The following is a 101,122-nucleotide window of genomic DNA, read 5'->3' on the forward strand; positions in this document are numbered from 1 at the left end:
TGACAACGCAGCGTTCTCCGCCGCTTCGCGGCTCCGGGCCAAGGATGCATCCCTCCCCGGCTGAAGCCGGGGATACCCTGCAAGATCAGGGATGGAACGATCAGACTGACCGCACTGGTTCCCGACTGCGCGAGCCGGCGTCCGGCGGCACAGAACCCTGGGGAATTACGGCTCGACGTGGCCGGACGGCTCCCCCGCCGCTTCCCTCCACCGGCCTCGGCCCTCGGACGCCCGGCAGCAGGCCGTCAGCCCAGGTCGAGGGCGTTCGGCAGGCCCCGGCGGTAGCGGGTCTCGTCCTGTTGCTGGAGGGCGGCCAGTTCCGGCGGGCGGTACAGCGGCCACACCTGGCAGCGCGGGGTCGGTGAACCGTCGGCGTCGAGCAGGGCGTTGACGGCTCGGCGGGCGGATTCGTTGGCGCCCTCCATGGTGGCCAGGTCGATGTCGGTGGCGACGTAGTCGCCGGCCAGGAAGAGGTTGGGGACGGCGGTCGCGGCGGACGGACGGTTGTACACCGTGCCCGCCGGGTGGATGAGCAGCTGCTCGCGGTTGGCCGGGTCCGGGCCGCCGAGGCCGGTGACGGCCGGGTCGATGAACCAGGTGACCAGGTCCGCGTCGTCCAGGACACGCCGACCGCCGCTGTTGAGGGAGTCCTTGAGCTGCGCCCAGGTCTCGCGCACCACCTCCTCGCGGGAGCACTTGAGCGCGGGCTTGCCGTAGACGATCCCCGGGGTGTCCCACTGCGAGACGATCGCCGAGAGGCAGTCGGCCACCTGACCGTCGCCGTAGTCGCGGCGGAAGTCCCGGTCGGGCCAGAACTGGGCCTGGCCGATGCAGGTGACGGCCCAGGGCGAGTCGACCAGGTCGACGTGGCCGTGCACGATCGGGGTGCGGCGGCGCAGGTAGAACTGGACGCCGACCATCCAGTCGGTGCGGAGCCGGTCGCAGCGGGCGAGTTGCGGGTCGGCGGCGCGCAGCCCGGGGCCCCAGGTGGCGCGGGCGTGTTCGACCGGCATCGCGCTGAGGTAGTGGTCGGCGAGTACGGGGGTGTTCGCGTCCCGCAGCCGCACGCCGGCGATCCGGCCGTCCCGGTACGTCAACTCCTCCACCTCGGCGCCGAGTTCGAACCGGACGCCGAGGGAGCGCAGGTGGGTCTCCCAGGGGCCGATCCAGGCCTCGCCGGTCGGGGCGTTGAGGACGCGGTCCGGCTCGCCGTCGTTGCCCTGGCCCAGGATGTTGTAGACGAACGCCTGGAGGATCCGGGCGACGGAGCGGGTGCTGGCCTCCTCGGCCCTGGTCGCGACGACGTTGCGGGTGATGCCGACGCCGAGCAGCCGCTGGTAGTCGTAGGACATCTCGCCGGCCCGGATGAACCGCCACCACGGCACGCGCTCCCACTGCTCGTAGCGGCGCAGTTCGCAGCTGGTGAAGTGGACCAGCAACCGGTTGGCGAAGTACGCGACCTCGGTGGCCGGCAGGTGCAGGGCGGTGTCCAGCAGACCCGTCAGCGTCTGGAGCAGTGCGTCGGGCAGCAGTTCGCCGAGCACCGGGAGCGTGGTCACGGTGCGGAACGGCAGCCGCAGCGCCGGGCGTCCTCCGGCTCGGGGGAACAGCTCCTCGGTGGCGTTCACCAGGTTGTCGTGGACGGTGCGGCCGAGCGGCCCGCCGGGCACCGGGATCCGGCGCAGGGTGTCGGGCAGGTTGCGGTAGAAGCCGGGGAAGAAGCGGAATCCGTGTTCGCCGGGCAGCGGTCGCCGGCCGCCCCGGGCGGTGCCGGGCACGTCCATGCTGCGGGCCTTGCCGCCCAGCACCGCGTTGCGCTCGTAGACCGTCACCCGGTAGCCGCGTTCGGCCAGTTCCTGCGCCGCGCTCAGACCGGCGACCCCGCCGCCGAGCACGGCGACCCGCCGTCCCGGCCGCCCGTCGAACGGTCGCGCCGCCCGCGCCTGCCCGGTGGCGGTCAGCGCGAGGCCGGTGGCGGCCCCGGCCCCCGTGGCGAGCAGAGCGCGCCGGGTGTGTGCGGCTGCTGTGATCGTTCGCATGCCCGGTCAACGAGTTGCACACGTGGGAGGCACGGTCGGCCCAACTGCGGGGGCCGAGCAGGGCGCGCGGACGGGAGTGGGCGAGCACGCTCACCGTCGTGCTGTCGGCGGCGCGCAGGCGGCGGTCGAGTTCGAGGGCGAAGAGCATCTGGGCCAGCTTGGAGCGCGCATAGGCGCGCTTGGGCCGGTAGTCGTGCACGCTCTGGAGGTCGTCGAGGTCCAGGCGTTCGGACTTGGCGGCGAAGCTGCCGGTGGTGACGACCCGGCTCCCCGGTGTCGCCGTGAGCAGCGGGGCCAGGTGGTGGGTCAGTGCGAAGTGCCCCAGGTGGTTGGTCGCGAACATCAGCTCGTGCCTGTCCGCGGTTTCTCGGCGCGGTGGATGGTCGAGCGCCACGCCGGCGTTGTGGACGACCGCGTCGAGGCGGTCCAGCCCGAGCGCGTCCACCGACGCCTTGAGCGAGGCGAGGTCGGCCAGGTCCAGGGGCACGTGCTTCACGTCGGCGCCGGGCACGCGCGAGCCGATGGAGCCGATCGCGGCTTCGGCCTTCGCCCGGTCCCGGCTGCCGAGGACGACCGTGGCCCCGGTGCCGGCCAGCTGCTCGGCGACGAAGTACCCGATGCCCGCGTTGCCGCCGGTGACGAGGAAGCGCTTTCCCTCGGCGCGAGGCAGGCGGTGGACGTCCCAGTGCGGGACGTGAGGTACGGAGGACATGGCGCGCTCCCGGAAGCTCGAAAGGATCTGAAGGAGAGCGTGGCCGCGCCTTCACAGCCGGCCACGCCCGCTCCCCAACGGTCCCGGAGGCCACTCACATCCCACCGACAGGCCACCGTCCCCGCTGACAGCCGACCGACATCGCGCGGGCCCAACGCAGCAAGAGCCGCCGTGTCTCCCAACAATCAGAAGCAGCACCCGCTCGGCGGTGTCCCGCCACCCGGCGCGGTCGAGCACCTCCTCCTCGAGGCCGGTCAGGGGCAGGGGCCGGGATGCAGCCGGAGTCGCCGGATCAGGAGACGCGCTTCAGCTGCCAGGCGTTGTTGTTGAAGCTCGGGTTCGACCAGGCGACGCAGCTGCTGGTGTAGTACGAACCGGTCTGGACCCAGCCCGCGGGCGGGTAGGTGGTGGAGCAGGCCTGGACCACGGTGCCGACGGGCAGTCCGGTGAGCTGCTTTATCTGCTTGATGTTCGGGCTGAAGCTCTGCGTACCGCAACTGCTGCTGTAACCCCAACTCACATCGACGTAGCCGGCCGGGGTGAGAGTGCTTCCGCACGTGGTCGTGACGTCGCCCGGGGCGGCCTGGGCGGGCGCCGCGGTCAGGGCGAACATCGCCGCGGTGCCGGCGATGGCCATACAGGTGGTGCGGAGGCGGATCATGGGTGATGGCTCCTTCTGTTCGGGGGCGGCCGGTCGGGCCGTGAAGCCATTCCTACGGTTTGATCACCGGTTTCGGATAGCGACTTTCCGGCCTAAAGATCCATCGCCCGGCTGGGCTTCACGGCCGGGCACCGACGTGGGGCGCCGCGGGAGGCGCAGCCGTACCTGCCGGACGTGCCCGGGCCGCGGCGCTAGTGCCGTGCCGGGCGTCGCAACACGGTGGACCTATCCGGCCGCGGCGCTAGATCCGGGACTTCCGCACGGAGTGCCACGTCGCCCCGGCCAGCGCCCCGACCGACCGGAGGAGCGACAGCCGCTCGTGGTCGCGGTACAGCGCCCAGTTGTGCTCGACCAGCGCCAGCTTGTTCGAGGACAGCGACCCCGCCCGGCCGGCCCGGTAGACCGCCAGCGGTTCCTGCAGGCCCCGGGCGGGGTGCCCGTCCCGCATGATCGCCAGCCACAGCGCGTAGTCCTGCCGCTTCGGCATGTCCGGCATCAGCCTCGTGCCCAGCACCGTCCGGTCGTACATGGCGGTCAGGGCCCCGATGTGGTCCTGCACCAGCATGTCCCGGTACGTCACGCGCTCCCGCGCCGCGACCACCCGCCCGTTCGGCGTGAAGTCACAGGCCTCGCCCGTGAAGTCGCCCGCGACCTTGTAGTACGAGGTGAACGTCAGTGGGGCATCGCCTTCGGCGGCGAACGCGAGCTGCCGCTCCAGCTTCTCCGGGAGCCACATGTCGTCGCTGTCCAGCAGCGCCACGTACTCCCCCCGCGCCCGCGCCATGGCGAGGTTGCGGGCCCTGGCCGCGCCGCCCTGCTCGGGTGCCGCCTGCGGGCGCACGCGCTCGTCGCGGCGGGCCAAGTCCTGCAGCAGGTCCATGGAGTCGTCGGTGGACGCGTCGTCGGTGATCAGCAGCTCGACGTCGGCGTGCGTCTGCGCAAGCACGGAACGTACCGACGCGCCGAGAGTGGCGGCCGAATTGTGTACCGGCATCACCACGGAAACGAGTGGCACGGGGTGCTCCTTACCGAGTTCGGAGTCGTCACGGATGTCGTTGTCGCCGGTCAAGGCTACTGGTGTCACGCGACGGCGTTCGCGTAGCCTGTCATCCATGCGATGACACCCGTCCGGTCAGCGAAAGGGCGACGGCACTGAACACGCAGAACACCGGCGCGGCCGGGGTGAGCCCGGCCTCGTTCCTCGCCGCCGCCGCCGCGCTGGGCATGATGGACGCCGCCGCCCGCACCGCCCGCCACGCACCCCCGGACGACGCGGGCCAGGACGACCCGCGGGAGGCCCTGTCCGCACTGCTTCTGCTGCGCCACCTGCGCGAGGAGCTCGCCGGCTGGGAGACCGGCCTGATCGAGACCGCCCGCGGCGCCGGCGCGACCTGGGCCGACCTCGCCGAGCCCATGGGGGTCCGGAGCCGCCAGGCCGCCGAGCGGCGCTACCTGCGCCTGCGTCCCGACGCCGAGGCGGGCACCCGGGCGGGCAGCACCGGCGAGCAGCGCGTCCAGGCCACCCGCGACCAGCGCGCGGCCGACCGCGCGGTGACCGGCTGGGCGCGCGAGAACGCCGCCGACCTGCGCCGCCTCGCGGGTCAGATCGGCGCCCTGGACGACCTCGCCCCCCAGGCGGCCCCCGCCGTGGAACGCCTCCTGGAGGCACTCGGCAACGACGACCCCGTCCGCCTGCTCGCCCCGCTCGCCGCAGCCCGCCCCCTCCTGGCAGCGAGCCACCCGACGATCGCCGACCGGCTCGATCAACTCACCGTCCGAACAGACCAGTTGCGCGTCGCCAGCGGCCGGCAGCGCCACAGACCACCGGCCGGGCCGTGACCCGCACGCCGTGACCCGCCGGCCCGCAGGAGCACCGCTCGTGCGGGGAGCGTGAGTTGATGCTCCGACGGCTCTCGGCGGGCGGGCCACCCCTGCCTCCCCACCGTTCCGAACCCATTTCCACTTCTCGAAGGAGACGCCCCCCGTGGCCAGCCCGACCCAGACGCTGGAGTTCCAGGCGGAGACCCGCCAGCTGCTGCAGCTGGTGATCCACTCGATCTACTCGAACAAGGACATCTTCCTGCGCGAGCTGATCTCCAACGCCTCCGACGCCCTCGACAAGCTCCGCCTGGAGTCCCTCACCGACACCGGCCTCGACGCCGACACCTCCGACCTGCACATCACGCTGGACATCGACCGGGACGCCCGCACCCTGACGGTGCGGGACAACGGCATCGGCATGACCCGCGACGACGTCGTCGACCTGATCGGCACCATCGCCAAGTCCGGCACCGCGAGCTTGCTGGCGAAGATCAAGGAGACCAAGGACGCGGCCGCCGCACAGAGCCTGATCGGCCAGTTCGGGGTCGGCTTCTACTCGGCGTTCATGGTCGCCGACAAGGTCACCCTGCGGACGCGCCGGGCCGGCTCCGAGCAGGGCACCGTGTGGGAGTCCGACGGCGAGGGGACCTACACGATCGCGGAGGCCGGCGACCTGCCGGTGGGCACGTCGGTCACGCTGCACCTCAAGCCGGCGGACGGCGAGGACGGGCTGGGCGACTACCTGGCCGCGTGGAAGGTCCGCCAGATCGTCAAGCAGTACTCGGACTTCATCCGCTGGCCCATCCGCATGGCCGCCGAGGCCGCCGCCGGGGACCAGGACGGGACCGAGCACCCGGGCGAGCCGGAGACGCTGAACTCGATGAAGGCGCTGTGGGCCCGCCCGCGCAGCGAGGTGACCGAGGCCGAGTACAACGAGTTCTACCAGCAGATCAGCCACGACTGGCAGGACCCGGCCGAGACGATCCACATGCGCGCCGAGGGCACCTTCGAGTACGAGGCGCTGCTGTTCATCCCCGCCCACGCCCCGTTCGACCTGTTCTCCCGCGACACCAAGCGGGGTGTGCAGCTGTACGTCAAGCGCGTGTTCATCATGGACGACTGCGACGCGCTGATGCCGAACTACCTGCGGTTCGTCAAGGGCGTCGTCGATGCCCACGACCTCTCCCTCAACGTCTCCCGCGAGATCCTGCAGCACGACCGCCAGATCACCGCCGTGCGCCGGCGCCTGGTCAAGAAGGTCCTCGGCGCCCTCAAGAGCACGCGGGCCACCGACACCGGGGCCTACCTCAAGCTGTGGGACCAGTTCGGCCGCGTCCTCAAGGAAGGCCTGATCGAGGACCGCGACAACACCGACGCCCTGCTGGAACTGGTCAGCGCCGCCTCCACCCACGACGCGGAGAAGCCGACCACGCTGCGCGAGTACGTCGCGCGGATGAAGGACGGCCAGGACGCCATCTACTACCTGACCGGCGAGAACCGGGCCATGGTGGAGAACTCCCCGCACATGGAGGCCTTCACCGCCAAGGGCTACGAGGTCCTGATCCTCACCGACCCCATCGACGAGATCTGGACCGACCAGATCCCCTCCTTCGACGGCCACCGCTTCCAGTCGATCGCCAAGGGCCAGGTCGACCTCGACGACGACTCCGACGGCGACGGCAGCGACGAGGCGAAGACCGAGAAGGCCCGGCGCGAACAGGACTTCGCCGCCCTCCTCGGCTGGCTCCGGACCACCCTGGCCGAGCACGTCAAGCAGGTCCGCCTCTCCACCCGCCTGACCACCTCCGCGGCGTGCCTGGTCGGCGACGCCCAGGACCTGACCCCCACCCTGGAGAAGATGTACCGGGCGATGGGCCAGGAACTCCCCGCCGTCAAGCGGATCCTCGAACTCAACCCCACCCACCCGCTCATCATCGCCCTGCGCGGGGCACACGAGACGAACGCCGACGACCCGGCACTCGCCGACCTCGCCGAACTCGTCCACGGCAGTGCCCTGCTGGCAGAAGGCGGCGACCTGCCCGACCCGGCCCGCTTCACCCGCCTGCTGACCGATCGCCTCACCCGCACCCTGTAACCCCCGCCGGGTGCGGCCCGCCGGACGCCGATCGGCCGACGCCGATCGGCCTGGCCGGCCGCACCCCGCACCGCCCGTCAGGACGTGACAGCCGCCGCCGCACCGCCCGTCAGGGCGTGACGGGCGCCGCGAACTCCCCCGTCAGGCCTGCGCGGACCAGCGCCCGGACGATGGCCGGCTGGTCCAACGGATCGTCGTACTGGTTGGTCTCGGCCAGCCGTTCCAGCAGCCTGCGCGGATCCAGTCGGTACGCTTCCGCGTCGGCCAGGAGGCTGTCCGCGCTCGGCCCGTCGACCGTGTCGTCCAGGTTGTCCGTCAGCTCGCCCAGGACCTCGCCGCGTTCGATGAAGCAGCTCATGCCGCAGTCCAGGCCGTCGTCGTCGAGGTCGTCCGGGTACGGCGCCCGGGCCCAGGCGCCGTTCTCGTACCAGTAGACGCAGCCGATCTCGTGGCCTTCGAGCCGGTCCCGCAGTTCCTCGTAGGGCAGCCAGTCCGGGCCGCCCGCCAGCACGTCGATCGCCGGCTCGTGCCACTTGACGCGGCTCGCCTCGTCCTCGCCGTAGAGCACGAACCGGCCCTCGCCCTCCTTCGACATGACCCACCAGGTGCAGCCGCAGTCGTCCCAGTGGAGGCCGTCGTCATCGATCCACCGGCCCGTCCGGTGACGCGGCGGGCGCTCCTCGTACTCGGTGGTCGCCTCAAGGGCGGCGAGAAGCGCCCAGCGCGCCCACAGTTCCTCGGCCGGCGGAAGGTCCTCCGGCAGTCCTGGCCGGTGAACGGTCATGTGTGCCCCCGTGTGTGTGCTCCGATGGTGATCGCCACAACGATATGTTCCGCTGCCGACTGCCGGATCACCCCGGACGCACCTCGCGGGCCGTCCGGTCAGGCGCCGACCAGCTCCTGCTCGGCGCCCGACCGCACGGCGTCCGGGGCCGCCGGGACGGCGGGCCTGCGCATCCCCTTGAGCACGACGACCACTCCCGTGGTGACCACCGTGCCGGCCACGACCGCGACCAGGTACAGGAAGGGGCTGCCGATCAGCGGGAGCACCCAGATTCCGCCGTGCGGGGCCCGCAGGGTGGAACCGAAGGCCATCACCAGGCCGCCGGCGGTCATGCTGCCCACCATGTTCGCCGGGATGACCCGCAGCGGATCGGCCGCCGCGAAGGGGATGGCGCCTTCGGTGATGAACGACGCTCCGAGCACCCAGGCCGCCTTGCCGTTCTCGCGCTCCTCGGGGGTGAACAGCCGGCGCCGGACGACGGTCGCCAGCGCCATGCCCAGCGGCGGGGTCATGCCCGCGGCCATCACGGCGGCCATCACCTTCAGGCTGCCGGCGTCCGGGGTGGTGCCCGCGGCGGTGAGCGCGCCGGCCGCGAAGGTGTAGGCGACCTTGTTGAGCGGGCCGCCCATGTCGAAGGCCATCATCGCGCCGAGCAGCACGCCGAGGAGGATCGCGTTGGAGCCGGAGAGGCCGTTCAGCCAGTCGGTCAGGCCGCTCATCGCCGAGGCGATCGGCGAGCCCACCACCACGAACATCAGGAAGCCGACCGCCGCCACCGACAGGAGCGGGATCACCACCACCGGCATGATGCCCCGGATCGCCCGCGGCACGTTCCACCGGATCATCCACAGCACCAGGAAGCCCGCGGCCAGACCGGACACGATGCCGCCGAGGAAGCCGGCGCCGACCGCCACCGAGACGGCACCACCGGCGATGCCGGCGGCCAGCGCCGCCCGGTCCGCGATCGCCCAGGCGATGTATCCGGAGAGGACCGGGACCAGGAAGCCGAAGGACGTCTTGCCGGTCTGGAACAGCATCGCCGCCCAGCTGTGCGAGGAGGTCCAGTCGAAATGGCCCAGCACGGACGGGGCGGAGGCGATCTGGTACCCGCCGATCGCGAAGGCGAGGGCGATCAGCAGGCCGCCGGCCGCGACGAACGGGATCATGTAACTGACGCCCGTCATCAGGTACTTGCGCAGCCGCTGGGCCCAGTGCTCACCCGTCGTCCCGCTCAGCGCGCTCGGTGCGGCGACCGGGGCGGCGGCGGAACGGGCGCCGCTGCCGGTCTCGGCGACCAGCCCGGCGGCCTGGGCGATCAGGTCGTCGGCCCGGTTGACGGCGGCCTTCACGCCCACGTCCACGGTCGGCTTGCCCGCGAAGCGGGCGCGGTCGCGGACCTCGACGTCATGGGCGAAGATCACCGCGTCGGCCGCCGCGATCACCTCGGGAGCCAGCGGCGTCGTCCCGGCGGACCCCTGGGTCTCGACCTGGATCCGCACACCCGCCCGCGCGGCGGCCAGTTCGAGCGCCTTGGCGGCCATGTAGGTGTGGGCGATGCCGGTCGGGCACGAGGTCACCGCGACCAGCCGCAGCCCGGCGTCGGCGTCGGCCGTCTCCGGAGCGGCCGTCTCCGGAGCGGGCGACTCCGCGACGGCGGCGGGCTCCGGAGCAGCAGCGGCCGGCGGCTCCTCGCCGTTGACCAGGGCCGCGACGGCGCCCGGGCTCTCGGCCTCGCGCAGGGCGCCGGTGAACGCGGGATCCATCAGCCGGCCGGCCAGCGCGGCGAGGATCCGCAGGTGGGCGTCGTCCGCGCCCGCCGGTGCCGCGATCATGAAGATCAGGTCGGCGGGCCGCCCGTCCGGAGCGTCGAAGTCCACTCCCCTGGCGCTCCGGCCGAAAGCCAGGCTCGGCCGCGTGACGTGGGGCGATCTGCAGTGCGGGATGCCGATCCCGTCGCCCATCCCGGTCGGGGCCTGGGCCTCGCGGGCGGCGACGTCGGCGAGGAAGCCGTCGAGGTCGGTGACCCGGCCCTCGGCGACCAGCCGCTGGGCGAGGGCGCGGAGGGCTTCGCTCTTGTCCTGGGGGGCGAGGTGGAGATCAACGAGTGCGGGTGTGATCAGTCCGCTGGTGTCGCTCATCGTGTCGGTCCTTCGACTGGTGCCTGACAGTGTTCCCTTGCCCCCGGGAATGGTCGCCGTTCCGTCCCACACGGTCGGGCGTGGTGCCTCAAGGCAGAGGCCGTTCTCAACCGCGGACTCAACCGCGGGCTCAACCGCGGAGCGGCCGTTCGAGCGGGATGTCCGCCGTCACGACCACCGCGGCCGGGTCCAGATCGGCCGGGGTCGGCATGACGCTCCCCGGCAGTTGTACGGCGGCGGCCCCGTGCGCCAGGGCCGCCGCGAGTGCCCCGGGGCCGGTGCCACCGGCTCCGAGGAAGCCCGCGAGCGAGGCGTCGCCCGCTCCCACGTCGCTGCGGACGGCGGCGACCGGCGCGCTGCCGTACCAGCTGCCCTCGTCGGCGATCAGCAGCATCCCGTCCGCACCGAGGCTGGCGAGGACCTGCTGGGCGCCGCGCTTGCGCAGTTCCCCGGCCGCGTCCACGGCGTCGCCGACGGTGGCGACCGGGCGGCCCACGGCCTCCGCGAGTTCTTCGCGATTGGGCTTGACCACGTCGGGACGGGCCGACAGCGCGGCGAGCAGCGCGGGGCCGGAGGTGTCCAGGGCGATCCGGGCGCCCCCCGAGTGCACCTGGGCGACCAGCTCCGCGTACCACTCCGGTGCCAGTCCGCGCGGCAGGCTGCCGCAGCAGGCCAGCCAGTCCACGTCGTTCCCCAGGTGGTCCTCGCGGACCAGCGCCAGCAGCGCGGCCGACTCGGCGGCGCTGAGCTCGGGGCCCACCGCGTTGACCTTCGTGAGGCTGCCGCCGTCCTCGGCGATCGAGACGTTGATGCGGGTGTCGCCCGAGATCGCGACCGCCGCGACGTCGATGCCCTGGCGGCGCAGCAGGTCGGCGAGCAGGTGCCCGGAGGGGCCGCCCAGCGGCAGGACGGCGGTGGTGCGGTGGCCGGCGGCCGTGAGCGCGCGGGAGACGTTGACGCCCTTGCCGCCGGGGTCGAGCCGGTCGTGCGCGGCCCGGTTGACCTCGCCCGGGGTGAGCGTTCCCAGCTCGTAGGTGCGGTCGAGGCTGGGGTTCGGGGTGATGGTGACGATCATGCGCGGATGACTTCCGGTCCGAGGTTCTCGATCTCTGCGGTCTGCTCGTCGGTCAGTCCAGTGTCCGTGACGAGCACGTCGACCTGGTCCAGCGAGCCGAACCGGGCGAAGTGGCGGACGCCGTACTTGGAGGAGTCGGCGACCAGCACCACGCGGCGGGCGCCGGTGAGCATGGCGCGTTTGACGGCCGCCTCGGCGAGGTCCGGGGTGGACAGCCCGCCCTCCGGGGAGAAGCCGTTGGTGGCGACGACCGCGACGTCCGCGTGGACGTCGGCCAGGTCGCGCAGCGCCCAGGCGTCGACGGCTGCCTGGGTGCGGTGGCGCAGCCGCCCGCCGACCAGGTGGAGGGCGAGCGCCGGGTGGTCGGCGAGCCTGGCGGCGACGGGGAGGGCGTTGGTGACGACGGTGAGGGCGCAGTCGGCGGGCAGCAGGCCGGCCAGCCGGGAGACGGTCGTCCCCGCGTCCAGGATCACGCTGCCCTCCGCGGGCAGGAGGGCCAGGGCCGCCTTGGCGATGCGCTCCTTCTCGGCGGCGGCGGTGGAGTCCCGTTCGGCCAGGCCGGGTTCCAGGTGCAGGGCGCCGGCGGGCAGGGCGCCGCCGTGCACCCGGTGCAGCAGTCCGGCCCGGTCCATGGCGCTCAGGTCACGCCGGATGGTCTCCTGCGTGACGCCGAAGTCCTCGGCCAGCGTCGGCACGTCCACCCTGCCCTGCTCCTGGGCCAGGCGGAGGATCTGTTGCTGCCGCTCGGGTGCATACATGTGGGATCGGGTCCGTTTCATGTCCGTTTACGCCTGATGAGGCCCGACCATACGCGCTCCGGCCGAAAAAGCAAGCGATCGCGCCAGCTTTGGGCCCGCGAACCCCGATTGCCCGAATGTGTTGACATCCCTCGATGTCCGGGCGTAGAACCAAACGAAACAACACGCTAACGGGCGTGAAACCACCGACCGCCCGGTCTCCGCCACTGCCCCCGTACCGCGAAGACCCGGCGCGAACACGGTGGCCCGCGCTTCACCCCGTGCGCGGGCCACCGTGCCCCACCCCCCTGCCGACCCGGTTCCCACCCGGGTCGGCGGTCACTTCCTTCACCTCCTCCATCTCCTCCACCTCCTCCAAGGACTCCCATGCACTCGACCCAGGTCACCGTCGGCTCCCGGAGCGGCCTGCACGCCCGCCCGGCGTCCCTGCTCGTCCAGGCCGCCGCCCGCCAGGCGGCCAAGGTCACCGTCGGCCGCCCGGGCCAGCCGCCGGTCGACGCCCGCAGCCTGCTGTCCGTCCTCGCCCTGGCCGCCGGCTGCGGCGAGACCCTGGAGCTCGTCGCGGCCGGCGACGGCGCCCAGGACGCGCTCAAGGAGCTCGCCGACCTGCTCGCCTCCGACCTCGACGCGGCGGCATGAGCGAGCACGGCGAACGAGTGATGAAGAGGCGCGCACGGGCGACGGCCCTCGCCGAGCACGGCGAGGCGGGCACATGAGCGATCCGATCCGCGGGATCGGCGTCGGCACCGGCAGCGCGGCGGGCCCGGTCGCCCGGATGGCACCCGCACCCCCGCTGCCCCCGCCGAGGGCCGTCGCCGACCCGGCGGCCGAGGCCGCCGCCGTCCGCGCCGCCCTCGGTGCGGTCGCCACCGACCTCGACGAGCGCGCCGCCCGCACGAGCGGCACCGGCTCCGAGGTGCTCACCGCGCAGGCCATGATGGCCGCCGACCCGGCCCTGGCCGACCGCGCGGCCACGCTCGCCGAGCAGGGCACCGACGGCGCCCACGCGCTCGCCGACGCCTTCGACGGCTTCCGTGCCGCGCTGGTCGCCGCCGGCGGGTACTTCGCGGAACGCGCCGCCGACCTGGACGACCTGCGCGACCGCGCGGTGGCCCGCCTCCTGGGCCTGCCCGTGCCCGGCCTGCCCGACCCCGGGCACCCGTACGTCCTGGTCGCAGACGACCTGGCCCCCGCCGACACCGCCCTGCTCGACCCCGAACGGGTCCTGGCCCTCGTCACCGTCCGCGGCGGACCGACCAGCCACACGGCCATCCTCGCCAAGGCGCTCGGCGTGCCCGCCGTGGTCGGCTGCGCCGACGCCGTGGACCTGGAGGACGGTCGAAGGGTCCTGGTGCACGGCGCGGACGGCCTGATCGAGCTGGACCCGAGTCCGGAGGCGGTCGGGCTGGCCGCCGAGCGCGAGCGCCGTCGCCGCGACCTGCTGGCCGGGTTCCGAGGACCGGGCCGGACCGCGGACGGCCACCCGGTCGCGCTGCTGGTCAACCTGGGTGCGCCGCACGAATTGGCCGGCGCGGCCGCCGCCGACGCCGAGGGCGTGGGCCTGTTCCGCACCGAGTTCCTCTTCCTGGACCGCGCCGAGGCCCCGACCCGTGCCGAGCAGGCCGCCGCCTACCGGCAGGTCTTCGCGGCCTTCGCCGGCCGCCGGGTCGTCGTCCGCACGCTGGACGCGGGCGCGGACAAGCCGCTGCCCTTCGCCACCGCCGCCGACGAGGAGAACCCCGCCCTCGGCGTCCGCGGCCTGCGGACGGCCGCCCGCGATCCGCAGCTCCTGGAGACCCAGCTCGCCGCGATCGCCGAGGCCGCCGAGGACGGCGCCGCACAGGTCTGGGTCATGGCCCCGATGGTGTCCGTCCCGCGCGAGGCCGCCGAGTTCGCCGCCCGGGTCCGCGCGCACGGCCTGCCGCTGGCCGGAGCGATGATCGAGGTCCCGGCAGCCGCGCTGCGGACCGACCGGCTGGCCGAGGTCTGCGACTTCTTCAGCATCGGAACCAACGACCTGGCCCAGTACACCTTCGCGGCCGACCGGACGCTCGGCAGCCTCGCCGAGCTGCTGGACCCGTGGCAGCCGGCGCTGCTCGCGCTGGTCGCCACCGCCGCCCGATCGGCGGCCGAGCGCGGCCGTCCGATCGGCGTCTGCGGCGAGGCCGCCGCCGACCCGGCCCTCGCCCTGGTCTTGGTCGGCCTCGGGATCACCAGCCTGTCCGCCGCACCGGCCTCGCTCCCCGGGGTACGGGCGGCGCTGGCCGCCCACACGCTCGCGGAGTGCCGTGAACTCGCGGAGCTGGCCCTGCTCGCCGACGACGCCGCGACCGCGCGCAGCTCGGTCCGGTCGTCCATGAGGTGACGCCGGCCCCGACTCCCCGTCCGACAGGGCGGCAATTGCGAATACCCGGACTATCGGATTCCGATCAGAAAAGGGTGAGGAATTCGTGATGGGCCATGCCGAATGCCACCCCGGCCGCGCCCCGTTCTCACTCATCCGGCAATACTGATTCACGCATTGTTCACCGGCCTATCGGAACTGACTCCCTTTCACGCTCGTCATCCTCGACAGGAGTTCAAGAAAAAGCCAAAGCCACGGAAGGAATCAGTAATGTCTCTGGCCGGGAGGGTCGTCGGCGCCGTCGCCGTGGCCCTCCTTGCGGTGCTGGGCGTACTGATGCTCTCCCAGTCCACGGCCGCGCTCCTCCGGGAGGACGGCTGCCCACGGGTGGTCGCGCAGGCGAAACTCGCCGAGGACGCGCCGGCCCCCAAGAACCTGCCCGGCCTCTGCTGGACCCGGCCCCGGAACGTCGAAGTCCCGGAGCGCCGACCCGAGTTGACCTCCGTCCTCGCCGACGAAGCACCCTCCCCCGGGCCCGCGTCGCCGACCGGTGGCCCCGACGCGCCGTACTGGGCCCGCAGACAGCCCAGAGCGGCGGTCCTCCAGGTGTTCCGCTGCTGATCGGCGCCGACCGCGCCCGCACGCTCACCGGTGGCACGGACACCCACACGTCCACGCCACCGCGCGTCACGGCGGTTCGCGACGGTCCACGGCAGTGCTGCCCCTGCCATCACCGTCGCGCTGCAACCTGCCTCCGTACCGAGCGGGCACGGTCCCGAAGTCTCCATCCCCACAAGACTTCCGAAGGGCCCGAGGCACCGACATGCAAGCATTCATCGACCACGCCCGCACCTTCCACCGCCGCGCCGCACAGACCGCCGACGACTTCGAGCGGCTCGCGGCCGGCCAGCACCCGCAGGCCCTGTTCATCACCTGCTCCGACTCCCGCATCATCCCCTCTGCCGTCACCGGCGCCCGCCCCGGCGACCTCTTCGAGATGCGGACCGCCGGCAACATCGTCCCGCCGTACCGGCCGCGCGTGCCGTCGGCCGAGGCCGCGACCATCGAGTACGCGGTCGAGGTCCTGGGCGTCGCGGACATCGTGGTGTGCGGCCACTCCCACTGCGGCGCCGTGGGCGCCGTCGTGCGCGGCGACGACCTCACCGACGTGCCCGCGGTGCGGGACTGGCTCGCCGAGGGCGCCGAACTGACACCCGGCCAGGAGCCGGGCCAGGACCTCGCCGGCCCCGTGCAGCGCCACGTCCTGGACCAGCTGGCGAGGCTGCGCACCCATCCGAGCGTCGCACGCCGCGTCGACGCGGGCCGCCTCGCGCTGCACGGCTGGTTCTACGAGGTGCACACCGGCGCGGTCCTCACCCACCGCCCCGGCGCCGACGCCTTCCTGCCGCTGTGACGCCGCGGCCCACCACCGACGAACCTCCACGGATGAGGGCTCCCATGCGCTTTCCCACTCGCAAGTACGACGTCACCGCTTCGCTCGTCGTGTTCCTCGTCGCCCTGCCGCTGTGCGTGGGCGTCGCCGTCGCCTCGGGCGTGCCCGCCGAACTCGGCCTGATCACCGGCATCGTCGGCGGCCTGGTCACCGGCATGCTGCCCGGCAGCAGTCTCCAGGTCAGCGGCCCGGCGGCCGGGTTGACCGTCCTGGTCGCCGAGACCGTGCAGCGGTTCGGACTGCCCGCACTCGGCGTCGTCGTCGCCGCGACCGGCCTGCTCCAGCTGCTGCTCGGCGCATTGCGCTGGGGCCGGTGGTTCCGCGCGATCTCCGTCGCCGTGGTCGAGGGCATGCTGGCCGGCATCGGCCTGGTCATCATCGCCGGCCAGCTCTACGCGATGGCCGACAGGCCCGCCCCCGCGAGCGGCGTCGACAAGCTCCTCGGCCTGCCCGGCCTCCTGTCCCAGCTCGTCTCCTCACCCGCCGCCCGCCAGTCCTTCGCGATCGGCGCCGGCACCATCGCCGTGATCGTCCTGTGGCAACGGCTGCCGGCCAGGGTACGGGTCGTCCCGGGCGCGCTCGTGGCCGTCCTGCTCGCCACCGGCGCCGCCTGGCTGCTCGACGGCCCGGTGAAGAAGGTCGAGGTCAAGGGCCTCCTGGACGCCATCCAGCCGCCCGACGCCGGCGTGCTCGGCCAGTTCACCCCCGCCCTGATCATCACGATCGTGGCCTTCACGCTCGTCGCCTCCGCCGAGAGCCTCTTCAGCGCGGCCGCCGTCGACCGGATCCACGACGGACCGCGCACCGACTACGACAAGGAGCTCATGGCCCAGGGAGCGGGCAACGCGCTCTGCGGCGCCCTCGGCGCCCTGCCGATGACCGCGGTCATCGTCCGCAGCGCGACCAACGTCCAGGCCGGCGCCCGGACCAAGGCGTCCCGCGTGCTGCACGGCGTGTGGCTGCTGCTCTTCGCCGCGCTGCTCCCGGCGGCCCTCGCCGTCATCCCCGTCGCGGCCCTCGCCGGAGTGCTCGTCCACGCCGGGTTCAAGCTGCTGCCGTTCAAGCAGCTCGGACCGCTGTGGCGCGAGCACCGCCCGGAAGCACTCGTCCTCGCCACCACCGCCGTCGCCATCGTCACGGTCAACATGTTCGAAGGCGTGCTGATCGGCCTGGGCCTGTCGATCCTCAAGAGCGCCTGGGAGACGTCCCGCCTGCACGTGGAGACGGACGAGCGGCCCGACGGCGTCGTCCGGGTCCGCCTGACCGGCAACGCCACCTTCCTCCGGCTGCCCAAGCTCCTGGACGCCCTGGAGGCACTGCCCGCCGACCGCGTCGTCGAACTGGACCTCACCGGACTCCGGCACCTCGACCACGCCTGCCAGAGCGCCCTGACCACCTGGGCCGAGCGCCACAACGCCCACGCCCCCGAAGCCGTCCGGCTGATCCCCGCCCTGGCCGGCCCGACCTGATCCGGCCCCGCAGGACACGCTGCCGCACCGGGGCTCCGGTGCGGCAGCACGATCAGGTCGGCCGGGTGTGTCACTCGCGTGACCATTCGGCCTCGGCCTGCGGCCCGCCGTCGGCATCGGCCCCTTCCCAGAGGCGGATCCTGATCGCCCGGGGGCCCGGCGCGGGCCGGGAGAGGGTGCGCACGAACACGTCCCGCAGGTGGTTGGCCGCCCGCTGCGGCGGCCCGTCGTACTCCAGCGGATCCTGCATGGGAGCGCCGTCCTGCCGGGACCAGCGGCCGCCGTCGTCCTGCGTCTCCAGAACCCATCGGTAGTGCCCCATCCTGGCCTCCCGTGCCGACGTTCCGCCCCCGGACACGACGCTATGGGCGGGGCGGATCAACCGCGACCGGGGGACGCCGCCCGCACCGCGTCCCGGCCAACCGGTCGCGCCGCCGACGCGGACGTCAGTACTCGGCGCCGCTTCGCAGGTAGCTGCCCACGACCTGGAGCCACGCCCCGGCGCCGAAGCAGACCTCGATCCGGTACGGCGTGTCCTCGAAGACCCGCAGGACGCGCAGCGCACCGCTCGGATGCAGGTCGTACTCGAAGGTGACGCCGTCCGCGCCGTCCTCGTACTGCATGTCCAGCGGCCCCTTCGACGGCTCCGCCGGCGCCCGGGTGTCGGCCGAGAGCTTCACGTAGACGGACATCTCTCCGTCCCGCCTTTCCTGTCTGCCCGAGGATCGCGGCCCAAGCGGGCGTCCCTCAGGACTCCTCACCCGGCGGCTCGGAGCCGATGCCGCCGGCGACGAGGATCTGCCGCGCCGAGTCGGTTCCGCCGGCCGCGACCGCGCGTGCCATCGCGGCCAGGGCCGTCTCCCGGCTCGCCTGCGGGGGGACGACGAGCAGGCTGAAGTGATCGCGGTCGCCCCGCGTGACGATCACCGTGTCGTCACCGACCGGGTACCGGTCGATGTGCACCGACCGGCCGTCGACGACCAGCCGGGCCGGCACGTCGTCCCAGGCGTCGACGTCCAGCCCGACGCTCGCCACCGGACCGAGGTGTTCGGTCAACGCCCTGACCAGACCCGGAAGTTCGGCGCCGACGTCCCGTGAACGCGGCCACCACGCACCGTCGAGCACACCCTCGCGCGACTGTGTGGTCTCCAGGCGCAACACAACCGTCCCCGGCTTCGCGGCCTGCCGGAACCCGTCCGGCAGGAGTCCCGGGAGCACAGCACCGGTTTCGTCAGACATGGCTCGCCACCTGTCCGTGAACGCGCGCCAACCCCACCGAACGAGGGCCGACCACTGGGGAGCGACGGGCCGGGCCGCCCCGATATCCCCACGGTACTCCGCCCGCACCGGGCCGGTCCGGCCGGCCAGGAGGGCCGCTCATGCGGGAGGAGGCCCCGAAATGGCTCGCTCCGCCGGTATCGATCCGCGCACCACGAACTCCGTCGTCTGTGTCATGAAGGGCGGCGCGACCCGCCCCGGATCACGGCAGAGGTCCAGGAGGTCGATCCTTGACGCAGCCGGCATGCCTGTTTCCCCCCTCCACCGCCCGGGTTCCCGCGGGACCGCTGACAGCACGAGTGCTCCCCACAGGACAGCAGAGCACGACACGGCCGGGCAACGGCGCCAGGGACGATTCGGCCACCTCGATACTCAATGCCGGTCCGCGGAGCCGCCCCGCAGCCCGGGGCTCCCCTCGGCCCCAGGACGTCCGCTCACGCCGGATCGGTGAACACCGCCAGCGCGGCGTCGCGGACGTCCGGCCGCGGGTGGCGGCGCAGGCCGTGCAGCACCTCCCGCCAGGCCGCGGGCCAGCCGAGCTGCGCCCCCACCGTCGCCAGTGCGACGGCGAACAGGCCGGGAGCGAGTCCGTCCTCGGCGGCCAGCCGGCGGGCGGCCGCCAGGGCGTGCTCGGGAGCCTCGGGTCGTCCGTAGCAGCGTCGGCGCACCGCCTCGGCGGTGGTCACGGCCAGCGCCGGGCGGTCGGCGACGAGCGCGGCCAGTTCGGCGAGGCGCTCGCCCGTGTCGGGGGCGTCCAGGTCGAGCGCCGTGACCAGTTGGGCGGTGGCCTCGGGCAGGAGCGCGGGTTCGGTCAGCAGGAGTGCGGCGACCTCGCGCAGGGTGGCCCGGAAGGTTTCCGCGGGGGCGTCGTTGCTCCAGAGCGAGCCGGTGAGCTTGGCGATCCGCTGCCGGGCCGGCTGGTCGCGGCCGGGGAGGGCCGGGTCCCCGGCGTGCACGGACTCCATCAGCGCGCTCAGCGCGTCCGCCAGGACGCTGCCCGGCGCGCAGCCGCCGAGCGGGTGCGGGGCGTCCGACAGTGCCATCCCGGTCAGCGCCCGGGCTGCCCCCTTCCAGCGGTCCCGCTCGGCGAGGTCGGTCACGAGAGGGACGAGTACCCGCACGGCCTCCGGCGCGTACCGTCCCCAGGAGACGAGGTGTCCTTGCGCGGGTACGGCGGTGAAGAGGCCGTCGCCAGTAGCCAACCGGGCCATCAGGCGCGCGAATTCGGGGCGCTGCCCGGCGGGTACCTCGTGCGGGCGCAGGTGCTGGACGAGCATCGTGTGCAGATCCGGCGGTCCGTCGGCCGCGTCATCGAGCACGTCCCACAACGGCAGGTCGGCGATCCGTTCGCCGATCGTCGCCAGGACGGCGGCACGGACGTCCGGGTGCTGCTCGGGCGCGGCGTACGCCTCGCGCAGCAGGGCGGCCGCGTCGGACAGGACCAGGTGTGCGGCGGCGAGCCGGACGGCCTGCTTGCGGCTGGTCACCTTCGTCCCCGGGTCGAGCGCGATGCGGCGCAGCCCCGGGAGGAGTCCGGCGCTCGGCGCGAACCGGGCGGCGCGGCCCGCCGCGTACAGGGCGACCCGGGCCCGGTCGTCCGCGGCGTGGGAGAGCAACTCGGGCAGCGCACCGGCTGGACGTTCCGTCCAGGGCAGCGCGGCGAGCGCGGCCTCGGCCAGGACGGTCTCGGCGGAGTCCGCGTACCGGTGCAGCAGGGCTTCGCCGTGGACGGGGATCCGGGCGGCGGCGCGCAGGGCGGCGGCGCGATCGTCCAGGGTCCGCACGGGGTCGTCGACCGTACGGGTGAGCTGTTCGACGGCCGCGTGCTGGTGGGCGGGGAGCCAGCGGCCGGCGTCGGCGAGGTCCCCCTCGGTCAGGGGAGTGGCGAGCAGGAGGTCGAGCAGATCGGTGCGGACCCTGGCGAGTGCGGCCCTGACCGGGGCCAGGGTGATGGCCGACGGCCTCAGTGCGAGCAGCCGGGCCACGAGCTCGGGGCCGGCGGCGGGGTTGCGCAGCAGCTGTGCGACGGCCCTTTCGACGGCGGTGTCGCCGCCCGCGTGCAGGACGCGTTCCAGGAGCTCGCCGAGCGCGGGGACTCGTCGTGACCGGGCGCCGAGCGTCTCGGCCAGCGTGAGCAGCAGTGCGGCGTCCCGGGTCCGTGCCGAGCGTTCCAAGGCCTCCCACAGCTCGTCGACCGCCGCCCCTTCGCGCCGTGGAGGGAGGGTCAGGCCGCTGCCGCCGGTCCGTTCGACGGTGCGGACGGCCCAGGCGACCAGCTCGCGGGCCGGCCCGCCCGCGTGCTCGCCGAGGACGGCCCCCGCGAGCCGCACGAGGGCGGCGCGGGTGACCGCCGAGCAGTCGCGCGCCGTCAAGGCGTCGTCGGTGAGCCGCTCCAGAGGCCCGGCGGTGGCGTCGTCGAAGAGCCGCGGCGGGACGGCCGCGACCGCGTCCAGCGCCTCACGACGGACCAGGTCCTGCTCGTTGCGCAGCCGTAGGAGCAGTTCGAGCGCCTCGTACAACGCGCCCGGCTCCCCGGAGAGTTCCGCCTGGCGGATCAGCTGCGCCCAGGCCCAGCCGCGGTCCAAGACATCGGCCGTGCGGGTCTCGGCCAGCAGCGCCGCCCGCGCCTCGGCGACCGGCAGCAGGACGAGCCGGCCGACGTCCTGGCTGTCCGCGGCCAGTCGGGCCCGCGCCCGCGCGTGCCGCTCCTTCGCGGGCAGCACGGCGAGGACGTCGACGGAGTCCCAGGCGCGGTTCGGGCCCGGCAGCGCCGCCACCTCGTCGTAGAAGGCAGCCCGTCGGGCCGGGGGCATCAGCCGCAGCAACGTCAGGTGGTCCCTGCCGTCTCGGCGCGCGAGCGCGGCGAGGCCGTTCGGCCGGGCGGCGGCCAGTCGGCGGGCCAAGTCCGCCCGCAGCGGCGGGTCGTAGCGCTGACGGCCGATCGCGAGTAGAAGGCGGACGGTCCGTTCGGCGGCGGCGGTGGAGACGGCGGCGAGGTCGGCGAGCCGGTCCCGCAGTGGATGGGGGAGGGTGTGCACGGGGTGGCGCTCCAGCAGCTCCAGCACCCGGGCCGGTTCGCGGGTGGCGGCAGCCGCCAGGCCGAGGGCGTTCCGCTCCCAGAAGCCTTGCCTCAGCCCGTACGGCAAGTCGGCGAGTTGACGCCCGGCCTCGTCCAGCACGGCGACCGGGTGGCGGCGGCCGAGCGAGGTGGAGGGGGTGATCGCATGCGCCAGCAGCGGCAGTTCGGCGGCAACGACCTCGGCCGAGCAGACCGGCAGGAGCCGCGCCGCCTCGGCCACGCCCCAGCGCCTGCGCACGACCGGCACCAGCCGGTCGGCCACCGCCGTACGCCCGGCCCGCAGGATGGCGCGGGCCACCTCCGCACGGACCGCCTTCGAGGCGGTGAGCATCGCGAACTCGAGGTCGTCTCCCGGGACGGGCAGTTCCCCGACCGCCCGGAGCGCGTAGCGGCGCACCACCGGGTCGGGGTCGTCGATCCGGTCGATCAGATGGCGCGCCTGCCGTCCGGCGAGGGCGGCCAACGCGGCGAGTCGACGTTCGTACGGACCAAGGCCGTCCAACTCGGCGAGCAGGAGCAGCAGTTCGGAGGAGGCGAGGGAGGCGGCGGTGCGGGCCACCTCGCGCAGCCGGAGCGGGTGAGGCAACGGTTCGACGGCGGCGAGCAGCCGGTCGGCAGTCAGCTGAGGCATCGCCGACGATTGTGCCCGGCGGACGCCGCGCGGGCACCCGGTTTTCCGCGGCGGCGCGCGCCCGGCCACGGCACCGCGGGCCGGAGGCGGCGGGAGCGGCCGCCGGCACGCATCACCCGGCTCCCGTCCTCACGAACCGTCGCCCCCGAGCATCAGGTCCGTCCCGCCCAGGAAGGTCAGCCCGGCCGCGTCGCTCAACTCGTCGGGAAGACGGGCCAGGGCGAGCTGCAACGCCTGCACCGAGTCGACGCCGAAGATCGCCGTCACGCGGTCGGCGACGCCGGGGTGTCCGGTGATCCGGTACGGGCAGTACCAGTCCGGCCCCTCCGGGTCGCGGCACGGCGCCCCGACTGCCACCAGCACGGGCGCCTGCGTCCCGTCCGGAGCGGTGAAGACCAGCTCACGACGGGCAATGACCTGCCCAAGCTCATACTCGGCACTCATCGCAGCAGTACAACACACACCCGCCGCCCCGGACCGTTCTCCGCGCACCGCCCGCCCCACGGGCCCGTCCGGGGCGGGCAGCGCGGCCCAGGGCTCCAGGGCTCCGAGTCATGCGGAGACCGAAGCAGCGGGTGGCCCGTTCAGCGGTTCACCGCCCGCATCCCGTCCTCGTCGTAGCGTTCGCCCGCCACCTCGGGCAGCTCGGCGTCGATGCGGGCGAGGTCCCCGTCGGTCAGCTCGACGTCGACCGCGCCCGCGTTCTGCTCCAGGTAGGTGCGGCGCTTGGTGCCCGGGATCGGCACGAGGTGCTCGCCGCGGGCCAGTACCCAGGCGATCGCCAGCTGGGCCGGGGTGATGCCCTTCTCCGCGGCGATCTCCTTCACCTTGTCCGCGAGCCGGAGGTTGGCCGCCAGATTGGCCTCCGTGAAGCGCGGGTTGGTGCGGCGGAAGTCGCCCTGGTCCAGCTCGTCCGGGGAGCTGAAGCGGCCCGCGAGGAAGCCGCGGCCCAGTGGGGAGTACGGCACGAAGCCGATTCCCAGTTCCCGGCAGGTGGGGAGCACCTCGGCTTCCACGTCCCGCGTCCAGAGCGAGTACTCGCTCTGGACGGCGGTGACCGGGTGGACGGCGTGGGCGCGGCGGATGGTCTCCGCGCTCGCCTCGCTCAGCCCGATGTGCCGCACCTTGCCCTCGGCGACCAGTTCGCCGAGCGCGCCGACGGTCTCCTCGATGGGCACGGTCGGGTCGACCCGGTGCTGGTAGTACAGGTCGATCCGGTCGGTGCCGAGCCGTTCGAGCGAACCGTGGACGGAGCCGCGGACGTGCTCGGCCGAGCCGTCCTGGCGGCCCACCGTCGACATGTCGCCCGGAACCGCTTTGTCCATCCGGTAGTTGAACTTCGTGGCGATCACGTACTCGTCACGGTGCCCCCGGACGGCCTCGCCGACCAGGGACTCGTTGGTGAGCGGTCCGTAGACCTGCGCCGTGTCGAGGAAGGTGATGCCGAGCTCCAGGGCGCGCCGGATGGTCGCGACGCCCTCGTCCTGGTCGGCCGTGCCGTAGAAGGCGGACATCCCCATGCAGCCGAGGCCGATGGCCGACACCTGGAGGTCCCGCAGACTGCGCTGTTGCATGTGACGTGCCAGCCCTTCGTCTCGTCCGTCCCGTGGCCCGACGCGCTTCCGAACGCCCCGGTCCTGGCGACCGGCCGGGCCCCGTGTCCTCGGAGAGGACCCTACGGCGCCGAGGCCGTCCGGAGGCGGACCGGCACGGCGGGGTGCGGGCCAGACGGCGGGGTGCGGGCCAGACGGCGGCGCTGCCCGTCGGCCGGTGGCAGGCAGCAAGCCCGGCACGGATGTCGCTTCGTCTCCGACACGACCGCGTTCTCCACGACCGCCGTACCGCTCGGCGTTCCCGCCGGCATCGCCGCGCGCCCCTCCCCTGTCTTTCACCCTGGCCGCCGAACCTCCCCCGGCGGAACCCGCCGGGGGTCGGGAGTCGGCAAACGGTTCACCGCCAGGCCCCACGCCCGGGCGGCGAACCGTTTCCTCACAGATCACGCTAGGTGCGGTCGAATGTCCGTCCGCCCGCCCTGGCGCATCCTTGACGCGGACGGCAGCCGTCTTGACGCGGCCTTGGCGCCACCGGTCAGGGCTGGTGGCGGTACCCGATGACCTAACCGGGGCTTGCCGCGACGGCCCGGCGGAGGCCGAAGACGAAGGTCGTGCCGCCGCCGGGGGTGCTCTCGACGGTCAGCTCGCCGCCCATCGCCTCGGTGAAGCCCTTCGCCACGGTCAGTCCGAGGCCGACGCCGGCGACCCGCCCGCCGGCGCCGCGGCGGCTGCGGTGGAACGGCTCGAAGAGGTGCTCGCGTTGCCGGTCGCCGATGCCGGGGCCGTGGTCGACCACCCGCACGTCCACCCGGTCCGCCACGGCGCCCGCGTCCACCCGTACCGGGGCGCCGGACGGTGACCAGGTCTGGGCGTTGGCCAGGACGTTCGCCAGCGCCCGCTCCAGCAGGCCGGCGTCGGCCTCCACCGGCGGCAGGCCCTCCGGGAGGTCGAGGACCACCGGGGCACCCGCGAGCGGGAGGCTGCCGACCGCGGCGACCAGGACGTCCGCCACGTCGGTCGGCCAGAGGGTCACCGGCACCCGACCGGCCTGCAGGCGGCTCAGGTCGAGCAGGTTGGCGACCATGCGGTTCAACCGGTCCGCCTCGGCGTCGATGATCGCCGAGAAGCGGCGGACGTCCTCCGGCGGCCAGTCGACGTCGTCGGAGCACAGGCTCGACGCCGACGCCTTGATCCCCGCCAGCGGCTCACGCAGGTCGTGGGCCACGGCCTCCAGCAGGGTGGTGTGCAGGGCGTCGGTGCGGGCGATCGCCTGTGCCGACGCCGCTTGCGCGGTCACCCGCTGCAGCTCCCGGAGCAGGCGCAGCTGGGTCACGAAGGGGCCGAGCAGCCGGGTGTTCTCCTCGCTCAGGGTCGGGCCGGCCAGCACCAGGACGGTGTCCGGGTCCAGCTCGGCCGCGAACGCCGCGTCCTGCGGCCGGCCCGGCAGCGGCCCGCCGGCGGCCGCGTCCGGGCGCCAGCCCGTGCCGTCGCGCGCCAGGATGCCCGCCGCGAACAGGCCGAACGCCAGCCGCAGCCCCTCCAGCAGCTCGGGTAGCGCGCGTTCCCCGTCCTGCACCGACTCCCCCGCCAACCGGGCGAGCGCCTGCGCCTCCGCGCGGGCGCGGGTCGCCTGCTGGGAGCGGCGGGCCAGCCCGTCGATCAGGTGGCTGATGATCCCGGCGACCACCAGGAACACCGCCAGGACCCCGGCATCCGCCGCCCGCTCGACCACGAGGCTGTGCCAGGGCGTCGTGAAGAACCAGTCCGCCGCCAGCGCCGAGGCCACGGTGGTGGCCGCGGCCGGTGCGAGCCCTCCCAGACGGGCGACCCCGGCCACCACCAGCAGCAGGCACAGCAGCGCACCGGACGGGCCGAGCGAGACCCGGAGCGGCGACAGCACGCTCGCCACCACCACCGCACCGAGCGGTCCGAGCAGCCAGCCGAACCGGCGCCGCCGCGCGGTGACGAAGGCAGGCCGCCGTGGCCGCGGCCCGCGCGGCAGCGCCAGCAGATCCGGCCCGGGCGGCGGCAGCACCCGGACGTCGATCGGCCCGGCCAGCCGGATCACCCGGTTGATCACCGAACCGCTGACCAGCTCCCGCAGCCGCGAGCGGCTGGTCGGCCCGAGCAGGATCTGGGTGGCGCTCTCCGTCCGGGCGAAGTCGACCAGGGCTCCCGCCACGTCGTCGCCGGTGATCTCGACATAGGTTCCGTGCAGCTCGCGCAGCAGCACCCGTTGGCCCGCCAGGGCGGGCGGCTCCCGCTGGAGGGTCCCGTCGTCCGCGCGGACGTGCACGCCGATCAGGACACCGTGCACCCGGGTGGCCGTCCGCGCGCCCCGCCGGATCAGGTGCTCGCCCTGCGGCGCACCGTTCAGGGCCACCACGATGCGCTCCTTGGTCTCCCACGGCGCCCGGATGCCGTGCCGGGCCCGGTAGTCGGCGAGCTCCTCCTCCACCCGGTCGGCCAGCCAGAGCAGGGCCAGCTCCCGCAGCGCGCCGAGGTTCCCGGCCCGGAAGTAGTTGTCCAGCGCCACGTCGACCTGGTCGGCCGCGTAGACGTCGCCCTGCGCCATCCGGGTGCGCAGTGCCTCGGGGCTGAGGTCCACCAGCTCGATCCGGTCGGCGGCCCGGACGACCTCGTCCGGGATCTTCTCCCGCTGGACGATGCCGGTGATCTGCTCGACCACGTCGTTCAGGCTCTCCAGGTGCTGGATGTTCAGGGTCGTCGCCACGTCGATCCCGGCGTCCAGGAGATCCTGCACGTCCTGCCAGCGCTTGGGATTGCGGCTGCCCGGGACGTTCGTGTGCGCCAGCTCGTCCACCAGCGCGAGCGCGGGCCGGCGGGCGAGCAGGGCGTCGAGGTCGAGCTCGGTCAGCTCGATCCCCCGGTACGGCACGCGCCGGCGCGGGACCACCGGCAGGTCGGCCAGTTGCTCCTCCGTCCCCCGGCGGCCGTAGGTCTCGACGAGGCCGACCACCACGTCCAGCCCGCCGTCGCGCAGCCGGCGGCCCTCGGCGAGCATGGCGTAGGTCTTCCCGACCCCCGGTGCCGCTCCCAGGTACACCCGCAGCTTCCCGGTCACCGCCGAACCCACCGCCGCCGAACCCACCGCCGAACTCACCGCCACCGCCGAACCCACCGCCGCCGAACTCACCGCCTCACCGGCCGAGCACCTCCGCAGCTCCATGGTCCCCCGGTGTGGGCGCAGCGCGCGGCCGCAGCGGCGGACGGACGAACGGGAGGTGCGGGCGTAGAGGCCGGCCCGGGCTTTTGAAAGTGGGCTTCCGGTCCTCCCCTGCTGTGTCCGAGCCGGAACCCACCGGTCTCGCCGCCTGGCACAATCGTGCGATCACGAAGGCGCGGTCATGAACGCCCGGCGGGCCGGGAAGGACTGACGCCGGGGCGGCAGCACGGGGGCACGGGCTGCAGGGAGAGGGGAGGGCTCCGTGGCGTTCACCGCGGTGCACGGAGATCGGGGCCGACTGGACGCGACGCGGGACGACCTCGGCTGCGGGTGGGCGTGGACCGCGGTCCACCGCGCGAGACCGCGCGTGCCGCTCGCGTGCCCGGAGTGCGGACACGGCCTCCACGCGAAGGTCTCGCCGACCGGGCTGCGGTTCTTCGCCCACGACCGCGGAGCACCCACCTGCGCGCTGGCACAGGAGAGCATGGAGCACCACCTCGTGAAGCTGCAGCTCGCACACGCCGCACGGGCCGCCGGCTGGTACGCCGACCTCGAAGTCCGCGCCCCGGACGGCACGTGGCGGGCGGACGTCATGGCCTCCTCCCCCGACGGCGCCCACCGCATGGCGTGGGAGGCGCAGCTCTCCCCGATCACCCGCGACGAGGTCCGCGAGCGCACCGACCGGTACGCCGCCGACGGCATCGATGCCTGCTGGGTGACGCTGTCCGCCCGAACGTGGGTCGGCGCCGTCCCGTCCATCGTCGTCTCGACGCCCCGGCCCGGCTCCGCCGACCAGTGGACCGCTGGCACCGGACTGAGCCGGTTCACCGTCACCCCGTGCCGGAAGAAGTGCCGATGCCCGCACGGCCACGGCGAATGGAAGACCGTCACCGCCCCGCTGGACGACTTCGTCGCCTGGGTCCTCGGCCGCCGCGTCATCCCCCACCGGGTGCCCGCCGGCGAGGACGACCACCGGGTGCTGTGGACCGCGCCGCGCTACGTCGAGCAGGCGGCCGCGCACTCCGACGCCGACCAGCGCCACCGGACCAAGCGCAAGGAACGAGACCAGCAGCGCCGGCGCGAACGGCACGCCGGCCAGGTGGTGGGGAAGGACTGGCGGACCGCCATGCCACTCGGACGCAGATGGCGGCTGGAAGCCGCAGCGGCCCGATGGACGGAGAAGGACAGCGGACGACCCGCCCGGCTCGCCCACGAACAGATCACCGACGACCGCTGGGCGGGCGGCCTGCCCATCCACGTCTCCGGCCACCCCTACGCCGTGCTGCTCCCCTCGGCCGGCCACGCCGACTGGAGCGCGCTCGCCGGCCTGGTCATCCTCACCGTCGGCGACGCGGAGCGCCGACGGACCGTCGAACACGCACCCGCCCTCACCCGCGTGGTCGACCTGGCGGCCTGGCACTGACGTCCGAGGGCGCCGGGCGGGTGGTCGGTGCGAGGTCAGTCCGGCGCGCCGGGCAGCAGCACCAGGCTCTCGACGTCGTGCGGGTCGGTGCGCGCGGCCAGGACGACGACCTCCTGGGTCCGACTGCGGTTGATCGGCTGGTGGGGCACGCTGGGCGGGATGTAGACGAAGTCGCCCGGACCTGCGACGGTGACCTCCGCCAGCCGCTCGCCGTGCCGGACTTCGATCTCCCCGCTGACGACGTAGATCGCGGTCTCGTGGTCCGCGTGGAGGTGCGCCTGCTCCGTCGTCAGCGGCGGAATCACCAGGCGGCTCAGGCAGAGCCCGCGCGAGCCCACGCGTTCCCGGGTGATGCCGCGTTCCGCACGGCCCCCCTGCGGGGCCGTCACCGCCGCCGGGGTCGGCAGGACCACGAGTGCATCGCTGGTCCGCTGCTCGACGGGTGACGCGGGCAGGGAATCGATGGTTGTCATGAACCCTCCAGCATTTGTTCCGAAGCCGCGACGCTACGAGGCCGTCGAGGCCGCCGAGCGGAGATCACCCACCGGTGACCGGATCACGATCACGGCTGACCGATCTCGGCGCCTTGACAGCCTGCGAGGCCGCCGGTCGGCGAAAACCCCTTGCGCCCCCGGTCAGCGGGTGAGTACGTGGCCGTCGTGGGGGCGGTGGTCGCGGGAGCGCCGCAAGTCGGTGGTGACGTAGGTCCGTTGCAGCCAGCGGTCCGCTCCGTCGTAGCGAGGCCGGAAGGCGGTGCGGCCGTGGACGGTGACGCGGTTGTCGATGACGACCAGGTCGCCGGGTGTCAGGCGCAGGGTGCGGGCGCTCGCCTCGCAGGCGCGCCCGAATTCGGCCAGCGCCGCGGCGGCCCGAGGGGTGAGCGGGGTGGTGACGAGTTGGGCCATGCGGATGTCGGGGTCCTCGGCGGCTCCGGACAGCACCGGTCGGGGTTCGGCATCGGGCGCGCCCCCGGCGGTGTCGGGGCCGAAGGAGGGTGGTGGCGTGGTGATGAACTCCGGTGCGAACAGGGCCTGGCGGCCGGCCGGGGTGAGCAGCGGCAGCGCCTCGCGGAGGCCGGCGACGCGCATGCCGGCGATCCGGTCGTGGTCGGCGCGCAGGCACAGGAAGACCACGTAGTCGGGCGGGTGGGGGTGGAAGCCGTTCTCGGTGTGGAAGGACAGCGGCACCGAACCGGCGTTTCCGTGGAAGGTCTCCTGTCCGGGCACGGGCACGACGTCCTGCACGAGGGCGCCGGACTTCTCGGCCAGGTAGGCGAGCGGCTCGCCGAGCCCGCAGGCCACCATGGTGAGCACCGCGGCCGGCACGGTCGCCCGGCGCTGGACCGAGCCGGGTACGGCCGGCGTCGTCGGCAGGGCCGCCTGGTCGACGGGCAGGCCGCCGATCACCAAGGTGCCCTGCGGGCCGGAGTGCCTTCGGAACCGGCGCACCGCGCGGCGCAGTGGTAGCGGGAGGTCCTCCCAGGCGTCCCGGGCCCGTTCCAGCCACTCGGGGCTGTCGACCTGGTCGTTCCCGCTGATGCACAAGGTGCGGGCCAGCCGCTCGCACGTACCGGCATCGGCCGGATCCAGCTCCCAGTCGGCCGCCGCAGCGGGTTGGACGGTGCCGGGCGTCGTCTCGGGCATCAGGGTCTCCTGCCGGGGGTGTGGGAGGCGGACGCGCGGACTCAGGAGTGGCGCAGGTCGGCCACGGCGTCGGCGATGTAGTGGTCACCGAACCGGATCAGGGGGGCGTACTGGGCCGCGCGGCGATGGCGCATGAGCCGTAGTTCGGCGACGGCGTTGTCGGGGCCTTCGGGCCGCTGAGCGATGGAGCGCCGCAGATGGACCATCGAGTACGCGAGGGTGACGTGCCGTTCGGCGTCGACGATGTCCGCCTCCAGGAGGGCGCCCCGCGCCTCGGCCAGCTCGGGGGCACGGGCCGCGAGCTGCTCGTAGGAGTCGGGCACCAGCGCGAGCAGGTCCTTCATCGCCGCCCGGAACAGCTTGTAGCCGCGGTGCTGGCGCCCGCTCAACGGGACGTCCGTCGACGGAGGCGCCATGGTCCGGCGTATCGCCGCCATGTAGTAGTCGGCCGGGATCGTACTCGCGTGGTTCATGGCCGCCGGGAAGCCGCGCACGTACACCGTCGCATCCGCGAGGCGCAGCAGCGCGCCATCGCCGTCGCCGTCCCGCAGTTGCCGGGCGGCATCGGCCACGGCGACCGCGGCGCAGACGTTGAACAGGACGTGGACCTGGTGCCCGATGAGCCACCGGGCGCTCCACGCGCTCTCCAACGACGGCCCCGCACCGGGCTCGGGAGCGGCGATCGGCGGGACGGATTCGGGGTCGTCGCCCGGTGCTGCGCCGGTGAGGTCGAGCACCGACTGCCGCATGCCCGCGAGCTCCAGCGCCAGGTCGGCTCCCGACAGCGGGGCGTCGCACAGGTCTTCCAGGCCGCGGTGGACGACCAGGGTGCCGTGCAGGGCGGCCTGCTGATCCGACAGCTCGACCTCGCGGACCCGGAAGTACGACTGACTGGTCGACTCCGCCGGGAGGTCCTCTCCGGCCGGCGCCGGGCCCAGGGCCGACAGCGCGGCCACCAACTCACCTGCAGCCGCGGTGGCCTGCCGTAGCGCGAGGGCCCGCTCGACAGGCCGGCCGTGGGTCGCCACCCCGGCCAGCACGCGCGCGGTCCGCCCCGCCTCGGCGTCAACTCGCGGGCCCAGTACCGGGACTGGCCGTCCGGCTCGGGGTTCGCGGAAGACGGCGACAGCGGGATGCCCGGCGACCGGTGATAAGCCCATGGTTGAAGTACTTTGCCAGGAACACGCCACCCGAAACCCCGACCGGCAGAGCGCGGCCGGCGGCATCCGGCGCGCCTGCGGCTCATCCGAGGCGGCCCCTGACCGCCCTGCCGCCGGAGTCGTCGGTTCCATGAACCCCGCCCTACGAGTCAGGTCTCGTGCCACCAAACGGTCAACCGCCGGCGCCACCAGGGGAGGCTCGGCGACCGATGGTGAGTCAACCATGAGGACGCGTACGGATCCGGCAGGGTACGACGCTCGAACTCCGCGTCGAGCCTGGCCACGATCCGGCTCAGTTCACGGCGTGCGGCCGACGGCAGTGCATCGAGCATGGCTTGCAGATCGTCCCGGCTCCCGAACACGTCGTGGCACTCGCAATCCTCCAGCACCACGTAGAGCCATCGGCCAGGCCGGCGCAGGAATTGCTCGTACCGGCCGAGCGCATCGCTCAGGAAGCCGGGCCGGAACCTTTGGGCCTCAAGGCGCTTGACCGCGCCCTGGGCGCCTCGTCGCAAGCCTCGAACCTGACTGAACTCTCGGGACCGGGCCCGGATCCACCGCGTCTGGGCGCGCACGGCGCCGGGCGACTTACGCGGCATCGCCCCTTCGGATCGACGTCATGGCCGCCACCCTGCCACGCCACGGGCAGACCGGCCACCGAATTTCCTCCGGAACGGATGCCCTACCGGAGCTCGATCACGGCAACGAGCCACGGATCCACGGGCTTTCGTGCCCGGCCGCGCACCGGCCCCCGCTTCGTGGCCTGGGAGTCGGGTGCCCGCGCCGGGCACTGACCGGCTCCGTGGTGCCGTCCGGGTAGTGGTCGATGAGCCGGTACGGGGTCCCGGTGGTGTCGAACGGGGTGATCAGGCGCTGACAGGTGTCGTCGCCCGGCACGCCGGGTCCTCCTTCACGGTTTGCGCTGCGGCGCGGTGGGTGCGTTCGATGGCCTGTCCCCAGTAGGTCCCGGCGATCATCAGCACGGCGCCGAGGGCGGCCCAGAGGGTGAGCCGTTCGCCGCCGAGGCCGAACCCGATGGCGACGGCCCAGATCGGTTCGGTTCCCAGCAGCAGGCTCGCCCGGCTGGCGGAGGTGCGCTGCACGGCCTGCGTCTGGGCGAGGAAGGCGAACACGCTGCAGAACAGGGCGAGGTAGACCAGCTGGGTCCAGGTGGTGACACTGCCGTGGGCCAGGTCGGGCAGGTGGCCGAGGGCGGCCGGCAGGAACAGGGCCGAACCGACGACGGTCTGGACGCTCGTCAGGCGGAGCGGGTCCACGGGCCGACCGGCGGTCAGCCGTCCGACGAGCGCGACGTGCCCGGCCCGGACGACCGCGGCGGCGAGCATCAGGGCGTCCCCGAGTCGCGGCACGTGCAGCCCGGTGCTGGAGCTCAGCAGCCCGACGGCCAGGACGCACAGGCCGGCGGCGAGGAAGAACGTCGCGGGCAGGCGGCGGCCCGCGCTGCGGTCCATCAGCGGGGTGAGCACGATGGTCAGGCTGATGATCAGTCCGGCATTGGCGGCGCTGGTGTGCGCCACCCCGTAGGTCTCCAGCACGAGGACGGTCGCCTGGGTGACGCCCAGGACGGACCCGGTGCGCACCTCGTCGCGGGTGAAGCGCCGCCCCCGGCGGCCGAAGGCGACCAGGGCTCCGCACGCGAGCGCGGAGACCGCGTACCGGGCGAACAGCACCACCAGGACCGGGAGCGCGGCGGTGGCCGTCTTGGCCGCCAGATAGCTGGAGCCCCAGACGAGTGCGACGAGGAGGAGTACCGCATCGGTGCGGCGGGCAATGGGCATGCCCCTACGCTGCCCGACCAGGGAATTGAAGGCCACCACCAACTTCTTCAACGAACCTGTAGCAGCCCTACACTGTCGGCGTGGATGAGAGACAGCTGCGGGTCCTGCGGGAACTGGGAGAGCTGGGGAGCGTCACCGCGGTCGCCGAGGCGCTGCACGTGACGCCGTCGGCCATCTCGCAACAGCTGAGGCTGCTGCAGCGTTCGATCCCCGTCCCGCTCACCGAACGCGCCGGGCGCCGGGTGGTGCTGACGGACGCCGGGCGGGCCCTGGCGGTGGCGGCCATCGAGGTGGAGAGCGCTCTGGCCAGGGCACGCCACACCGTCACCGACTTCGTGGAACAGCCGGACGGCGAGGTCTCGGTGGCGGCGTTCCACAGCGCCGGGTCGGCGTTCTTCCCGCTCCTGCTACGCGGCCTCGCCGGTGCCGGTCACCCTCGTCTGGCGCTGTCCGACGAGGACGTCGCCCAGGACCGCTTCCCCGCCCTCACCCGTGACCACGACCTCGTGCTCGCTCACCGCCTCGACCACGCCCCGCCCTGGCCGCGCACCGTGATCGCCCACACCTTGCTGCGCGAGCCCCTCGACGTCGCCCTGCCGGCCGGCCACCCGCTGGCCTCCCGGCCGCGGCTCTCACCGCAGGACGTGGCCGACCAGCCGTGGATCACGGTCCACGACGGCTTCCCGCTGATGGCCACCATCGAGGCCATCGCCAGCGTCGCGAACCGCCGGCTCGACATCGTTCACCGCATCAACGAATTCGCCGTGGTCGCCGAGGTGGTGGCCGCCGGCGGCGGGCTGGCCCTGATGCCGCGCTGGACCGCCCGCCCGCACCCCGACGTCGTTCTCCGGCCGCTGAGCGGAGTCCAGGCCCGACGGCACGTCGACGTGCTCCACCGGCCCGAGCGCACCGCGCGCAAGGCCGTCCGGACGGTCCTCGCCGAGCTGCACCGGGCCGCCGATACGATCCGGGCCACGAGGCCACGGCTCCCTGACGGTACAGGTGATCAGTGATCCTCAATGTTCATGTCGACGGTCGATGGCGCTACGGCGAGACCCCGGAGAAGAAGTCCCCAGTGATCGACACGGTCGAGGAACCGGAAATCGACTGGGCCAGCATCCGCTGATTCCCTGCGCAACCGCTCCAGCGACCATCGGCGGCACCACTCGAGCAGGACGCGGGTCGCGGTGCGCCGGGCGAAACCGGGCACCGGGCGGACGCCGCAGGAGCCGCCTACCGGCGCGCCCGCGCCGACACCGCCGAACGCCGGCTTCGGGGCCACTCGACCAGAAGCCAGCCGCGGTGCGGCAGCGGTACGTCGAACTCGACGAGGCCGCCGGTCACGACCCCCGGGACGGGCTCCGGGGCCGCCAACGGGCGGAGCAGCGTCGCCTCCGCTCCTGCGGGGGTGCCGGGCAGGTGGATGCGGACGTGGGCCGGGTCGGCGCTGCCGTTGGCCACGGCGAGGCGCAGGCCGTCGGGGGTGCGGGAAAGGTGGGGGATCAGGTGGGGGCCGCCGGTCACCAGCGGCAGGGCCGGGTCCTCGCCCTCCAGGTACCGGAGCATCTCGTGCAACAGCTGCTGCCCGTCGTCGTCGTACGGCAGCAGGTCCACCGCCGTCGCGGCCAAGACGCAGATCCGACCGCCGAGTTCATTGGTGTGGACGCACCGGCCCGGGCCCCACACCCGTAGGTCCGGGGTCAGGATCTCCGTCCAGGTCTCGGTGTCCGCCGCGGGCCGGAGCCGGGCGAGTGCGGGCTGGCCGTTGACGCTCAGGAACACGTCGCCGCGGCGCTCCAGCGCGTACGGGCCCGGCGCGGACGCCGAGTCCCTCCCCACCACCTCCTCGACCGTCACGCCGAGCGGCTTCCCTAGCCCCCGCTCGTCGAGGATGCGCGCCGCCGTGCCGTCCAGCAGCAGTCCCCCGCCGAGCATCCGCCGGAGCTCCGCGTCGCCGTACGCCCACGCCACCTGCCCGAACAGCACCCGCACCGGCGCGTCCCCGGCCGTCACCGGGACGCCGTACCGCAGCAGGAAGTCCGCCCCCGGGCCGGGGTCGACGGCCAGGTCGACGAGGTCCCCGCCGCGGACGGTCCGCACGTGGGCGGCCGCGTCCTGCCGCACCGGCAGCGCCACACCGGCGGTGTCCCCCTTCGACGCCACGCGGTCGAGCGCCGGCCGCGACCTGCGCAGCAGCTCGGCCACGCGCGGGAAGCGCCCGGCCCGGCCGGACTGCATCGGGTGAACGTTGAGGAACAGGGCGTCCGAGCCCGCGAGTTGGGCGACGACGAGCTCGGACCACGTCTGGGTGTCGGACTTCGACCACGCGGTGTGCGGCCAGTTCTCGACCTCCGGTTCGCTGCGCACGTGTGCGGGCCGCAGTGCCCGCTGCACCTCCAGCATCCAGACGGAGAAGCTCAGTTCGCGCCCCGGCGCGTCGGAGTAGCGGGCGAAGTGCGGCCGGTGGGAGACGCGTCCGTCGATGGCGAGCGCGTCGAACAGGGCCGGCCAGTCGCGTCCCTCGACGGAGTGGACTCCGGGCTCGGAGCTCATCAGCCCGAGCTGCGTCCGCCCTTCCGACCGTTCGGCGACGGCCTTCGCGATCGCCTCGGCCACTTCCAACTGTGCTTCTCGCCAGACCCGTTGGAGCTGCACACGCCAGGGGTGGGGATCGCCGGGGGCCGTCACCGCGGCGACGGCCTGCTCCCGGGTCACCGTCTCCCCCACCGCCTCCGCCAGCCGGTCGAGCATCAGCGGCTCGAATCCGCCACCCCACCCCAGCGGCGCGTGGTTGTGGTAGCGGAAGTCGTCCTCCAGCCACAGCACCCGGGGCGCGAGCTCGGCGAACCGCCCGTAGTGGGCGGTGAGCCACGAGCGGAAGCGCGGGCACGCGAAGGAGGCCTGGGCGGTGGCGACCGTCCCGGTCGGGCCGACCATCGGGGCGAAGCCCAGCCGGTCGACGCGCCCACGGTCGGCGTGCCCCGCCGTCACCCAGGGGTTGAGGCTGACGTCGAGCCCGGCCGCCCGGAGCGCCTCCGAGGCGCTCCGGGCGGTTTCGAACAGCCGGTCCTCGGCGGCTCCGGACGGGTGCCCGGCGTGGAACTCCTCGGCCCCGAGCAGCAGGACGACCTCGTCGACCCCCGACTCCCGGCAGAATCGGACCAGTTCGGCGATGTCGGACGCAGCGTGGAGCTGGAACCGCAGGTGGTACCTGGCGGGCACGGCGGGCCTCCTCACTTGGTGCTGCCGGCGGTGAGGCCGGCGCGCCAGAATCGCTGCAGGGACAGGAACAGGACGACCAGCGGGATCGCCGACACCATGGCCGCCGTGACGACGACGTTGAGCGGCGGCGCCCCGGGCCCGATCGCCCGCTGGGACTGCCACCCGACGACGCCGACGGTGACCGGCTGGAGGTGGTCGTCGGCCAGCATCAGCACGGGGAGCAGGTAGTTGGTCCAGATGGCGACGAACTGGAACAGGAACACCGTCACGAGCGCGGGCGACATCACGCGCAGCGCGATGGTGGCGAAGATCCGCAGTTCGCCGGCGCCGTCGATCCGCCCGGCCTCGATGAGCTCGTCCGGTACGGACGCGGCGGCGTAGATGCGCGCGAGGTAGACCCCGAACGGGCTGACCATGCTGGGCAGCAGCACCGCCCAGTAGCTGTTGACCAGGTGCAGTCGGGAGAACAGCAGGTACAGCGGCACGGCCAGCAGCGGCTGCGGGACGAGCACGGCGGCGAGCACGCCGTTGAACGTCAACTCCCGCCCGCGGAAGTGGTATTTGGCCAGCGCGTACCCCGCCATGGCGGAGATCAGCGTGCTGACGCCCGCGCCGCCGACGGCGTAGAGGGCGCTGTTGCCGAGCCACTCCCAGTAGATGCCGCCCTGCCGGGTGAACACCTGGTCCAGGTTGTCGAGGAGCGCGAAGTCGCCGAACCAGAAGCCGTTTCCGGAGAACAGCCCGCTGCTGGTCTTCGTCGAGGCGACGAGCAACCACCACACCGGCGCGAGGAAGTACACCGAGGCGAGGAGCAGCGCGCCCAACACGATCCAGCGGGAGGCGGGTTGACGCCCGGAGGTGGTGTTCACTGCGCGACCCCCCGGCGCTGGACGAGCTTGAGGAAGCCGAAGGAGAGCACGAACGCGAGCACCGCGAGGACGACGGACTCGGTGGCCGCGAGGTTGAAGTTGTCGGCGTCCACGGCGTTGTAGGCGGCGTAGATGGGCGTGTAGGTGCTGCTCAGGTTCGGTGCCACGGTGTGCAGGATCGCCGGCTCGTTGTAGAGCTGGGCGGTGCCGATGATGGAGAACACCGTGGTCAGCACGAGCGCCGGCCGGATCATCGGCACCTTGATGCGCCACGCGACGCCGAGGGCCGAGCAGCCGTCCATCAGGGCGGCCTCGCCGATCTCCGGCGGGATGGACTGGAGGGCGGAGTAGAGGATCAGCATGTTGTAGCCGGTCCAGCCCCACGTGAGCATGTTGCCGATGGTGGGGCCCAGCATGCCGTCGGACGTCAGATCGAGGTGCAGGCCGAGGTGGTCGCCCGCGGCGGTGATCGGGCTGAGCCCGGGGGCCACCAGGTAGGACCACATGATCGCGCCGACCACCCCCGGCAGCGCGTACGGCAGGAAGAAGGCCAGCCGGAAGAACCGCTTGAAGGGGGTCGACCCGGCGTCCAGGAGCAGCGCGAGCGCCAGGGCCAGCAGCAGCATCACCGGCACCTGCACGATGCCGATCAGCAGCACCCGCAGCAGCGAGCCGCGGAACGCCGGATCGCCCAGCGCCGTCGCGTAGTTGCCGAGGCCGGCGAACACCTGGGTGGGGGCGGTGAGGCCGAGCCCGGAGCGGTGCATCCGGAAGAGGCTCTGGTGGACGGTGTAGCCGATGGGCGCGAGGTAGAGGGCGGTGAACAGCAGCAGGAAGGGGGCCAGGAACAGCGCCGCCGTCCGGCCGTGGCGACGGGGGCCTCCGGAGCCCCGCAGGGACTTCCGCACTGCTGTCCGCCCGGCGTGGACGGTCTTCATGGGCGTGCTGCCTCCTCGGGGAGTGACCATGGCGGGCCCGCGCCCGTGGGGGTGGCGCGGGGCCGGGTCGACGGGTGGTCAGCCGCCGGCGACGGCGAGGCCCTGCTGCTTCAGGCCAGCCACCGTCTTGCCCTGCACGTCCGCGAGCACGCCCGGCAGGGTCGCGCCGCCGGTGCCCGCCCTGCCGAGCCCGTCGCCGAGGTCGGTGGAGGTCTGGGTCATGGTGGGCCCCCACTGCCAGTCGGTGGCGATGTGCGCGCTCGCGGCCCGGAACACGTCGAAGATCACCTGTCCGCCGAAGAACGGATCGGGCTTGCCGAGCGCGGGGTTGGCGAGCCCGGAGGTCGCGGCCGGGTAGATGCCCGTGACCGTGATCAGGTCGCCCACGCTGCCGGGGTCGGTGCTCATCCAGGTGGCGAACTCGGCCGCCTCCTTGGGGTGGGCGCAGCCCTTGAGGACGGCGGTGGCCGAGCCGCCGTCGTTGCCGTAGGCGGGGTTGGCCGCGTCCCACACGGGCATCGGCGCCACCGCCCACTGACCGGCGCCGCTCTTGACGCTCGCCGCCAGCGTGGGGGCGTTCCACACCGCGTTGACGTCGGACAGGATCTTGCCGTCCGTCAGGTCCGCGTACAGCGACGGGTCGTAACTCGGGTCCGCCTTCAGGAGCTTCCGGTCGAGCAGGTCCTGCCAGTAGCCGGCCACCTTCTTGTTGGCGGCGCTGTCGAGGCTCACCTGCCACTGGTCGTTCCCGGTGCCGAACCACTTGGCGCCCGCCTGCCAGGCGAGACCGGCGTAGTTGTAGGCGTCGTTGCCGAAGTCGCCGAGGTAGACGGTCGGGTCGGCGGCGTGCACCTTGGCGGCGTCGGCCGCGTACTCGGCCCACGTGACCGGGGGCGTCGTGATGCCGTACCTGGCGAACAGGTCCTTGCGGTAGAACAGCGCCATCGGCGCGGTGTCGACGGGGATCCCGTAGGTCTGCCCGCCGATCGTCACCTGCTTCCACGTCCACTCGGCGAACTGCGACTTGGCGTCCCCGGTGTACCTGGAGATGTCGGTGAGGGCGCCCGCGGCGGCGAAGCTCGGCAGGGTCTCGTACCCGACCTGGGCCAGGCACGGCGCGTTGCCCGCCTTGGCCGCCGTGAGCATCTTCGTGTACCCGCCCTTGGAGCCGGACGCGGTCTTGCCGAACGTCACCCGCACGTTCGGGTGGGACGCGTTGAACTTCGCGACCGCCTGGTCGTAGCCCGGGGCCCAGCCCCAGAACTCCAGCTCGACCGTGCCGCCCGCGGCCGCCGATCCCGGCGCGCCGCCGGACGATCCGGAGGAGCAGCCGGCCAGCAGGGTCGACGCGGTGACGGCGGCCAGCGCGGCAACGAGCGTGGTGGTGACGGGACTTGGCTTCACGTGCGCCTCCTCGGTGAGGTACTGAGGGAACCTGGGCACTGCGAATTCGTTCGGTTATTGTTTGAACCAACTCGGGCCGAAGTCAAGGGAGAAGGAGCGAGCGATGGGATCCACACACGACGGCGACGGCGTCCGGAACCTGGCGATGGCCGGACCGGCCGTCGCCCGCGACCGCTCCTCCTCCCGCCGCGCCAACCTCGGGCTCGTGCTGCGCCTCCTGCGCGACGACGGCCCCCGCACCCGCACCCGGATCGCCGACGACACCGGCCTGCCGAAGGCGACGGTCTCCAACCTGACGGCCGAACTCCTGGAGGGCGGCCTCATCCGCGAGGGCGGGACCGAGCGCGACCGCACCACCGTCGGCCGCCCGGGCCAGAGCGTCGAGATCGACGGCACCGGCGTCCACGGCATCGGCGCCGAGATCGACGTCGACTACGTGAGCCTCCTCGCCGTCAATCTCAAGGGCGAGGTCACCGCCGAGAAACGCGTCCCCTTCGACGTCCGCGCCGCGGGCCCCGACGCCGTCCTCGACACCACCGCCCGGCTGATCGCGCGCGGCGCCGACCGCCTGCGCCGCGCCGGCGGCCGCGTCGTCGGCGTCACCCTCGCCACCCCGGGCACCGTCGACCTCGCCACCGGCACCGTCACGTACGCCTCCAACATCGGCTGGAGCGGCGTCCGGGCGCTCGACGGCCTGCGCCGGCGCCTCGGCCCGACCGCCCCCGAACTGCACCTGGAGAACGACGCCAAGCTCGGCGCCCTCGCCGAGTACGTCCCGGCCTCCGCCGCCGGCGTCCGCGACCTCGTGCACGTCACCGGCCAGACCGGCGTCGGCGTCGGCATCATCGCCGGCGGCCAGCTCCTGCGCGGCACCGGCGGCTACGCGGGCGAGGTCGGCCACCTGCGGCTGGTCCCCTCCGAGCAGCCCTGCGCCTGCGGCCGGCGCGGCTGCTGGGAGACGGCCGTCGGCCGCGACGCCCTCCTGCGCCACGCCGCCGACCCCGGCGACATGGTGTGGGACCCGATGATCGACGTCGAGCGCCGCCTCACCGAACTGCGCGCCCGCGCCCGGGCCGGGGACCCCCGCACGCTCGACGCCCTCCACCGCATCGCCGACGCCCTGGCCCCCGGGATCGCCCTCCTCGTCGACATCCTCAACCCCCGGCTCGTCGTCCTCGGCGGCCATTTCGCCTTCTTCGGCGAACACCTCCTCCCCGGCGTCACCGAGCAGGTCCACGACCTCGTGATGGCCCCGAACGCCGGCGGCTGCGAGATCGTCCTCTCCCGCACCGGCCTGACCGCCACGACCCGCGGCGCCGCGCTACTCGCGCTCGACGCGGTCTACCGCGACCCGACGCGGGTGATGAGCACAGAATGACGGTCGGTCAGCCCGTTGCGCGCAAGCGCTGGGTGAGGAAGAGTGCCGCGCGGTCCAGTGCCTCGTCCGCCTCGTCCAGGACCCCGACGAAGGCCTGGAACACGTGCGGCGCGTCGGCGGTGACGTCCAGGACGACGTCCACGCCGGCCGCCGCGGCGCGCGCGGCCAGGCGCGTGGAGTCGTCCAGCAGGAGCTCGTTGGCGCCCACCTGGACGAGCATCGGCGGGAAGCCCGTCAGGTCGGCGCAGACGGCCGGGCTGAGCAGCGGCTGGTGCGGGTCGGCCCCGGCGAGGTACAGGGCACCGGTGCGGTCGAGGTCCGCGCGGGTGAAGATCGGGTCGGCGTCCTCCTTGGTGGCCATGCTGTCGCCGGTACGGGTCGCGTCGACGCCCGGCGACAGCGCCAGGACGGCGGCGGGCAGCGGCAGGCCCGCGTCCCGGGCGGCGAGGCAGGCGGTGACGGCGAGTCCGCCGCCCGCGGAGTCGCCGGCGAACACGATCGACGACGGGTCCTCGCCGCGGTCGAGGAGGTCCCGGTAGGCGCTCAGCGTGTCCTCGATCGCGGCCGGGAACGGGTGCTCCGGGGCGAGCCGGTAGTCCAGCGAGTACGCGCCGACGCCGGTCCTGGCCACGAGGTTGCCGGTCAGCGACAGCGCCGTCCGGGGCGAGCCGTACACCCAGCCGCCGCCGTGGAAGTACAGGATCGTCCCGGCACGTGGCGCACCGTCCGGCTCGACCCTGAGGGCGGGCCGGCCGCCGAGCGCCGTCTCCGTGGTGCGGATGGTGCCGGGCACGATCATCCCGGCCATCAGCGCCTCGAATCCGGCCCGGACCTCCTCGACCGTCCGGGGACTCTCCGGACGCGGCTGCCGCAGCATCGCGTCGATCCGCGCACGCTGTTCCCTGCTCATGATGGGGCTCCCCTCGAAAGTACCTGCCGCTACACTATATGCCATGGAATCTAAATCGAGGGATGAGCCGATGGAGCTCCCGGAGTTCTTCGCCGATCTGGTCCGGTGCGAGACGCGGCTCTACAACGCGCTCAACGACCGGCTCCGCGCCCGGCACGGCATCGTGACCTCGCAGTTCGAGTTCCTGCGGTACCTGCGCGACCACCCCGGAGCCCGCGTGGCGGACCTCGCCACCGGGTTCGCGGTCGGCATCGGGGCGACCAGCAAGGGCGTCGACCGCCTGGAGAAGCAGGGCTGGGTCGCCCGGCGACCGAACCCCTCCGACCGCCGCTCCTCGCTGCTCGCACTGACCGAGGACGGGGCGCAGCTCGTCGACGCGGCCGAGCGGACGTTCACGGCGGGGCTCGCCGAGCTGATCGGCGACACGCTCGACGACGCGTCGGTGACGGCCGCCGCGCAGGCGCTCGCGACGCTGCGCTCGGCGCTCGAACGCCGGCAGATCGGCATGCCCACGGGCTGACCCTGGTCACCCGGCAGGCCGTCGCCAAACACCTCGGCGTCCTCGGCCGGGTCGGGCTCGTCCACGACACGCCCTCCGGACGAGAGCGCCGCTACCAGGTCGACGAGGCCCAACTCGCCCGCGCCGTCGCCCAGCTGTCGTCGGTCGGTGCCGCCTGGGACGCCCGCCTGCAGCGCATCAAGCGGATCGCCGAGGCGATCCAGCGCAGCCAGGAGAGCTGAGCCCGCACGAGAACCGCACACGAGAGAGAGGTACCCGCCATGGCGGACATCCTGCACCGGATCGGTGTCACGACGTCCCCGGAGGCCGTCTTCACGGCCCTGACCACGGTCGACGGACTGGCGAGCTGGTGGACCGAGGACACCGACGGCGACGCCGGCCCCGGCGGCGTGGTCCGGTTCCGCTTCGGCCCCGGCGGCTTCGACATGAAGGTCCTGGAGACCGAGCCCGGCCGCCGGGTCCTCTGGGAGGTCATCGACGGCCCCGAGGAGTGGATCGGCACCCGCATCCGCTTCGACCTCAAGCGGGAGGACGACTACACCATCGTGCTGTTCCGGCACGAGGACTGGAGGGACCCGGTGGAGTTCATGTACCACTGCAGCACCAAGTGGGCGACGTTCCTGATGAGCCTCAAGGCCGAGCTCGAAACCGGCGCGGGCGCGCCCGCTCCGCGCGACGTCAGGATCAGCAACTGGCATGGAACGGCCGCGTCGTGCGGCGAGGGCCGAGGGGCATCCCCCTTCGGCCCTCGGCGCACGTCACTCGTACCGGCTCCAGAGCCGTCCGACCGGCGGCTCGGCGCGGATCTCGGCCGCCGCGAAGGACACGTGCTTGCCCCGCCCGCAGAGCACGACCCGCCTGCCCGTGAGCGTGGCGCGGGTCGTGGGCCAGCCCGACCACGCGTCCACCTCGAAGTCCGTCACGCCGAGGCACACCAGCACGAACTCCACCGCGTTGTGGCCGCGCTCCCGCCACAGGTCCGCGGCACCGGCCGGGACGGCGAACGCGGAGAACCGCAACGTGACGGACGCGCCGCGCTCGTCGACGAGGACGGAGTCCAGGCCGTAGTCGCTCAGCAGGGGCGGCGGTGCGCCGAGGACCTCGCGGATCGTCCCGGGGTTCGCCAACTCCGCCGACCAGTCGTGGCCGTCACCCATAGAACACCTTCGCGGTCGTGGGCGGCAGCACGCTGCCGTACAGGCGTCGATCGACCGGGCTCACGAACCACCGCTTCGCCGCGTACGGTTCGGCGCCGCCGGAGCAGTACGCGTTGAGGTGCCCCGCCTTGAGCGCGGCGTGCGCGGTGAAGTCCAGCGAGAACCCCGGCCCGCGCACCCCGACCGTGATCCGGCGCTCCCGGTCCCGCAGGTAGCGGCTCAGCTCGACGTCGACCACGGTGCCGCCGGGCAGGCCCCGCATCCGCAGGTCCTCCTCCACCGCCGTGAACTCGACCTGCGCCTCGAACCGGTCGCAGCCCGCGTCCGTCCACTCCTGCGGAGCGAGGTCGGGAAAGCACGGGAGCTCGACCCGCAGGGTCACCCCGGCGCCGCGCGGATTCAGCTGCACCGACCGGAGCACCAGGCCCTCCAGGGGCGGCAGTCCGGTGTACAGCGCGATCAACTGCTCGGAGCCGAACAGCAGCTCCGGCCATGCGTCGGCCGACATGGGTCCGCCCCTCCGGATGCCTCGTTCACCGTCTTGAGCTGGGATGATACTGCGCGTCCTACTCGGCCCAGTCCGAGCCCTTGATCACCTCGACGAAGTCACCGCGCTCGAAGCCCGGCACGAAGTGGGCCAGGACGTCCGCCTTCACGTTGCCGAACGCCGTGCCGGGGCGGTTCCTGATGCCCTCGGTGAACGCGGCGAGGATGCGGTTCTTGAAGTCGGGCCGCGGGTGCGCGGCCACCACGGCGGCGCGCTGCTCGTCGGTCAAGGCGTGGTAGCCGATGCCCAGGACGTCCAGTTCCACCCCGCGGGTGACGAGGGCGATCTCCGGCGCCATGTGCAGCGGGATCTCCGGTGTCGTGTGCAGGGCGACGGCCGTCCAGACCCGCTGAGCGAGCTCGCCGGCCACGCCGTGTGCCGTCAGGAAGCGGCGGGCCTCGTCCGCGCCGTCGATCTCGAACCGCCGGTCGGTGCGGGCGAAGCGGTCGGTGAGGCCCAGGTCGTGGAACATCGCCCCCACGTACAGCAGCTCCGGGTCGAACTCCAGGCCCTGCTCGGCGCCTCGCAGCGCCCCGAACACGAACACCCGGCGCGAGTGGTCGAACAGCAGCGGCGAGGCCGCCTCGCGCACCAGCTCCGTCGCCTCGCGCGCCAGGGCGCTGTCCGGGATGCGCACTCCTGCGACCGTCTCGTTCGTCATGGCCCTCTCCTTCGGTGGTCCGCTCGTGGACTCCTCCACACTCGCCCGGGGGCGTAGGCTGGCGCCATGTCCGTACAGACACACACACCTCGGATTCGGACATGACGCGGCAGGTCGCCTTCCTCGTGTTCGACGGGGTCACCCTGCTCGACGTCAGCGGCCCGATGGAGGTGTTCCACCAGGCCGGCCGCTTCGGCCACCCCTACGCGACCACCCTCGTCTCGCCCGACGGCGACACCGTGACCACCGCCAACGGCGTGGCCCTCACCACCACCCCGGCCCCGGACTTCGCCGGGCCCCTGGGGACACTCGTGATCGCCGGAGCCGACCACCTCGCGACCGACGGCCCCGACGAACACCTCCTCGCCACGGCCACGGCCCTCGCCGAGCGGGCGCAGCGGATCGCCTCGGTGTGCAGCGGCGCCTTCGTGCTCGCCGCGCTCGGTCTGCTCGACGGCCGCCGCGCCACCACCCACTGGCGCCACGCCCACGCCCTCGCGCAACGCCACCCCCGGGTCCGGGTCGAACCCGACGCCCTCCACGTCCACGACGGCCGGTTCCACACCAGCGCGGGCATCAGCGCGGGCATCGACCTCGCCCTCGCCCTCGTCGAACACGACCACGGCGCCCAGGTCGCCCGGGACATCGCCCGCGAACTCGTCGTCTTCGTCCAACGCCCGGGCGGCCAGAGCCAGTTCTCCACCGCCCTGGCCACTCCGCCCGCCCGCGGCGACCTCCTGCGCGCCCTCACCGACGCCGTCCTCGCCGACCCGGCCGCCGACCACAGCCTCCCCGCGATGGCGGCCACCGCCGCCGTCAGCACCCGCCACCTCACCCGGCTCTTCCACACCGAACTCCACACCACCCCCGCCCGCTGGGTCGAACGCGCCCGCCTGGACCGCGCACAACAACTCCTCCTCGACGGCCACACCATCACCAACGCCGCCCGCCACAGCGGCTTCGGCAGCGACGAGACCCTCCGCCGCGCCTTCGCCCGCCACCTGGGCACCACACCGAGCGAGTACCGCGCCAGGTTCGGCAGCACCGGCGGTGGGCCGTCATGAGCGCGGCCGACAGTCACGGGTCGCGGCCTCGTGGCCGTCACCGCTGACAGCCCTGGAGCTGAACTACGACCCCGTGAGACCCTCGACGAGGTCGCGATCGTCAGCGAGTGGGCCCGGGTTCGCAGCGGGTCGGGAAGGCACGTCCTTGCGCAGCGCAGTCACCCCCGACGGCACGCCGCCGCGCCGCCCGGCGCTCGTCGTCGTGAGTGGCCCGCCGGGCGCGGGCAAGACGACGCTGGCGCATGCCTTGGCCGATGCGCTCGGGTGGCCGCTGGTGTGCCGTGACGAGATCAAGGAGCGGATGGTCGCGGCCGGCGCCGATCCCGCCGACGACCTCGACCTGCGGACGTTCGAGACGTTCTTCCGCAGCATCGGCGAGCTCGTGCGGTCGGGGACGAACCTGGTGGCGGAGGCCGCCTTCCAGGACAAGCTGTGGCGGCCGGGTCTGGCGCCGCTCGTGCCGCTGGCCGACGTCCGCGTCGTGCGCTGCACCGTCGATCCCGAGATCGCTCACACCCGCATCGCCCGTCGGGCCACCGAGGAGCCCTCACGGGCGGTCCATGCGGACTCCGAGCTCCTGCGCCGCATCGCCGAGGGGCAGCGGCCGATCGCGTCGTGGGTCCCGATCGCGCTCGATGTGCCCTGCCTGGTCGTCGACACCTCGCGCGGCTGGACGCCGCCGCCGGCCCGGATCGTCGAGTTCGCCAACCACGGGACATAGCGGCGCGGGCCCGCCTCGGGATCGCTCCCGGGACGGGCCCGCGCTCAGTCGCTGGTCAGCACCAGGTTCCCCAGCGGTTGGCGAAGGCCTTCCACGCGGCCCTGGTCTTGGGCCCGGCGTCGCCGTCGATGCCGCCGGTGTCGTAGCTCCAGGCGACGAGGAAGCGCTGGAGGCCGCTGATGGTGTTGGGGCCGACCTGGCCGTCGACGGCCCCGGCGTTGTATCCGCGGGCGTTGAGGAGGCTCTGCCAGGCCCTCCAGCTGCCGCCGCCGAGCTGGCCGTCGATCGCGCCGGGGTCGAATCCCGCGTCGCGGACGTAGCACTGCACGCTCTGGGCCTCACTGGTACTGAGGCCGAGGTTGTTGACGGCCTGGATGGTGATGGTCCGGGTGACGGTCTGCTGCGCGGGTGCGGCGGCGGCCGTCGCTGCACCGGCGAGGGTACCGACACCGATGGCACCGGCGGTGATGATTCCCAGCAGTGCCTTCGCGGTCCGGTTCGATGCCATGCGTGTTTCCCCCAATTCAGGAATCGGAACGACGACGACGCTACCCTCGATCAGTTGTGAATCGACAGTGCCGATTGTGAAGATTTCGATAGGCTCTCCGGAATGGGTCATTCTGCCATCTCCGCAGGTGCAGGCAGTGAAAACTCGACACCCCTTTGGTACACACGCGAACATGTGGCCACCCCCGCACCCCTGGCTCCATTCACCATATCCATCACCGTGAATCGGCATAACAGGGCGCCGACATCATCTCCTCGCGATCGGCGAACTGCTTTTTGGGCGCACTGTCAACGAATCGGCCTTTAACGTGATTTGACCACGCCTATATGACAAGGCGGCCTCCGGCCCAGCGGCGCGGGCCGCCGGGCCGGAGACCGGGGTCGGCACCTACGCGCAGAACGCGTTCCTGGGCAGCCCCGCGCACGGGCGCTCCATGCTCGCCTGCGCGGTGAGCGGCGCCAGGTCGAGACCGGTGCGCTGCGGATAGGCCGCGTCCGGGATCGGGCACGGGCCGAAGCCCGCCGCGCACACCAACTCGCCGAAGAGCAGCTGGTCGTCGCCGACCCCGGCACCCTCACCGCAGGGCGGACCGTCCACCGTGCGGCTCTGGATCGACGCCGGGTCGCTGGTGAGGGCGGCGCCGTCGGTCCCGTGGTTCCCGACGAAGCAGTTGTGCGGCGCCGTCGTCGACTCGTTGGCGAGGTCCGCGTTGGTCGGGTTGCCGAAGAAGCCGTTGCGGCCGAACTCGTTGGCCGCCACCAGGTTCCCGTAGGACGTGAAGACGCAGACGCCGGGCAGCTGCGTCCCGCCCTGGCAGGTGCTCAGCGGCGGCGGTGTCTCGCTGTCCGGGAAGTCGTGCAGGACGACGCCCCAACTGCCCTGCTGCTGGATCCGGTTGCCGCGGATCGTGTCGCCGTGGCCGCCCGAGATCTCGATGCCGGCGCCGATCGCGCCCGCCAGCCCGGAGAGCGGGGAGTTCGGGTTGTTGTTGTCGTGGATGAAGTTGCGCTCGATGAAGGTGCACGATCGCTGCGGCGCGCCCGGGCAGCTGCCGTTCTGGGGCGGGGGCGCGTCGTCGTTGTTGAGCGAGTTGGCCACGATCCCGCTGCGGTTGTGGTCGAACTCGGAGTCCTTGATGGTGTAGCCGCCCGAGTTGGTACCGGAGAAGCCGATCGCCGAGTTCTGCCCGTGCGCATCGAGGAGCGTCACCCCGCAGATGTCGCGGCACGCGCCCACGTAGTAGTCGGAGTCGCCCATGTTGGACGCGTAGGTGTGCGCGATCTCCGCCGGGCCCGTCGCGTTGGACGCGAAGATGCCGTACTGCGCCATGGACGCGTTCGGGTCGGCCGCGCCGAAGCCGGACGTCGCGGTCAGGTAGGCGCCGTGGTAGCCGTGCAGGCCGATCTGCCCGCTGCCGTCGCCGCCGTTCCACCAGATCTCGTTGCCGCCGCTGCCGTCGGCACCGGAGAGGTAGTTGCAGACGGTGAGGTTCTCGATCGAGACGTCGTCGGCCTTGGAGACGACGACGCCGCTGCGACCGGTGGTGTCCTGCAGCGCCGGGTCGGCCGGGCAGGGCTGCGCCGCGCTGCCGTTGCTGCCGTCGACGACCACCCGGTTGCGGTCGAGCCCGCGGAGGTGGACGCCGGGGGTGGTGATCAGCACGCCGGCCTCGGCGGTGGCCTTCTCGTGGTACACGCCGGGCCAGACCAGCACCCAGTCACCGCCGCGTGCGGCGTCGACCGCGGCCTGGATGGTCCCGTACTGCTGCGCGGCGCCGCTCGGGCAGGCTGCGGTGCTGCCGTTGCACACGAGCAGCACCTGCGGGCCTCCCCGCTCGTACGCGGCCGCCGCCGGGGCGAGTCCGCCCGCCGCCAGTGCCAGCGTTCCGAGCAGCGCCATCAGGGGTCTGGTGCAGCGGGGAACCGGTCTCTTTCTCACAGCAATCCTCCATCGGATCAATTGATCTGACGCAGCGTCAGATCAATTCAGCCTCCGGCCCGTCCGAGGGGGAGTCAATCAGCCACGCAGAGCCGTTCCGGCGAACCGTCCTCCCCCGAAACCGCAGGTGACAGGCCGTCGCCGCGGTCGCCCACGAAGGCGTCGCGCGCGTAGGGACGGCTCCGACAAGATTCGCGAGCGGACCCTGGCGCATGTCGCCACATACCCGCACCCGCCCACCCGACAGGATGAAGGCAAAGACGCTCGTCACCAGGCACGAAGGACACCGATGACCCTCCGCGAGATCAAGCCCGGCAACCGGGGCTTCCTCTACCTCAACTCCCACCCCGGGGGCTGCGCCGCCGTCGTCGACGAGCTCTGGGAGCGCACCCCCGCACCCACCCACACCGCACCCGCCGACACCGCACCCGCTGACACGGCACGCACCGGCCCGGCGGCCGCGGACCCGGCCGCCGCGGACGGGCCCGTCGCCCTGATCATCGGCTCCAGCGCCGGCTACGGCCTCGCCGCGACCGTCGCCGCGCTGCGCACGTACGGCATGCGCGGGCTCGGCATCGCGTTCGAGGCCCCCGAGACCGAACGCCGCACCGCCTCCGCCGGCTGGTACCGGACGGCCCGCGCGGCGGAGCTCGCCGGGACGGACGGCGGCTTCGCGTTCCTCAACGCGGACGCCTTCTCCGCCGCCGCCAAGGACGAGGCGCTCGACCACCTCGCCACCCGGTACGGCAAGGTCGACTACCTCGTCTACAGCGTCGCCGCGCCCCGCCGCACCGACCCCGGCACCGGCGAGGTCCACCACTCCGTGATCAAGCCCCTGGGCTCCGCCTACCGGGCAAAGACCCTGCAGTTCGACGGCGACACCCCGCTCGTCGGCTCACTCGAACTCGCGCCCGCCGCCGACCCGGAACGCGACGCGACCGTGCAGGTCATGGGCGGCGTCGACTGGAAGCTGTGGATCGACGCCCTGACGGACCGCGGCCTCGTCCGGGACGGCTTCCACACGGTGGCCCTGACCTACGTCGGCTCCGACCTCACCGCGCCGATCTACCGGGCCGGCACCATCGGCGCGGCCAAGCGGCACCTGGAGGACACCGCCCGCCGCCTCCAGCAGGACCTCGCCCCGCTCGGCGGCCGGGCCCACACCGTGGTCGCCGGCGCGGCCGTCACCCAGGCCTCCACGGCCATCCCGTCCATCGCCCTCTACACCAGCCTCCTGCACGCCGTCCTCGGCGACGGGTTCCAGAGCACCGCGCAGCAGGCCACCGCCCTGTGGCAGCAGCTCACCGGCGCGGCACCGCTGCAGCTCGACGAGGAGCAGCGGATCCGCCTCGACGGCTGGGAGATGGACGACAAGGTGCAGGCCGCCGTCCACGAACGCTGGGCCGCCGCGACCACCGACACCCTGCCCGAACTCGCCGACACCGCCTGGTTCCGGGCCCAGGTCGGCCGCCTCTACGGCTGGGACGTCCCCGGCACCGACTACACCGCCCCGGCCGAGACGACGGTGCCCTGGCCGACCGTCGACTGACGTTCCGTCAGGAACCCGTGTGCTCACCGTCGGCGGTGGCGGCGAGCTTGCCGGCGATGGACGCGCCGAGGTCGGACATGGTCCGGCGGAAGGCGGCTTCGAGGTCCACGTCGTAGTGGTGGGCGAGGATCAGCACCGACCAGAGGCAGTCGGCGAGTTCGTGCTCCAGCGCCGGCCGGCCACCGGGGACGTCGCGCGCGCCCTCCTCGGCCATGACGAGCTTGGCCAGATCGCCGACGTCCCCGACGAATCCGAGCATGAAGTCGCCGCGCGTCCACGTCCGGCCGCGCTCACGGCGGTTCAGCTCGTCATAGAGGTCGTGGACGCGGAGCGCCTGACGCTTCAGCTCCTCAAGGTTCATCGGCCTCTCCCCCGTCGACCCGATCAGGGAGTCGACCCTCGTCCCCGGCCGCGCGGTTGTCAACCGACCGCGCGGCCGGTGAGCAGGCAGAGGTTCAAACGCTCCGCGTGTGACCGGCCTCGCGATCGGGGTGCGTCGCCGCGGCCTCCGTGACGGTACAGTGCCGGCTCCACAGCACGGGGGAAGGGCCTGAGGATGGAACTCACGCGTCGGGAGAGGCGCTGGCTGGTCGCGGCGGGCGTGGCAGCGGCCGGAGTCGCGGCGTGCTACGCGTGGGGCGATCCCTACCCGTTGCCGTACAAGGTGCGGGACGCCTCGGTGCTGGGCCCGATCGCCGTGGACGACCCGCGCGTCGGCGCGGTGTCGGTCGGCTCCGACGACCACACGGTCTCTCTCCACGTCGACTGGGGCGGCTGCGACTACCGGCCCGACCTGGTCGCCCACGAAGCGGCCGACCGGGTCACGATCGTCCTGAAACGCCGCGATGCCTCCGGCCCGGACATCGGCTGCGAGGACGGCGGTGCGGCCCGGCTGAGCACGCACCTGGCCCGGCCGCTCGGCAGCCGTGCGCTGGTCGACGGCGTCACGGGCGAACCGGTTCCCGCCGCCAAGGGCTGACGCCTGGGCAGCGGCGTCAGAGATCCGCAACCGCCGGTTCCTTCGAGGCGTGGAGCAGCAGGTCGCGCAGGGCCGTCGCCGTGTCCGTCGGGTCGGTGGGGGTGAGGACGACCTGGTCGACGGTCGTCGACGGGCCGGTGAGGGGGATGATGCGCAGTCCCGGCGGCTCGTGGTCGAGGGCGGACTCGACGGTGATGCCGATGCCCGCGCCCGCCGCGACGTGGGCGGCGATGGCCTGCACGCTGTCGGCGGTCCTGATGATGCGGAGGTCGGCTCCGCCGATCTGAAAGGCGGCCAGGAGGCGGTCGCAGAGGCCGCTGTTGATCTGGTGGGGCCAGGTGAGCAGGTCGGCGGTGGAGAGCTCGGCCACGCTCAACTCGGCGTGCCCGGCGAGGGGGTGGGCGGCGGGGACGAGTGCCACGAAGCGTTCGGTGGACAGCACCCTCGCGCGAACGCCGTTGATGCCGCCGGCCGCCCAGCCGATGCCCAGGCCGATCGTCTCGGCGCGCAGGGCGGTGAGCTGGGCCGTGGTCGGCATGCACTCCGGCACGATCGTCACGTCGGGGAACCGGTCGCGCAGTTGCGGGAGGCAGCGCAACAGCAGCTGCTGGCCGGTGTATTCGGCGTGGGCGACGACGAGAGTGGTGCGGGCCCGGCCGCCGGCGGCCAGGGCGCGTCCGCGCTGCTGGAAGCGGCGCAGCTGGGCAAGGGTGGCCCGGGCGTCGGGCAGCAGCGCTTCGCCGAGGTCGGTCAGTGTCACCCGTCGGCTGGTGCGGTGGAACAGCCGGCCACCCAGAGCGCTCTCCAGCCGTCGGACGGCGTCGCTGACGGTGGGCTGCCCGCGGTGCAGGCGTGCGGCGGCGCGGCCGAAGTGGAGTTCTTCCGCGACCGCGACGAATGCTTCGAGTTCGATCCTGTCCACGGGGCCAGGCTAGCGCGATCGATCGGCGGGGCCGATCGCTGTATGCCGGAGTTCGGCGTTGATGCCGTGCCGCGGGCAGGCTGTGATGGTGGGGCAAGCAGGGCTTCCCCACGAACGGAAGTAGTGAACAGTCATGGCAGTCAACAGCGTTGACCGTGAGCACGATGCACCGACCGTCACCGTCACGGTGGTCTACCACTCGGTGCACGGGCACACCCGGGTGCTGGCCGAGCACCTCGCGGACGGGGCCCGGGTGGTGCCGGGCGCGCAGGTGCACGTCGTCGAGATCCGGGCGGAGGACGTCACGGCGGGCCGCTGGCGCGATCCGGAGGTGATGGCGCTGCTCGGCCGCTCCGACGCGATCGTCTTCGGCAGCCCGACCCTGATGGGCAGTGTGTCGGCGGTGTTCAAGGCGTTCATGGAGGCGGCGTTCACCCCGTTCACGACGCAGGCGTGGAAGGACAAACTGGCCGGCGCGTTCACCATGTCCGCCTCGCAGAGCGGCGACAAGCTGACGGTCCTGGAGCAACTGGCGGTCTTCGGCGCCCAGATGGGCATGCAGTGGGTCGGCGTCGGCGACATGCCGGGCAACAACTGGAGCGGCGGCACCCGCGACGACGTCAACCGGCTGGGCTCGTGGCTCGGCCTGATGAGCCAGAGTCACGCCGACCTGGGCCCGGAGCAGGCCGGATCGCGTGGCGACCTGATCACGGCGGAGCGCTACGGCGAGCGGATCGCGCGGCTGGCGCAGCGCTGGGTCAACGCGGTGCCGTACGAGACGCCCCGGATGACCGAGCACGAGGCCCGCGACCTGTCGGCCGCCCTCCGGGCGACGGCTGCCGCCTGACCTGGTCGTTCCGCCCCTCGTCGGCTTCGGGGCGCGCCCGGCCCGCGGCCGTGAAAAGCCGTTGGCCGGGGGCACCCCGCGTGGAACGATCACCGCATGACCGACGACAGCGCCGCCATCCGCCGCCTGTGGGGCCGCCTCCTGTACGAGCAGCAGGCCGAACCGCTCGTGTGGGCGGAGGCGGTCCTGCGGGCCACCGGTCGCCCGCAGGCCGCCGTCGCCGCGGCGATGTCCGGCCGGATCGACGCCCTCGACGGGGCCGACCCCGCGTTCCTGCTGTTCCGTACGGTCGGCAAGCTCTCCGCCGACCTGTGCCGCAACGCGCTCTACGACGAGGATGTCGGCGAGCGGATCGGCCTGCTCGCCCTGCGGCTCGGCGGGCTCGAACCCTCGCTCGCGGGGCCGCTCGGGGACGCGCTCGGCCACCTGCCCGACGGGCCGGCCTCCCTGGTCACCGTCCACGCCGCCGAGCTGCGGGCGGGCCGCACGGCCCGCATCCGGGCGATCGACGCGCTGCTGCGATGGGCCGAACTCGGCCACCCGCAGGCCCTCGCGGCCCTGCACGACGTCGCCTCCGACCACCGCACGCAGGACGTCACCGTCTGGACGAAGGCCCTCAACCGGATCGCCCTCTTCGGTGACGCGGACCTCGAACCGGGCCTCCTGCGGGCCGTTGCCGACACCGGGCACCACGGGGTGCGGTGGTCCGCGGTCGCCTGTGGCGAACTCGGGTTCCGGAGCGCCGTCCCACTGATCACCGCCCTGCTGGAACACCCCGACCCGCAAACCCGCGAGGGCGCCTGCGAGGCACTCGGCCTCCTCGGGGCCGGGACCGCCGTCCCCGCCCTCGCCACCCGGCTGAACGACGACAACGGGTGGGTCCGCACCGCGGCCGCCCGCGCCCTCGGAGACATCGGCGGCGATGCCGCACTCGCCGCGCTCTGGCAGACCATGCTGGAGCGCCGGAACCCGAAGGCCGGTCACCTCGCCGCGGCCATAGCCGCCTTCGGTCCGGCAGTGGTCGACGACCTGATCGCCCTCACCACCGACCCCGACCCGGACCTGCGCGCCCTGGCCTGTCGCGCCCTCGGCTCCACCGCCGACGACCGCGCGCTGCCGGTGCTGGAGCGCCTCGTGGCCCACGACCCCGCCAGGACCACGCTCGGCGGCCTGGTCGCGACCGCCGCCAAACAGGGCCTGCGCACCGCGCACCGCATGCGCCGGGCGGACTCGGCCGCCGGCCCGGCCCCCGGCCCGACCACCGATCCGGCTACCGGATGACGAGCAGCCGGGTGCCCGGCACCAGCTTCCGGTTGACGGACGTCGACTGCACGAACACGGTGTACGACGGGTTCTCCCCCGGCTTCACCGTGACCTCCGACTGCGGCAGGCCCAGGAGCTGACGGGCCGCCGGGCCCGAGAACACCCGTCCCGTCATCTTGCCGGTGGCCGGGTCCTTCTCCGCCACGGCGAGTTGCTTGGAGCCCTGGATCTTCTCGCGCTTGGACAGCTCGTAGAAGGCGCAGCCGGTCTTGTACTCGTGCCCGGAGCGGGTGACGAACTCGCGGATCTGCACCTGCTCATCGACCGGGATCAGCGTGTACTTGCCGGCGTCCAGGGCGTCGAGGCTGGCCTTCACGTCGGCCGTGCTCAGGTCCTGGCCCATGGTGAACAGGTTCTTCGTGCCGCGCACACCCTGCTCGCGCCCGCGCAGGAAGCTCGTGGCGGCCGACTTGACGGTGCCGATGGCCTCCTCGACGCCCTTGCTGGAGTCCGCGTCCCAGATCGCGATGTTGCCCGCCGGGAACCCGTACCCCTGGGCGGTGCGCTTGGCCAGGGAGTTCGGCACCAGGATCGCCGAGGTCCAGTGGTCGGGCAGGTCGTCCATGGCCTGCCGGATCCGGTCCGTCCACGAGCGCAGGACGGCGGCACCCTCGGTGCCGTTCATGCGGATGTGCATCTGCCCGTTCTCCGAGCAGCCGGAGGCGTTCTCCTCGCCGTCGGTGACGACGACCTGGAGGAACGAGTGCTCCCCGTAGCCCTCCCAGATGTTCTTCAGGTCGTCGAAGGACTTCACGGCCGCCTCGATCAGCGCCGTCGCACCGTTGTCGACCTGGTAGAGGCCCTTGAGCGACGGCAAGTGCTTGACGTCCATGTCCCAGACCAGGTTCTGCACCTCGTGGTCGAACGCGTAGAGGCTGATCCGCGTCTCGTGCCCGAGCCGGTCCGACTCCTCCTGCAGCCCCTTCACGAACTCGTCCACCACCCGCACGAGTTGCCCCTCGCGCTGGCGCATCGAACCGGACTTGTCGACCACGAGCGACACGTGGTTGACCTTGTGCTTGATCCTGTTCACAGCCATGGTCCTACCCCTCTCCCAACGCCCGTCCGACGCCGTTCCGGCGCCCCCTCCGACGTTGGTTCCACACTATGGGGCGGCACTGACAATGACGCTCCGACCTGCGGTTCCACGGATTCTGACGACCCGTACGCCCGTGTCAAACGCCCGCGTTGACACGATGTCGACGCCGCGTGGACGCCCGTACGGTGTCCTCGGCCGGTCCGGCTCCGTTCGGGAGCCGCCGGAAAGGACACGTCCGTGCACAGCTCCGCACCACCACGGCCGCGGCGCAGACCACCAGGTCTGTTCCGCGCCGTAGCCGCCGTCTTGTCGGGGGCCCTCCTGTCCGCGGTCGTCCAGACCCTGGCAACGCCCGCGCAGTTCGCCGCCGCCGATCCCAACCCGGACGCCCACCCGGTGGTGATCTCCATGGGCGACAGCTTCATCTCCGGCGAGGGCGGCCGCTGGGCCGGCAACGCGTTCACGGACGACGCGGGCGCCTGGGGAACGGACAGTTCCACCGCCGTCTACAAGAACATCCCCCGGGCGGACGGCAGCACCGTCGACACCTCGTACGACCCCGGGGGGAACAAGTGCGACCGTTCCAGCATGGCCGAGATCACCGGCGTCCAGATCCCGCACAGCCCTGATCCCGAGCGCATCAACCTCGCCTGCTCCGGCGCCACCACGGACAACATCACCTCGACGGTCCCGGGTTGGAAGGAGCCCACGTCGCAGGCCGACCAACTGGCCGCGATCGCGGCGGACAAGAGCCGCCGGATCAAGATGATCGTGGTGTCGATCGGCGGGAACGACATCCACTTCTCCGACATCATCGCGGCCTGCGCCGCTTCCTGGGGGGCGATCAACGGCGATCTCTGCAGCAAGGAGGGCGGCAACACCTCCAACACCTTCCGCCAGGACATCGCACGGGTCCAGGTCAAGATCGAGACGGCGCTGGCCGCGATCAGGAAGGCCATGACGGCCGGCAACAACTACACGCCGGACTCCTACCAACTCGTCCTCCAGTCCTACCCGAACGTCCTGCCACCGTCGAGCCAGATGCGTTACTGGGAGTCGGTGTCCTACAAGCGCTGGACCTCGGGTCGCTGCCCCTTCAGGGACAAGGACATCGACTGGGCGCGGGAAACGGTCATCACGAGCCTGCGCGGGGCCCTGAAGCGCGCAGCGGCCGACCAGCAGGCCACGTTCCTGGATCTCGGCAAGCTCTTCCTCGGGCACGAACTGTGCAACACGGATGCCGCTCAGGCCACCAAGGACAACGCGACGAACCCCATCAAGCCGCGCGACGCCGAGTGGGTCCGGTGGATCCCGTTCAAGCCCGAGGACGCGAAGGCGAACTGGGGTGACATGCAGGAGGCCATCCATCCGAACGCGTTCGGACAGCGGGCGCAGCAGACGTGCCTCAACCTGCTCGCCGCCGTGATCACCGACCCCAGGCCGCAGGCCCCGGGGCCGAACTCGTTCGGGTGCACGTCGATGGGCAAGCTCGACGACCGGATCGCCTTCTACCGCGACACCCCCAACACCCCCGCGACCAACTCCTACGGCTGGCCCTACTACGAGAGCCTGAAGACCACCTCGAACCCGATGTGGATGAACAACGTCGAGGACTCCGCCCCGCTGGGCTCGCTGTCGATCCCCGGCACGCACGAGACCATGTCCCACTACGGCGGTGAGGCCGTCACCACCCAGGAGTGGGACAACGATCAACAGACCTCCCTCGTCGACCAGTTGAACGCCGGCATCCGTTCCATCGACATCCGGGTCGACCCCGACGGCGACAGCGCGGACGACAAGCTCTGGCTGTGGCACGGGATCATGGGCCAGCACGCGGCGCTCGGCTTCGGTGTGCTCGACCCGTTGACCAAGTGGCTCGACGCGCACCCGACCGAGACCGTGCTGCTCAGCCTGAAGACCGAGAACACCGTCTACAAGACCGTGTGGCCGGACCTCCCGGACGACTGCGGCATCGTCGGTGCGCACCGGCCCTGCGGTCCGCGGCTGCCGCAGAAGACGGAGCTGTCCACCGCCGAGACGCAGCAGCTGATGGGCGACGAGTTCCAGAAGTATGTGGACCGCTACCAGCGGTACTTCTGGACGCCTTCCGTCACGCGCGGCCAGTCGGCCGACACGCCGCTGCTCGGCCAGGTGCGCGGGCGGATCGTGCTCAACTCCTTCCGCGGCCCGCACGGCGGCCTGTACGGCGAGTGGGGGCTGAAGACGGCCTCGGTGGACGCCCGCGTCCAGAACGACTACGACATCCCGACCGTCGCCGACATCAAGCCCAAGTGGGACAAGGTCCTCGCGCACCTGACCAAGACTCGCGCGGACACCGACAACACCGCCCTCTACTTCAACTACCTGACCGGGGCCAGCGCCGGCGCCTACCCGTACAGCGTGGCCGGCGGCGCCGGGGGCACGTGGGGCGTCAACCACTGGGCCTGGGACTACTTCAAGAACTCCGACACCGGCGGCCGCACCGGTGTCATGATGATGGACTATCCCGGCGGCGAGCTGATCTCCCAGATCATCGGACACAACACGTCCGTCACCCTCACCCCCGCCGGCGGCGAGTCCGGCCGGCACAGCACGGACAACCGGGACTGGAGCGTCGGCCCCGGCGAGATCCGCAGCATGGTCACCAACAAGTGCCTGGACGTCGACCTGGGCAGCACCAACGGCCAGGCGGACGGCGCCAAGGTGCAGCAGTGGGGCTGCGGCGGCAGCAGGAACCAGCAGTGGACCCTGGACGACCAGTCCCGGGTGGTCAACGCCAACAGCGGCAAGTGCCTGGACGTCGACGTCCCCAGCGGCACCGTGCAGCAGTGGGGCTGCGGCCCGAACCCCAACCAGAAGTGGACCCACGCCGGAACGTGGCTGCGCAACCAGGCCACCCAGAAGTGCCTGGCGGTCACCGACGGCAACGACGGCTCGCGCGCCGTCCAGGTGGACTGCGGCGAGTCCCCGGTGGGCTCCGCCACCGACGCGGGCGACCCGTTCGACGCCACCCCGGACGACCGGCGGGCCAAGCCCGCCGCCTCCGGCGACTGCCGCCCGGACGGGATGACGCCCAGCCCGGGCGCCCGCTACTGCGACGTGTACGACACCAGCGGCCGGGAGTGGCTCGGCGGCCGGGACAAGCGCGTCGTCGGGTACTTCACCGGCTGGCGCACCGGCGCCAACGGCGAGCCCCGCTACCTCGTCAAGAACATCCCCTGGTCGAAGGTCAGTCACGTCAACTACGCCTTCGCCTCGGTCGGCCAGGACAACCGGATCGCCGTCGGTGACGAGGCGACCAAGACGACCTGGCCCGGTGTGGCGGGCGCCGAGATGGACCCGTCCCTCCCGTACCAGGGCCACTTCAACCTCCTCACCCGGTACAAGCGCCAGCACCCGCAGGTGAAGACGCTGATCTCGGTCGGCGGCTGGGCCCAGACCCAGGGCTTCTACACCATGGCCACCAACGCCGACGGCTCGGTCAACCAAGCCGGGATCAACACCTTCGCGGACTCCGTCGCCGCCTTCCTGAACCAGTACGGCTTCGACGGCGTCGACATCGACTACGAGTACCCGGCCTCGCTCCAGAACTCCGGCAACCCCAACGACCAGGGCATCGCCAACCCCCGCCGGGCCGGCCTCCAGGCGGGCTACGTCGCGCTGATGAAGACGCTGCGCGCCAAGCTCGACCAGTCCGGTGCCGCCAACAGCCGCTACTTCCTGCTGACCTCGGCGGCCTCGTCCTCCGGGTACCTGGTGCGCGGCGAGGAGAACCAGCAGGCCCTGCAGTACCAGGACTTCGTCAACGTGATGTCCTACGACCTGCACGGCTCGTGGAACAGCTACGTCGGCCCGCAGGCGCCGCTGTACGACAGCGGCCAGGACAACGAGATGGCGGCCGCCGGGATCTACAACGACACCGACCCGAACACCAAGGACTACCAGAAGACCGGCTACTTCAACACCGACTGGGCCTACCACTACTACCGGGGCGCGCTGCAGGCCGGCCGCATCAACATCGGCGTCCCGTACTACACCCGCGGCTGGCAGGGCGTCACGGGCGGCACCAAGGGCCTGTGGGGCACCGCCGAGGGCGACCAGTCGAAGTGCCAGCCGGGCACCGGGCTCGCCCAGAAGTGCGGCAACGGCGCCACCGGCATCGACAACGTGTGGCACGACACCGACGTCATGGGCAACGAGGTCGGGGCCGGCTCGAACCCGCTGTGGCACGCCAAGAACCTCCAGGACGGGATCCGGCCGGGCTACCTCCCGGACTACAGGGTGAACCCGAACCAGCAGGTCGGCGGCTACGAGCGGAACTTCGACCCGGCCACCCAGTCGGCCTGGCTCTGGAACGACGCCAAGAAGGTCTTCATCTCCACCGAGGACGACCAGTCGATCAAGGCCAAGGCCCAGTACATCGCCGACAACGGCATCGGCGGCGCGATGATCTGGGAGCTCGGCGGCGACTACACCAAGCGCTCCAACGGCGAGTGGGGCATGGGCTACGACATGACCACCCTCGTCGACCAGACCCTGCGCGGCTCCGGCGCGCCCGGCGCGGTGCGCAGCGACCAGGCGCTCCCGCAGCAGACCCTGGACGTCAAGGCCGAGCTCGCGGACTTCCCGTCCGACAACGCGCAGCTGTGGCCGATGCAGCCCAAGCTGCGGATCACCAACAACACCGGCCAGACCCTCCCGGCCGGTACCGAGCTGTCCTTCGACATCCCGACGTCCACTCCCCCGCTGATCAAGGACGAGGCCTGGCACGAGATGACCGGCGCCGTGGCGCCCGGCCGGACCGGCCCGAACATCGGCGGCCTCGCCGGTCGCGCCGAGCCCCTGGAACTCGTCCAGCACGGACTGCCGGGCCCCGGCCGAGCCGCCGTCCTGCAGCACGATCAGCCGGATGGTGCAGTGGTCCGAGGCGTCGACGGTCTCCTCCGCCCAGCGCACGCCGTCGTCGTCGACCTCGACCCGGACGACGTCGCCGCTCGCGACGCCCTGCGCGAACCACGGGGCGTTGGCGACGCGGACCGTCCCGTCGCCGAGGTCCTCCGCCCACAGGCTCTCGACGCCCACCGGCGGCCAGCCGTTCTCGTCCACGTCCAGCGGGTAGTGGACCTTCACGTGGTTCTCGTTGCTGTTCGTCACGTCACCATCATGACCGTGCTCCGCGCGGGGTGAACGGCGCGACATCGGGTCCGCGGCCCCGAGCACCGATCCGATGGTCGGGCAGGGTGTCGGGACACGATTGGTGCGTGGCCTTCGGGCCCTGGCAGGATCACCGGATGCACCGCTTCCACTTCCGCGGCTTCCGGACCTGGGCCTGGCTCCTGCTCCTGATCTGCGGGGCCGCTTTCGCCTTCGTGCAGGACGACCGGCCGCAGTACACGGGCGCGGCCGTGGGCGCCCTCTGTGCTGCCACCGTCCTGTTCGTCGTGTCCGAGCTCCGGCAGCCCGCGGATGCGCCGGCGACCACCGGTGCCACCCCGGCGGTGACACCGGATGCCGCTGCGGACGGAGGGATGTCCGGGTCGAAACGGCCTACGGGCCTTCAGGAGCCGGAGGTCTGTGCCTTCTGCGGCATCCGGGAGCCCCGGACCGCGCTCGGCGACAGATTCGAACTGCCCGAGGGGTGGTTGGCCCTGGAGATCGACCGCCGGGCCGCCGAGGTGCTCGACCGTACGTACTGCTCCGAGGAGCACATGCGCCTGGATCTCGCCGGCCCGCTTCCCGCTCCGGTCCCCGCCCAGGAGGAGGAGCCGTGGGACGGCGCCCCTCTGACCCTCGGTGACCGTCTGGCCGGCCTCGCGTTCGGCGCGGGACTGTGGCTCCTTGGCGGGTTCCTGTTGCTCGGCTGCGTGCTGGCGGTGCGGTTCCTGGTCGGGCTGCTGTAGCCGACGAACCGCTGTCGCGGACGGACCCACCTGCGGGGGCGGTCGACGATCAGGCAGCTCCGTACCAGTGCTGGAGCGCCTGCCGGAGCCCGTCGGTCCCGTCGTCGTCCTCGGCGGTGCGCAGCCAGGCGGTGTGGCCGTCGGGGCGCAGGAGGACGGCGTGGAGGTCGGGGTGGTCGGGGCAGGTTGCGGTGACGAGGTCCACGCGGTCCGCCCATCCTGCGGCCGTCGCGCGGACGTCCGTTCCTCCCGTCAGGTCGAGCAGGACGCCGCGCCCCGGGGCGAGCAGCTCGCTGAGGCGGGTGCGGCCGTGGCCGGTGGTCAGGGTGAGGTCGGGGGCGAGGCGGCCCAGCCAGGGGTGGCCGGTGTCGGGGAGCGTCTCGTAGCGGGTGTCCAGGCCGGTGACCGTCTCGGCGAGGGCGCGGTTGCCGTCGGGGTGGCGGGCGACGCGGGTGAGCAGGTCGGTGAGCGGGGCGAGCCGGTCGCCGGGCGCGCCCGGTTCGCCGAGCAGCACCTGGGCGCGGGTGTTCGCCAGCACGTGTGCTCCGGCGGCGTGGCGTTCGGCGTGGTAGCTGTCGAGCAGGTGGGCCGGGGCGGTGGTACGGACGGTGGCGGCGAGCTTCCAGCCGAGGTTGAACACGTCGTCCAGGGCGAGGTTGACGCCGATCGCCCCGGCCGGCGGGTGGATGTGCGCGGCGTCCCCGGCGAGGACGATCCTGCCCCGGACGTACTCGGCCGCCTGCCGGGCTGCGTCGCCGAAGCGGGTCAGCCAGCGCGGGGCGCGTAGTTCGACGTGACGGCCGAGCGCTTCGTCCACGGCGGTCTGCAGCAGGTCGAGGGTGACCGGGGTGTCCTGGTCGGCGGGCGGCCGGCGGTCGGTGGTGATGACCCGCACGTAGCCGGGGCGGGGTATCGCGAACACGCTGCCGCCGGGGCCGGTGGTCACGCCGAACGGCAGCGCCTGCGGGTCGGCGAGCTCGACGTCGCCGAGGAGGGAGAACCGGGTCGCCGCCGTGCCGGGGAAGTCGATGCCGGCCCGTTTGCGGACGGTGCTGCGGCCGCCGTCGCACCCGACCAGGTACGCGGCCCGGATGCGGTACTCGCCTCCGTCGGCGGACACGGTGGCGGTGACGGACTCGAAGTCCTGTTCCAGCGTGAGCAGTTCGTGTCCGCGCCGGATGTCGGCGCCCAGGTCGAGGGCGTGCTGCTCCAGGACCTCCTCGACCCGGGTCTGCGGGATGCCCAGCGAGTACGGGTGGCCGGTGTGCGCGCCCGCGAGGGTGAGCGTCACGGGCAGGCCGGAGAACGCGGCGTGCGGGACCTGCCGGCCCTCGGCGATCAGCCGTTCGGCGAGGCCGCGCCGGGCCAGCAGGTCCAGGGCGCGGGCGTTGAGGTTGAAGCCGCGGCAGAAGTCCGGCCGCCGCGGGTGGCGTTCGAGCACGACCGTGTCGACGCCGGCGAGCCGCAGTTCGCTCGCGAGTAACAGCCCGGCCGGGCCGGCTCCCACGATCAGCACCTCGGTCATCGGGTGGTGGTTCCCTTCTCGTCCGTCGGGTCGGACCAGGTCCAGCCCTGTTCGGTCCGTTCGGTCCGTTCGGCCCGTTCGACCCCGGGCCAGGCGAGGCTGCCGTCGCGGATCTCGGCGATCGTCCGCCGCGTCCAGGCCAGTTCGGCCTCCCAGGCGTGCAGCGCGCACTCGACCTCGATCATGAACAGCCGGGGGACGCCGCCGGAGCCGACCGTGTCGGCCAGCACCGTGCCCGTCTCCTCGATCCGCCGGGCCAGGTGCTCCGCCCGTTCGGCGAGCGCCTCCGCCGCCCCGTCCGGACCGAGCGCGCCGAGGTAGGACACCGCGGCCATGAACTTCGGGTACTCCGCGACGGGCGTGCGCAGCAGTTCGTCGATCCACTGGACGAACTCGTCCTGGCCCGGGCCGGTGACCGCGTACACGGTGCGCTCCGGCCGCCGGCCGTCGCGCGCCGTCTGGACCGGCTCGATCCAGCCGTGCCGCACGAGCGACTCGACCGTGTCGTACAGCGAGCCGGAGTTGACCTTGAAGCTGCTGTCCTTGTGCCGTTCCCGCAGGGTGGAGGCCATCTCGTACGGGTGCATCGGCTGTTCCTGCAGCAGGCCCAGCACGGCCAGCGCCAGCGTGTTGGAGATCTTTCGTTTCACCATCGAGGTACTCGCCGATCTCTAGTCGGTCTCGGTTAGCCGGATCCGACTATACGGATCCGGCTAACCGATGTGAACCACCGATCGTGCGACGCGGGATATTTGAACGCGTTCAATTGAGGCGCTAGGCTCGAAACCCGAGATGAGGGGGGAACCCATGAAGATCGTCATTCCCGGCGGCTCCGGCGCGCTCGGCACCCTGCTCGACCACCGCCTGACCGCCGCCGGCCACCGCGTCGTCGTCCTCAGCCGCCGGCCCGCCGGGCCCCGCCAGATCTGGTGGGACGGTCAGCACCTCGGAGCCTGGGCGACCGAGGTCGACGGCAGCGACGTGGTGCTCAACCTCGCCGGGCGCAGCGTCAACTGCCGCTACACGGACGAGAACCGGCGGGCCATGATGGACTCCCGGGTGCTCTCCACCCGGGCCGTCGGCCGGGCCATCGCCGCCGCCCGGCGCCCGCCCGCCGTCTGGCTCCAGATGAGCACCGCGACCGTCTACGCCCACCGCCACGACGCGCCCAACGACGAACTCGACGGCGTGATCGGCGGCGCCGAGCCCGGCGCCCCGGCCTCCTGGCGGTACAGCATCGACATCGCCCGCGCGTGGGAGGACGCCCAGGCCGAGGCCGACACCCCGCACACCCGCCGCCTCGCGCTGCGCACCGCCGTCGTCCTCGGGCCGGAGCGCGGCGGGGCGTTCGACTCGCTCTCCTGGCTGGCCCGGCTCGGCGCCGGCGGGCCGATCGCGGGCGGCGCGCAGTACGTGTCCTGGATCCACGAGCGGGACTTCGTCCGCGCCGTCGAGTTCCTCGCCACCCGGGACGACCTCGCCGGCCCGGTCAACCTCGCCGCCCCGCACCCGCTGCCCCAGCGCGAGTTCATGCGCGACCTGCGGGCGGCCTGGGGCATGCCGCTCGCCCTGCCCGCCACGCGCTGGATGGCCGAGCTCGGCGCCTTCGCGCTGCGCTCGGAGACCGAGCTGCTGCTGAAGAGCCGCCGCGTCGTGCCGGCCAGACTGCTGGACGCGGGCTTCGCCTTCGAGCACCCGGACTGGCCGCAGGCCGCCCGCGACCTGGTGCGGCGGCTGCGCGGGCGGTGACGGCCTCCGGTGCCCAGGCCGCCCGGGGCTGCCGAGACTGCCAGGACTGCCGGGGCCGCCGAGACTGCCAGACAGGACTGCCGGGGCCGCCAGGGCCGCCGAGTGGCTGGGAGGTCTGCGGCGGGACATGCTCGTCGGGGCGGCCGAGCCCCGGACGACCCCGATCGGGAGGCGACAGTGACGGGTGTGACCAGCGCCGATCTCCTCGTGGACGCGTTCGGCCGGATCCGGGAGGAGGTCGCCGGCGTCGTCGACGGCCTCTCCCCCGAGCAGCTCGCCTTCCGGGTGCGGGATCCGGCCAACTCGATCGCCTGGCTGGTCTGGCACCTCACCAGGATCCAGGACGACCACGTCGCCGACGCGGCCGACCGCGAGCAGGCGTGGACCGCGGACGGCTGGGCGGAGCGCTTCGCCCTCCCGTTCGCCGCGGCGGCCACCGGCTACGGGCACCGGCCCGCCCAGGTCGCCGAGGTCACCGCCACCGCCGAGCTGCTGCTGGGCTACCACGAGGCCGTCCACGCCCGGACGGTCGACTTCGTGCGCAGGCTCAACGGCCCGTCCCTCGCGCGCGTCGTCGACGAGTCGTGGGACCCTCCGGTCACCCTGGGGGTGCGGCTGGTCAGCGTGATCTCCGACGACCTCCAGCACGTCGGCCAGGCGGCCTACGTGCGCGGGCTCCTGGGCGGGGGCTGACCGCCCGGAAGAAGGGCACGGTCGGACCGAATCGGGCGGGATGGGACGATACGTGCCATGTCACGCACGTCTCCCCCGGTCCGGGGCACCGCCGCCCCGCCCGACCCGCTCCGCCGCCTCCTGCTCGAACTGGGCGACGCCCTCCTGGGCGGTGGTCTGCCCGTCCACGACGTCGAGGAGGAACTCCACGGCCTGGGGCGGGCGCTGGGGGCTCCCGGGGTGCAGGTCGCCGCCCTGACCAACGGGCTGTTCGTCTCGCTGGGCCCGGACGACGCCACCGCGTTCCGGCCCGTCGGCGCCGCGCTGCGCTTCGAGCAGACGGCCGACGTCCTCCACCTGGTGCACCGGCTGCGCGCCGGCGGGCTCGACGGGCCGCGGGCACTCGCCGAGCTGGACGCGATCCGCCGGGCGCCGGCCCGCTGGCCGACGTGGGTGGCGGACCTCGGGGCGCTGCCGGTCGGGGTCGGGGTCTGCATGTTCCTGCAGCCGGCCGCGGCGAACGTGCTGGCGGCCGGGGCCGGCTCGCTGGTCGTCGCGGGACTGACCGTGCTCGCCCGGCGCCTGCCGTCCCTGCGGCCGCTGCTGCCCGTCACGGCCGGGTTCCTCGTCGCGCTGCTCGTCCTGGCGCTCGCGCAGGCCTCGCTGCTGGACGGCCCGCTGCGGACGATCGTCGCCACGCTGGCGATCCTGCTGCCGGGCGGGCTGCTGGTCACCGGCCTGTCGGAGATCGCCGCGGGCTCGGCCAGCGCCGGGACGGCCCGGCTGGTGTCCGGCGCGGTGCAGCTCGCGCTGTTCCTGGCCGGGGTGGCCGCCGCCACCACCGCGATCGGCATGCCCGCCTCGGCGCTGGCCAACGTGCAGGTGGCCAAGCCGAGTTGGTGGGTGATCGGGCTCGGCCTCGCGATCGCCGTCGCGGGCGTCGTGATCAACGTGAACACCCCGCCGAGCGCCGTTCCGTGGATCGTCGCGGTGATCGCGGTGAGCGTCACCGTCCAGGTCGTCATCGGCTCGGAGCACGGCGCGGCGATCGGCGGCCTGGCCGGGGCGGTCTCCGCCGCGGTCGCCGCCACCCTGGTGCACTGGCTGCCGGGCGGCCCGCTCTGGCAGGTGCTCTACCTGCCGGCGTTCTGGATCGTCGTGCCGGGCTCCTTCGGCCTGCTGAACACCGCCCAGATCGAGGTGGGCAACGGGGCCCAGTCGGTGCTGGCGGCCGTCTCGGCGGTCTTCGGGGTGTCGATCGGCACCCTGATCGGCTCGGTGATCAGCCGCATTCCCCGTCCGGCGCTCCTCACGCCGGCGCCTCGGGCCTGAGCCGACGCCCCGGGCCCGGGCCTCGGGCCTGAGCCGACGCCTCAGGCCCGGGGCCGGGCCGGTCACGGGTGGCGCAGCGCCTCGGTGAGGTGGTTCGCCGCCTCGATGACGGCCTGGGACAGGCGCGCGCCCGGGTGCCGGGTGAGCCGTTCGATCGGGCCGGAGACGGTGACCGCGGCCACCACCCGGTTGGACGGCCCGCGCACCGGCGCCGACACGGACGCGACCCCGAGCTCGCGCTCGCCGATGGACTGCGCCCAGCCCCGCCGCCGTACGCCGCTGAGGGCCGTGGCCGTGAAGCGCGCCCCCTGGAGCCCCCGGTGGAGGCGCTCCGGTTCCTCCCAGGCGAGCAGGATCTGGGCGGCGGCGCCGACCTTCATTGGGAGCGTGACCCCCACCGGCACCGTGTCGCGCAGACCGGAGAGCCGCTCCGCGACGGCCACGCAGATCCGGACCTCGCCCTGACGGCGGTACAGCTGGGCGCTCTCGCCGGTGACGTCGCGCAGGTGCACGAGCACCGACCCGGCGGCGGCCAGCAGCCGGTCCTCCCCCGCCGCCGCCGACAGCTCGGCGAGCCGGGGGCCGAGGACGAACCGGCCCTGCAGGTCCCTGGTCACCAGCCGGTGGTGTTCCAGCGCGACGGCCAGCCGGTGGGCGGTGGGGCGTGCCAGGCCGGTGGCGGCGGCGAGTCCGGCCAGGGTGATGGGGCCGGACTCCAGGGTGGCGAGGATCGCGGTGGCCTTGTCGAGCACGCCGACGCCGCTCGTGAGCTCCATGGATGGGTACTCCAGTCTCGAATCCGCGGCCGACGGGTGGGTTCGGCACGCGGGGGCTCCCCGCGGGGAGCGCGGGGGTGGTCAGCGAGAACGGGCCGGAGAAGTCGGCCGGATGCCTGCGCCGGGCACGAGACGGGTACGCGGAAGGGCCGGGGCGGGAAGCGCCCGGGCGAAGGACAGCACAGAGAGCACCGTGTCTCCTCATCTTTCCCGCGCCACGTTGGCGACAGGCCGGAGTTGGCACTGATCCCGGACGGCACGGCGCGTACTTCGGACGCCGGGTCGAACGGGGAGTTGCCGGGGCTTCGTAGGGCCGGTCCCTCCACCCCTCTGGATGATTCGCGAGGAACGATACAAGACTCCCCGCCCCGCCCGCCAAACTCCCCCTACCCCGTACACCTCCGCTTCGTGGGAGCACGGCTCCCGCCGGGCCCGGTCCGCGGGGCTCTGGCATGATCACCGGCCATGACCGACCTCGCATTCGACGCCCTGCTCTGCGACCTGGACGGCGTCATCCGCTTCTACGACGGCGACGAGGTGACGCGGCTCGAACGGGCCGCCGGCCTCGCCCCGGGCACGACGACGGAGATCGCGTTCGCCCCCGAGCGCGACCTCCCGCTGCTGCTCGGGCGGATCACCCGCGCGCAGTGGGCCGCGTCCATCGCCGAGGCCCTGGCCGCCCACGTCCCCGCCCCGCAGGCCGCCGAACTCGGCCGGCTGGTGGCGCCCGTCCTGGGCGAGGGTGGCACGGCCGCCCCGTAGGGCGTCGGCCTGACCATCCGTCACATCCTGTTCCGGTCAAGGAAGATCACCGAAACCTCCGTTCCGAATCGGGGCGCTCGCGTCGCGGATCCGGACATCTGTCACGGTTTCGAAGCGGCAGTGCCACGACTTCGCATATCCCTCACCGAGCCGCGACCGGAGCTCTACCGTTTTACCGACGGTCCCCTTCTCGACCGTCCCCGAGCGGAGGGCGAGCACATGAACGGTCGCCAGGGTCCGGTCGTGCGGTCGGGGGTGGTCGCCGTGGCGCTGTGCGCAGCCGCGGCCTGCTCCTCCGGCACGAGCCAGGCCCACGACGGCGTGCAGGACCTCGTGACCGGTACCGGGTTCGACACCGGGCAGCAGCGGATCACCGGGGCCTCGACCACGTTCCCGGTCGGCCAGACCGCCTACGTGGCCTTCATCACCGACGCGGGCGGCGCGGGCGGGACGGTACAACTCGACCTGGTCCGCGGCGGGCAGTCCGAACCCGAGGCACGCAGCCTGCCGGTCACGGTCGCCCAGGGCCGGCACGTCTACACCAAGCGGATCGACCTCGTCATCGCGGGGAGCGTCCAGGTCCAGGCGCTCTACAACGGCGTGGTGGTCAAGTCCCTCTCCCTGAAGGTCGGGTGAGGACCATGACGATCCGACCGGCGCGCGGCGCGGCGCCGCTCCTCGTGACCGTCGCGCTCCTCACCCCCCTCGTCGGCTGCGGCAGCTCCGGCCACGCGGCCGCCCCTCCGCCGAAGTGCGACACCTCCTACGTCTACACCAACGTCAAGGACGGCGGCACGGCGCTGGAGGTCGTCGACGCCCAGATGTCGCAGAACCAGACCGGCTCGACGGAGACCTGGTCGGTGAGCACCACCCGCGAACAGACCCTCTCCATCCAGGAGTCGGAGAGCACGACGGTCAAGGCCCACGTCGCCGTGGCGGGCACCGCGCTCGTCACCGGCGCCTCGGCCTTCGTCCCCGCGGCCGAGGGCCAGGCGAACGCCGTCTTCGACTACGAGCACCGGACCGACTCGTCCGTCTCCCGCACCTCGTCCAAGTCCACCAACACCAAGGTCGCCATCCAGGTGCCGCCCGGCACCACCGCCTACGCCCTGTACGGGGTCGTCATGAAGTGGACGACGGGCACCGTGCGGACCGACGCCTGCGGCGGAAGCACCGGCGGCGGCGAGACGAAGACCTTCATCCTGCCCGAGGCCTACACGTGGTGCAGCTGGTTCGTCGGGCCCGATTCCTTCACCGACGGCAACCAGAGCCCGTGCGAAGTGGTACCCGGGCAAGGACCGCAGAGCCTCAACTGAACACCACCAGAGAAGGGTTCGGACCCGTGCAGCCCGTCAAGATCAGCGTCCAGTCCGGAGCGCTCGCCGCCATCGGCGTGATCGCGTTCATCGACAGCTTCCTCCCGTGGTACACCGTCTCCGAGAAGTCGGGCGCCACGGGCCTCCTCACCCAGTACGCGGCGAGCGGCAACGCCTGGGACGTGGGCGCCGGCGCCTGGATCCCGATGGTCGCCCTCGTGGCCGTCGGCATCATGGCCGCCCTCCCCGCCATCGGCCGCGGCCTGCCCGCCCGCCAGGGCCACGCCACCAATCTCGTGCTCGCGCTGATCGCCACCGTGATCGTCCTGCTGCGCTGGCTCACCTACCCGTCGATCCCCGTCGGCCAGTCCGCCTTCATCGACGCCGGCGCCGACGTCGGCACCTACCTCGGTGTCCTCCTCGGCCTCGCCGCCACCGGCGCCGCCTACCTCGGCTTCACCGCCAACGGGGGCACCCTGGACAGCTTCACCAAGATCTTCCGCACCCCGCCCGCATAGGCGGTCCTCTCGCAGGCAGGCCGGGGAGTCCTCGACTCCCCGGCCTTTGCGCACACCCGGGTCAGGCCGCGATCGCGCGGGCCGCCCGTCGGGTCTTGATGTCGCGGTAGCAGTACGCCGCGATGGTCAGGACGAACACGGTGAAGTAGGGCCACGTCTCCGAGAGGGCCAAGTGGCGGCCCCAGGTCTGGCTCACGAACACTGCGATCTGTCCGATGACGCCTGCCGCGGCCACACGCCCCGTCACACGCGTCAGACCGGTGGAGCGCGCTTTGAGTACTGCCGTGTAAATCCAGGTGATCAGAACGGACGAAAGCCCGATTCCCATCCTGAAGGCCGTGAAGAGCAAGAACACCCAGAGGCACACCGAGAGGACTGCCTGCCCCAGGATGATCGACCACGCCGCGACGTCATAGCGGTCCAGCGCCTGCGTCGATCCGGTGTCCGGCCGTGGACGGGGGCTGCTCTCTCTGCGGGTGGGGGCCGGAGGCGGGAGCGGGGCCGTCGCTGCCGTGGAGGGGCGTCGGTCGGTCCGTCCTCCCGAGGGTGCGGGGCTTCCGGCAGGATCGGAGGTGTCGTCGACGTGCCGTAGCGCCAGGGAGAGCTCGGTGGCACTCGCGTACCGCCGGTCGGGGTCCTTCTCCAGCAGCCTCAGCACGAGGTCGTCCCACGCGGCGGGAACACCGGCGGACACCGAGCTGGGTGCGGGCGGCTCCTCGGTGAGATGTGCCGTGAGGTGTCCCACGGCGTCGGGGGCCTGGAAGGGGAGCCGGCCGGTGATCATCTCGAAGAGGAGGCAGCCGAGGGCGTACAGGTCACTGCGCGGTTCCGGGTGGCCGCGTGCCTGCTCGGGCGCCATGTAGGGGGGTGTGCCCACGATGAAGCCGGTCTGGGTGAGCCGGTCCCCGGTCGCGTAGGGGTCGGCCGCCCTCGCGATGCCGAAGTCGAGGACCTTCACCGTGCCCGACGGCGTGATGACGACGTTGGACGGCTTGATGTCCCGGTGCGTGACTCCGGCCGCGTGCGCCGCGGCGAGCGCGTCCGAGATCAGCGCGCCCCATCGGGCCGCGTCGGCGAGGGCGACGGCGCCTCGGCGCAGCATCGTGTCCAGGCCCTCGCCCCGCACCAGCTCCATCACCAGGAACGGGGCCCGTTCGCTCCCCTCGCCGGTCTCACCGAGGTCGTGGATGGTCACGATGTTCGGGTCCTGCAGTCGGGCGGTGATACGTGCCTCGCGCAGGAATCGGGCACGGGCCTCGCCCCCGCGGCTTCCGTCACCCGCGAGCAGGGAGATCACCTTGACCGCGACGCTGCGGCCCAGCGTCTCGTCCAGCGCCTCCCACACCTGCCCCATGCCGCCCTCGCCGAGCTGCCGCACCAGCCGGTAGCGGCCCCCTAGGAGCTGGTCCCGCATCATCATGCCCCGCCCGCTTCGTCGGCCTCGTCGTCGAGGACCGTCCGGCCCTCCGCCGACTCGCCCGTGCTCCCCGGCTACCGGCCCTTGGCCCTGCATCATGCCGTACACGCCGGATTGGCGCGGGCGAACGGCCGAAGATCGACCACTTGGGGGCGAGTGATCGACACCGGAGGGGTGGGCGGCCTCCGGCGGATCCGCTGCGCGGCGGGAGGGGCCTTTCCGCCTATGGCGTGCCGACGGTCCGGTGGACACGTGGCGGGTGGCCTCCGGTCGAAGGGCGGCACAGGCGGCGTTCCAGGTCGGCGAGGTGCCAGGCCGGTCTCGACCGCAGGCGGGACGCGACGGCCGACACCGCTCCAGGGGTGTACCCGCAGGCTCGGAGGATCCGCCCGGCGGCCTCGGGCTCGGCGGCGACCCGGCCGGCGCCCACCACTCTGGTCAGGAGCAGCAGCGCCTCCTCCTCGGTGAAGGCGCCCAGTCGGTGCGGTTCGGCGCCCTCCAGGCCGGTCATGGTGTGCTGGCCGGTGATCAGCACCAGGCACGTCGGGGAGGCCGGCAGGAGCTCGCGGACCTGGGCGGTGGTGGCGGCGTCGTCCAGCACGACGACCGCCCGCTTGCCGTGCATCCGCTCGCGGAACAGGGCGGCGCGCTCGGCCGGTCCGGTCGGGACGTGCTTCGCGGGGACCTCCAACTGCCGCAGGAACATGCCGAGTACGGCGGCCGGATCGGCCGGTGGGTGCTCGGGGTCGCTGCCGCGCAGGTTGACGTACAGCTGGACGTCGGCGCACCGGCCGTCGCGGACGAGGCGGTGTGCGGCGTGCAGGGCGAGTTGGGTCTTCCCGATCCCGGCCGGGCCCTCGATCGTCGATACCACGGCTGCCGCTCTGCCGAAGTGACGTACGAGCGACGCTAGTTCGCACTCGCGACCGGTGAACGTGGCGAGATCGGCGGGCAGTTGCCGCAGGACGCCGACCGGTCCGCCGGCCCGCGCGTCGGAGTGCACCCGCGTGCAGGCCGCCCGCCAGCGGGCCGCGTCGGCCTCCCCCGCGCCGAGTGCCCGGACGACGGCCAGGACGAGGTCCTGGTCGAGCCGGCGGCGGTCCGGCTTGAAGACGTCGGCGACGGTGCTGTGGGAGACGGGCTGCGGCGGGCGCAGCAGCGGCCCGACCCGCTTGGCCAGCGTCCGGAGGGACGGCCCGCCCGCCCAGAGCCGCAGCCGTTCCAACGCCCGGATGAACTCGGCCAGATCGGCGGCGCCGGCCGGATCCGGCGCGCCCGTCCGCTCCTCCCGCATCACGGGGCGAGTGTAGGCGCCCGGTCCGACATCCGGGAGCGGGTGGGACCTGAGTTGGCCTTCATCGGGCCTCCCCGTGACGACCGGTCGGATCGTGCCCGGTCACCGGGTCCGCCGCCTCGGGCCGCAGGAGACCGTCGATCCGCGCCGCCACCGCGAGCAGGTCCCGGTCGGCCGTCCGCCGCCCGATGAGCTGGACGCCGACGGGGGCGGAGCCGGTGACCGGGAGCGGGACCGTCAGTGAGGGCAGGCCCGCGGTGGCCGCCGGCGAGGTGTTGCGGATCAGGGTGGGGAACGTCGGCACGTCACGGCCGTTGAGGGGCAGGGACTCCTCGTACCGGTGCAGCGGCCGGGCGCACACCGGTACGGTCGGGCTCAGGAGCGCGTCCAGGCCGTGGGCGGTGACGAGTTCGTCGTACGCGGCCTGCATCGCCTGCCGCTCCGCAAGCGCGCCGCGCAGGACGGCGGGGCCCGGGTACCCGGGGGCGGTGGGCAGTGCGGTGGCCTTGAGCGTCTCCGCGATGACCGGGTCGGCGACCGCGTCGAGCACGTCGGCGGGTGTGAGCCCGGTGCGGTGCCCGTCGAGGTAGCGGCCGAGCGCGGCGCCGAACTCGCCGAAGACGAGCGGGAACCCGACCCGGGAGTCGTACGCGACCAGGTGTGCCGTGTCCACCGGGACCCACTCCACCCCCGCCGCCGCCAGGCGGTCGACGGCCGCCTCCCAGGCGCTGCGGACCGGGCCCTCCAGGTCCTCGGTGAACACGTGCCGCGGCAGGCCGAACCGGAGCGGGCGGCCCGGGTCCCGCGGGATTCCGCTCTCCCCGGTGACGAGGGTGTCCAGCGCGATGAGCCGGTCCAGGCTGCGGGCCAGCAGCCCGGGGGTGTCCCGGGTAGTGGACAGCGGCGTGACACCCGCCAAGGGGTAGCGCCCGGCACTGGGGCGCAGGCCGTAGATGCCGTTGAGCGCCGCCGGGATGGTGACGGAACCGCCGGTGTCCGTGCCGAGCCCGGCCTCGGCGACCCCCGCGGCCACCGCGGCCGCCGTCCCGCCGCTGCTGCCGCCCGCGAACAGGGCCGGGTCGGTGGCGTTGCCGACGGCGCCGAAGGTGTGGTTGCACGAGGTGGCCCCCAGGGAGAGCTCGTGCATGTTCGTCTTGCCCAGGACGATCGCCCCCGCAGCACGCAGCGCCGCGACGACGGGCGCGTCGGCTCCGGGGACGAAGCCGGCGAGCGCGGGTGTGCCCGCGGTGTTGGGCAGGCCGGCGACGTGGATGTTGTCCTTGACGACCAGGCACCCGGGCTCCCGGCTCCCGTGCGCGTCATGGCGGGCCGCCTCCGCGAGCGCCTTCCCGGCGTCCAGGGTGACGAACGCGTTGAGGTGCCCGACGGCGGCGGCCCGGCCGAGCGCGGCGGACACGACCTCGTGCGCGCGGCGCCGGCCCGCGGCTCCCGGTTCGGCCATGGGGTCGTCTCCTTCGTGCTCGCACGTGTCGAAGGCCGTGCTACCCGCTCAAGCCGCGGTCATGCCCGGGACCACCCGGTGGCTCAGCACGCTCCACGGGAGGCCGTGCCCACTCCCGCCCGGCGCGAGCCACGGCACCGCTTGGTCCGCGCTCATGCGCCGTGCGGCGGGGTGAGGAGCTCGTCCACCCGGTCGGTACGGACTCCGGGCGGCGTGTCGCGGTCGACGTCGAGGAAGCGGCGGTTGGCCTGGTGCCACTGGTGCGAGCCGGCGATCCAGTCCCGCACGGCCCGGCAGTAGCGTTCCGCTCCTTCCCGCGTCCCACCGGCCTGTTCGGCGACGGCGACGAGCGCGCGGCAGGCCTGTTCGACGTCGTCGGTGCGCCGAGCGGTCAGCGCAACGGCCCGGCGGGCGGCTTCGCTCCAGGTGCCGGCCCCTTCGTGCCGCAGCACGGCGACGAGGTTGAGGGACTCGCCGCGGGCCAGCTCCTTGTCCAGTGAGACGATGTCGTTCGTCCAGCAGATGACGTCGTTGGCGCTGTCGCGGAGCGCCCGGAACGCGGGTGTCGCCGTGAGGGCGTCCGGCAGGACGAGGGGGTGGGCCGGCTCGATGACGTCGAGGCAGGGCAGCACTCCTCCGATGTCACGGCGCAGCCGGACGAACGTGTCGCGGTCCGGTGGCGGCGCGTCCGTTCGCCGGCTGGCGTGGCCGGTCAGGTAGGCGTTCAGAAAGTCGGACACGTCGACGACGAACCGGCGCTGCCACGAGGGGGACGTGAGCGGGACGACCCGCCGCCAGAATGCGGCGGCGGCCAGGCCGAGCCGGCTGCCCCCGGACGGCGGACCGTGGTCGGTGTGCGGCGCGAAGTGCGCCAGGACTTCCGCCACGGCCTGCCTCGCCACAGGCGCTTGCCCGTCGAGCGCGTTCTCGTCGAACTGGTCGTCGAAGAGGTACTCCCAGGCCATCCACTCCGTACCGATGGTCAGCTCGGCGGCCTCCGGGTAGGCGTAGGCGCTGAAAAGCCAGTACCGCGCCGCGTGGAAGTAGGCTGCGGCGCCTTCACTGCGCAGCAGGCCGTGCTGCTCGGTCCATGCCGCGAGATGCTCGCGGGCGCGGTCGGCGTCGGGATGGCTCCGGCAGGGGAACGGGCAGGGGATGTCGGGGATTTCGTAGCTGAACGGCCCCTGGGCTGGCATCGGGTTCACTTCCTCGTTGGTCGTCATCGACGTAGCAGCCGGTCGGACGCGGCAGCGGCCGGCCCACCACCTGCACCCGTCACTCCGTAAGCCGTACCACGGCGCGCACCGGTGCATGCGGGGAGCGCTGACCCAACTCGGCCGAAGGATTGGGATGATGGAGAGATGGAGCCGAATCGACTGGTGCAGCAGCAGGACGAACTCCAGGTCGAGGCGGACGAGGTGCACAAGGATCTGGGGCTGGACGAGCTGCTCGGGCGGGATCAGTGGCGGGCGGGCGGCCCGTCGGCGTCGGTGGTGCAGAGTTCGCAGTCCTGGACCGACGCTCCGTCGCCCTCCCATGGGCCAGGATGGGAAGCGTGAGCCTCTACGTCGTTCTCGCCGGTGACCACGTCCGGCTCCAGGAGTCCGTTTTCGCGCCTGCCGGCACCGCTCCCAGGGGTGCCATCCCCGCGACGGCCTTGCGGGACGCCGATCCGACGGCCGTCCCGCCGGAGATCCGGACGCTCTCCGGGGACACGGTCTTCGTCTCGGCCGTGCAGCGTGGGGAGTTGGAGCGCTTCTGCGCCGCCAACGGGGTTCCCCTACGTGTCAGGCCCGACGTCTGGGGCGACCTCCTCGAGTACTTCCTCGATACGGGGTTCACCCCCGGGGCCCGGGCGGCCACTCAGGCACGTCTGAGCCTGGTCGGCCTGGGCGAGGGCGAGGTGGCCGGCATCAGGCACGAGGTCGCCCCGCTCATGCACGCCTACAACGGCCTCCACCAGGACTGGTACCACCTCGGCCTCGCCGACCTCCTGGACGCCGCCGCCGCCGACCGGACTCCCGGGCACCTGCGCATCCCACCCGCCGAACGAGCCGCCTTCTGCGCCTGGGCCATGGGGATCGCGGACCTCGGGCACGCTCAACGCGGCTGACGGCCGTCGAACAGCCGGCTCGCCAGCGCCTCCTCCCCGGCCGGGGTCAGGCGCAGGGCGCGGGTGTTGGCGGCCAGGGTGATCCAGCCGGCGGTGGTGAAGGCGTCCAGGAGGTCGGCGCCGAGGCGGCCGGCCAGGTGGTGCCGCTGCTCGGTCCAGTCCACGCAGAAGCGCAGCAGCGGACGGCGCCGGTCGTCGGCGAGGTGGCTCTCCGGCACCCCGAGGCCGGTCAGCACCGGTACGGCGGCCGGCCCGAGCCGGTACGGGTGTTCCGCGTCCGCGGGCCCGTCCTGCGGCCCGCCCGCGGGGACGAGTGCGCCGCTGTCCAGTAGTGCCTCGGTGACGGCGACGCCGAACCGCCCGGCGGCGTGGTCGAAGCACACGCGTGCCCGCCGCAGCGCCTCGGCGCGGTTGCCGGCGCGGAGCGTGCGGGCCACGGGCTGGGCCGGGGCGAGGGCGGCCAGGCCCTCCATGAGTTCGGCGATCCGGCGGTCGGCGAGCTCGTAGTAGCGGTGGCGCCCCGCCTGGCGGACGGTGATCAGCCCGGCCGCGGTGAGCCGGTTGAGCTGGGCGCTGGCGGCCTGGGCCGTGACGCCCGCGTGCTCCGCCAGCGCGCCCGCGGGCAGGCTGCGGCCGCCGGCGAGCGCCATCAGGATGCGGGCGCGGGTGCCGTTGGCGAACAGGCCCGCCACGCGGGCGATGTCGGGTTCGCCGGTGCGCGCGGGGGAGGTCATGCGGTCATTGTGCCCCCGGCACGCTTCCACGGGCGTGGAAGCGGTTCGCTGCGATCGTCGGGGCATGAATCAGAGAGTCCTGGCCGTGCCGCTCGCTCCCCCGACGCCCGTCCGCGTACGGCGACGCGTGCTCGCCGCGACGGGAGCCGCCTACGTCGTCGTCCTGCTGGACGCGTCGATCGTGAACGTCGCGCTGCCGGGCGTCTCCGGCAGTCTCGGCGTCGGCGTCGACGGGTTGCAGTGGGTGGTGAACGCCTACACGCTCGCCTTCGCCGCCCTGCTCCTGACCGGCGGCACTCTCGCAGACCGTTGGGGTGCCCAACAGGCCTACGTGGCGGGCCTGTTGCTGTTCACCGCCGCGTCCGCCGGCTGCGGCCTGGCGGCCGCCTTCCCCGCGCTGGCCGCCGGACGGGCGGTGCAGGGCGCGGGCGCGGCCGTCCTCGTCCCGGCCGCGCTCAAGCTGATCGACCAGGCCCATCCGGAGCCCGGACCGCGGGCCCGGGCGATCGGGGTCTGGATGTCGCTCGGCGCCGTCGCGATGGCCGCGGGGCCGCTGGTCGGCGGCGGCCTGATCTCCTGGCTCGGCTGGCGCAGCGTCTTCTTCGTCAACCTGCCGATCGGCCTCGCCGGGGTGTGGCTGGCGCGGAGCGTCACGGGGAGGGCCGTAGAGCCCGTGCCACAACGCCTGGACGTGGCCGGGCAGGTGGCCGCCGCCGTCACGCTCGGTCTGCCGATCGCCGCCCTCATCCAGGGGCGGGACTGGAGCGCGGTGGCGGTCCTGGCCGTCCTGGCGGTGTCCGCCGCAGCAGCCGTGGCGTTCGTCGTCGCGGAGGTCCGCAGCCCGCACCCGATGCTCCCGCTGTCGCTGTTCCGCAGCCGCGTCTTCGCGGGCTCGGCCGTCGTCTCCGCGGCCTCGGCGCTGGTCTTCTACGGCCTGCTGTTCGTCTGCGGCCTCTACTTCCAGCAGGTGCGCGGCTATTCGCCCCTCCGGGCCGGGCTGGCGCTGCTGCCGCTCACCGCGACCGTCGCGGTCGGAGGCTTCGGCTCCGCCCGGGTGGCGCGGCTGCTCGGCCCGCGCTGGTCCATGTGCGCGGCCTTCGGTGCCTACGCGGCCGGGGCACTGACCCTGCTCGCTGCCTCCCCCACCTCGCCCTACTGGCACGCGGCGGCACCGATGGTGGCGATCGGGCTGGCCGGCGGCTTCATCTCCCCGGCCGCCACCGCCCCCGCCCTCGGCACCGTCGACAAGGCCCGCACGGGCATCGCCGCGGCCGCGCTCAACACCGCCCGCCAATCCGGATCCGCCCTCGGCGTCGCCGCCTTCGGCAGCCTGATCACGACCGCCCACCCCTCTACCGGCGGCCTGCACGCCGTCCTCTACGCGATCGCCGCCGTCTCCGTCGCCGCGGCGGCCGTGTGGGCGCGCACCTGGCAGCCGACGGGCTGAGGGGGCCCGGGACCAGAGCCGGTGCAGCACCGCCGAGTTGTCCGCCCAGTGCCGGTTCACCTGGTCGTACTGCTCCGTCATGGCGCTGCGGCCACTCGCGTACGCCTTGAGGGCGGCCGCCCCGGCGGCGGGCAGGGCGTCGAGGCGGTCCGGGACGGGCACGCGCAGCCGCAGGTGCCGCGGCGCTCCGGTGTATCGACGGGAGCCGGGCCGCCACGACGTGCGTCCTGCCCAGGCGACGTGCGGAGTCGCGAAGAGCGCCGTCAGACGAAGAACGCGTTCATGCCCGGCACGTCCGAGACGTAGGTCTCGATCGCGCCGATCCGCTCCCCGCGCAGGAAGCACACCGTGGCCAGGTGCTCGTCGAGCACTCGCCCGTCGCGCTCGGCGGTGTTGTGCAGGGACAGGGCGAGGTTGTCGCGGCTGAGCAGGGTGTGCCGGAAGTCGAAGTGCACGCCGTACGAGGCGATCAGCCGGATCCGCTCGATCACGGCGGCGGCGCCGCGGACGGTGCCGGAGACGGTGTTGTCGCCGGGCAGCGTCCACACGACGTCGTCGGTGAGCAGCGAGCGGATCAGGTCCCAGTCGGCCGTGGTGAGGCCGAGGCGGAAGCGGTCGGCGAGGGCGAGGCGCTGGTCGGCGCCGAGGGCGGTCGGGTCGGACATGGTGGTGAACCTCCGTCGCGGGGCGGGCTGTTGGTGGCGAGCCTCGCCGAGGGCCGCGGGGAACGGAAATGCCGTCCGCGACGGCGGACCATGCGCCGCGCGCATAATGGCGGGATGATCGCGGAAGAGCTGCGCTGGTTCCTGGCCGTCGCCGAGACCGAGCACGTCACCGATGCGGCCGCGCTCGTCGGCACCACCCAGCCGACGCTCTCCCGCGCGATCGTCCGGCTCGAACGGCGCCTCGGCACGCCCCTGTTCGACCGCGACCGCAACCGGCTGCGGCTCAACCAGGCGGGCCGGGTGTACCGGCGGCACGCCCAGCGCGCGCTCGACGAGCTGGAGTCGGCACAGGACCGGATCTCGGCGCTGCTCCCGGCGCCGGCCGAACCGCTGCGCCTGGCCTGTGCGCACTCGTTGGGCGCCTGGCTGCTGCCGGAGCTCCTCACGGCCTACCGGAAGCACGCGCCCGGCCACGCCGTCGACGTGCGCGAGGGCTCGGCGGCCGGCGTGCTCGACCTGCTGGCCGGCGGCGCGGTCGACCTCGCGGTCACGAGTCCGCAGCCGTCCCTGCCCGGGTACGGCTGGCTGCCGCTCGCCGAGGAGCGGCTGGTGCTCGCCGTCCCGCCCGGGCACCCGCTGGCCGGACGCACCGGGGTGGGCCTGTCCGAGCTGACCGACGGGCGCTTCGTGATCATGCGCCAGGACGTCGGGCTGCGCGAGGTCACCTGCGCCGTCTTCCACCGGTCCGGCCTGACAGCGCCCGTCGCGGCGGAGACGGACACCGTCGCCGGAATCCTGGACCTGGTCGCCGCCGGTCAGGGGACGGCCCTCGTCCCGGCCCGGGCCGCGACCGGCCACCCGGGGGTCGAAGCGGTCCCGCTCACCGCCGCCGACGCCTACCGCTCCGTCGGCCTCACGTGGCGGCGCGGCCGCCCGCTGCCGCCGCACGCGCGCACGTTCCGCGTCCTCGCCGGCCGGGGGCGCTGAGGTCCCGACCGACCGGGCGACTCCTCCCGTGGCCCGGCGGGCCCGGACCCCACCGAGCCGCAACTCTCAGGTTGCACCCAGGGGGGCGGCATGCAACTCTGGAGTTGCGTCCAATGCCGCCGATGAACGGGAGCCCCCTCATGAGCGAGGACCGGATCGAACGCGAAACCCTGATCGAAGCCTCCCTTGAGCGGGTCTGGTCGCTGGTGGCCGAGCCCGGTTTCTGGGTGGCCGACAAGGCGAGCCTGCCCGGCACCGCGGCCAGGGAAGGCGAGGAAGTGGTGGCGAGGAACCCGGAGTACGGCGACTTCGCGGTGCGGGTGGAGAAGGTCGAACCGCCGACCTACCTGGCCTACCGCTGGGCCAGCGCGTTCCCCGGAGAAGAACTGCGCGAGGACAACAGCACCCTCGTGGAGTTCACGCTGACGCCGGAGGGCGGCAAGACGCGGCTGCGCGTGGTCGAGAGCGGGTTCGCGAAACTGGTCGGGTCCGAGGCACTGCGCGGCAAGGCGGTCGAGGACAACACCGGCGGCTGGCGCCAGGAGCTCGACGCGCTCAGGACGCGCGCCGAACAGCCATCCGCCCAGCCGTCCGAACAGCCGTCCGAACAGTCACCCGAACAGCCCTCCGCGTGACCGACGAACCCGCCGGCATCGCCGGCGCCGCAGAGGCGGTCGACACCGTCCTCGCGGCCCTCGCCGACCCGACGCGGCGCCGGCTGCTCGAACTGCTCGCCGCGCAGGGCCAGGCCACCGCGACGACGCTCGCCCGGCACCTTCCCGTCTCGCGCCAGGCCGTGGTCAAACACCTCGCCGTCCTGGACGCCGCCGGGCTGGTGACCGGTGGCCGCGTCGGGCGCGAGGTGCGCTACACGGTGCGGCCCGCGGCGCTCGACGCGACGGCGCGGTGGATGGCCTCGCTCGCCGCCGACTGGGACCGGCGGCTGGCGCACATCAAACACCTCGCCGAAGCGGCGGAACAGGAAACGCCCTAAACGAGCCCTGACGGGTCACGTCCACCCGACGCGACCCCGGAGAGGAGCATGATCATGTCCACGGAGAACCGACAGCTCACCCACGCCCCTGCCGCGTACGCGTGCATGGTGGTGCGCAAGCCCGCGACGGAGGCGTTCCAGGCCTTCGCCGATCCGGCCGTCACGTCCCGGTTCTGGTTCAGCAAGAGCAGCGGGCCGATGGTCGCGGGAGCCGAGGTGCGCTGGGAGTGGGAGACCTACGGGGCATCGGCCGACGTCCGCGTCCAGGAGGTGCGGGAGGGACGTCTGATCCGGTTCGAGTGGGGCAACTACGAGCAGCCGACCACGGTCGAGCTGAGGTTCACCCCGCGCACGGCGCAGGCCACCTTCGTCGAGGCCACCGAGACCGGCTTCCGGGGCTCGGGGGACGACACCGTCCGCTGGGTGAACGACACCGTCGGCGGTTTCACCACCGCCCTGTGCGCGATGAAGGCCCTGCTCGAACACGGCATCGAGCTGAACGCCGTCCCCGACCACCACCCGGCCTGACCACCCGGGCCGCGTACGTGAGCCGCGTACCCGGCGGCAGGGCGGGCCGGCGCGCGGCCGGGGCGCGGAGGCCCTCCGCGCCCCGGCCCGGGGTTCAGCCGCCCCCGAGCCGCTCCCGGACCGCCGCGGCCTGCTCGCCGTCGCCGAGGTCCTCGAAGAGGGCCAGCGCCTCGGTCCACGCCTCCCGCGCCGCCGTCCCGTCGCCGGCCGCGAGCTGCGCCTCGCCCAATGAGCGCACGGCTTCGGCGAGGAGCTGCTTGTCGCCGAGGAAGCGCAGGAGCTCGATCTGCTCCCGGTAGCCGCCGACCGCCCGCGCGGCCTCGCCCCGGGCCGCGTGCACCGTGGCCAGGTGGCCGAGCAGGATGGCCAGGCCGCGCCGGTTGCCGACCTTGGTGCTGTCGGCCTGGACGGCTGCGGCCACCGTCCGGTTGTCCTCCAGCGCGAGGAGGAAGTAGCGCTCGGCCTCGTCGAGGTCGCCCAGCGTCTGGTGGACGGTGCCGAGGCTCAGCCGGGCGGTCGCGCGGCCCCCGATCGCCCCGGACTTCTCGAACACCTCCAGCGATTCCTCGTACACCGCCAGGGCCTTCGGGTAGTCCTCGCGGAACTGGTGCACGCCCGCGATGTTGAGCAGGAGCGGTCCCATCCGCACCCAGTCGCCGAGTTCCCGCAGGATCGCGCTCGCCGCGCCGTAGCACCGCTCCGCGTCCTCCAGCCGCCCCAGCATCCGGTACGCCAGGCCCAGCCCGCCGGTGACGCGGGCCTCCACCGCCCGGTCGCCGAGCGCCCTGGCGGCCTCCACCGCGAGCTCGTGCCCGGCGGCGGAGTCCGGCAGGTGGTTGCGCAGCGCGGCGACGAACTTCCGCGCGACGGCCAGCTGCCAGACGGTGTCGTGGAGCCCGAGGTCCCGGGCCGCGAGCTGGACGGCGGTCAGGTTGTGCCACTCGCGGTCGAACCAGGCCAGCGCCTCGTCGTAGGAGTCGAACGTCGCCGGGCCGTGCTCGCTGGGCCTGGTGGGGAACGGGAGGTCGGGGGTGTCGACGGCCTTGGCCGCGTTGTACGCGGAGTGCAGGAACCACCGGCCGAGGCGTTCCACCGCCGCGTCGCCGTCGGCGCCCGGCTCCCGGGCCGCGGCCTCGGCCGCGTAGCTGCGCAGCAGGTCGTGCAGTTCGTACCGGCCGTAGGTCTTCTGCTGGAGCAGGTGCTCGTCCTGGAGCAGTTCCAGCAGCGCCTCCGCGTCCGGCTCCGGGAGGTCCGCCATGGCCGCGACGGCCGGGACGGTGTAGTCGACGCCGGGGTGGCGGCCCAGCAGGCGCAGCACGCGCTGCGCCTGGCCCGGCAGTCCGCGGTAGGAGAGGTCGAAGACGGGCCGCAGCGTCCTGCTGCCCGACCCGATCGCGTCCGGGGCCTGCCCGCGCAGCGCGTCCGCCAGGTCGGCCAGGCTCCAGGCGGGCCGTGAGCGCAGGCGTCCGGCGGCCAGGGCGACGGCGAGCGGCAGGTATCCACACAGCTCGACGACCTCCCCGGCGGCCGCGGGCTCGGCGGCGACGCGTCCGGCGCCGGTGATCCGCGCCAGCAGGGCCGTCCCCTCGTCACGGCTGTACACGTCGAGCGGGAAGAGCGCGGCGCCGTCGAGCGCGGTGAGGCTGCGCCGGCTGGTGACCAGGACCAGGCACCTGGGGCTCGCCGGGATCAGGGCCCGCACCTGCTTCTCGTCGGCCGCGTTGTCGAGCAGCACCAGGGCGTCCCGGTCGGACATCCGGTCGCGGTACATCGCCGCGCGCTCGTCGAGGCCGTCCGGCACCTGCTTCGGGGGGACGCCCAGCCGGCGCAGGAAGCCGCCCAGGAGCTCGGCCGGCTCCGCGGGCGGGTGGTCGGGGTCGAAGCCGCGCAGGTTCGCGTACAGCTGGATCCCGGCGTACCGCCCGGCGGCGACGAGGCGGCGGGCGACGTGCACGGCCAGCGTGGTCTTGCCGACGCCGCCCATGCCCTCGATCGCCGAGATGACGACCGTCGGGGCGCCCCCGGGGGTGTCCGGCACGGCCGCGATGAGCGCGTTCACCTCGCGGGCGCGGCCGGTGAACGTCGCGAGGTCCGCGGGCAGGTGGCGCAGGACCGCGTCCGGCCCGCCCGCCCCGGCCTCCCCGTGCACGCGCACGCACGCGCGGCGCCACCGGTCGGCCTCGTCGTCCGGCAGGCCGAGCGCGCGGACGATCGCGACCACCAGGTCGAAGTCCAGGCGGCGGCGCTTCGGCCGGAAGACGTCGACCACCGTGGACGCGGCCACCGGCTGCGGCACGGGCAGCAGCCGGCCCACCGACCTCGCCAGCTCCCGGTACGACGGCGCGCCCGCCCACGACCGCAGCCGCCCGAGGGCGTCGATGAAGTCCGCGAGGTCGTACGCCTCGTCCGGGTCCGGCACCGCCTGCCCGCCAACCACACGTCACCTCCGCTGGTACACGGCCGAGGCTCCTCGGCAACGGCCCAGTGTACGGAGCGTGTTGACGTGCACACAGGGTTTTGGGGATGCCGGTCCGGAGGGCTGGAGCCGCGGCCCCCGGCAGGGACGTGCGGTAGGGACATGCGGTAGGGAAAACCCGACCGTCAGGTCTCCACCTGGCCGTCATGACCGCCGGGCTCCGGCTCGGTGGAATGGACGGGTGCTGATTCCCCAGGTCAAACCCCATCTCCGGTGGAACCGACGGCTGTTGTGGACGGTCGGCTGGCTCGCCGCCGCCGGGTGGGCGGCGGCCGTCGCCGCCGTCTCCGCCCTGGACACCCACCGGGTCTGGGGCGCGTTCGCCGCGGCCGGCTACCTCGTGGCGGCCGCCGTCTCCACCGGACCGGACCGGGACCGGACCCGTGCCGTCGCGGTGGGTGTAGCGCTGGCCGGGGCCGTGGTCGCGCCACTGCTGTACCTGCTGGCGACCGGCGCGGCGCAGAGCGAGGTCGAGGTGATCGAACGTTCCGGGCGGCTCCTGGTGGAGCACGCGACGCCGTACCTCGACGATCCGCGCTCGGTCGTGGAGGTGACCCCGTACCTGCCCGGCATGGCCCTGCTGGGGCTCCCGAGGGCGGTCCTCGGCGGCGACGGGCCGGTCGCCCGCGTGCTCGGCGACGCCCGGCCGTGGTGCGCGGCGGTGCTGCTCGGCTGCCTGTGGGCAGGCGGACGGGTCGTCACACCGGGGGCGGGCGGTGCGTCCCGGGCCGTCACACCGGCGACGGGCGGTGCGCCGCGGACCGTCCTCGGGGCCCTCGTCGCCTCCCCGGTGATCGCCCTGCCCCTCGCCGTCAGCGGTGTGGACCTGCCCCTCGCCGGACTGCTGTGCCTGGCCCTCGCGTTCGCGTCCCGGAATCGCCCGGTCGCGGCCGGGCTGGCCCTGGCCGCCGCGTGCTCGCTGAAGTGGACGGCCTGGCCCGCCGTTTGCGTCGTGTTCGCGCTGCTCGCCCACCGGGCCGGGCTGCGGGCCGCCGTCCGCGGCGCCGTCACCACGCTGGCCGGAACGGCCGTGGCCGTCCTGCCCGGAGTCCTGCTCTCCCCACGGGCCATGGCCGAGCAGGTCTTCGCCTTCCCCACGGGCCGCGGGGAGTTCGCGACCCCGGCGAGCAGTCCGCTCCCCGGGCGGCTGCTCGCCGACCTGGGGCCGGCCGGGTGGTACGCGGCCGGCGGCCTGCTGCTGGCCGCCGGACTCGCGATCGGTGTCTCGCTCGTGCTGCGGCCGCCCGGCCACCTGGTGGGCGCGGCCGACCGGCTCGCCCTCGGGCTCTCCGCCGCGTTCCTGCTCGCCCCCGCCGGGCGTTTCGGCTACCTCGCCCTGCCGGTGCTGCTCGCCTGCTGGGCGCGGGCCGCCGCGGCCACCCGCCCGCTCTCCGCGCCCGCCCTCGTCTCCGGCACGCGGGTACTCCCCGCCGCACTCAAGGACGTCCCCGCATGACCACCCTGATCGTCACCAACGACTTCCCGCCCCGCCAGGGCGGCATCGAGACCTTCGTCCACGCGATGGCGATGCGGATGCCCGGCCACGACGTGGTGGTGTACACCTCGCGCGAACCCGGCGCGGACCGGTACGACGCCACGCTGCCCTTCCCCGTCGTACGGGACCCCTCGCGCATGCTGCTGCCCACCCCGCGCGTCACCCGACGGGCCCTGGCCATCGCCCGGGAGCACGGCGCGGACCGGGTGTGGTTCGGGGCCGCCGCCCCGCTCGCCGCCATGGCCCGCGACCTGCGGCGCGGCGGCATCCGCCGGACGGTGGCCACCACGCACGGCCACGAGATCTGGTGGGCCCGCACACCGGGGGCGCGGCGCCTGCTGCGCCACGTCGGTGACCACGTCGACGTCGTGACCTACCTCGGCGAGTACACCCGCAGCCGCATCGCCCCCGCCCTCGGCCCGCACGCCCGCCTGGAGCGGCTCGTCCCGGGCGTCGACGCCGAGGCCTTCCGGCCCGCCCACCCGGACGACAAGGGCGCCGAGCGGATACGCGCGCGGCACCGGCTCGCGGGCCGCAGCGTGATCCTGTGCGTCGCGCGGCTGGTGCCCCGCAAGGGGCAGGACGTGCTGATCAGGGCGATGCCCGCGATCCTGCGGCGGGTGCCGGACGCGGTCCTCGTGATCGTCGGCCAGGGGCCGGACGCGGCCCGGCTGCGCCGGCTCGCCGCACGGTGCGCGCCGGGGAGGGTGGTGTTCACCGGCGGGCTCGACCACGTCACGACCGCCGGCTACTACGCCGCCGCCGACGTGTTCGCCATGCCCTGCCGCACCCGGAGGGCCGGGCTGGAGGCGGAGGGCCTGGGCATCGTCTTCCTGGAGGCGTCCGCCGCCGGGCTGCCGGTCGTCGTCGGCGACTCCGGCGGCGCCCCGGACACGGTCCTGGACGGCGTCACCGGCCGGGTGGTCGACGGCCGCTCCCCGGCCGCCGTCGCCGCCGCCCTCGCCGAGACGCTGACCTCGCCGGAGGAGCGGGAGCGACGCGGCGCAGCGGGCCGCGAGTGGGTGGCCCGGCACTGGACCTGGGAGGGCTCGGCGCAGCGGCTGAGCCGCTTGCTGGACCCGGACCTGCCGATCACCGTCACTGGCCGTGTCCTCGCAGGTAGGCAAGGACGGCGAGCACCCGCCGGTTCCCCTCGCTCGGGTCGAGGTCGAGCTTCATGAAGATGTTGCTCGCGTGCTTGACCACGGACGCCTCGGTGACCGTCAGCCGCCGGGCCACGGCCTGGTTGTTGAGGCCCTCCGCCATCAGCCCGAGCACCTCGCGCTCGCGCGGTGTCAGCCGCTGCAGCGGCCCGTCGGAGGCCTTCAGCAGCACCCGGATCACCTCCGGGTCGACGACGGTCTGCCCGCCGGCGACGCGGTCCAGCGCGTCGAGGAACTCGGCGACCTCCCCGACCCGGTCCTTGAGCAGGTAGCCGAAGCCGCCCCCGTCCGCCGCCGGGCCGGTGAACAGCTGCTTGGCGTAGGCGGTCGCCACGTACTGGGAGAGCACCAGCACCGGCAGGCCGGGGTGCCTGGCGCGCAGCTCCAGCGCGGCGCGCAGCCCCTCGTCGCGGAAGTCCGGCGGCATCCGGACGTCGGTGAGGACGACGTCGGGACGGTCCGCGTCCACCGCGCGCGCCAGCTCGGCGGCGTCGCCGACGGCGGCCACCACCTCGTGGCCCACCCGGGTGAGCACCTCCACCAGCCCGGCCCGGAGCAGGACGGCGTCCTCGGCGAGCACTACGCGGAGCACGGCACCTCCACCCGCAGCCGGGTCGGTCCGCCGACGGGACTGGTCACGATGAGCCTCCCCTTCAGGATCGCCACCCGGTCGGCCAGGCCTTGCAGCCCGGACCCGGCGGACGGGTCGGCGCCGCCGCGTCCGTCGTCGCCGACCTCCAGGACGAGCCGGTCGCCCACCAGGCGGCCGCGGACGGTGACCGCCGCGGCGCCGCTGTGCTTGGCCGCGTTGGCCAGGGCCTCGGTGACGGTGAAGTACGCCGTGCTCTCCACCGGGGCGGGCAGCCGGCGCGGCAGGTCGATGTCGACCGTGACAGGAACGGGGTTGCGCAGGGCGAGTTCCTCCACGGCCGCCGCCAGGCCGTGGTCGGTCAGCACCTGCGGGTGGATGTCACGGACCAGGCTGCGCAGCTGCTCCAGCGCCTGGCGGGCCTCCCCGCGGGCCCGGGCGATCAGCGGCAGCGCGGCCGACTCCTGCCCGCGCAGCTCCAGTTCGGCCAGTCCCAGGGTCATGGTCAGGGCGACGAGCTGCTGCTGGGCGCCGTCGTGCAGATCGCGCTCGATGCGCCGCCGCTCGGCCTCGAACGCGTCGACCAGCCGGGCCCGGGAGCGGGTCAGCTCGATGATCCGCCTGCCGAGGTCCTCCTCCCGCGCGGAGAGGAGGAGTTGGGCCGCCTTGACCTGCGCCCCGGCGAGCAGCCCGCCCGCGTACGCGGCCAGCACCAGGCCGACGAGCCCCGCCGCCGTGCCGGGCAGACCGCCGACCGGGTCGGAGATCGACCGCCCAGGGATCAGCATCACCGTGTCGGGGGCGATCGCCCACACGATCACGGGGGTGACCAGCAGCATCGCCGAGAACGCGAGGAGGGCGGTGAAGCCGAGGCCCGCCGCCGTGAACACGACGGCGTGCAGCAGGGCGTAGGACAGCTCCCGCCAGGTGGCGCGCTCCTTGAGCCGGGTCCGCAGCCACGGCCACGCGCCGGCCCCGGGGAGCGAGGCGTGCGGGTCGGGCAGCGGCACCGGCTCCACGATCCGCAGCCGGCGGCGCTCAAGGGCGGCCACCGGGATCCCCGCCACCGGGACGGCCGCCAGGACCAGCAGGCCCACCCCGACCACGGACAGCCCCAGCCCCACGGCCAGCAGCAGCGCGAGGACGACGAGCAGCAGGAGACCGAGGACCGTGCCGCTCAGCAGGAACGCCCATGCGCGCAGCGGCCACAGGGACCGGAGGAAGCGGTCGGGGCGCCGGCGTACGGCCTCCCAGACGGCGACGGTCATCGTGAGGGCCCTCCCCGTGGGTTCGGGGAACGCCTCCCCGCATGCTCCGTACAAGATCCACTGTAACGGGTGGCGACTTCCGCCCTACAGGGGCCTGTCGCCACTTGCACTGCAAATGCTCAGAGTTGCAAATTCTGTCGCTCTTATTGACGTCAATGAGCAGGCACAGTGCACTGGTTGCGCACTCCTCCACAGCCCCGACGCCAGGAGTCCGCCATGCAGCCCTTACGCACGTCCTTCCGGACGGCCTTCCGCAGGCCCTTCCGCACGTCCCGGCGCAGACTCGCGGCCGGCGCACTGTCAGCCGCGCTGCTCGCCCTGCCGTTGACCGCCACGACCGCCACGACCGCCCACGCCTCCCCCACCTCCACCCCCACCGCCTCCCCCACCGCCACCTCCGGCGCCGGCCGGGCGCTCGCCGTCACCCCGCCGATGGGCTGGAACGACTGGGCCCACTACCAGTGCGGCATCGACGAACGGACCGTCACCGCCAACGCGGACGCCCTGGTCTCCACCGGCCTCGCCGCCAAGGGCTACACCACCGTCACCGTGGACGACTGCTGGATGTCCACCGCCCGGGACGCGAGCGGCAGCCTCACCGCCGATCCGGCCAAGTTCCCCCACGGCATGGCCTGGCTCGGCTCCTACCTCCACACCCGCGGCCTCGGGTTCGGCATCTACGAGGACGCCGGCTCCAGCACCTGCGGCGGCTACCCCGGCAGCGGCACCGGCGCGAACGGCGAACCCGACCACTTCGCGCAGGACGCCGCCACCTTCGCCGCGTGGGGCGTCGACTACCTCAAGCTGGACGGCTGCAACCTCCGGGTCGCCGCCGGCCAGACCCAGGAACAGGCCTACCGCCAGGCCTACGACGCCCAGTCCGCCGCCCTCCGGTCCGCCGGCCGCGACATCGTGTTCTCCGAGTCCGCGCCCGCCTACTTCCAGAGCGGCGAGTGGGGCGACCGGAACTGGTACGACGTGCTCTCCTGGGTCGGCCAGGACGGCCAGCTCTGGCGCGAGGGCTACGACATCGCGACCTACGACGCCGCCCACCCCGCCGCGAGCCGCTGGTCCAGCGTGCTCGGCAACTACGGCTACAACCGCTGGATCGGCTCCTTCGCCTCCCCCGGCAACTGGAACGACCCCGACTTCCTCATCGCCGGCGACGGCGGCCTGACCGACGACGAGGCGCGCAGCCAGGTCGCCCTCTGGTCGATGATGGCCGCCCCGCTGATCCTCTCCTCCGACGTCTCCCAGCTCACCCCCGCGGGGCTGGGCGCGCTCGGCGACACCGACCTGATCGCCGTCGACCAGGACCCGCTCGGCCGGCAGGCGGGCGTGGTGTCCAGCACCTCCGCCGCCGACGTGCTGGCCCGGCCGCTGGCCGGCGGGGACCGCGCGGTCGCGGTGCTGAACCGCTCGAACAGCGCGCAGACCCTCACCGTCCCACTGGCGACCATCGGCCTGCCCGGCTGCACGGCGACGGCCAAGGACCTCTGGACCGGCCGGACTTCGGCCGTCTCCACCACCCTGAGCCAGACCGTCCCGGCCCACGGCACCGCCGTCTGGCGGCTCACCCCCGGCACCGGCTGCGCCCCCGCCGTCCCGACCGGCCAGGTCACCGGCAACGGCGCCAAGTGCATGGACGACACCGCCAGCGGCACCGCGGACGGCACCCCGGTGATCCTCTACGACTGCACCGGCAACGCCAACCAGCGCTGGACCAGGACCGCCGACGGCACCGTCCGCACCCTCGGCAAGTGCCTCACCGCCACCGGCCCGTCGGCCGGCAGCCGGGCGGTCCTCGCCACCTGCACCGGCAGCGCCCTCCAGCAGTGGACCCCGGCCCCGGACGGCACCCTCACCGACTCCGGCCTCTGCCTCGACGTGACGGGCGGCGCCACCGCCTCCGGCACCGCACTGGAACTCTGGACCTGCGGCAGCCACCAGGCCAACCAGTACTGGTCCCTCCCGGTCTGACGGACCAGCGACCGACAGGGTGCTCTCCGCGGGCCGACCAGCCGCCTGCGGAGAGCACTGTCGGTGCCGGGTGCCATGATCGGGCGCATGGGTGTTCTCTTCGGCTACTACGCCGCCGGCGGTGACGAGCTCGCGTGGCGGGCCGTCGCGCGGGAGCAGCACCTCTGCTGCTGGATCCGCCCGTAGCCGAGGGTCGCGCCGGGCCGGTCTGTGGCAGCGTGGAGGCATGAGCGACACGACCACGCCCCCGCCGCCCCGCACGCTGATCGTGCTGCGCCACGCGAAGTCCGCGTGGCCGGCGGACGTGCCCGACGAGAAGCGCCCGCTGGGCCCGCGCGGGCGGCGCGACGCGCCCGAGGCGGGCCGATGGCTGCGCGACCGGGGGCTGCTGCCGGACGTGGTCGTGTGCTCGCCGGCGCGGCGGGCGCGCGAGACGTGGGACCTGGCGGCCGCCGAGCTGCCGGGTGCACCCTCCGCGACGGTCGACCCCCGGGTGTACACCGCGGACGCCGACGACCTCGTCGAGGTCCTGCGGGAACAGCCCCGCGACGCGACGACCGTCCTCCTCGTCGGCCACAACCCGGCCCTGGAGGACCTGATCCTCGGCCTCGCCGCCGACCCGGGCGGCGAGGCCCTCGACCGCGTCCGGGAGAAGTACCCGACCAGCGGCCTCGCGGTACTGGAAATCGCCGGTGCGTGGGACGAGTTGGACTCGGCCCGCCTCCGCGACTTCGTCGTCCCCCGCGGGGCGCGCACCTGACCCGGTCCCGCCCACGCCGGTCAGCGATCGATCGCCGGAGCAGCCGGCGGTCCGGGCGAACGAACACGGCCCACGCGAGGCTAGCGGGCCGTCCGGGGGTGGATCAACGGCTCGGGGTGGGCGGGGTGTTCGAGTGCTGACGGGGGGCGGTTGAACGCGGGTGGGGCGTTCGGGGCGGGGGTGGTGGGCGGGTGCGGGGGCGGTGTACTCGTTGCCGGGTCGGATCGGTGCGGACCTGGGGAGTTCTCCGTGGTGGGACAGCAGAGTGGGGTCCGGGTGGCCCTGGTGACCGGTGGGGTCTCGGGGATCGGGCGGGCGGTGGTGGAGGACCTGGTGCGGCACGGGCACCGGGTGGTGGTGCTGGACCGGGAGGAGCCCCGGGAGCCGCTGCCCGACGGGGCCGCCCTGGTGCTCGGGGACGTGCGCAGCGCGGCGGACAACGAGCGGGCGGTGCGCACCGCGGTGGAGGCGCACGGCGGGCTGGACGTGCTGGTGGGCAACGCCGGGATCCACGACGGCGGGGTCGGGCTGCGCGACCGGCCGGCCGCCGAACTGGCCGAGCTGGCGCGGCGGGTGCTGGACGTGGACGCGGTGGGCTACCTGCTGGCGGCCCGGGCGGCGGCGGAGCCTCTGCTGGAGCGGCGCGGCGCGATGGTGTTCACGCTGTCCGACGCCTCGTACGTGGTGCGCGGCAACGGTTCGGGGGTCGCCTACGCGATGGCCAAGCACGCCGCGGTCGGGCTGGTCCGGCACCTGGCGGCGGACCTCGCGCCCCGGGTGCGGGTGAACGCGGTGGCCCCGGGCGGCGTGGTGACGGGGCTGCGCGCGGCGGTGGGGCCGGAGGGGTCCGCGGAGGTGTTCGGCGATCCGGACGGGATCAGCGCGGTGATCCGGGACTTCAATCCGCTGCGCGTGGTGCTGACGCCCGCGCAACTGGCGCCGCTGTACCGCTTCCTGGCCTCGGACGACGCGCACGGGATGACGGGCGAGGTGCTCCGCCCGGACGGCGGCCTGGACGTGCGCTGACGGGGGCGCGAGCACCGCCGTGGGGCCGGGCGCCGCAGGAGCGCCCGGCCCCACGGGCGTGCCGTCACACCGGCGGGGGCGTCCAGGTGCCGGGGTCGGGGCGGCCGATCAGGGTCGCGGAGACGAGTTCGTCGCGCGCGTTGGCGGTGCCCCAGACGTCGGTGGTCTGGGCGTTGGCCGGATAGACCTTCGGGGTCCAGCCGTGCTCCTCGTCGATCACCTGGGCGGCGGTGGTGTACTCCAGTACGAAACCGGAGGACGGCTCCTGGAAATAGGAGAAGGTGTTCTGCCCGACGCCGTGCCGTCCCGGCCCCCAGACCGGGGCAATGCCCGAGCGCATCAGCGCGCCGGTGGCCCGCATGAACTCGTCGAGTCCGCGGACCTCGAAAGCCACGTGGTTGAGCGAGGTGTGCGGGGCGCGGGTGAAGGCGATGGTGTGGTGCACCGGGCCGGTGCGCAGAAAGCACATCACGTCCTCGACCCAGTCGGTCACCCGGAATCCCATGACCGTCTCGTAGAACTCGCGCGCCACCTGGATATCGGGCGTGTTGAGCACGACGTGGCCAATCCCCTTGGGGCGGGTCTCGCTCGCGGTCACGGGTGTGAACACCCGCCCCGCCACGTCGGCGGAGACCTCGACCGTCCGGCCGTCGCAGTCCAGGAACCGCACCGCGTGGCCCCCGCCGAGGTCCTGGCGCGGGCCGGGCTCGCCGAGCAGCCGGCCGCGCGGGTGGGCGGCCACCCGCGCGGCGACGCGGTCCACCTCGGCCGCCGACTCGGCCGCGAGCGCGATCAGGTCGACCCTCGGCTCGTCGGTGGCGCGTAGCCGGAGCACGTGGCTCTCGGGGCAGCCCGCACCGAAATAGATCCGGTCGCCGTCGCGTTCGACGACCTCCAGTTGCCAGCGATTCTCGTAGAATTCCGCGGCGCTCCGGAGATCCGGTACGCCCAGACCGACATGCCGCACGTGCAGGACCATGCTGCTCCCTGAGGACATTTCGAGGATTCACGCCGTGGAATAGCGCGGGAAATCAATGGATGAACTCGAACGGAACGGCCGGAGTTCGACCCGCTTCGCACCCTAGGCGGATTTCCGGGGGAAGTCGACGGTGGCCGCGCACCCGCTATTCGCACACGCATCCGCACGTACACCCGGCCGTGGCTGCGCGCGGCCTGCACACCGCCGCCCTCCGCCGTGCGCGCATTCTCATGAGGATTCGCACGCACATTCGCAGCCGGCCATGTACGGGCGCCGGGCCGCCCCGACCGGATCCCGACGCTTCGGCGGCGGGTCGACGCCAGTGGCGGGATTCCGCCACCAGCCCTGTCACACGGGCATCTTGACGTCCCACAGGGCGCTTGAGGCCCGCTGCGGGCGCGACGGACCGGGCCGCGCGCCCGCCGCCACGGCGGCGCCCCACGGCCGCGAGCACACCGCGCACCCGATCGGCGCGAACCACGCCGACGTCGCTTTGGAATTGACCGAAGCTTTCCGTTGATTCGTCCGCCGCCGGCGCCCCCGGCGCCCGGGAACAGGATTGCCTACCCGGCCGCGGCCCGCCTCACACCCGGGGCCGGGAATTGTCCCGGGGCCGTCGGAGCCCTTGACTGTTCGCAGCTAAATCACGCATTGTCAGGAACATTGACGGGGGGCGACAACGGGATGCGGACGCTCGGCGGGCGCCGATCCACGGGTCGCCCCAGAAATTGGAAAATCCGCTGAACCTCAACGACTTCGGGAACGTTACCGCCTGAGCCGACCCAGGCGCGCGTTCCCGGACAACGGTTCCGTCACACACGGGGAGTAGCGTCGAGATGAGCACGACTCAGCCTTTCTGTCACGTCGGCGATCCCACCTCACTGCTGCTGTCGCTCCGGCACGACAAGCTGCAGCGGTCCGCCGTCACCGTCGTGCCGATCCGGGTGCTCCTCGACGCCGACTCGCCCAGACTGGAGGGCGAGGACGGCGAGCACGTGCGGCTGCTCGCCGCCTCCGACGCCACCCACCCGCCGATCCTGGTGCACCAGCCGTCGATGCGGGTGGTCGACGGCATGCACCGGCTGCGGGCCGCGGAGCTGCGCGGCCAGCAGGAGATCGAGGTCCGCTTCTTCCAGGGCAGCGAGGCCGACGTCTTCCTGCTCTCGGTGGCCGCCAACATCAAGCACGGGCTGCCGCTCTCGCTGGCCGACCGCAGCTCGGCGGCCCGGCGGATCTTCGCCACCCACCCCGCCTGGTCGGACCGGATGGTCGCCTCCGTCGCCGGGCTGTCCGCCAAGAAGGTCGCCGAGCTGCGCCAGGAGCAGGTCTCCCACCTGCCCAAGCTCACCAGCCGGATCGGCCGCGACGGCCGTTCCCGGCCGCTGGACTGCTCCCAGGGGCGGGAACGCGCCGTCGAACTGATCGCCAGCAACCCCCAGGCCTCGCTGCGCCAGATAGCCAGGGAGGCCGGCATCTCCCCGGCCACCGCGGCCGACGTGCGCGACCGGCTGCGCCGCGGCGAGGACCCGGTGCCGGCCCGGCGCCGAGGCGGCGGCGCCGAGCGGAACGCACCGCCGCGCGAGCCCGCGGCGCAGCGCCAGGAGCCCAAGTCCCCGGCCGAGTTGGCCGGGCTGTTCGACCGGCTGCGCAAGGACCCGTCCCTGCGCTTCAACGAGACGGGCCGCACGCTGCTGCGGATGTTCGACGCCTGCCACGCGGTGGTCCGCGAGCAGCAGGAGATCGCCCAACGCCTGCCCGCGCACTGCCTGGTGTCGGTGGTCGAGCTCAGCCACGGCTGCGCCGGGATCCTCCAGTCGCTGGCCGACAGCCTCCAGCGGGGCGACGCACCGCGGGCCGCCGGGCCGGTTCAAGCGCGGACGAGCGTCAGTTGAACACCGCCGCGGCGCAGCCGCCGTCCCCCGGAACCGAGGTCGACGTGGTCGTGGTCGGCGCCCGCTGCACCGGCTCCCCGCTGGCCATGCTGCTCGCCCGGCAGGGCCACCGGGTCCTGGTGCTGGAGCGCGACCGCTTCCCCAGCGACACCATGTCCACCCACTGGGTGCAGCGGCCCGGGATCGAACGGCTCGCCCGCTGGGGCCTGTTGGACGCCCTAGCCGACACCGGCTGCCCGCCCCTGGAGCGGATCAGCCTGGACTTCGGCGGCCTCGCCCTGAGCGGCGCGCCGACCTCCGACGACGCGGCCACCGGCCCGGCCGTCACCTACGCGCCGCGCCGCACCGTCCTGGACCGGCTGCTCGCCGACGCGGCCCGGGCGGCCGGGGCCGAACTGCGCGAGGGCGTCACCGTGCTGGACGTGCTGCGCGAGGCGGACGGCGGTCCCGTCAGCGGCGTGCTCGCCGGGACCGCGGACGGCGGCCGGTTCACCGTCCGGGCGAGGGTCGTGGTCGGGGCCGACGGCCGCAACTCGACCGTCGCCCGCGCCGTCGACGCCCCGGTGCTCGTCGACCGCGGCCCGCTCGCCGCGACCGCCTACGCCTACTGGACCGGGCTTGCGGTGGACGGCGTCGAGGCGCACTTCCGGCCGGGCAGCGGCCTGTCCATGTGGCCCACCCACGAGGGCCGCACCGTCGTCGCGCTCAGCCTGCGCCGCGAGGCGTTCCGCGCCTGGGGGCGCGACCGGCGGCGCGGCTACCTCGACGCGCTCGCGGGCTTCCCCGGCGCCGCCGGACGGATCGCCGCGGCCCGCCTCGCCGGCCCGGTGCGCGGCGCCGCAGGCCTGCGCAACTACTACCGCCAGTCGCACGGCCCCGGCTGGGCCCTGGCCGGCGACGCCGGCCACCACAAGGACCCGATCGCCGCCCGCGGCATCTCCGACGCCTTCACCGACGCCGAGAACCTCGCCGCCGCCCTGCACGACGCCCTCACCGGGAAGCTGCCGCCGGACCGCGCCCTCGCCCGCTACCAGGCCCGGCGGGACGCGGGCTCCGCCGCGATGTTCGAGTTCGCGTGCCGCCAGGCCGCGCTGACCGGGGCGGACGAGCACCTGACCACGGCCGTGCGGCAGGCGAGGGAGGACCCGGTCGCGGCCGGCCGGCTGCTCGGCGTCTTCGCCGGGGCCCGCCGCCTGGACGAGCTCCTCCCCCGCACCGCCCAGGGCACCCGGTGACGGCGCGCGGGCTGCTCGACTGGCTGGACGCACCGGACCCGGACCGCGGCATCCGCTTCCTCCGGCCGGACGGCACCTGGATGCGGCACCCGTACCCCGAACTGGCGGGCGCCGCCCACGCGGTGGCCCGGCGGCTGCGGGTGGCCGGCGTGCGGCCCGGCCGGGCGGTGGCCCTGGTGCTCGGCTCCGGGCCGGAGTTCGTCGCGGCCTTCTTCGGCGCGCTGCTGTGCGGAGCGGTACCCGCGCCGCTCGCGCCGCCGGCGACCTTCCAGGACGACGCCGCCTACCGCGACGGGCTGACGGCCCGACTCGCCGTCCTGCGACCGGCGGTGATTCTGACCGGCGCCGAAACGGCGGGCCTCGGTCCGCCCACCACCGCCGCCCCCGTGCTCGACCTCGCCGCCGCATGGCCCGACGGGTGCGCCGCCGACGCTGCTCCTGTGGGGACGCCCGCGACCGCGCTCGTCCAGTTCACCTCCGGCTCCAGCGGGCCGGCCCGCGCGGTCGTGGTCTCCGCGCGGGCCCTGGAGGCGAACCTGGCCGCCGTCCGGCAGTGGCTGCGCATGGGGCCGGACGACCCCACCGCCACATGGCTGCCGTTCCACCACGACATGGGGCTCGTCGGCTGCCTGCTCACCCCGGTCACCACCGGCGCCGACCTGTGGGTGCTGCGCCCGGAGGACTTCGTCCGCTCGCCGCTCGCCTGGCTGCGCTGCTTCGGCGAGCACGGCGCGCGGCTCACGGCGGCGCCCGCGTTCGGGCTGGCCCACGTGCTGCGCAGGGTCCGGCCGGAGGCGCTGGCGGGGCTGGACTTCGGGCGGTGGCGGGCGGTCATCACCGGTGCCGAGCGGATCGATCCGGCCATCCTGTCCGGCTTCGTGGAGCTGCTCGCGCCGCACGGGTTCCGCGCCGCGTCGATGCTGCCGGCCTACGGACTCGCCGAGGCCACCCTGGCCGTCACCGGCGTGCCGCTGGCCGAGGAGCCGACCACCCTGCGAGTGGACCGGAGCGCGCTGCGGACGGGGGACCCGATCCGGCCAGCCGGTGCCGGCACCCCACCGGACCGACGCCTCGAACTCGTCGGCTGCGGAAGCCCGCTGCTGCCGGACGGCCGGATCCGCATCGTCGGCCACCGGGGCGAGGAGCTGCCGCCGGGCCGGGTCGGCGAGATCGTCTGCGCCGGGTCCTCGATCGCCGACGGCTACCTCGGAGCCGCCGCCTTCGACCCCACCGGGCTCCGCACCGGGGACAGCGGCTTCCTGCACGAGGGCCGGCTCTACGTCCTCGGCCGCCTCGGGGACAGCCTGAAGCAGCGGGCCCGCACCGTCTTCGCCGAGGACCTGGAGGCGGTGCTGGCGGGCGTCGCGGAGCTGCGGCACCGCCGCCCGGCCGTGCTGCTGGGCGCCCTCGACGGCGTCGACACCGCCGTGGCGGTGGTCGAGGGCCGGGAGGGGGCCTGGGTGGCGACGGCCGTCGAGCGGCTGCGGCGCGGGCTCGACGGCGCCGAGGTCGTGGTGGTGGCCGGTCCGTCCGGGCTGATCCGCCGCACGTCCAGCGGCAAGCCCCGGCGACGGCCGATGTGGGAGGCCTTCGCGGCGGGCACGCTGGGCGGGCGGGTGGTGGGCGGCACAGCGGGCACCCGGCGCGCATGACCGGCCCACCACCTGCGCTCCTCAGCCGAGTTCGGCCCGCAGCACGGCCGCCACCGCGCCCGGGTCCTCCAGCAGCAGGTTGTGCCCGCCGGGCAGCAGGCCGAGCCGGAACCCGCCGGTGGTGAAGCGCGACCAGGCCGCCACGTCCTCCTCCGCCACCGAGTGGTCCGCCTCGCCGAGCAGCGCGAGCACCGGCGCCCCGATCGGGTCGACCGCGAACTCGTGCCGCTCGATGGCCTCGTAGTCGGCCCGCAGCGCGGGCAGGACCAGCTCCCGCAGCTCGGGCTGGCCGAGGACCGCCTCGGGCAGGTAGCCGTCCCGCGCCACCTGGGCCAGGAACTCGTCGTCGGGCAGCCGCCAGGTGTGCACCGGGGGGATCCGGTCCGGCGCCTGCTGGGCCGAGAGGACCAGCCCCGACAGCAGTCCCGGGGGCAGCCGGCGGGCCGTCTCGTAGGCGAACACCGCGCCGCCGCAGTGGCCGTAGAACACCACCCGGCGCCCGTCGGCGTGCGCGGCGACCTGCTCGGCGAGGCCGTCGCACAGGGGGCCGAGCTCGGTGTACGGCTCCTCGTCCATCCGCGACTCGCGCCCGGGCAGCCGCACCGCCACCGCCCGGCAGGCGTCGCCCAGCCCCCGGCACAGCGGCTTGACCGCGGCGGCGCCCGCACCGGCGTGCGGGAACGCGTACAGCACCGTCGCGGCGGAGTCCTGCCCGGATATCTCCACCAGCCATCGATATTTTGCCATGGACGGCATGATAGGCATTTCCGGCGCCCGCTGTCCGCGTTCCGGTCAAACGCCGCTTTACCCTTCCTCCGTGGACCGTCAGACTTTCTCCCGAACCATTCGACGTGGAGAATTGGAGCGCTGAATGCATGGTCCTCAGCTCAGGGTGGCACTCGTTCAGCAGGGCGTCTGGGACATGCCGCTGGAATCCATGCCGCTGGCCTCCGGATACCTGAAGGCGATGATTCTGGAGGACCCCGGACTCCGGTCCGGGACGGCGGTCGAGATCTGCAACTTCCGGGGCCGCGTGACGCACGGGGAGATGGCCCACCGGCTGTTCCGCGAGGAGCTCCCCGACCTCGTCGGCTTCTCCGTCCTGGGCTGGAACGTGCGGGCCTTCGGGGCGCTCGCCGCGACCTACCGCCAACTGCAGCCCGACGGCTGGACGGTGTTCGGCGGCACGCACGTCAGCGGCCAGGCGGAGCGGGTGTTCCGGCTCCACCCGGAGGTCGACGTGATCGTCAACGGCGAGGGCGAGCTGACCTTCCCCGAGCTGGTCAGGGCCCGCCGCGACGGCCGCTCCCGGCACGAGCTCGACGACATCGCCGGGATATCGTTCCGGCGCCCCGACGGCACCGTCGTGACCACGCCGGACCGGCCCCGGATCGAGAACCTCGATATCATTCCCTCGCCCTTCCTGACCGGCGCGATCGACCTGCTCGACGAGGCCGGGAACTTCCGTTACGACGTCGCCCTGATCGAGACCAACCGGGGCTGCCCGTACAAATGCGCCTTCTGCTACTGGGGCGGCGCCGTCGGCCAGCGCGTGCGGGCCTTCTCGCGCGAGCGGCTGCGCGCCGAACTCGAACTCTTCGGCAAACTCGGCGTGCACACCGTGGTGGCCTGCGACGCGAACTTCGGGATGCTGCCGATCGACCTCGAACTGGTCGAGGACCTCATTTCCATCAATCGCCGGCTGGGATTTCCCCGGGCCTTCGAGACCTCCTGGGCGAAGAACAAGTCGAAGGTGTTCTACGAGATCGTGCGGCGGATGAAGGAGGCCGGCCTGCGCAGTTCGTTCACCCTCGCCCTGCAGTCGCTCAGCCCGGACGCCCTGGACTCGATGCGCCGGCGCAACATGAAGGTCAACGACTGGCGGGAGCTCGTCGAGTGGCTCGGGCGCGAGGGCCTGGACTGCTACGCCGAGCTGATCTGGGGCGCACCGGGCGAGACCGTCGAGTCCTTCCTGCGCGGCTACGACGAACTCGCCGAGCACGTCTCGCGGATCGCCGTCTACCCGATCATGCTGCTTCCCAACACGGAGTACTCCGAGCAGAAGGAGGTCCACGGGATCGTCGCGCTGCGCGGTGACCACGACGACTTCGAGTACGTGCTGGCGCACCGCACCATGACCTTCGAGGACAACGCCCGGATGCAGCGGTTCCTGTTCTGGGCGCGGGTGGTGGCCGAGAACGCCGTGCTGCGGCACTGCTGGCTGCCGCTGCGGCGGCTGGCCGGGTGGACCCAGTCCGAGGTCCTCGACAGCCTGGCCGACTGGATCGACACCACCCCGGCCCCCGAGGCCGCGCCGCTGCGCGAGGCGGCCGCGCGGGCGCACGGCGGCGGCGCCCCCGCCTACGCGGCGGCGATCGGCTACCTGTTCACCGAGCAGGCGGGCCGCACGGCGCTCGAACGCTGGTGGGGCGAGGCGGTGAGCCCCCGGCTCGGCGCGGAGCACCGGGCGTTCCTGGACGAGGTGTTCCGCTACGACCTGCTGACCCAGCCGGTCGTGGCGGACCAGGAGGCGCTGGTCGAGGAGGTGGCGGGCCGCGGCTACTTCCGGCGGGCCGGGGTGACGTTCAGCCACAACGTCCCGGCGGCGCTGGCCCTGATGCGGGCCGGGCAGGAGCCGGACCTCGGCCCGGACCCGACCTGCCTGGACCTCTACTACCGCAGCGGCGCGCTGAACGCGGTGCGCTCCACGAACCACGAGGAGATCGTCCACTTCATGGGCGAGCCCCGGCCGGCCGGGGCGGCGTTCTGACGGGCCCCGCACGACGGAACGGGCGGTGGCGGGGATCTCCCGCCACCG

Annotated in this window: 87 protein-coding genes, 4 pseudogenes and 1 riboswitch; of the genes and pseudogenes, 43 read left to right on the forward strand and 48 right to left on the reverse strand. The window is 73.5% G+C overall.

What is annotated here, in order from left to right:
• Positions 1–245: 245 nt before the first annotated feature.
• The 4 genes and pseudogenes from ACFVU9_RS14445 to ACFVU9_RS14460 form a co-directional block, all read right to left on the reverse strand.
• A complete protein-coding gene (locus tag ACFVU9_RS14445; RefSeq protein WP_387593402.1) occupies positions 246–2,039 on the reverse strand; it encodes an FAD-dependent oxidoreductase in 1,794 nt (597 codons plus the stop codon).
• A gap of 76 nt (positions 2,040–2,115) precedes the next feature.
• Positions 2,116–2,751: pseudogene (locus tag ACFVU9_RS14450) on the reverse strand (SDR family NAD(P)-dependent oxidoreductase); the annotation flags it as partial.
• A 292-nt stretch (positions 2,752–3,043) separates the two neighbouring features.
• Positions 3,044–3,412, reverse strand: coding sequence for a hypothetical protein (locus tag ACFVU9_RS14455; RefSeq protein ID WP_380447741.1), 369 nt, complete (start codon positions 3,410–3,412; stop codon positions 3,044–3,046).
• A gap of 241 nt (positions 3,413–3,653) precedes the next feature.
• Entirely contained in the window at positions 3,654–4,427 is a 774-nt protein-coding gene (locus tag ACFVU9_RS14460) for a glycosyltransferase family 2 protein (protein WP_387593405.1), read from the reverse strand.
• A 167-nt stretch (positions 4,428–4,594) separates the two neighbouring features.
• Here ACFVU9_RS14460 and ACFVU9_RS14465 point away from each other — a divergent pair, with 167 nt between their 5' ends.
• Both ACFVU9_RS14465 and htpG read left to right on the forward strand, forming a co-directional pair.
• On the forward strand, positions 4,595–5,251 hold the full coding sequence (locus ACFVU9_RS14465) for a type III effector protein (RefSeq protein ID WP_387593408.1): 657 nt from the start codon (positions 4,595–4,597) through the stop codon (positions 5,249–5,251).
• Between the two features lie 145 nt (positions 5,252–5,396).
• On the forward strand, positions 5,397–7,328 hold the full coding sequence (htpG, locus tag ACFVU9_RS14470; protein ID WP_387593411.1) for a molecular chaperone HtpG: 1,932 nt from the start codon (positions 5,397–5,399) through the stop codon (positions 7,326–7,328).
• A 109-nt stretch (positions 7,329–7,437) separates the two neighbouring features.
• Here the strand turns inward: htpG and ACFVU9_RS14475 are convergent, their stop codons facing one another.
• The 4 genes from ACFVU9_RS14475 to ACFVU9_RS14490 form a co-directional block, all read right to left on the reverse strand.
• Positions 7,438–8,112 carry a hypothetical protein gene (locus ACFVU9_RS14475; protein WP_387593414.1) on the reverse strand — a complete coding sequence of 225 codons (675 nt, stop codon included), beginning with the start codon at positions 8,110–8,112 and terminating at the stop codon, positions 7,438–7,440.
• Between the two features lie 98 nt (positions 8,113–8,210).
• A complete protein-coding gene (locus ACFVU9_RS14480; RefSeq protein WP_387593417.1) occupies positions 8,211–10,250 on the reverse strand; it encodes a fructose-specific PTS transporter subunit EIIC in 2,040 nt (679 codons plus the stop codon).
• A 130-nt stretch (positions 10,251–10,380) separates the two neighbouring features.
• Positions 10,381–11,325: a 1-phosphofructokinase gene (pfkB, locus tag ACFVU9_RS14485; RefSeq protein ID WP_380448795.1), complete on the reverse strand. Its 945-nt coding sequence runs from the start codon at positions 11,323–11,325 to the stop codon at positions 10,381–10,383.
• Positions 11,322–12,083, reverse strand: a complete 762-nt coding sequence (locus ACFVU9_RS14490) for a DeoR/GlpR family DNA-binding transcription regulator (protein ID WP_380497787.1) — start codon at positions 12,081–12,083, stop codon at positions 11,322–11,324. Before ACFVU9_RS14490 ends, pfkB begins: the two co-directional genes overlap by 4 nt.
• 366 nt (positions 12,084–12,449) lie before the next feature.
• Between ACFVU9_RS14490 and ACFVU9_RS14495 the strand changes: the two genes are divergently transcribed.
• The 5 genes from ACFVU9_RS14495 to ACFVU9_RS14515 all read left to right on the forward strand — a co-directional run bounded on the left by ACFVU9_RS14495 (position 12,450) and on the right by ACFVU9_RS14515 (position 17,349).
• Entirely contained in the window at positions 12,450–12,722 is a 273-nt protein-coding gene (locus ACFVU9_RS14495; RefSeq protein WP_387593420.1) for an HPr family phosphocarrier protein, read from the forward strand.
• 73 nt (positions 12,723–12,795) lie between these two features.
• Positions 12,796–14,448 carry a phosphoenolpyruvate--protein phosphotransferase gene (ptsP, locus tag ACFVU9_RS14500; RefSeq protein ID WP_387593423.1) on the forward strand — a complete coding sequence of 551 codons (1,653 nt, stop codon included), beginning with the start codon at positions 12,796–12,798 and terminating at the stop codon, positions 14,446–14,448.
• Positions 14,449–14,697: 249 nt separating this feature from the next.
• Positions 14,698–15,048, forward strand: coding sequence for a hypothetical protein (locus tag ACFVU9_RS14505; protein WP_387593425.1), 351 nt, complete (start codon positions 14,698–14,700; stop codon positions 15,046–15,048).
• Between the two features lie 202 nt (positions 15,049–15,250).
• Positions 15,251–15,841 (forward strand): carbonic anhydrase, encoded by a 591-nt coding sequence (locus ACFVU9_RS14510; protein ID WP_387593427.1) that lies wholly within the window; start codon positions 15,251–15,253, stop codon positions 15,839–15,841.
• 44 nt (positions 15,842–15,885) lie between these two features.
• Positions 15,886–17,349 (forward strand): SulP family inorganic anion transporter, encoded by a 1,464-nt coding sequence (locus ACFVU9_RS14515; protein WP_387593429.1) that lies wholly within the window; start codon positions 15,886–15,888, stop codon positions 17,347–17,349.
• A 70-nt stretch (positions 17,350–17,419) separates the two neighbouring features.
• Here the strand turns inward: ACFVU9_RS14515 and ACFVU9_RS14520 are convergent, their stop codons facing one another.
• The 7 genes from ACFVU9_RS14520 to ACFVU9_RS14550 form a co-directional block, all read right to left on the reverse strand.
• Positions 17,420–17,671, reverse strand: coding sequence for a hypothetical protein (locus tag ACFVU9_RS14520; protein WP_387593431.1), 252 nt, complete (start codon positions 17,669–17,671; stop codon positions 17,420–17,422).
• Positions 17,672–17,795: 124 nt separating this feature from the next.
• Positions 17,796–18,041, reverse strand: coding sequence for a hypothetical protein (locus ACFVU9_RS14525; protein WP_387593433.1), 246 nt, complete (start codon positions 18,039–18,041; stop codon positions 17,796–17,798).
• Positions 18,042–18,096: 55 nt separating this feature from the next.
• Positions 18,097–18,588: a DUF5994 family protein gene (locus ACFVU9_RS14530; RefSeq protein WP_387593434.1), complete on the reverse strand. Its 492-nt coding sequence runs from the start codon at positions 18,586–18,588 to the stop codon at positions 18,097–18,099.
• A 473-nt stretch (positions 18,589–19,061) separates the two neighbouring features.
• Positions 19,062–22,337: a hypothetical protein gene (locus ACFVU9_RS14535; RefSeq protein ID WP_387593436.1), complete on the reverse strand. Its 3,276-nt coding sequence runs from the start codon at positions 22,335–22,337 to the stop codon at positions 19,062–19,064.
• A 129-nt stretch (positions 22,338–22,466) separates the two neighbouring features.
• Complete coding sequence (locus tag ACFVU9_RS14540) at positions 22,467–22,781, reverse strand: DUF6968 family protein (protein WP_387593438.1); 315 nt, start codon at positions 22,779–22,781, stop codon at positions 22,467–22,469.
• Positions 22,782–22,921: 140 nt separating this feature from the next.
• A complete protein-coding gene (locus ACFVU9_RS14545; protein WP_387593440.1) occupies positions 22,922–23,911 on the reverse strand; it encodes an aldo/keto reductase in 990 nt (329 codons plus the stop codon).
• Positions 23,912–24,452: 541 nt separating this feature from the next.
• On the reverse strand, positions 24,453–27,080 hold the full coding sequence (locus tag ACFVU9_RS14550) for an ATP-binding protein (protein ID WP_387593442.1): 2,628 nt from the start codon (positions 27,078–27,080) through the stop codon (positions 24,453–24,455).
• Between the two features lie 259 nt (positions 27,081–27,339).
• On the opposite strand from ACFVU9_RS14550, the gene ACFVU9_RS14555 reads away from it, so the two are divergent.
• Positions 27,340–28,500, forward strand: coding sequence for a competence protein CoiA (locus ACFVU9_RS14555; protein ID WP_387593443.1), 1,161 nt, complete (start codon positions 27,340–27,342; stop codon positions 28,498–28,500).
• Positions 28,501–28,535: 35 nt separating this feature from the next.
• On the opposite strand, the gene ACFVU9_RS14560 is transcribed toward ACFVU9_RS14555, so the two are convergent.
• From ACFVU9_RS14560 to ACFVU9_RS14580, 5 genes are all read right to left on the reverse strand, one after another.
• The gene (locus ACFVU9_RS14560; protein WP_380443996.1) at positions 28,536–28,973 is read right to left on the reverse strand and encodes a cupin domain-containing protein; all 438 of its coding nucleotides are present in this window, start codon (positions 28,971–28,973) and stop codon (positions 28,536–28,538) included.
• A 162-nt stretch (positions 28,974–29,135) separates the two neighbouring features.
• The gene (locus tag ACFVU9_RS14565; RefSeq protein WP_387593446.1) at positions 29,136–30,143 is read right to left on the reverse strand and encodes a TauD/TfdA family dioxygenase; all 1,008 of its coding nucleotides are present in this window, start codon (positions 30,141–30,143) and stop codon (positions 29,136–29,138) included.
• A 41-nt stretch (positions 30,144–30,184) separates the two neighbouring features.
• Complete coding sequence (locus tag ACFVU9_RS14570; RefSeq protein WP_387593447.1) at positions 30,185–31,099, reverse strand: hypothetical protein; 915 nt, start codon at positions 31,097–31,099, stop codon at positions 30,185–30,187.
• Positions 31,100–31,452: 353 nt separating this feature from the next.
• On the reverse strand, positions 31,453–31,818 hold the full coding sequence (locus ACFVU9_RS14575) for a hypothetical protein (protein ID WP_387593448.1): 366 nt from the start codon (positions 31,816–31,818) through the stop codon (positions 31,453–31,455).
• A gap of 351 nt (positions 31,819–32,169) precedes the next feature.
• Positions 32,170–33,102: a DMT family transporter gene (locus ACFVU9_RS14580; RefSeq protein WP_387593450.1), complete on the reverse strand. Its 933-nt coding sequence runs from the start codon at positions 33,100–33,102 to the stop codon at positions 32,170–32,172.
• Between the two features lie 80 nt (positions 33,103–33,182).
• Between ACFVU9_RS14580 and ACFVU9_RS14585 the strand changes: the two genes are divergently transcribed.
• The gene (locus tag ACFVU9_RS14585; protein ID WP_380504776.1) at positions 33,183–34,115 is read left to right on the forward strand and encodes a LysR family transcriptional regulator; all 933 of its coding nucleotides are present in this window, start codon (positions 33,183–33,185) and stop codon (positions 34,113–34,115) included.
• 220 nt (positions 34,116–34,335) lie between these two features.
• On the opposite strand, the gene ACFVU9_RS14590 is transcribed toward ACFVU9_RS14585, so the two are convergent.
• The 4 genes from ACFVU9_RS14590 to ACFVU9_RS14605 all read right to left on the reverse strand — a co-directional run bounded on the left by ACFVU9_RS14590 (position 34,336) and on the right by ACFVU9_RS14605 (position 39,535).
• Positions 34,336–36,324, reverse strand: a complete 1,989-nt coding sequence (locus tag ACFVU9_RS14590; protein ID WP_387593452.1) for a hypothetical protein — start codon at positions 36,322–36,324, stop codon at positions 34,336–34,338.
• Positions 36,325–36,335: 11 nt separating this feature from the next.
• Positions 36,336–37,193 carry a carbohydrate ABC transporter permease gene (locus tag ACFVU9_RS14595; RefSeq protein WP_387593454.1) on the reverse strand — a complete coding sequence of 286 codons (858 nt, stop codon included), beginning with the start codon at positions 37,191–37,193 and terminating at the stop codon, positions 36,336–36,338.
• Positions 37,190–38,131: a carbohydrate ABC transporter permease gene (locus ACFVU9_RS14600; protein WP_387593456.1), complete on the reverse strand. Its 942-nt coding sequence runs from the start codon at positions 38,129–38,131 to the stop codon at positions 37,190–37,192. Before ACFVU9_RS14600 ends, ACFVU9_RS14595 begins: the two co-directional genes overlap by 4 nt.
• 78 nt (positions 38,132–38,209) lie before the next feature.
• Positions 38,210–39,535, reverse strand: coding sequence for an ABC transporter substrate-binding protein (locus ACFVU9_RS14605; protein ID WP_387593458.1), 1,326 nt, complete (start codon positions 39,533–39,535; stop codon positions 38,210–38,212).
• A 103-nt stretch (positions 39,536–39,638) separates the two neighbouring features.
• On the opposite strand from ACFVU9_RS14605, the gene ACFVU9_RS14610 reads away from it, so the two are divergent.
• The gene (locus ACFVU9_RS14610; protein ID WP_387593460.1) at positions 39,639–40,913 is read left to right on the forward strand and encodes an ROK family protein; all 1,275 of its coding nucleotides are present in this window, start codon (positions 39,639–39,641) and stop codon (positions 40,911–40,913) included.
• A 7-nt stretch (positions 40,914–40,920) separates the two neighbouring features.
• Here the strand turns inward: ACFVU9_RS14610 and ACFVU9_RS14615 are convergent, their stop codons facing one another.
• Positions 40,921–41,823 carry an alpha/beta hydrolase gene (locus ACFVU9_RS14615; RefSeq protein WP_387593462.1) on the reverse strand — a complete coding sequence of 301 codons (903 nt, stop codon included), beginning with the start codon at positions 41,821–41,823 and terminating at the stop codon, positions 40,921–40,923.
• 43 nt (positions 41,824–41,866) lie between these two features.
• On the opposite strand from ACFVU9_RS14615, the gene ACFVU9_RS14620 reads away from it, so the two are divergent.
• Both ACFVU9_RS14620 and ACFVU9_RS14625 read left to right on the forward strand, forming a co-directional pair.
• Positions 41,867–42,343 (forward strand): MarR family winged helix-turn-helix transcriptional regulator, encoded by a 477-nt coding sequence (locus tag ACFVU9_RS14620; RefSeq protein ID WP_387593464.1) that lies wholly within the window; start codon positions 41,867–41,869, stop codon positions 42,341–42,343.
• Positions 42,344–42,603: 260 nt separating this feature from the next.
• Positions 42,604–42,978 (forward strand): annotated as a pseudogene (locus ACFVU9_RS14625) (SRPBCC domain-containing protein); the annotation flags it as partial.
• Positions 42,979–43,101: 123 nt separating this feature from the next.
• On the opposite strand, the gene ACFVU9_RS14630 reads toward ACFVU9_RS14625, so the two are convergent.
• Genes ACFVU9_RS14630 through ACFVU9_RS14640 form a run of 3 tightly spaced genes read right to left on the reverse strand, consistent with a single transcriptional unit; the run spans position 43,102 to position 44,708 of the window.
• On the reverse strand, positions 43,102–43,500 hold the full coding sequence (locus tag ACFVU9_RS14630) for an Imm50 family immunity protein (RefSeq protein ID WP_387593466.1): 399 nt from the start codon (positions 43,498–43,500) through the stop codon (positions 43,102–43,104).
• The gene (locus ACFVU9_RS14635; protein ID WP_387593468.1) at positions 43,493–44,008 is read right to left on the reverse strand and encodes an Imm50 family immunity protein; all 516 of its coding nucleotides are present in this window, start codon (positions 44,006–44,008) and stop codon (positions 43,493–43,495) included. Before ACFVU9_RS14635 ends, ACFVU9_RS14630 begins: the two co-directional genes overlap by 8 nt.
• Before the next feature lie 58 nt (positions 44,009–44,066).
• Positions 44,067–44,708, reverse strand: coding sequence for an HD domain-containing protein (locus ACFVU9_RS14640; RefSeq protein ID WP_387593470.1), 642 nt, complete (start codon positions 44,706–44,708; stop codon positions 44,067–44,069).
• Positions 44,709–44,809: 101 nt separating this feature from the next.
• Between ACFVU9_RS14640 and ACFVU9_RS14645 the strand changes: the two genes are divergently transcribed.
• Both ACFVU9_RS14645 and ACFVU9_RS14650 read left to right on the forward strand, forming a co-directional pair.
• Positions 44,810–45,772, forward strand: coding sequence for a GlxA family transcriptional regulator (locus ACFVU9_RS14645; RefSeq protein ID WP_387593472.1), 963 nt, complete (start codon positions 44,810–44,812; stop codon positions 45,770–45,772).
• A 145-nt stretch (positions 45,773–45,917) separates the two neighbouring features.
• Positions 45,918–46,493 (forward strand): AAA family ATPase, encoded by a 576-nt coding sequence (locus ACFVU9_RS14650; protein ID WP_387593473.1) that lies wholly within the window; start codon positions 45,918–45,920, stop codon positions 46,491–46,493.
• 55 nt (positions 46,494–46,548) lie between these two features.
• Here ACFVU9_RS14650 and ACFVU9_RS14655 read toward each other — a convergent pair whose 3' ends face one another.
• Both ACFVU9_RS14655 and ACFVU9_RS14660 read right to left on the reverse strand, forming a co-directional pair.
• Positions 46,549–47,001 carry a peptidoglycan-binding protein gene (locus ACFVU9_RS14655; RefSeq protein WP_387593475.1) on the reverse strand — a complete coding sequence of 151 codons (453 nt, stop codon included), beginning with the start codon at positions 46,999–47,001 and terminating at the stop codon, positions 46,549–46,551.
• Between the two features lie 387 nt (positions 47,002–47,388).
• A complete protein-coding gene (locus ACFVU9_RS14660; RefSeq protein WP_387593476.1) occupies positions 47,389–48,900 on the reverse strand; it encodes a hypothetical protein in 1,512 nt (503 codons plus the stop codon).
• Positions 48,901–49,228: 328 nt separating this feature from the next.
• Between ACFVU9_RS14660 and ACFVU9_RS14665 the strand changes: the two genes are divergently transcribed.
• Positions 49,229–50,488, forward strand: coding sequence for an enoyl-[acyl-carrier-protein] reductase FabV (locus ACFVU9_RS14665; RefSeq protein WP_387593478.1), 1,260 nt, complete (start codon positions 49,229–49,231; stop codon positions 50,486–50,488).
• Positions 50,489–50,495: 7 nt separating this feature from the next.
• Here ACFVU9_RS14665 and ACFVU9_RS14670 read toward each other — a convergent pair whose 3' ends face one another.
• Positions 50,496–50,849, reverse strand: a complete 354-nt coding sequence (locus ACFVU9_RS14670; protein ID WP_380443952.1) for a MazG nucleotide pyrophosphohydrolase domain-containing protein — start codon at positions 50,847–50,849, stop codon at positions 50,496–50,498.
• A 195-nt stretch (positions 50,850–51,044) separates the two neighbouring features.
• Here ACFVU9_RS14670 and ACFVU9_RS14675 point away from each other — a divergent pair, with 195 nt between their 5' ends.
• Positions 51,045–51,467: a hypothetical protein gene (locus ACFVU9_RS14675; protein WP_380504819.1), complete on the forward strand. Its 423-nt coding sequence runs from the start codon at positions 51,045–51,047 to the stop codon at positions 51,465–51,467.
• A gap of 16 nt (positions 51,468–51,483) precedes the next feature.
• Here the strand turns inward: ACFVU9_RS14675 and ACFVU9_RS14680 are convergent, their stop codons facing one another.
• A complete protein-coding gene (locus tag ACFVU9_RS14680; protein WP_387593480.1) occupies positions 51,484–52,389 on the reverse strand; it encodes a LysR family transcriptional regulator in 906 nt (301 codons plus the stop codon).
• 133 nt (positions 52,390–52,522) lie between these two features.
• Here ACFVU9_RS14680 and ACFVU9_RS14685 point away from each other — a divergent pair, with 133 nt between their 5' ends.
• Both ACFVU9_RS14685 and ACFVU9_RS14690 read left to right on the forward strand, forming a co-directional pair.
• A complete protein-coding gene (locus ACFVU9_RS14685; protein WP_380443946.1) occupies positions 52,523–53,236 on the forward strand; it encodes a flavodoxin family protein in 714 nt (237 codons plus the stop codon).
• A gap of 96 nt (positions 53,237–53,332) precedes the next feature.
• The gene (locus ACFVU9_RS14690) at positions 53,333–54,517 is read left to right on the forward strand and encodes a HEAT repeat domain-containing protein (RefSeq protein WP_387593482.1); all 1,185 of its coding nucleotides are present in this window, start codon (positions 53,333–53,335) and stop codon (positions 54,515–54,517) included.
• Here ACFVU9_RS14690 and ACFVU9_RS14695 read toward each other — a convergent pair.
• Complete coding sequence (locus tag ACFVU9_RS14695; protein ID WP_387593484.1) at positions 54,507–55,598, reverse strand: VWA domain-containing protein; 1,092 nt, start codon at positions 55,596–55,598, stop codon at positions 54,507–54,509. The two genes, ACFVU9_RS14690 and ACFVU9_RS14695, sit on opposite strands and share 11 nt — an antisense overlap.
• Before the next feature lie 588 nt (positions 55,599–56,186).
• Between ACFVU9_RS14695 and ACFVU9_RS14700 the strand changes: the two are divergent.
• A pseudogene (locus ACFVU9_RS14700) lies at positions 56,187–60,371 on the forward strand (glycosyl hydrolase family 18 protein); the annotation flags it as partial.
• 102 nt (positions 60,372–60,473) lie between these two features.
• Here ACFVU9_RS14700 and ACFVU9_RS14705 read toward each other — a convergent pair.
• A pseudogene (locus ACFVU9_RS14705) lies at positions 60,474–60,797 on the reverse strand (DUF4265 domain-containing protein); the annotation flags it as partial.
• Between the two features lie 92 nt (positions 60,798–60,889).
• On the opposite strand from ACFVU9_RS14705, the gene ACFVU9_RS14710 reads away from it, so the two are divergent.
• Entirely contained in the window at positions 60,890–61,498 is a 609-nt protein-coding gene (locus ACFVU9_RS14710; protein WP_387593486.1) for a hypothetical protein, read from the forward strand.
• Positions 61,499–61,547: 49 nt separating this feature from the next.
• Here the strand turns inward: ACFVU9_RS14710 and ACFVU9_RS14715 are convergent, their stop codons facing one another.
• Both ACFVU9_RS14715 and ACFVU9_RS14720 read right to left on the reverse strand, forming a co-directional pair.
• Positions 61,548–63,023: an FAD-dependent monooxygenase gene (locus ACFVU9_RS14715; protein ID WP_387593488.1), complete on the reverse strand. Its 1,476-nt coding sequence runs from the start codon at positions 63,021–63,023 to the stop codon at positions 61,548–61,550.
• A complete protein-coding gene (locus ACFVU9_RS14720) occupies positions 63,020–63,676 on the reverse strand; it encodes a PadR family transcriptional regulator (RefSeq protein ID WP_387593490.1) in 657 nt (218 codons plus the stop codon). The genes ACFVU9_RS14715 and ACFVU9_RS14720 overlap by 4 nt, the downstream gene beginning before the upstream one ends.
• A 154-nt stretch (positions 63,677–63,830) precedes the next feature.
• Here ACFVU9_RS14720 and ACFVU9_RS14725 point away from each other — a divergent pair, with 154 nt between their 5' ends.
• The 3 genes from ACFVU9_RS14725 (at position 63,831) to ACFVU9_RS14735 (ending at position 66,776) form a co-directional block, all read left to right on the forward strand.
• A complete protein-coding gene (locus ACFVU9_RS14725; protein ID WP_387593492.1) occupies positions 63,831–64,772 on the forward strand; it encodes a TIGR01777 family oxidoreductase in 942 nt (313 codons plus the stop codon).
• A 186-nt stretch (positions 64,773–64,958) separates the two neighbouring features.
• The gene (locus ACFVU9_RS14730; protein ID WP_380504846.1) at positions 64,959–65,465 is read left to right on the forward strand and encodes a DUF664 domain-containing protein; all 507 of its coding nucleotides are present in this window, start codon (positions 64,959–64,961) and stop codon (positions 65,463–65,465) included.
• Between the two features lie 57 nt (positions 65,466–65,522).
• The gene (locus ACFVU9_RS14735) at positions 65,523–66,776 is read left to right on the forward strand and encodes a threonine/serine exporter family protein (protein ID WP_387593493.1); all 1,254 of its coding nucleotides are present in this window, start codon (positions 65,523–65,525) and stop codon (positions 66,774–66,776) included.
• A gap of 62 nt (positions 66,777–66,838) precedes the next feature.
• On the opposite strand, the gene ACFVU9_RS14740 is transcribed toward ACFVU9_RS14735, so the two are convergent.
• A complete protein-coding gene (locus ACFVU9_RS14740; RefSeq protein ID WP_380446426.1) occupies positions 66,839–67,552 on the reverse strand; it encodes an IclR family transcriptional regulator in 714 nt (237 codons plus the stop codon).
• A gap of 198 nt (positions 67,553–67,750) precedes the next feature.
• Positions 67,751–67,893: riboswitch (SAM riboswitch) on the reverse strand.
• A gap of 124 nt (positions 67,894–68,017) precedes the next feature.
• Between ACFVU9_RS14740 and ACFVU9_RS14745 the strand changes: the two genes are divergently transcribed.
• The 4 genes from ACFVU9_RS14745 to ACFVU9_RS14760 all read left to right on the forward strand — a co-directional run bounded on the left by ACFVU9_RS14745 (position 68,018) and on the right by ACFVU9_RS14760 (position 70,148).
• Positions 68,018–68,314, forward strand: coding sequence for a hypothetical protein (locus ACFVU9_RS14745; protein WP_387593495.1), 297 nt, complete (start codon positions 68,018–68,020; stop codon positions 68,312–68,314).
• 219 nt (positions 68,315–68,533) lie between these two features.
• Entirely contained in the window at positions 68,534–68,950 is a 417-nt protein-coding gene (locus tag ACFVU9_RS14750) for a hypothetical protein (RefSeq protein ID WP_387593497.1), read from the forward strand.
• 5 nt (positions 68,951–68,955) lie between these two features.
• Entirely contained in the window at positions 68,956–69,630 is a 675-nt protein-coding gene (locus ACFVU9_RS14755) for a hypothetical protein (protein ID WP_387593499.1), read from the forward strand.
• Positions 69,631–69,656: 26 nt separating this feature from the next.
• Positions 69,657–70,148, forward strand: coding sequence for a hypothetical protein (locus ACFVU9_RS14760; RefSeq protein WP_380446430.1), 492 nt, complete (start codon positions 69,657–69,659; stop codon positions 70,146–70,148).
• A gap of 61 nt (positions 70,149–70,209) precedes the next feature.
• Here the strand turns inward: ACFVU9_RS14760 and ACFVU9_RS14765 are convergent, their stop codons facing one another.
• The 4 genes from ACFVU9_RS14765 to ACFVU9_RS14780 all read right to left on the reverse strand — a co-directional run bounded on the left by ACFVU9_RS14765 (position 70,210) and on the right by ACFVU9_RS14780 (position 75,517).
• Entirely contained in the window at positions 70,210–71,568 is a 1,359-nt protein-coding gene (locus tag ACFVU9_RS14765) for a serine/threonine-protein kinase (RefSeq protein ID WP_387593501.1), read from the reverse strand.
• A gap of 220 nt (positions 71,569–71,788) precedes the next feature.
• On the reverse strand, positions 71,789–72,859 hold the full coding sequence (locus ACFVU9_RS14770) for an NB-ARC domain-containing protein (protein ID WP_387593533.1): 1,071 nt from the start codon (positions 72,857–72,859) through the stop codon (positions 71,789–71,791).
• Between the two features lie 61 nt (positions 72,860–72,920).
• Positions 72,921–74,321: an amidase family protein gene (locus tag ACFVU9_RS14775; RefSeq protein ID WP_387593503.1), complete on the reverse strand. Its 1,401-nt coding sequence runs from the start codon at positions 74,319–74,321 to the stop codon at positions 72,921–72,923.
• Between the two features lie 152 nt (positions 74,322–74,473).
• Positions 74,474–75,517, reverse strand: a complete 1,044-nt coding sequence (locus tag ACFVU9_RS14780) for a hypothetical protein (protein WP_387593504.1) — start codon at positions 75,515–75,517, stop codon at positions 74,474–74,476.
• 165 nt (positions 75,518–75,682) lie between these two features.
• On the opposite strand from ACFVU9_RS14780, the gene ACFVU9_RS14785 reads away from it, so the two are divergent.
• On the forward strand, positions 75,683–75,880 hold the full coding sequence (locus ACFVU9_RS14785) for a hypothetical protein (protein WP_387593505.1): 198 nt from the start codon (positions 75,683–75,685) through the stop codon (positions 75,878–75,880).
• Entirely contained in the window at positions 75,877–76,434 is a 558-nt protein-coding gene (locus ACFVU9_RS14790) for a hypothetical protein (protein ID WP_387593507.1), read from the forward strand. The genes ACFVU9_RS14785 and ACFVU9_RS14790 overlap by 4 nt, the downstream gene beginning before the upstream one ends.
• Here ACFVU9_RS14790 and ACFVU9_RS14795 read toward each other — a convergent pair.
• Positions 76,422–77,168 carry an ArsR/SmtB family transcription factor gene (locus tag ACFVU9_RS14795; protein WP_380446436.1) on the reverse strand — a complete coding sequence of 249 codons (747 nt, stop codon included), beginning with the start codon at positions 77,166–77,168 and terminating at the stop codon, positions 76,422–76,424. The two genes, ACFVU9_RS14790 and ACFVU9_RS14795, sit on opposite strands and share 13 nt — an antisense overlap.
• Positions 77,169–77,232: 64 nt before the next feature.
• On the opposite strand from ACFVU9_RS14795, the gene ACFVU9_RS14800 reads away from it, so the two are divergent.
• Positions 77,233–78,615: an MFS transporter gene (locus ACFVU9_RS14800; RefSeq protein WP_387593509.1), complete on the forward strand. Its 1,383-nt coding sequence runs from the start codon at positions 77,233–77,235 to the stop codon at positions 78,613–78,615.
• 263 nt (positions 78,616–78,878) lie between these two features.
• Here the strand turns inward: ACFVU9_RS14800 and ACFVU9_RS14805 are convergent, their stop codons facing one another.
• Complete coding sequence (locus tag ACFVU9_RS14805) at positions 78,879–79,280, reverse strand: nuclear transport factor 2 family protein (protein WP_387593510.1); 402 nt, start codon at positions 79,278–79,280, stop codon at positions 78,879–78,881.
• A 114-nt stretch (positions 79,281–79,394) separates the two neighbouring features.
• Here ACFVU9_RS14805 and ACFVU9_RS14810 point away from each other — a divergent pair, with 114 nt between their 5' ends.
• The 4 genes from ACFVU9_RS14810 (at position 79,395) to ACFVU9_RS14825 (ending at position 81,789) form a co-directional block, all read left to right on the forward strand.
• A complete protein-coding gene (locus ACFVU9_RS14810; RefSeq protein ID WP_387593512.1) occupies positions 79,395–80,267 on the forward strand; it encodes a LysR family transcriptional regulator in 873 nt (290 codons plus the stop codon).
• Between the two features lie 140 nt (positions 80,268–80,407).
• The gene (locus ACFVU9_RS14815; RefSeq protein WP_387593535.1) at positions 80,408–80,902 is read left to right on the forward strand and encodes an SRPBCC domain-containing protein; all 495 of its coding nucleotides are present in this window, start codon (positions 80,408–80,410) and stop codon (positions 80,900–80,902) included.
• Complete coding sequence (locus ACFVU9_RS14820) at positions 80,899–81,261, forward strand: ArsR/SmtB family transcription factor (RefSeq protein ID WP_387593514.1); 363 nt, start codon at positions 80,899–80,901, stop codon at positions 81,259–81,261. The genes ACFVU9_RS14815 and ACFVU9_RS14820 overlap by 4 nt, the downstream gene beginning before the upstream one ends.
• A 54-nt stretch (positions 81,262–81,315) precedes the next feature.
• Positions 81,316–81,789, forward strand: coding sequence for an SRPBCC family protein (locus ACFVU9_RS14825; protein ID WP_380493817.1), 474 nt, complete (start codon positions 81,316–81,318; stop codon positions 81,787–81,789).
• A 94-nt stretch (positions 81,790–81,883) separates the two neighbouring features.
• Here ACFVU9_RS14825 and ACFVU9_RS14830 read toward each other — a convergent pair whose 3' ends face one another.
• Positions 81,884–84,226 carry an ATP-binding protein gene (locus tag ACFVU9_RS14830; protein WP_387593516.1) on the reverse strand — a complete coding sequence of 781 codons (2,343 nt, stop codon included), beginning with the start codon at positions 84,224–84,226 and terminating at the stop codon, positions 81,884–81,886.
• Between the two features lie 220 nt (positions 84,227–84,446).
• On the opposite strand from ACFVU9_RS14830, the gene ACFVU9_RS14835 reads away from it, so the two are divergent.
• Positions 84,447–85,721, forward strand: coding sequence for a hypothetical protein (locus ACFVU9_RS14835; RefSeq protein ID WP_387593518.1), 1,275 nt, complete (start codon positions 84,447–84,449; stop codon positions 85,719–85,721).
• On the forward strand, positions 85,718–86,941 hold the full coding sequence (locus tag ACFVU9_RS14840) for a glycosyltransferase family 4 protein (protein WP_387593519.1): 1,224 nt from the start codon (positions 85,718–85,720) through the stop codon (positions 86,939–86,941). Before ACFVU9_RS14835 ends, ACFVU9_RS14840 begins: the two co-directional genes overlap by 4 nt.
• On the opposite strand, the gene ACFVU9_RS14845 is transcribed toward ACFVU9_RS14840, so the two are convergent.
• Both ACFVU9_RS14845 and ACFVU9_RS14850 read right to left on the reverse strand, forming a co-directional pair.
• Entirely contained in the window at positions 86,859–87,515 is a 657-nt protein-coding gene (locus ACFVU9_RS14845) for a response regulator (RefSeq protein ID WP_387593521.1), read from the reverse strand. The two genes, ACFVU9_RS14840 and ACFVU9_RS14845, sit on opposite strands and share 83 nt — an antisense overlap.
• Positions 87,503–88,780, reverse strand: coding sequence for a sensor histidine kinase (locus ACFVU9_RS14850; RefSeq protein WP_387593523.1), 1,278 nt, complete (start codon positions 88,778–88,780; stop codon positions 87,503–87,505). The genes ACFVU9_RS14845 and ACFVU9_RS14850 overlap by 13 nt, the downstream gene beginning before the upstream one ends.
• A 216-nt stretch (positions 88,781–88,996) precedes the next feature.
• On the opposite strand from ACFVU9_RS14850, the gene ACFVU9_RS14855 reads away from it, so the two are divergent.
• From ACFVU9_RS14855 to ACFVU9_RS14865, 3 genes are all read left to right on the forward strand, one after another.
• Positions 88,997–90,760 carry a ricin-type beta-trefoil lectin domain protein gene (locus ACFVU9_RS14855; protein WP_387593525.1) on the forward strand — a complete coding sequence of 588 codons (1,764 nt, stop codon included), beginning with the start codon at positions 88,997–88,999 and terminating at the stop codon, positions 90,758–90,760.
• 226 nt (positions 90,761–90,986) lie between these two features.
• Positions 90,987–91,520, forward strand: coding sequence for a SixA phosphatase family protein (locus ACFVU9_RS14860; protein WP_387593527.1), 534 nt, complete (start codon positions 90,987–90,989; stop codon positions 91,518–91,520).
• A 252-nt stretch (positions 91,521–91,772) separates the two neighbouring features.
• The gene (locus tag ACFVU9_RS14865; protein WP_380446449.1) at positions 91,773–92,546 is read left to right on the forward strand and encodes an SDR family oxidoreductase; all 774 of its coding nucleotides are present in this window, start codon (positions 91,773–91,775) and stop codon (positions 92,544–92,546) included.
• A gap of 64 nt (positions 92,547–92,610) precedes the next feature.
• On the opposite strand, the gene ACFVU9_RS14870 is transcribed toward ACFVU9_RS14865, so the two are convergent.
• Positions 92,611–93,525 (reverse strand): VOC family protein, encoded by a 915-nt coding sequence (locus ACFVU9_RS14870; protein ID WP_380493833.1) that lies wholly within the window; start codon positions 93,523–93,525, stop codon positions 92,611–92,613.
• Positions 93,526–94,361: 836 nt separating this feature from the next.
• On the opposite strand from ACFVU9_RS14870, the gene ACFVU9_RS14875 reads away from it, so the two are divergent.
• From ACFVU9_RS14875 to ACFVU9_RS14885, 3 genes are read left to right on the forward strand one after another with little or no spacing between them, the layout of a single operon-like run.
• On the forward strand, positions 94,362–95,417 hold the full coding sequence (locus ACFVU9_RS14875) for a ParB N-terminal domain-containing protein (RefSeq protein WP_380493835.1): 1,056 nt from the start codon (positions 94,362–94,364) through the stop codon (positions 95,415–95,417).
• Complete coding sequence (locus tag ACFVU9_RS14880) at positions 95,414–96,652, forward strand: NAD(P)/FAD-dependent oxidoreductase (protein ID WP_387593529.1); 1,239 nt, start codon at positions 95,414–95,416, stop codon at positions 96,650–96,652. Before ACFVU9_RS14875 ends, ACFVU9_RS14880 begins: the two co-directional genes overlap by 4 nt.
• Positions 96,649–98,304 (forward strand): AMP-binding protein, encoded by a 1,656-nt coding sequence (locus ACFVU9_RS14885; protein WP_387593531.1) that lies wholly within the window; start codon positions 96,649–96,651, stop codon positions 98,302–98,304. The genes ACFVU9_RS14880 and ACFVU9_RS14885 overlap by 4 nt, the downstream gene beginning before the upstream one ends.
• Positions 98,305–98,325: 21 nt before the next feature.
• Here ACFVU9_RS14885 and ACFVU9_RS14890 read toward each other — a convergent pair whose 3' ends face one another.
• Positions 98,326–99,051, reverse strand: coding sequence for a thioesterase II family protein (locus ACFVU9_RS14890; protein WP_380448769.1), 726 nt, complete (start codon positions 99,049–99,051; stop codon positions 98,326–98,328).
• A 145-nt stretch (positions 99,052–99,196) separates the two neighbouring features.
• Here ACFVU9_RS14890 and ACFVU9_RS14895 point away from each other — a divergent pair, with 145 nt between their 5' ends.
• Positions 99,197–101,074 (forward strand): KedN5 family methylcobalamin-dependent radical SAM C-methyltransferase, encoded by a 1,878-nt coding sequence (locus ACFVU9_RS14895; protein ID WP_380448771.1) that lies wholly within the window; start codon positions 99,197–99,199, stop codon positions 101,072–101,074.
• The last annotated feature ends 48 nt before the right edge of the window (positions 101,075–101,122 follow it).

Source organism: Kitasatospora sp. NPDC057936, assembly GCF_042887525.1.
In the GTDB taxonomy this organism is placed as follows: Bacteria; Actinomycetota; Actinomycetes; order Streptomycetales; family Streptomycetaceae; genus Kitasatospora.

Bases quoted from the DNA above. Each gene is read 5' to 3' on its own strand.
- ACFVU9_RS14505 (WP_387593425.1), top strand. From the start codon at position 14,698: ATGTCTCTGGCCGGGAGGGTCGTCGGCGCCGTCGCCGTGGCCCTCCTT.
- ACFVU9_RS14715 (WP_387593488.1), bottom strand. From the start codon at position 63,023: ATGACCGAGGTGCTGATCGTGGGAGCCGGCCCGGCCGGGCTGTTACTC.
- ACFVU9_RS14795 (WP_380446436.1), bottom strand. From the start codon at position 77,168: ATGACCTCCCCCGCGCGCACCGGCGAACCCGACATCGCCCGCGTGGCG.
- ACFVU9_RS14530 (WP_387593434.1), bottom strand. From the start codon at position 18,588: ATGTCTGACGAAACCGGTGCTGTGCTCCCGGGACTCCTGCCGGACGGG.
- ACFVU9_RS14710 (WP_387593486.1), top strand. From the start codon at position 60,890: ATGCACCGCTTCCACTTCCGCGGCTTCCGGACCTGGGCCTGGCTCCTG.
- ACFVU9_RS14490 (WP_380497787.1), bottom strand. From the start codon at position 12,083: ATGTATGCACCCGAGCGGCAGCAACAGATCCTCCGCCTGGCCCAGGAG.
- ACFVU9_RS14560 (WP_380443996.1), bottom strand. From the start codon at position 28,973: ATGACAACCATCGATTCCCTGCCCGCGTCACCCGTCGAGCAGCGGACC.
- ACFVU9_RS14535 (WP_387593436.1), bottom strand. From the start codon at position 22,337: ATGCCTCAGCTGACTGCCGACCGGCTGCTCGCCGCCGTCGAACCGTTG.
- ACFVU9_RS14515 (WP_387593429.1), top strand. From the start codon at position 15,886: ATGCGCTTTCCCACTCGCAAGTACGACGTCACCGCTTCGCTCGTCGTG.
- ACFVU9_RS14600 (WP_387593456.1), bottom strand. From the start codon at position 38,131: ATGAAGACCGTCCACGCCGGGCGGACAGCAGTGCGGAAGTCCCTGCGG.
- ACFVU9_RS14690 (WP_387593482.1), top strand. From the start codon at position 53,333: ATGACCGACGACAGCGCCGCCATCCGCCGCCTGTGGGGCCGCCTCCTG.
- ACFVU9_RS14545 (WP_387593440.1), bottom strand. From the start codon at position 23,911: ATGCAACAGCGCAGTCTGCGGGACCTCCAGGTGTCGGCCATCGGCCTC.
- ACFVU9_RS14480 (WP_387593417.1), bottom strand. From the start codon at position 10,250: ATGAGCGACACCAGCGGACTGATCACACCCGCACTCGTTGATCTCCAC.
- ACFVU9_RS14850 (WP_387593523.1), bottom strand. From the start codon at position 88,780: ATGACCGTCGCCGTCTGGGAGGCCGTACGCCGGCGCCCCGACCGCTTC.
- ACFVU9_RS14695 (WP_387593484.1), bottom strand. From the start codon at position 55,598: ATGGCTGTGAACAGGATCAAGCACAAGGTCAACCACGTGTCGCTCGTG.
- ACFVU9_RS14755 (WP_387593499.1), top strand. From the start codon at position 68,956: ATGACGATCCGACCGGCGCGCGGCGCGGCGCCGCTCCTCGTGACCGTC.
- ACFVU9_RS14800 (WP_387593509.1), top strand. From the start codon at position 77,233: ATGAATCAGAGAGTCCTGGCCGTGCCGCTCGCTCCCCCGACGCCCGTC.
- ACFVU9_RS14495 (WP_387593420.1), top strand. From the start codon at position 12,450: ATGCACTCGACCCAGGTCACCGTCGGCTCCCGGAGCGGCCTGCACGCC.
- ACFVU9_RS14685 (WP_380443946.1), top strand. From the start codon at position 52,523: ATGGCAGTCAACAGCGTTGACCGTGAGCACGATGCACCGACCGTCACC.
- ACFVU9_RS14745 (WP_387593495.1), top strand. From the start codon at position 68,018: ATGACCGACCTCGCATTCGACGCCCTGCTCTGCGACCTGGACGGCGTC.
- ACFVU9_RS14510 (WP_387593427.1), top strand. From the start codon at position 15,251: ATGCAAGCATTCATCGACCACGCCCGCACCTTCCACCGCCGCGCCGCA.
- ACFVU9_RS14775 (WP_387593503.1), bottom strand. From the start codon at position 74,321: ATGGCCGAACCGGGAGCCGCGGGCCGGCGCCGCGCGCACGAGGTCGTG.
- ACFVU9_RS14870 (WP_380493833.1), bottom strand. From the start codon at position 93,525: ATGGTCCTGCACGTGCGGCATGTCGGTCTGGGCGTACCGGATCTCCGG.
- ACFVU9_RS14750 (WP_387593497.1), top strand. From the start codon at position 68,534: ATGAACGGTCGCCAGGGTCCGGTCGTGCGGTCGGGGGTGGTCGCCGTG.
- ACFVU9_RS14520 (WP_387593431.1), bottom strand. From the start codon at position 17,671: ATGGGGCACTACCGATGGGTTCTGGAGACGCAGGACGACGGCGGCCGC.
- ACFVU9_RS14615 (WP_387593462.1), bottom strand. From the start codon at position 41,823: ATGAGCAGGGAACAGCGTGCGCGGATCGACGCGATGCTGCGGCAGCCG.
- ACFVU9_RS14640 (WP_387593470.1), bottom strand. From the start codon at position 44,708: ATGACGAACGAGACGGTCGCAGGAGTGCGCATCCCGGACAGCGCCCTG.
- ACFVU9_RS14890 (WP_380448769.1), bottom strand. From the start codon at position 99,051: ATGGCAAAATATCGATGGCTGGTGGAGATATCCGGGCAGGACTCCGCC.
- ACFVU9_RS14445 (WP_387593402.1), bottom strand. From the start codon at position 2,039: ATGCGAACGATCACAGCAGCCGCACACACCCGGCGCGCTCTGCTCGCC.
- ACFVU9_RS14645 (WP_387593472.1), top strand. From the start codon at position 44,810: ATGACGCGGCAGGTCGCCTTCCTCGTGTTCGACGGGGTCACCCTGCTC.
- pfkB (WP_380448795.1), bottom strand. From the start codon at position 11,325: ATGATCGTCACCATCACCCCGAACCCCAGCCTCGACCGCACCTACGAG.
- ACFVU9_RS14620 (WP_387593464.1), top strand. From the start codon at position 41,867: ATGGAATCTAAATCGAGGGATGAGCCGATGGAGCTCCCGGAGTTCTTC.
- ACFVU9_RS14610 (WP_387593460.1), top strand. From the start codon at position 39,639: ATGGGATCCACACACGACGGCGACGGCGTCCGGAACCTGGCGATGGCC.
- ACFVU9_RS14540 (WP_387593438.1), bottom strand. From the start codon at position 22,781: ATGAGTGCCGAGTATGAGCTTGGGCAGGTCATTGCCCGTCGTGAGCTG.
- ACFVU9_RS14840 (WP_387593519.1), top strand. From the start codon at position 85,718: ATGACCACCCTGATCGTCACCAACGACTTCCCGCCCCGCCAGGGCGGC.
- ACFVU9_RS14780 (WP_387593504.1), bottom strand. From the start codon at position 75,517: ATGCCAGCCCAGGGGCCGTTCAGCTACGAAATCCCCGACATCCCCTGC.
- ACFVU9_RS14855 (WP_387593525.1), top strand. From the start codon at position 88,997: ATGCAGCCCTTACGCACGTCCTTCCGGACGGCCTTCCGCAGGCCCTTC.
- ACFVU9_RS14810 (WP_387593512.1), top strand. From the start codon at position 79,395: ATGATCGCGGAAGAGCTGCGCTGGTTCCTGGCCGTCGCCGAGACCGAG.
- ACFVU9_RS14670 (WP_380443952.1), bottom strand. From the start codon at position 50,849: ATGAACCTTGAGGAGCTGAAGCGTCAGGCGCTCCGCGTCCACGACCTC.
- ACFVU9_RS14815 (WP_387593535.1), top strand. From the start codon at position 80,408: ATGAGCGAGGACCGGATCGAACGCGAAACCCTGATCGAAGCCTCCCTT.
- ptsP (WP_387593423.1), top strand. From the start codon at position 12,796: ATGAGCGATCCGATCCGCGGGATCGGCGTCGGCACCGGCAGCGCGGCG.
- ACFVU9_RS14660 (WP_387593476.1), bottom strand. From the start codon at position 48,900: ATGGCGCTGCTCGGAACGCTGGCACTGGCGGCGGGCGGACTCGCCCCG.
- ACFVU9_RS14735 (WP_387593493.1), top strand. From the start codon at position 65,523: ATGTCACGCACGTCTCCCCCGGTCCGGGGCACCGCCGCCCCGCCCGAC.
- ACFVU9_RS14765 (WP_387593501.1), bottom strand. From the start codon at position 71,568: ATGATGATGCGGGACCAGCTCCTAGGGGGCCGCTACCGGCTGGTGCGG.
- ACFVU9_RS14725 (WP_387593492.1), top strand. From the start codon at position 63,831: ATGAAGATCGTCATTCCCGGCGGCTCCGGCGCGCTCGGCACCCTGCTC.
- ACFVU9_RS14785 (WP_387593505.1), top strand. From the start codon at position 75,683: ATGGAGCCGAATCGACTGGTGCAGCAGCAGGACGAACTCCAGGTCGAG.
- ACFVU9_RS14525 (WP_387593433.1), bottom strand. From the start codon at position 18,041: ATGTCCGTCTACGTGAAGCTCTCGGCCGACACCCGGGCGCCGGCGGAG.
- ACFVU9_RS14875 (WP_380493835.1), top strand. From the start codon at position 94,362: ATGAGCACGACTCAGCCTTTCTGTCACGTCGGCGATCCCACCTCACTG.
- ACFVU9_RS14635 (WP_387593468.1), bottom strand. From the start codon at position 44,008: ATGTCGGCCGACGCATGGCCGGAGCTGCTGTTCGGCTCCGAGCAGTTG.
- ACFVU9_RS14550 (WP_387593442.1), bottom strand. From the start codon at position 27,080: ATGGAGCTGCGGAGGTGCTCGGCCGGTGAGGCGGTGAGTTCGGCGGCG.
- ACFVU9_RS14630 (WP_387593466.1), bottom strand. From the start codon at position 43,500: ATGGGTGACGGCCACGACTGGTCGGCGGAGTTGGCGAACCCCGGGACG.
- ACFVU9_RS14475 (WP_387593414.1), bottom strand. From the start codon at position 8,112: ATGACCGTTCACCGGCCAGGACTGCCGGAGGACCTTCCGCCGGCCGAG.
- ACFVU9_RS14565 (WP_387593446.1), bottom strand. From the start codon at position 30,143: ATGCCCGAGACGACGCCCGGCACCGTCCAACCCGCTGCGGCGGCCGAC.
- ACFVU9_RS14580 (WP_387593450.1), bottom strand. From the start codon at position 33,102: ATGCCCATTGCCCGCCGCACCGATGCGGTACTCCTCCTCGTCGCACTC.
- ACFVU9_RS14860 (WP_387593527.1), top strand. From the start codon at position 90,987: ATGAGCGACACGACCACGCCCCCGCCGCCCCGCACGCTGATCGTGCTG.
- ACFVU9_RS14805 (WP_387593510.1), bottom strand. From the start codon at position 79,280: ATGTCCGACCCGACCGCCCTCGGCGCCGACCAGCGCCTCGCCCTCGCC.
- ACFVU9_RS14675 (WP_380504819.1), top strand. From the start codon at position 51,045: ATGGAACTCACGCGTCGGGAGAGGCGCTGGCTGGTCGCGGCGGGCGTG.
- ACFVU9_RS14655 (WP_387593475.1), bottom strand. From the start codon at position 47,001: ATGGCATCGAACCGGACCGCGAAGGCACTGCTGGGAATCATCACCGCC.
- ACFVU9_RS14740 (WP_380446426.1), bottom strand. From the start codon at position 67,552: ATGGAGCTCACGAGCGGCGTCGGCGTGCTCGACAAGGCCACCGCGATC.
- ACFVU9_RS14825 (WP_380493817.1), top strand. From the start codon at position 81,316: ATGTCCACGGAGAACCGACAGCTCACCCACGCCCCTGCCGCGTACGCG.
- ACFVU9_RS14455 (WP_380447741.1), bottom strand. From the start codon at position 3,412: ATGATCCGCCTCCGCACCACCTGTATGGCCATCGCCGGCACCGCGGCG.
- ACFVU9_RS14770 (WP_387593533.1), bottom strand. From the start codon at position 72,859: ATGCGGGAGGAGCGGACGGGCGCGCCGGATCCGGCCGGCGCCGCCGAT.
- ACFVU9_RS14720 (WP_387593490.1), bottom strand. From the start codon at position 63,676: ATGGTGAAACGAAAGATCTCCAACACGCTGGCGCTGGCCGTGCTGGGC.
- ACFVU9_RS14665 (WP_387593478.1), top strand. From the start codon at position 49,229: ATGACCCTCCGCGAGATCAAGCCCGGCAACCGGGGCTTCCTCTACCTC.